At 66.3% G+C, this 112,469-nt stretch carries 107 protein-coding genes and 3 tRNA genes (1 of these 110 running past the window's edge); 30 read left to right on the top strand and 80 right to left on the bottom strand.

What is annotated here, in order from left to right:
* The 13 genes from phoU to ED208_RS10045 form a co-directional block, all read right to left on the bottom strand.
* Window positions 1-363, bottom strand: partial view of a phosphate signaling complex protein PhoU gene (gene phoU, locus ED208_RS10105; protein ID WP_123211781.1) — the 5' portion only. 360 nt of this gene lie to the left of the window's left edge; only the first 363 of its 723 coding nucleotides appear in the window; it begins with the start codon at window positions 361-363; its stop codon lies off the left edge, out of view.
* A gap of 84 nt (window positions 364-447) precedes the next feature.
* Window positions 448-1,254 carry a phosphate ABC transporter ATP-binding protein PstB gene (gene pstB, locus ED208_RS10100; RefSeq protein ID WP_199720588.1) on the bottom strand — a complete coding sequence of 269 codons (807 nt, stop codon included), beginning with the start codon at window positions 1,252-1,254 and terminating at the stop codon, window positions 448-450.
* Between the two features lie 82 nt (window positions 1,255-1,336).
* Entirely contained in the window at window positions 1,337-3,055 is a 1,719-nt protein-coding gene (gene pstA, locus ED208_RS10095) for a phosphate ABC transporter permease PstA (protein ID WP_123211779.1), read from the bottom strand.
* Between the two features lie 3 nt (window positions 3,056-3,058).
* Window positions 3,059-5,323 carry an ABC transporter permease subunit gene (locus tag ED208_RS10090; RefSeq protein WP_158608501.1) on the bottom strand — a complete coding sequence of 755 codons (2,265 nt, stop codon included), beginning with the start codon at window positions 5,321-5,323 and terminating at the stop codon, window positions 3,059-3,061.
* A gap of 131 nt (window positions 5,324-5,454) precedes the next feature.
* The gene (locus ED208_RS10085; RefSeq protein ID WP_123211777.1) at window positions 5,455-6,732 is read right to left on the bottom strand and encodes an OprO/OprP family phosphate-selective porin; all 1,278 of its coding nucleotides are present in this window, start codon (window positions 6,730-6,732) and stop codon (window positions 5,455-5,457) included.
* A 100-nt stretch (window positions 6,733-6,832) separates the two neighbouring features.
* Window positions 6,833-7,795: a PstS family phosphate ABC transporter substrate-binding protein gene (locus tag ED208_RS10080; protein WP_123211776.1), complete on the bottom strand. Its 963-nt coding sequence runs from the start codon at window positions 7,793-7,795 to the stop codon at window positions 6,833-6,835.
* A gap of 116 nt (window positions 7,796-7,911) precedes the next feature.
* Entirely contained in the window at window positions 7,912-9,237 is a 1,326-nt protein-coding gene (gene phoR / locus ED208_RS10075) for a phosphate regulon sensor histidine kinase PhoR (protein ID WP_123211775.1), read from the bottom strand.
* 21 nt (window positions 9,238-9,258) lie between these two features.
* Complete coding sequence (gene phoB / locus ED208_RS10070) at window positions 9,259-9,951, bottom strand: phosphate regulon transcriptional regulator PhoB (protein ID WP_199720587.1); 693 nt, start codon at window positions 9,949-9,951, stop codon at window positions 9,259-9,261.
* Between the two features lie 82 nt (window positions 9,952-10,033).
* Window positions 10,034-11,155 carry a beta-ketoacyl-ACP synthase III gene (locus tag ED208_RS10065; RefSeq protein WP_123211773.1) on the bottom strand — a complete coding sequence of 374 codons (1,122 nt, stop codon included), beginning with the start codon at window positions 11,153-11,155 and terminating at the stop codon, window positions 10,034-10,036.
* 89 nt (window positions 11,156-11,244) lie between these two features.
* Complete coding sequence (locus tag ED208_RS10060) at window positions 11,245-12,666, bottom strand: alpha/beta hydrolase family protein (protein ID WP_123211772.1); 1,422 nt, start codon at window positions 12,664-12,666, stop codon at window positions 11,245-11,247.
* Window positions 12,663-13,238, bottom strand: coding sequence for an NADPH-dependent FMN reductase (locus tag ED208_RS10055; protein ID WP_123211771.1), 576 nt, complete (start codon window positions 13,236-13,238; stop codon window positions 12,663-12,665). Before ED208_RS10055 ends, ED208_RS10060 begins: the two co-directional genes overlap by 4 nt.
* Window positions 13,235-13,537, bottom strand: a complete 303-nt coding sequence (locus ED208_RS10050; RefSeq protein WP_123211770.1) for a hypothetical protein — start codon at window positions 13,535-13,537, stop codon at window positions 13,235-13,237. The genes ED208_RS10055 and ED208_RS10050 overlap by 4 nt, the downstream gene beginning before the upstream one ends.
* A gap of 7 nt (window positions 13,538-13,544) precedes the next feature.
* Window positions 13,545-13,859, bottom strand: coding sequence for a hypothetical protein (locus tag ED208_RS10045; protein WP_123211769.1), 315 nt, complete (start codon window positions 13,857-13,859; stop codon window positions 13,545-13,547).
* Between the two features lie 54 nt (window positions 13,860-13,913).
* On the opposite strand from ED208_RS10045, the gene ED208_RS10040 reads away from it, so the two are divergent.
* Both ED208_RS10040 and ED208_RS10035 read left to right on the top strand, forming a co-directional pair.
* Window positions 13,914-14,435 carry an alpha/beta hydrolase gene (locus tag ED208_RS10040; RefSeq protein ID WP_123211768.1) on the top strand — a complete coding sequence of 174 codons (522 nt, stop codon included), beginning with the start codon at window positions 13,914-13,916 and terminating at the stop codon, window positions 14,433-14,435.
* Window positions 14,432-14,881, top strand: coding sequence for a DUF3293 domain-containing protein (locus ED208_RS10035; RefSeq protein WP_123211767.1), 450 nt, complete (start codon window positions 14,432-14,434; stop codon window positions 14,879-14,881). Before ED208_RS10040 ends, ED208_RS10035 begins: the two co-directional genes overlap by 4 nt.
* Before the next feature lie 8 nt (window positions 14,882-14,889).
* Here the strand turns inward: ED208_RS10035 and ED208_RS10030 are convergent, their stop codons facing one another.
* Window positions 14,890-15,345 carry an acyl-CoA thioesterase gene (locus ED208_RS10030; protein ID WP_199720586.1) on the bottom strand — a complete coding sequence of 152 codons (456 nt, stop codon included), beginning with the start codon at window positions 15,343-15,345 and terminating at the stop codon, window positions 14,890-14,892.
* Window positions 15,346-15,453: 108 nt separating this feature from the next.
* Here ED208_RS10030 and ED208_RS10025 point away from each other — a divergent pair, with 108 nt between their 5' ends.
* The 7 genes from ED208_RS10025 to ED208_RS09995 all read left to right on the top strand — a co-directional run bounded on the left by ED208_RS10025 (window position 15,454) and on the right by ED208_RS09995 (window position 21,581).
* Window positions 15,454-15,969, top strand: coding sequence for an SUF system Fe-S cluster assembly regulator (locus ED208_RS10025; RefSeq protein ID WP_123211766.1), 516 nt, complete (start codon window positions 15,454-15,456; stop codon window positions 15,967-15,969).
* Entirely contained in the window at window positions 15,953-17,446 is a 1,494-nt protein-coding gene (gene sufB / locus ED208_RS10020; RefSeq protein ID WP_123211765.1) for a Fe-S cluster assembly protein SufB, read from the top strand. The genes ED208_RS10025 and sufB overlap by 17 nt, the downstream gene beginning before the upstream one ends.
* Complete coding sequence (thmT, locus tag ED208_RS10015; RefSeq protein ID WP_123211764.1) at window positions 17,446-17,637, top strand: 2-hydroxymuconate tautomerase; 192 nt, start codon at window positions 17,446-17,448, stop codon at window positions 17,635-17,637. The genes sufB and thmT overlap by 1 nt, the downstream gene beginning before the upstream one ends.
* A gap of 12 nt (window positions 17,638-17,649) precedes the next feature.
* Window positions 17,650-18,429, top strand: coding sequence for a Fe-S cluster assembly ATPase SufC (gene sufC, locus ED208_RS10010; RefSeq protein WP_123211763.1), 780 nt, complete (start codon window positions 17,650-17,652; stop codon window positions 18,427-18,429).
* Between the two features lie 14 nt (window positions 18,430-18,443).
* Window positions 18,444-19,583, top strand: coding sequence for a SufB/SufD family protein (locus tag ED208_RS10005; protein ID WP_123211762.1), 1,140 nt, complete (start codon window positions 18,444-18,446; stop codon window positions 19,581-19,583).
* Entirely contained in the window at window positions 19,580-20,818 is a 1,239-nt protein-coding gene (locus ED208_RS10000; protein ID WP_123211761.1) for a cysteine desulfurase, read from the top strand. The genes ED208_RS10005 and ED208_RS10000 overlap by 4 nt, the downstream gene beginning before the upstream one ends.
* A gap of 157 nt (window positions 20,819-20,975) precedes the next feature.
* Window positions 20,976-21,581, top strand: a complete 606-nt coding sequence (locus ED208_RS09995; protein WP_123211760.1) for a GspH/FimT family pseudopilin — start codon at window positions 20,976-20,978, stop codon at window positions 21,579-21,581.
* A 31-nt stretch (window positions 21,582-21,612) separates the two neighbouring features.
* Here the strand turns inward: ED208_RS09995 and ED208_RS17585 are convergent, their stop codons facing one another.
* The 6 genes from ED208_RS17585 to ED208_RS17310 form a co-directional block, all read right to left on the bottom strand.
* On the bottom strand, window positions 21,613-22,128 hold the full coding sequence (locus ED208_RS17585) for a type IV pilin protein (RefSeq protein ID WP_123211759.1): 516 nt from the start codon (window positions 22,126-22,128) through the stop codon (window positions 21,613-21,615).
* Between the two features lie 32 nt (window positions 22,129-22,160).
* The gene (locus ED208_RS09985; protein ID WP_148044726.1) at window positions 22,161-26,486 is read right to left on the bottom strand and encodes a pilus assembly protein; all 4,326 of its coding nucleotides are present in this window, start codon (window positions 26,484-26,486) and stop codon (window positions 22,161-22,163) included.
* A 713-nt stretch (window positions 26,487-27,199) separates the two neighbouring features.
* A complete protein-coding gene (locus tag ED208_RS09970; RefSeq protein WP_199720585.1) occupies window positions 27,200-27,826 on the bottom strand; it encodes a pilus assembly PilX family protein in 627 nt (208 codons plus the stop codon).
* Between the two features lie 5 nt (window positions 27,827-27,831).
* Window positions 27,832-28,866: a PilW family protein gene (locus ED208_RS09965; RefSeq protein ID WP_123211754.1), complete on the bottom strand. Its 1,035-nt coding sequence runs from the start codon at window positions 28,864-28,866 to the stop codon at window positions 27,832-27,834.
* Window positions 28,863-29,408, bottom strand: coding sequence for a type IV pilus modification protein PilV (pilV, locus tag ED208_RS09960; RefSeq protein ID WP_233574995.1), 546 nt, complete (start codon window positions 29,406-29,408; stop codon window positions 28,863-28,865). The genes ED208_RS09965 and pilV (ED208_RS09960) overlap by 4 nt, the downstream gene beginning before the upstream one ends.
* Entirely contained in the window at window positions 29,395-29,982 is a 588-nt protein-coding gene (locus ED208_RS17310; RefSeq protein WP_158608500.1) for a pilus assembly FimT family protein, read from the bottom strand. The genes pilV (ED208_RS09960) and ED208_RS17310 overlap by 14 nt, the downstream gene beginning before the upstream one ends.
* Window positions 29,983-30,418: 436 nt before the next feature.
* Between ED208_RS17310 and ED208_RS09950 the strand changes: the two genes are divergently transcribed.
* Genes ED208_RS09950 through ED208_RS09925 form a run of 6 tightly spaced genes read left to right on the top strand, consistent with a single transcriptional unit; the run spans window position 30,419 to window position 38,266 of the window.
* Window positions 30,419-30,931 (top strand): GspH/FimT family pseudopilin, encoded by a 513-nt coding sequence (locus ED208_RS09950; RefSeq protein WP_123211752.1) that lies wholly within the window; start codon window positions 30,419-30,421, stop codon window positions 30,929-30,931.
* On the top strand, window positions 30,922-31,566 hold the full coding sequence (gene pilV, locus ED208_RS09945; protein WP_123211751.1) for a type IV pilus modification protein PilV: 645 nt from the start codon (window positions 30,922-30,924) through the stop codon (window positions 31,564-31,566). Before ED208_RS09950 ends, pilV (ED208_RS09945) begins: the two co-directional genes overlap by 10 nt.
* Window positions 31,557-32,648, top strand: coding sequence for a PilW family protein (locus ED208_RS09940; RefSeq protein ID WP_123211750.1), 1,092 nt, complete (start codon window positions 31,557-31,559; stop codon window positions 32,646-32,648). Before pilV (ED208_RS09945) ends, ED208_RS09940 begins: the two co-directional genes overlap by 10 nt.
* The gene (locus ED208_RS09935) at window positions 32,645-33,202 is read left to right on the top strand and encodes a PilX N-terminal domain-containing pilus assembly protein (protein WP_123211749.1); all 558 of its coding nucleotides are present in this window, start codon (window positions 32,645-32,647) and stop codon (window positions 33,200-33,202) included. Before ED208_RS09940 ends, ED208_RS09935 begins: the two co-directional genes overlap by 4 nt.
* A complete protein-coding gene (locus ED208_RS09930) occupies window positions 33,195-37,745 on the top strand; it encodes a pilus assembly protein (protein ID WP_148044725.1) in 4,551 nt (1,516 codons plus the stop codon). Before ED208_RS09935 ends, ED208_RS09930 begins: the two co-directional genes overlap by 8 nt.
* 35 nt (window positions 37,746-37,780) lie before the next feature.
* Window positions 37,781-38,266, top strand: a complete 486-nt coding sequence (locus ED208_RS09925; RefSeq protein ID WP_158608499.1) for a type IV pilin protein — start codon at window positions 37,781-37,783, stop codon at window positions 38,264-38,266.
* 19 nt (window positions 38,267-38,285) lie between these two features.
* On the opposite strand, the gene ispH is transcribed toward ED208_RS09925, so the two are convergent.
* The 5 genes from ispH to murJ form a co-directional block, all read right to left on the bottom strand.
* A complete protein-coding gene (gene ispH, locus ED208_RS09920) occupies window positions 38,286-39,242 on the bottom strand; it encodes a 4-hydroxy-3-methylbut-2-enyl diphosphate reductase (protein ID WP_123211746.1) in 957 nt (318 codons plus the stop codon).
* Window positions 39,243-39,244: 2 nt separating this feature from the next.
* Window positions 39,245-39,727, bottom strand: coding sequence for a signal peptidase II (lspA, locus tag ED208_RS09915; RefSeq protein ID WP_123211745.1), 483 nt, complete (start codon window positions 39,725-39,727; stop codon window positions 39,245-39,247).
* Window positions 39,728-39,744: 17 nt separating this feature from the next.
* On the bottom strand, window positions 39,745-42,453 hold the full coding sequence (gene ileS / locus ED208_RS09910; RefSeq protein ID WP_366512221.1) for an isoleucine--tRNA ligase: 2,709 nt from the start codon (window positions 42,451-42,453) through the stop codon (window positions 39,745-39,747).
* 71 nt (window positions 42,454-42,524) lie between these two features.
* Window positions 42,525-43,484: a bifunctional riboflavin kinase/FAD synthetase gene (locus ED208_RS09905; protein WP_123211743.1), complete on the bottom strand. Its 960-nt coding sequence runs from the start codon at window positions 43,482-43,484 to the stop codon at window positions 42,525-42,527.
* Between the two features lie 36 nt (window positions 43,485-43,520).
* Complete coding sequence (gene murJ, locus ED208_RS09900) at window positions 43,521-45,113, bottom strand: murein biosynthesis integral membrane protein MurJ (protein ID WP_123211742.1); 1,593 nt, start codon at window positions 45,111-45,113, stop codon at window positions 43,521-43,523.
* Window positions 45,114-45,271: 158 nt separating this feature from the next.
* Here murJ and rpsT point away from each other — a divergent pair, with 158 nt between their 5' ends.
* The gene (gene rpsT / locus ED208_RS09895) at window positions 45,272-45,535 is read left to right on the top strand and encodes a 30S ribosomal protein S20 (protein WP_123211741.1); all 264 of its coding nucleotides are present in this window, start codon (window positions 45,272-45,274) and stop codon (window positions 45,533-45,535) included.
* A 97-nt stretch (window positions 45,536-45,632) separates the two neighbouring features.
* Here rpsT and proB read toward each other — a convergent pair whose 3' ends face one another.
* The 4 genes from proB to rplU form a co-directional block, all read right to left on the bottom strand.
* The gene (proB, locus tag ED208_RS09890) at window positions 45,633-46,754 is read right to left on the bottom strand and encodes a glutamate 5-kinase (RefSeq protein ID WP_123211740.1); all 1,122 of its coding nucleotides are present in this window, start codon (window positions 46,752-46,754) and stop codon (window positions 45,633-45,635) included.
* Window positions 46,729-47,793 carry an Obg family GTPase CgtA gene (gene cgtA / locus ED208_RS09885; RefSeq protein WP_123211739.1) on the bottom strand — a complete coding sequence of 355 codons (1,065 nt, stop codon included), beginning with the start codon at window positions 47,791-47,793 and terminating at the stop codon, window positions 46,729-46,731. The genes proB and cgtA overlap by 26 nt, the downstream gene beginning before the upstream one ends.
* An 80-nt stretch (window positions 47,794-47,873) precedes the next feature.
* On the bottom strand, window positions 47,874-48,131 hold the full coding sequence (rpmA, locus tag ED208_RS09880; RefSeq protein WP_123211738.1) for a 50S ribosomal protein L27: 258 nt from the start codon (window positions 48,129-48,131) through the stop codon (window positions 47,874-47,876).
* Window positions 48,132-48,169: 38 nt separating this feature from the next.
* The gene (gene rplU, locus ED208_RS09875) at window positions 48,170-48,484 is read right to left on the bottom strand and encodes a 50S ribosomal protein L21 (protein WP_123211737.1); all 315 of its coding nucleotides are present in this window, start codon (window positions 48,482-48,484) and stop codon (window positions 48,170-48,172) included.
* 164 nt (window positions 48,485-48,648) lie between these two features.
* On the opposite strand from rplU, the gene ED208_RS09870 reads away from it, so the two are divergent.
* Window positions 48,649-49,629 (top strand): polyprenyl synthetase family protein, encoded by a 981-nt coding sequence (locus ED208_RS09870; protein WP_123211736.1) that lies wholly within the window; start codon window positions 48,649-48,651, stop codon window positions 49,627-49,629.
* Window positions 49,630-49,633: 4 nt separating this feature from the next.
* A tRNA-Pro gene (locus ED208_RS09865) sits at window positions 49,634-49,710 on the top strand.
* A 142-nt stretch (window positions 49,711-49,852) separates the two neighbouring features.
* Here the strand turns inward: ED208_RS09865 and ED208_RS09860 are convergent.
* The 10 genes from ED208_RS09860 to prpB form a co-directional block, all read right to left on the bottom strand.
* Window positions 49,853-50,446 (bottom strand): YdbL family probable chaperone protein, encoded by a 594-nt coding sequence (locus tag ED208_RS09860; RefSeq protein ID WP_123211735.1) that lies wholly within the window; start codon window positions 50,444-50,446, stop codon window positions 49,853-49,855.
* A gap of 61 nt (window positions 50,447-50,507) precedes the next feature.
* Window positions 50,508-52,517 (bottom strand): translocation/assembly module TamB domain-containing protein, encoded by a 2,010-nt coding sequence (locus ED208_RS09855; protein ID WP_123211734.1) that lies wholly within the window; start codon window positions 52,515-52,517, stop codon window positions 50,508-50,510.
* Between the two features lie 51 nt (window positions 52,518-52,568).
* On the bottom strand, window positions 52,569-52,751 hold the full coding sequence (locus ED208_RS09850; RefSeq protein WP_123211733.1) for a hypothetical protein: 183 nt from the start codon (window positions 52,749-52,751) through the stop codon (window positions 52,569-52,571).
* Entirely contained in the window at window positions 52,748-54,583 is a 1,836-nt protein-coding gene (feoB, locus tag ED208_RS09845; protein WP_123211732.1) for a ferrous iron transporter B, read from the bottom strand. Before feoB ends, ED208_RS09850 begins: the two co-directional genes overlap by 4 nt.
* Window positions 54,580-54,858: a FeoA family protein gene (locus tag ED208_RS09840; protein WP_123211731.1), complete on the bottom strand. Its 279-nt coding sequence runs from the start codon at window positions 54,856-54,858 to the stop codon at window positions 54,580-54,582. Before ED208_RS09840 ends, feoB begins: the two co-directional genes overlap by 4 nt.
* Window positions 54,859-54,958: 100 nt before the next feature.
* Window positions 54,959-56,152 carry a 2-methylaconitate cis-trans isomerase PrpF gene (gene prpF / locus ED208_RS09835; protein ID WP_123211730.1) on the bottom strand — a complete coding sequence of 398 codons (1,194 nt, stop codon included), beginning with the start codon at window positions 56,150-56,152 and terminating at the stop codon, window positions 54,959-54,961.
* A gap of 17 nt (window positions 56,153-56,169) precedes the next feature.
* Entirely contained in the window at window positions 56,170-56,619 is a 450-nt protein-coding gene (locus tag ED208_RS09830) for an SRPBCC family protein (RefSeq protein ID WP_123211729.1), read from the bottom strand.
* Between the two features lie 107 nt (window positions 56,620-56,726).
* Window positions 56,727-59,342 carry a Fe/S-dependent 2-methylisocitrate dehydratase AcnD gene (gene acnD / locus ED208_RS09825; protein ID WP_123211728.1) on the bottom strand — a complete coding sequence of 872 codons (2,616 nt, stop codon included), beginning with the start codon at window positions 59,340-59,342 and terminating at the stop codon, window positions 56,727-56,729.
* A 33-nt stretch (window positions 59,343-59,375) separates the two neighbouring features.
* Complete coding sequence (gene prpC / locus ED208_RS09820) at window positions 59,376-60,536, bottom strand: bifunctional 2-methylcitrate synthase/citrate synthase (protein ID WP_123211727.1); 1,161 nt, start codon at window positions 60,534-60,536, stop codon at window positions 59,376-59,378.
* A 42-nt stretch (window positions 60,537-60,578) separates the two neighbouring features.
* Window positions 60,579-61,469: a methylisocitrate lyase gene (gene prpB, locus ED208_RS09815; protein ID WP_123211726.1), complete on the bottom strand. Its 891-nt coding sequence runs from the start codon at window positions 61,467-61,469 to the stop codon at window positions 60,579-60,581.
* A gap of 156 nt (window positions 61,470-61,625) precedes the next feature.
* Between prpB and ED208_RS09810 the strand changes: the two genes are divergently transcribed.
* A tRNA-Lys gene (locus ED208_RS09810) sits at window positions 61,626-61,701 on the top strand.
* Between the two features lie 29 nt (window positions 61,702-61,730).
* Window positions 61,731-61,807: transfer RNA gene (locus ED208_RS09805), tRNA-Pro, on the top strand.
* A 6-nt stretch (window positions 61,808-61,813) separates the two neighbouring features.
* Here ED208_RS09805 and queC read toward each other — a convergent pair.
* From queC to ED208_RS09685, 24 genes are all read right to left on the bottom strand, one after another.
* Complete coding sequence (queC, locus tag ED208_RS09800; protein WP_123211725.1) at window positions 61,814-62,491, bottom strand: 7-cyano-7-deazaguanine synthase QueC; 678 nt, start codon at window positions 62,489-62,491, stop codon at window positions 61,814-61,816.
* The gene (gene queE / locus ED208_RS09795; RefSeq protein WP_199720595.1) at window positions 62,488-63,168 is read right to left on the bottom strand and encodes a 7-carboxy-7-deazaguanine synthase QueE; all 681 of its coding nucleotides are present in this window, start codon (window positions 63,166-63,168) and stop codon (window positions 62,488-62,490) included. Before queE ends, queC begins: the two co-directional genes overlap by 4 nt.
* A gap of 28 nt (window positions 63,169-63,196) precedes the next feature.
* Window positions 63,197-64,048: a tol-pal system protein YbgF gene (gene ybgF, locus ED208_RS09790; protein WP_123211724.1), complete on the bottom strand. Its 852-nt coding sequence runs from the start codon at window positions 64,046-64,048 to the stop codon at window positions 63,197-63,199.
* Between the two features lie 15 nt (window positions 64,049-64,063).
* Window positions 64,064-64,588 (bottom strand): peptidoglycan-associated lipoprotein Pal, encoded by a 525-nt coding sequence (gene pal, locus ED208_RS09785; RefSeq protein WP_123211723.1) that lies wholly within the window; start codon window positions 64,586-64,588, stop codon window positions 64,064-64,066.
* 91 nt (window positions 64,589-64,679) lie between these two features.
* Entirely contained in the window at window positions 64,680-65,996 is a 1,317-nt protein-coding gene (gene tolB, locus ED208_RS09780) for a Tol-Pal system beta propeller repeat protein TolB (protein ID WP_123211722.1), read from the bottom strand.
* A gap of 40 nt (window positions 65,997-66,036) precedes the next feature.
* Window positions 66,037-66,966 (bottom strand): cell envelope integrity protein TolA, encoded by a 930-nt coding sequence (tolA, locus tag ED208_RS09775; RefSeq protein WP_123211721.1) that lies wholly within the window; start codon window positions 66,964-66,966, stop codon window positions 66,037-66,039.
* A gap of 30 nt (window positions 66,967-66,996) precedes the next feature.
* The gene (gene tolR, locus ED208_RS09770) at window positions 66,997-67,455 is read right to left on the bottom strand and encodes a protein TolR (RefSeq protein ID WP_123211720.1); all 459 of its coding nucleotides are present in this window, start codon (window positions 67,453-67,455) and stop codon (window positions 66,997-66,999) included.
* A 13-nt stretch (window positions 67,456-67,468) separates the two neighbouring features.
* Entirely contained in the window at window positions 67,469-68,161 is a 693-nt protein-coding gene (gene tolQ, locus ED208_RS09765) for a protein TolQ (protein WP_123211719.1), read from the bottom strand.
* Window positions 68,162-68,224: 63 nt separating this feature from the next.
* Window positions 68,225-68,626, bottom strand: a complete 402-nt coding sequence (gene ybgC, locus ED208_RS09760) for a tol-pal system-associated acyl-CoA thioesterase (protein ID WP_123211718.1) — start codon at window positions 68,624-68,626, stop codon at window positions 68,225-68,227.
* 6 nt (window positions 68,627-68,632) lie between these two features.
* Complete coding sequence (gene ruvB / locus ED208_RS09755) at window positions 68,633-69,658, bottom strand: Holliday junction branch migration DNA helicase RuvB (protein WP_123211717.1); 1,026 nt, start codon at window positions 69,656-69,658, stop codon at window positions 68,633-68,635.
* Window positions 69,659-69,752: 94 nt separating this feature from the next.
* The gene (locus ED208_RS09750; protein ID WP_123211716.1) at window positions 69,753-70,361 is read right to left on the bottom strand and encodes a PqiC family protein; all 609 of its coding nucleotides are present in this window, start codon (window positions 70,359-70,361) and stop codon (window positions 69,753-69,755) included.
* Window positions 70,362-70,372: 11 nt separating this feature from the next.
* A complete protein-coding gene (locus ED208_RS09745; protein ID WP_123211715.1) occupies window positions 70,373-71,356 on the bottom strand; it encodes an MlaD family protein in 984 nt (327 codons plus the stop codon).
* On the bottom strand, window positions 71,343-72,131 hold the full coding sequence (locus ED208_RS09740) for an ABC transporter ATP-binding protein (RefSeq protein WP_123211714.1): 789 nt from the start codon (window positions 72,129-72,131) through the stop codon (window positions 71,343-71,345). The genes ED208_RS09745 and ED208_RS09740 overlap by 14 nt, the downstream gene beginning before the upstream one ends.
* Entirely contained in the window at window positions 72,128-72,946 is an 819-nt protein-coding gene (locus ED208_RS09735) for an MlaE family ABC transporter permease (RefSeq protein ID WP_123211713.1), read from the bottom strand. Before ED208_RS09735 ends, ED208_RS09740 begins: the two co-directional genes overlap by 4 nt.
* Window positions 72,943-73,536 carry a Holliday junction branch migration protein RuvA gene (gene ruvA, locus ED208_RS09730; RefSeq protein ID WP_123211712.1) on the bottom strand — a complete coding sequence of 198 codons (594 nt, stop codon included), beginning with the start codon at window positions 73,534-73,536 and terminating at the stop codon, window positions 72,943-72,945. The genes ED208_RS09735 and ruvA overlap by 4 nt, the downstream gene beginning before the upstream one ends.
* On the bottom strand, window positions 73,536-74,144 hold the full coding sequence (gene ruvC / locus ED208_RS09725; RefSeq protein ID WP_123211711.1) for a crossover junction endodeoxyribonuclease RuvC: 609 nt from the start codon (window positions 74,142-74,144) through the stop codon (window positions 73,536-73,538). The genes ruvA and ruvC overlap by 1 nt, the downstream gene beginning before the upstream one ends.
* 27 nt (window positions 74,145-74,171) lie before the next feature.
* On the bottom strand, window positions 74,172-74,882 hold the full coding sequence (locus ED208_RS09720; RefSeq protein ID WP_123211710.1) for a YebC/PmpR family DNA-binding transcriptional regulator: 711 nt from the start codon (window positions 74,880-74,882) through the stop codon (window positions 74,172-74,174).
* Between the two features lie 16 nt (window positions 74,883-74,898).
* Complete coding sequence (locus ED208_RS09715) at window positions 74,899-75,504, bottom strand: YfaZ family outer membrane protein (protein WP_158608498.1); 606 nt, start codon at window positions 75,502-75,504, stop codon at window positions 74,899-74,901.
* A 10-nt stretch (window positions 75,505-75,514) separates the two neighbouring features.
* Entirely contained in the window at window positions 75,515-76,963 is a 1,449-nt protein-coding gene (gene lpdA / locus ED208_RS09710) for a dihydrolipoyl dehydrogenase (protein WP_123211708.1), read from the bottom strand.
* 50 nt (window positions 76,964-77,013) lie between these two features.
* On the bottom strand, window positions 77,014-78,117 hold the full coding sequence (locus ED208_RS09705; RefSeq protein ID WP_148044724.1) for a porin: 1,104 nt from the start codon (window positions 78,115-78,117) through the stop codon (window positions 77,014-77,016).
* Between the two features lie 96 nt (window positions 78,118-78,213).
* On the bottom strand, window positions 78,214-79,449 hold the full coding sequence (gene odhB / locus ED208_RS09700) for a 2-oxoglutarate dehydrogenase complex dihydrolipoyllysine-residue succinyltransferase (RefSeq protein WP_123211706.1): 1,236 nt from the start codon (window positions 79,447-79,449) through the stop codon (window positions 78,214-78,216).
* A 49-nt stretch (window positions 79,450-79,498) separates the two neighbouring features.
* Entirely contained in the window at window positions 79,499-82,339 is a 2,841-nt protein-coding gene (locus tag ED208_RS09695) for a 2-oxoglutarate dehydrogenase E1 component (protein WP_123211705.1), read from the bottom strand.
* A gap of 100 nt (window positions 82,340-82,439) precedes the next feature.
* Window positions 82,440-83,348, bottom strand: a complete 909-nt coding sequence (gene galU, locus ED208_RS09690; protein ID WP_123211704.1) for a UTP--glucose-1-phosphate uridylyltransferase GalU — start codon at window positions 83,346-83,348, stop codon at window positions 82,440-82,442.
* A gap of 70 nt (window positions 83,349-83,418) precedes the next feature.
* A complete protein-coding gene (locus ED208_RS09685) occupies window positions 83,419-84,294 on the bottom strand; it encodes a MaoC family dehydratase (protein ID WP_123211703.1) in 876 nt (291 codons plus the stop codon).
* Between the two features lie 99 nt (window positions 84,295-84,393).
* Between ED208_RS09685 and ED208_RS09680 the strand changes: the two genes are divergently transcribed.
* From ED208_RS09680 to ED208_RS09665, 4 genes are all read left to right on the top strand, one after another.
* Complete coding sequence (locus ED208_RS09680) at window positions 84,394-85,833, top strand: CobW family GTP-binding protein (RefSeq protein ID WP_123211702.1); 1,440 nt, start codon at window positions 84,394-84,396, stop codon at window positions 85,831-85,833.
* Window positions 85,830-86,837 carry a WD40 repeat domain-containing protein gene (locus ED208_RS09675; RefSeq protein ID WP_123211701.1) on the top strand — a complete coding sequence of 336 codons (1,008 nt, stop codon included), beginning with the start codon at window positions 85,830-85,832 and terminating at the stop codon, window positions 86,835-86,837. Before ED208_RS09680 ends, ED208_RS09675 begins: the two co-directional genes overlap by 4 nt.
* The gene (locus ED208_RS09670) at window positions 86,834-87,541 is read left to right on the top strand and encodes an esterase/lipase family protein (RefSeq protein ID WP_123211700.1); all 708 of its coding nucleotides are present in this window, start codon (window positions 86,834-86,836) and stop codon (window positions 87,539-87,541) included. Before ED208_RS09675 ends, ED208_RS09670 begins: the two co-directional genes overlap by 4 nt.
* A 104-nt stretch (window positions 87,542-87,645) precedes the next feature.
* Window positions 87,646-88,194: an integrase core domain-containing protein gene (locus ED208_RS09665; protein WP_123211699.1), complete on the top strand. Its 549-nt coding sequence runs from the start codon at window positions 87,646-87,648 to the stop codon at window positions 88,192-88,194.
* A gap of 322 nt (window positions 88,195-88,516) precedes the next feature.
* Here ED208_RS09665 and ED208_RS09660 read toward each other — a convergent pair whose 3' ends face one another.
* Complete coding sequence (locus tag ED208_RS09660) at window positions 88,517-89,035, bottom strand: SMI1/KNR4 family protein (protein WP_123211698.1); 519 nt, start codon at window positions 89,033-89,035, stop codon at window positions 88,517-88,519.
* 235 nt (window positions 89,036-89,270) lie between these two features.
* On the opposite strand from ED208_RS09660, the gene ED208_RS09655 reads away from it, so the two are divergent.
* On the top strand, window positions 89,271-89,804 hold the full coding sequence (locus ED208_RS09655; RefSeq protein WP_123211697.1) for an REP-associated tyrosine transposase: 534 nt from the start codon (window positions 89,271-89,273) through the stop codon (window positions 89,802-89,804).
* 144 nt (window positions 89,805-89,948) lie between these two features.
* On the opposite strand, the gene ED208_RS09650 is transcribed toward ED208_RS09655, so the two are convergent.
* From ED208_RS09650 to ccmC, 11 genes are all read right to left on the bottom strand, one after another.
* Window positions 89,949-91,286 (bottom strand): aminotransferase class V-fold PLP-dependent enzyme, encoded by a 1,338-nt coding sequence (locus ED208_RS09650; protein WP_123211696.1) that lies wholly within the window; start codon window positions 91,284-91,286, stop codon window positions 89,949-89,951.
* Complete coding sequence (locus ED208_RS09645) at window positions 91,283-91,669, bottom strand: hypothetical protein (protein WP_123211695.1); 387 nt, start codon at window positions 91,667-91,669, stop codon at window positions 91,283-91,285. Before ED208_RS09645 ends, ED208_RS09650 begins: the two co-directional genes overlap by 4 nt.
* A 226-nt stretch (window positions 91,670-91,895) precedes the next feature.
* Window positions 91,896-92,495 (bottom strand): Slp family lipoprotein, encoded by a 600-nt coding sequence (locus tag ED208_RS09640; RefSeq protein WP_158608497.1) that lies wholly within the window; start codon window positions 92,493-92,495, stop codon window positions 91,896-91,898.
* 340 nt (window positions 92,496-92,835) lie between these two features.
* Window positions 92,836-94,086, bottom strand: coding sequence for a c-type cytochrome biogenesis protein CcmI (gene ccmI / locus ED208_RS09635; protein WP_158608496.1), 1,251 nt, complete (start codon window positions 94,084-94,086; stop codon window positions 92,836-92,838).
* Window positions 94,087-94,088: 2 nt separating this feature from the next.
* Window positions 94,089-94,592, bottom strand: coding sequence for a cytochrome c-type biogenesis protein (locus ED208_RS09630; protein WP_123211692.1), 504 nt, complete (start codon window positions 94,590-94,592; stop codon window positions 94,089-94,091).
* Entirely contained in the window at window positions 94,592-95,116 is a 525-nt protein-coding gene (locus ED208_RS09625; protein WP_123211691.1) for a DsbE family thiol:disulfide interchange protein, read from the bottom strand. Before ED208_RS09625 ends, ED208_RS09630 begins: the two co-directional genes overlap by 1 nt.
* 10 nt (window positions 95,117-95,126) lie before the next feature.
* Complete coding sequence (locus tag ED208_RS09620; RefSeq protein ID WP_123211690.1) at window positions 95,127-97,145, bottom strand: heme lyase CcmF/NrfE family subunit; 2,019 nt, start codon at window positions 97,143-97,145, stop codon at window positions 95,127-95,129.
* A 199-nt stretch (window positions 97,146-97,344) separates the two neighbouring features.
* Entirely contained in the window at window positions 97,345-97,557 is a 213-nt protein-coding gene (locus ED208_RS09610; protein WP_123211689.1) for a type II toxin-antitoxin system HicB family antitoxin, read from the bottom strand.
* A complete protein-coding gene (ccmE, locus tag ED208_RS09605; RefSeq protein WP_123211688.1) occupies window positions 97,554-98,048 on the bottom strand; it encodes a cytochrome c maturation protein CcmE in 495 nt (164 codons plus the stop codon). The genes ED208_RS09610 and ccmE overlap by 4 nt, the downstream gene beginning before the upstream one ends.
* Entirely contained in the window at window positions 98,045-98,203 is a 159-nt protein-coding gene (gene ccmD, locus ED208_RS09600; RefSeq protein ID WP_123211687.1) for a heme exporter protein CcmD, read from the bottom strand. The genes ccmE and ccmD overlap by 4 nt, the downstream gene beginning before the upstream one ends.
* Window positions 98,203-98,955 (bottom strand): heme ABC transporter permease CcmC, encoded by a 753-nt coding sequence (gene ccmC / locus ED208_RS09595; protein ID WP_123211686.1) that lies wholly within the window; start codon window positions 98,953-98,955, stop codon window positions 98,203-98,205. The genes ccmD and ccmC overlap by 1 nt, the downstream gene beginning before the upstream one ends.
* A gap of 542 nt (window positions 98,956-99,497) precedes the next feature.
* On the opposite strand from ccmC, the gene ED208_RS09590 reads away from it, so the two are divergent.
* Window positions 99,498-100,610, top strand: coding sequence for a helix-turn-helix transcriptional regulator (locus tag ED208_RS09590; protein ID WP_123211685.1), 1,113 nt, complete (start codon window positions 99,498-99,500; stop codon window positions 100,608-100,610).
* Here ED208_RS09590 and ED208_RS09585 read toward each other — a convergent pair.
* The 4 genes from ED208_RS09585 to ccmA form a co-directional block, all read right to left on the bottom strand.
* Window positions 100,607-102,532 carry a di-heme-cytochrome C peroxidase gene (locus ED208_RS09585; protein ID WP_123211684.1) on the bottom strand — a complete coding sequence of 642 codons (1,926 nt, stop codon included), beginning with the start codon at window positions 102,530-102,532 and terminating at the stop codon, window positions 100,607-100,609. The genes ED208_RS09590 and ED208_RS09585 overlap by 4 nt on opposite strands.
* 25 nt (window positions 102,533-102,557) lie before the next feature.
* Window positions 102,558-104,450, bottom strand: coding sequence for a c-type cytochrome (locus ED208_RS09580; RefSeq protein ID WP_148044723.1), 1,893 nt, complete (start codon window positions 104,448-104,450; stop codon window positions 102,558-102,560).
* A 429-nt stretch (window positions 104,451-104,879) separates the two neighbouring features.
* Window positions 104,880-105,557, bottom strand: a complete 678-nt coding sequence (ccmB, locus tag ED208_RS09575; protein WP_123211682.1) for a heme exporter protein CcmB — start codon at window positions 105,555-105,557, stop codon at window positions 104,880-104,882.
* Window positions 105,554-106,144, bottom strand: coding sequence for a heme ABC exporter ATP-binding protein CcmA (ccmA, locus tag ED208_RS09570; protein ID WP_123211681.1), 591 nt, complete (start codon window positions 106,142-106,144; stop codon window positions 105,554-105,556). Before ccmA ends, ccmB begins: the two co-directional genes overlap by 4 nt.
* 88 nt (window positions 106,145-106,232) lie before the next feature.
* Here ccmA and folD point away from each other — a divergent pair, with 88 nt between their 5' ends.
* The 3 genes from folD (at window position 106,233) to ED208_RS09555 (ending at window position 110,708) form a co-directional block, all read left to right on the top strand.
* On the top strand, window positions 106,233-107,087 hold the full coding sequence (folD, locus tag ED208_RS09565; RefSeq protein ID WP_123211680.1) for a bifunctional methylenetetrahydrofolate dehydrogenase/methenyltetrahydrofolate cyclohydrolase FolD: 855 nt from the start codon (window positions 106,233-106,235) through the stop codon (window positions 107,085-107,087).
* 76 nt (window positions 107,088-107,163) lie between these two features.
* Window positions 107,164-110,298 (top strand): valine--tRNA ligase, encoded by a 3,135-nt coding sequence (locus ED208_RS09560; protein ID WP_199720584.1) that lies wholly within the window; start codon window positions 107,164-107,166, stop codon window positions 110,296-110,298.
* Complete coding sequence (locus tag ED208_RS09555) at window positions 110,298-110,708, top strand: FxsA family protein (RefSeq protein WP_123211679.1); 411 nt, start codon at window positions 110,298-110,300, stop codon at window positions 110,706-110,708. The genes ED208_RS09560 and ED208_RS09555 overlap by 1 nt, the downstream gene beginning before the upstream one ends.
* 15 nt (window positions 110,709-110,723) lie before the next feature.
* On the opposite strand, the gene ED208_RS09550 is transcribed toward ED208_RS09555, so the two are convergent.
* Window positions 110,724-112,223 (bottom strand): DUF3336 domain-containing protein, encoded by a 1,500-nt coding sequence (locus ED208_RS09550; RefSeq protein ID WP_233574988.1) that lies wholly within the window; start codon window positions 112,221-112,223, stop codon window positions 110,724-110,726.
* Window positions 112,224-112,342: 119 nt separating this feature from the next.
* Between ED208_RS09550 and ED208_RS09545 the strand changes: the two genes are divergently transcribed.
* Window positions 112,343-112,469 (top strand): hypothetical protein (locus ED208_RS09545; RefSeq protein WP_148044722.1); only part of this gene is annotated, 127 nt, incomplete at its 3' end.

Below are 112,469 nucleotides of genomic sequence, written 5' to 3'. Positions count from 1 at the left end.
ACGCTCCTGCTCGGAAAGGTCCGCAGCCATGCGCGCCACCTTCTCGGCCTCGTCGCCCATGCGCTCGAGGTCGGTGATGGTCTTGATCACCGCATAGACCAGGCGCAGGTCGGAGGCGGTGGGCTGGCGGCGGGCGAGGATGCGGCTGCACTCGTCGTCGATGCTGACTTCGAGGGTGTTTACCTTTTCATCATTGGCGATCACCTCGGCAGCCAGCTCGGCATCCACCTCGGTCAGCGCCCGGGTGGCGTCGACGATCTGCTGCTCGACCAGGCCGCCCATCGCCAGCACGCGCTGGCGCACGTCCTCGAGTTCGGCATTGAAGACGCTGGAGATGTGGGATTTGTAGGTCGGGGTATGCATGGCGTCTTACCAGGTACAGCGCGGATGTCGTGACTGGGGGTGCGGCACGGTGTGCCGGAACCGGCGGTGGCGCGCGGCCAGGCCTCAGCCGTACTTGCCGGTGATGTAGTCCTCGGTCTGCTTCATCGACGGCTTGGTGAACAGCTTGTCGGTGTTGCCGAACTCGATCAGATCACCGACGTACATGAAGGCGGTGTAGTCGCTGACGCGCGCCGCCTGCTGCATGTTGTGGGTGACGATGACGATGGTGAATTCCTTCTTCAGCTCGTTGATCAGCTCCTCGACCTTGAGGGTGCTGATCGGGTCCAGCGCCGAGCAGGGCTCGTCCATCAGCAGCACCTGCGGCTTGATCGCCACCGCGCGGGCGATCACCAGGCGCTGCTGCTGACCGCCGGAGAGACCCAGCGCGGAATCGTCAAGCCGGTCCTTGACCTCTTCCCAGAGCGCGGCGCCCTTCAGCGCCCACTCGACGGTTTCGTCCAGCTCGCGCTTCTTGGTGACGCCGGCCAGGCGCATGCCGTAGGCGACGTTCTCGTAGATCGACTTCGGGAAGGGATTGGGCTTCTGGAACACCATGCCGACGTTGCGGCGCAGCGCCGAGATGTCGACATCCTTGTCGTAGATGTTCTTGCCTTCGAGGTTCAGGTGCCCCTCGACGCGGCAGCCATCGACCAGATCGTTCATGCGGTTGAAGCAGCGCAAGAGCGTCGACTTGCCGCAACCGGAAGGGCCGATGAAGGCGGTGGCCTTCTTCTTGGCGATCTTCATGTTGATGTTCTTCAGCGCCTGCTTGGGGCCGTAGAACAGGTTGAGGTTCTCCACGGTGATGGCGTGGACGTCGTCCTCGATGCGCGACGGCTGGCGGGAGGCACTGAGAGCGTCGATATCCATGGCGCGTAGGGAAGAAGTGGGTTGTACACCGGTCATAGTCATTGTCCTGGATTCCTGTCGGAACGCGAAACTGCCGGGCGGCCTAGCCGTCCAGGGCCTTGTACTTCTCGCGCAGACGGTTGCGGATGCGGATCGCCGAGACATTGAGCAGCACGATCACCAGCACCAGCAGGAAGGAGGTGGCGTACACCAGCGGTCGCGCCGCCTCCACGTTGGGGCTCTGGAAGCCGACGTCGTAGATGTGGAAGCCCAGGTGCATGAACTTGCGTTCCAAGTGCACGAAGGGGAAGTTGCCGTCCAGCGGCAGGCTGGGCGCGAGCTTGACCACGCCGACCAGCATCAGCGGTGCGACCTCGCCGGCGGCGCGGGCGATGGCCAGGATCAGGCCGGTCATCATCGCCGGGCTGGCCATCGGCAGCACCACCTTCCACAGCGTTTCGGCCTTGGTCGCGCCCAGCGCCAGCGAGGCTTCGCGCAGCGAGCGCGGAATGCGCGCCAGACCTTCCTCGGTGGCGACGATCACCACCGGCAGGGTCAGGATCGCCAGGGTCAGCGAGGCCCAGAGGATGCCGGGGGTGCCGAAGGTCGGCGACGGCAGCGACTCGGCGTAGAACAGTTGATCGAGCGAGCCGCCGACGAAGTAGACGAAGAAGCCCAGACCGAACATGCCGTAGACGATGGAGGGCACGCCGGCCAGGTTGTTGACCGCGATGCGGATGATCTGGGTGACCGTGCCCTGCTTGGCGTACTCGCGCAGGTAGAGCGCGGCGAGGATGCCGAACGGCGTCACGAACACGCTCATCAGCAGCACCATCATCACGGTGCCGAAGATCGCCGGAAAGATGCCGCCCTCGGTATTGGCCTCGCGCGGTTCGGCGGAGACGAACTCCCAGAGCTTCTCGAAGTACAGCCCCAGCTTGGCGAACAGGCCCATGGCATTCGGCCGGTAGCCGCGGGCGATTTTGGCCAGCGGAATCTCCAGCTCCTGACCATCCACCGACTTCAGCACCAGCGAATCGCGCGCCAGCTCGGTCTTGATCTCCACCAGTCGGGTACGCAGGGTCTCGTAGCTGGCGTCCAACTCCGCCTTGCGGGCGTCGAGCTTCTGGTAGTCGGCGGCGGCGTTTTCGCGGGTCTTGCCGGCCAGTTCCAGGCGCCGGGTGTCGAGGCGCACGCGCTCCAGGCCGTAGTTGATGCTGCCGATCTCGCCCTTCTCGATCTCGCGCAGCTCGTGATGCAGGCGGTCGGCGCGGCGCTGCCGCTCGGCGTAGGCGGTCCAGGCCTGCTCGCCGGTTGCGACCACGCTGCCGTTCTCCTTTAGCGCTTCCAGAAAGCCGTGGAAGTTGCCCCACTCCATGCGCTCCAGCACCACCGCGTCTTCGGGATAGCTGCGGTTGAGGATCCACTCGTCGAGCAGGTAGCGGAAGTCGGCGCCGTAGAGATCGCGATTGCCGACCTTGATCAGATCGCGGGTATGGAAGGGCTGGCTGTCATCAAGCTTGAGGCCAGCGGAGATCAGGCGCGCGGTACTGACCTCTTCCTCGCTGATCAGCTCGGCGAGCAGCGGCACCGGCTCCGCACCCGGCTCCTGGTACTCGGCCTTGAGCAGATCGGCCGGCCAGAAGTGCGGCATGCCACGGGCGGCGGTCAGGCACAGCAGCGCAACGGTGATGATGAAGGCGACCGAGATCGCGGCCGCCGTGAGCCAGACATAGGGTTGGCCCGACTTCACATAGGCGGCGACGGACTGCGTGTCCTTGGCGGTCAGGTCCAAGGGCTTGGGAGCTGGGGTGGCGGCCATGGCTTAGATGCTCGCGTATTTCTTGCGCAGGCGGGCGCGGACCACTTCGGCCAGCGTATTGAAGAAAAAGGTGAAGATGAACAGCACCAGGCCGGCCAGGAACAGCAGGCGGAAGTGCGTCGACCCGACCTCCGACTCCGGCATTTCCACCGCGACGTTGGCCGACAGCGTACGCATGCCGCTGAACAGGCTGGCATCGGTGACCGGCGTGTTGCCGGTCGCCATCAGCACGATCATGGTCTCGCCTACCGCGCGGCCGAGGCCGATCATGATCGCCGAGAAAATGCCGGGACTGGCGGTGGGCAGCACCACGCCGGTGAGCGTCTGCCAGGGGCTGGCACCTAGGGCCAGCGAGCCCAGCGACAACTGCTTGGGCACCGAGAAGATGGCGTCTTCGGCGATCGAGAAGATGGTCGGGATCACCGCGATACCCATGGCGATGCCAACCACCAGGGCATTGCGCTGGTCGTAATGGATGCCCAGGGTGTGATCCATCCAGGACTGCATGTTGCCGGCGAAGGCCACCGCCTCGATGGGCTTGGCAATGGCGAAGCAGAACCAGGCCACCAGCGCCACCACCGGCACCAGCAGGGCGCCTTCCCAGCCGGCGGGCACGAAGTAGCGCAGCCGTGCCGGCAGGTTCAGCCACAGGTAGCCGAACAGCGGGATGCTGATCGGCAACAGCACCAGCAGCAGGAACACGCCGGGCAGGTTCGATTCGATGAACGGCGCCAGCCAGAGGCCGGCGAGAAAGCCGAGGATCACCGAGGGCAGCGCTGCCAGCAGCTCGACCGTGGGCTTGACCACCTGACGCAACTCGGCGGACATGAAGTTGGCGACGAAGATCGCGCCCATCACCGCCAGCGGCACCGCGAAGATCATCGCGTAGAAGGCGCCCTTAAGGGTGCCGAAGGCCAGCGGCGTCAGCGAGAACTTGGGCTCGAAGTCGGCGCTCGCCGAGGACGACTGCCACAGCCACTTGGCGTCGTCGTAGCTCTCGTACCAGACCTTCGACCAGAGCGCGCCGAACGACACCTCGGGATGTTCGTTGTGCACGTCGTAGGCGTGCACCTTGCCGTCGGCGCTCTCGGCGATCAGCACCTGCGCACGCGGATTGAAGGCCAGCTGCGAGACTGCGCCAGGCAAGGCCTGCTCGCTGTGAATCAGGCGCTTGGAAGTGGCGTAGAACACGCTCACCCGGCCGGTCTCGTCGCCGACCGCGAAGCTGCGGCGGCGCAGCTCGACGCCGAGGGCGGTGAGCTTGGCGTCGCCTGGCGGATCGAATTCGCGTACCCGCGCCAGATAGGGCTCGCCGTCGTCCTTGCGTGCCGGGAACCACTGGGAGACCTTGCCGTCGGCCTGGGCGACGACGATGGAGATACCACCGGCCAGGTAGTGGGCGGCGCTGACCTCGCTGCCAACGTCCTTGATCTCCACCAGCTCGGGCTGGCTGCCGCCGCTCAGCCGGTAGAAGGCGATCTTGCCCTTCTTCTGGTCGACCACGTACAGCCAGGACAGCAGCGGCTCCACCAGCAGGATGTCGGCGCTCACCGGCGGCGTGAAGCTGAGTTCGCCGGAAACTTCCGAGCTGGACTCGCCGGTGATCATGTTGGTGGTGGTCTCGAAGGCCTTGAGATGCACGGCCTTGGCCGGATCGACGCCCAGGAAGATCGCCTTGTCACCCTCGTCGCGCACCACCAGGCTGCTCGCCGGCCCGGTCATGAACGGCAGCGGTGCCTCGCCCTGCGGGAAGCTCAGGCTGGGGGTGATCAGCCGCTTGTCGTTGGGGTAGCTGATCTCGTACTCGTGGGCGAAGCGCAGCACCGAGCCATCGGACAGCGCCGCCGCCAGCACGCCGCGCTCGGCGGAGACCTCGGCAATCGAAACGATGCTCTGCTCACCGATCGGCAGCTTCTGCTGCACCAGCACCGCACCGCTGGTGAGGTTGAAGAAGCTCACCTCGCCGTTGTCGGCGACCCGCATGGCGACTTCGCCTTGCTCTTCCACCGTGGTGTAGAGCGTCTTGCCGGACCCGGGAACGGCGTACTCGGGGCGCGGATGGAACTCGGCGGGCTCGAACAACGGCGCCACTTCCGAAACCAGGTAGAAGAAGATCAGCATCAGCGCGGCGATCACGCCCAGGCCGCCGACCCACACCACCCAGCGGGCCAGGCTGTCCTTGAAGGCACGGATCTGAAAGCCCATGCCGCCGGCAACGATGTTGTGCCGACTGGTCTCTGAGGCGGAGGGAGTCGTGGGTTCGCTCATGAAATCGCTCGTTGGCATGCCCCGGACGAGGCATGGTCCCTGCTCGTCTTCTTCAAGCCCTCGCCGATTCGGGAGAGCTTGAAGAAAACGCCCGGCCTACACGGCCGGGCGCATTCTCTTACAAGCCCGACTTAGAAACCAAACTGGGCGCGCATCGAAATGGCTTCCGGCTGGTCCTTGCCGGCGCCGACATCGGCTTCGGCCAGGTAGTAGTTCAGCATGAAGCGGACGTTCGGGTTCACGTACCAGTTGGCGCCCAAGGTGATCTGCGAACCTTCGCAGGTCTGGTAGCTGCCAGCGGCGACGCCGGTCAGCGAGCAGCCGTTGGCGGCACCGGTGGTGGTCTCGGAGTTCTCCGAAGCCTCGTAGCGAGCCACCAGCTCGACGGCGCCGTAGCTGTTGATCGGCTTCGGCGAGCCGAAGGCGCCACGATCCTTCTTGTACACCTTCTTCTCGCCGGTGACGAAGTAGCTGGCCTGCACGTAGTAGGCGGTCACGTCGGCATCGGAAGGACCGGCGTAGGCATCCTGCATCGACGCGACGGCGTATTCGGCCTGCGCGGTGAAGGAGCCGAGGGAGCCAGCGATTTCACCGTGGATGGTGTTCTGAGTGCCAAAAGTGGAGCCGTTGGCGGTGCCGGCGCCGGCCAGGCCGAGCGAAATACCGCGACGGCCACCGTACTGAAACACCGCAGCGGCGTTCTTGGAGTTGGTGTCCTCGCGATCCGTGCTGTAGGCGAGGCCGAGGTGCAGGGTCTGGCCGTCGTCGGACATCGGGAACCAGTAGGCACGCGCACCGAAGGAGGTGCCCTCGGTCGGGTCGCCCGCTTCGCCAGTCAGCGTGGTCGCATGGATGCCGTAGCCAAAGCTGTCGGTATTGCCCTTGTAGAACAGACCGCGCAGGAACTGGCGCCCGTTGTAGATGCCGGTGGCGGTGGTGTTGGGACGCTCCATCAGGGTGATTTCATTGGAGCTGGCCAGTTCTTCCATGCCACGGAAGCCCTTGTGCTGACCGATCATCAGCTTGCCCGGACCCACCTTGGTGCCGATCCACATTTCGCGGAAGGTGCCACCGCCAGCGCCAGGGGTGCCGGCGAAATCGTTCTCGAACTTGTAGTCCCAGCCGTAGGCCTTGCCAGTGAGGGTCAGGTAGGCGCGACGGAAGGCGGCGCCACCACGGTTGTCGTTGGCGGCCACGCCGGAACCAAAGGCGGTGCTGCCGATCAGGGCGCCGTCATCTTCCGAGAAGCTGTAATAGTCGAACTGGATGCGACCACCGACGGTGGCTTCGAAGCGGCCATCGTCGGTCTTGATCTTGATGCCGCCCTTGGTCTCGGCCGGGTCAGCGTGAGCAGCGCCGGTGGCGCCGATGAAAGCAGCCAGGGCCGCGTACTTGAGGGTGTTGTTCATCTGGGGTCTCCCGTGGGGGTTTCTGTGTTGCACTTGCGAAAGGTTGCGGGCAGCCGCCCACCGCGGGCCTCCCCGCAGTGGTGGCTAGGCAGGGGGTGGCTTACTGCAGCTTGGCGAGTTCCTTGGCGACCATCGCGGCGGGGAGCGGGATGTAACCGTCCTTCACCACCACGTTCTGACCGGTCTTCGACAGCACCATCTTGAAGAACTCCGACTCCATCGGCGAAAGCGGCTTGTTGGGCGCCTTGTTGACGTAGACGTAGAGCACGCGGGCCAGCGGGTACTTGCCGGTGACGGCGTTCTCTTCGGTGGCTTCCTCGACCTCACCGCCGTCCTTGGCGGACAGCGCCACGGCGCGCACGCCGGAGGTCTTGTAGCCGATGCCGGAGTAACCGATGGCGTTGAGGCCGCCGGCCACCGACTGCACCACCGAGGCGGAGCCCGGCTGCTCGTTGACCGTGGTCTTGAAGTCACCCTTGCAGAGGGCGTGCTCCTTGAAATAACCGTAGGTGCCGGACACCGAGTTGCGGCCGTAGAGCTGCACCGGCTTGCTGGCCCAATCGCCGGTCAGACCGAGGTCGCCCCAGCGCTTGACGTCCTTGCCGCCGCACTTGCGGGTGGCGGAGAAGATGCCGTCCACCTGGGCGATGGAGAGACTCTTGATCGGGTTGTCCTTGTTGACGAACACCGCCAGGGCGTCGATGGCGACGCCGATCGCGGTCGGCTTGTAGCCGTACTTCTTCTCGAAGGCCTGGATTTCCTGGTCCTTCATCAGGCGCGACATCGGGCCGAAGTTGGCGGTGCCTTCGGTCAGTGCCGGCGGCGCGGTGGAGGAACCGGCGCCCTGGATCTGCACGTTGACGTTGGGGTAGAACTTGTTGAACTCCTCGGCCCAGAGGGTCATCAGGTTGTTCAGGGTGTCCGAACCCACCGAGCTGAAGTTGCCGGAGACGCCTGCGGCGGCCTTGTAGTCCGGCAGCTTGGCATCGACACCGGCGCTGGCGGCGCTGGTGTAGGCCCCGGCGGAAACCGTCAACGCGACGAGAAATGACTTCAATTTCATGCGGATAAGCCTCTGATAAGAGTGTTAGCGCCGGCGATTCTGGGCAGCCGGCATGTATAGGGTATGAAGCAGGGATGAAGCATTTGTGACAGGCCCCGATCCGGGGCGCCCCGGCCTCAGGACAGGGCGATCTTTTCCTGCACCACCGGCCCCTGCTGCACCCGGTGCAGCGGAAACTGGCAGCTGAAGGTACTGCCCACGCCCAGCTCGCTGTCGATACGCAGCCGGCCGTCGTGGCGCTCCAGGGCATGCTTGACGATGGACAGGCCCAGGCCGGTACCGCCGCTGGCCCGCGAACGACCGATGTCCACGCGGTAGAAGCGCTCGGTCAGCCGGGCGATGTCCTTTTCGGCAATGCCAATCCCGGTATCGGCGACGCTGAACTGGGCGCCCTCGCCGTCCGCCTTCCAGCGCACCCGGATCACGCCACCGGACGGGGTGTAGTGGACCGCGTTGGCGACCAGGTTGGAGAACACGCTCTGCAGCTCGGCTTCGCGGCCGAGCAGGAACAGCTCGGGCTGGATCTCGGTCTCGAAGCGGTGCTCACCCTTGGACAAGGCCCGGGCATCGTCCACCACCCGGCGCAGCAGGCCCGGGACATCGACCAGATCCTGGCGTGTCATCGGGCTGTCAGCCTCCAGCCGAGCCAGCTTGAGCATGTCGTTGATCAGCGACTCCATGCGCTGCGCCTGGGCGCGCATGTCCTCGATAGGCCCGCGCCAGCTGGCCAGCGGGCCACTGCCGGCGTCGGCGCCCATCATGTCCAGATAGCCGCGCAGGACGGTGAGCGGCGTGCGCAACTCGTGGCTGGCATTGGCGACAAAGTCGCGGCGCACCAGCTCCAGCCGGCGCATCTCCGACACGTCCCGCGCCACCAGCAGACGCTGGCCGTTGCCGTAGGGGACGATGCGGTAGGCCAGGGTCAGTTGGGCGTGGATCGGCGACGGTGCCTCCACCTCGCCCTCGTACTCGCCCTGCGTGAAGTATTCGGTGAAAGCCGGGTGGCGGATCAGGTTGGGCAGGCGCTGGCCGAGGTCCTGCGGGGTGCGCAGGCCCAGCAGGGTGCGGGCGGCAGTGTTGAGCCAGACGATCTCGCCGCGTTCGCCCAGCACCACCGCCGCGTCCGGCAGCGCCTCGGTGGAGGCCTGGAATTCCGAGACGATGGCGGCCAGGCGCTTCTTGCGCTTGCGGTTGCGGCGCTGCAGGGTCAGCAGGCTTTCGAAGATCTCGCCCCAGATCCCGCCGGGCTCCGGCAGCTCGACCTGCTTGGGCGCATCGAACCAGCGCCGCAACACCGCGAGGTAGCGCAGGTGCATGAGCAGGTACAGCGCGATGCCGAGGGTCAAGCCGAGCAGCCATTGCCCGAACAGCCAGCCCAGCAAGGCCCCGAGCAGGGCACGCAGGACCGCCTTGAGGATTTCCTGCTGGAGAGCGGCGGTCATGCCTGCGCGGCCGGCCAGACCTCAGACCTTGTCCGAAAAACGGTAGCCGGTGCCGCGCACGGTCTGGATCATGTTGTCGTAGCCATAGGGTTCCAGCGCCTTGCGCAGGCGGCGGATGTGCACGTCAACGGTGCGCTCCTCGACGTAGACGTTCTGCCCCCAGACCCGGTCCAGGACCTGCTCACGGGTGTAGACCCGCTCCGGATGGCTGATGAAGAAGTGCAGGAGACGGTATTCGGTGGGGCCGAGCTTGACCGGCTCGCCACGGGCGGTGACCCGCTGGCTGGCGGCATCGACTTCCAGGCCGGCCACCGCCAGCCGCTCCTCGACGCCGCCCGGCAGCGAGCGGCGCAGCACCGCCTGGATACGGGCGATCAGCTCGGGGAAGGAAAACGGCTTGGAGACGTAGTCGTCGGCACCGATGTTCAGGCCGCGCACCTTGTCTTCCTCTTCGGCGCGGGCGGTGACCATGATGATCGGGATGTCCTTGCTGGTGGCGCCGGACTTCAGCTCCTTGGCGAACTCCACGCCAGAGAGGCCGGGCATCATCCAGTCGAGCAGGATCAGATCCGGCTGCGCCTCGGCGATCTTCAGGCGCGCCTCCTGGGCGTTGGCGGCGAGCATCACCCGAAACTCGGCGCGCTCCAGGGCGAAACGCAACATTTCGCGGATGGACGCCTCGTCTTCCACCACCAAAATCTGTTTGTTCTGCATTCCCATGGCCTGATTAAACTCTACAAATCAGGCTATTAGCAATTTGTGACAAGGTCATGACCGGCTGTCACAAAAGCGTCGCTCAAAGTTTGCGGAGGATCGCGCTGCCAGCCGAGTAGCCGGCACCGAAGCCGCTGAGCAGGCCCAACTCGCCCGCCGCGAGGTCGGCGTGATGCTTGTGGAAGGCGATGATGCAGCCGGCGGAACTGGTGTTGGCGTACTCGTCGAGGATCACCGGCGCCTCGGTTTCAGTCGCGTCGCGGCCCAGAACCTTGCGGGCAATGAACTGGTTCATCGACAGATTGGCCTGGTGCAGCCAGAAGCGCTTGACCGACTCCGGCGCGATGCCGAGCGCGGCGAGATGACCCAGCAGCAGCTCCGACACCATCGGCACCACTTCCTTGAAGACCTTGCGACCCTCCTGCTGGAACAGCACGTCGTTCCAGGGCCGCGCCTCGATTTCCGAGGCGTTGAGGAAGCCGAAATTGTTACGGATGTTGTTGGAGAACTGGGTCTTGAGCCGGGTCCCCATCACTTCGAAGGCATCCCGGGACTTGGCCCCGTGGAGCGGCTCGATCACCACCGCCGTGGCGGCATCACCGAAGATGAAATGGCAATCGCGGTTGCGCCAGTTCAGATGCCCCGAGCAGATTTCCGGATTGATCACCAGGGCGCACTTGGCGTTGCCCAGGCGCACCGCGTCGACCGCCGACTGGATGCCGAAGGCCGCCGAGGCGCAAGCGACGTTCATGTCGTAGGCAAAGCCGCCGGCGCCCAGCAGTTGCTGAAGCTCCACCGCCACCGCCGGGTACGGCCGCTGCAGATTGGAGGCGGCGCAGATGATGAAGTCGACTTCCGAAGGATCGCGGCCGGCGGTCGCGAGCGCCTGCCGGGCGGCGGCAGCGCCCATCTCCGCCATCAGCGAGGGCTCGTCATTGCCACGGGTGCGGATGCGCGGGCGCATGAAGTCGATGTCGAGCACGCCGGCCTTGTCGACCACGTAGCGGCTCTTGATGCCGGAGGCCTTGACGATGAACTCGCTGGACGACAGCGGCAGCGGCTGCGCGGTGCCGGCGGCGATGGCCTCGGCGTGGCGACTGTTTTCGCGCTCGGCGTAGGCGTTGTAGCAGGCCACCAGTTCGTCGTTGCTGATGGATTCGGCGGGAGTGAACAGGCCGGAGCCGGTGATGGCGACGCGGGTCATGACAGGCTTCCGATCCTTAGAAACGAGTGCGGGAATTGAGCAGGCCGGCAGTGTAGCGGCGGCGCGCTACTGCGCCTACCTTTTAAGGCTTACTTCCAGCCGGCGCTCTTCACCGCCAGCTCCACCACCTCGCGGGTGACCCGCTCGCGGCGGATCGACAGATGCGAGCCCTGGTACCAGTGCACCGGCCGCTGCCAGTGGGCGGACAGCTTGAGCGGATGGTCCGGCGTCACCAGCCGGTCGGCGCTGGCGGCGAACAGATGCAGGCGCTCCGCCGCCGGCAGCGCCGGCCGCGCCAGCGGCGATACCGGCCGCAGGATGTCGCGGTAACGCGCCTCGCTGAGCCCGTGCTGGGCGTAGAAGCGCTCGTGCACCTGCGGCAGATTGCGCCAGAGCGCGCGGGCGACATCGGCCAGCGGCACACCGCCGACCACAAAGCTCAAGTCCGCATCCGCCGTGGCCAGCAGCGAGGCGTTGTAACCGCCGAGACTGACGCCGTAGACACCGACCTGCGCGCCCGGCTCGCGGTCGCGCAGCCAGGCCAGCGCCTTGCGCAAGTCCCAGAGTGCCTGGGTCTGGGCGTGCAGCAGGTCGAGCAGATCGCCGTCGAGATAGTGATCGCCGGACTGGCGGCCGATGCGGCGCAGGCCGTGCAGGGGCAGCACCGGCAGGATCAGGTTCAGGCCCAGCTTCCGGTGCAGCCAGCCGGGGTCGAACAGGCTGAAGTCCATCCAGTCGGCGCCCATGCGGTAGCCGTGGATGCACATCAGCCAGGGCCGGGGTGCGCCGCCATGACGAAACACCCGCAACTGCATGCGCGGATTGGCCGGATGCGCCGCCCAGGCCGCCGCCCCGGGCAACTCCGGTCGCGGCAGGAAGCCGCTGGGGTAGCTGATCCGCTCGTAGTCGATACCACGCCAGCGCTGCGGCTCGGCGACCACCGCCTCCGGCGCACGTGGCGTCTGGTGATAGCTGTCGATGTCGCCGGCCCAGCCCTGCTCCTTGAGCACGGCTTCCAGCCGCAGGGCCTCCAGGCACATGGCCTCGGCGGAACTGCCGGCCGGCACCTTGGCAACCCCGACGAAGTAGGCCAGCACGGTCTCGTCCAGCGCCGCCTTGGCATCGACCGAAAGCCGAGCCTCCGGCTCACTGGCGCCGTGGTAGCGCGGCTCGTACTCCACCGCGATGCGGCCAGCGGTCACGAAGGCCCAGGCCGACAGCGCCCCGGCGAACAAGGCCTCGCCGCCGCCGATGAACAGCGCCGGAATCGCCAGCAGGCTGCCGAGAAAGCCGCCTGCCGCGTGCAACTGATGCACGCGCAGATCGTGAATCTTGGCGAACAGCGCCACCGAGGCGGTCAGCAGATAGGCCACCGGCAGCGCCGCGCACAGCCACCAGGCCCAGCCGCTGCCGCCGCCCAACCAGGCGATGGCTGCCGAGAGCGGGATGAAAGCCCGCCATTCAAAGGCACGCGGCGGCCGCTGCGGCAGGTGGGCGGCAGGCTGACTCATTGCTTGAGCGCCTGCGTGGCACGCGCCAGCGCGGCGCCCAGACCCTGGGCCAGCACACGGGTCTTGGCGTCGATCAGGCCACCTTCGGCGTCGAAGGCCTTGCCGGCATCGTTAACCGATACCGTGTCCGGCAGCACGATGCAGCCGAGATAGCCGAGCACCTCACGCAACTGGCGGATCGAGCGCACCGCGCCCCAGCGACCGGGCGTGGCACCGGCCACCACCGCCGTCTTGTTCTTGTAGACAGAGCCGGCGCCGGGCGGGTCGCCGAGACCGCGGCTGGCCCAGTCGAGCGCGTTCTTCAGCAGCGCCGGGTAGCCACCGTTGTTTTCCGGCGTGGCGATCAGATAGCCATCGGCGGCGCGGAAAGCCGCCTTCAGCCGGGGCGCCGCCTCGGGAATTCCGGCCGCCTCCAGATCCTCGTCCATGATCGGCAGCGGGTGGACCGACCAGTCCAGCACCTCGACACTGGCGCCGGCGGCGCGGGCGCCCTCGACCATCGCGGCCAGCAGCTTGCGGTTGTAGGAGTCGCGGCGGGCACTGCCGGAGATGGCGAGGAGGTGGACGGTCATTGGGCGCTCAGACTGGTGATGGAGACGAGATAGGAGCCGAAGCCGGCCAGCAGCAGCGCCGCCTGGGCCAGCCAGTGCCAGGACCGCTGCCGGCGCAAGCCCCAGGCGGCGAGGCCGGCGGCGACGGTCGCCGACAGGTAGACCAAGGTCAGCTCCACCAGGGTGAACACCTGGTCCCGGTATTCCGGTGCAGTGTCGAGATACCAGCCGAGCAGCAGGGCGCTGACACCGACGCCGATCACCATGGAAGCGCCGAGCACGGCAATGGCTACATCGAGGATGAACAGGTAACGCAGCATGGGGATTTCAGTCTTTCTTCCTGTTGCGCAGCCGACCCATCAGCTTCAGCGCGGGGAACACTTCACGGACCACCTTGGGCTGCGCCAGCGAGGCCTTCAGCAGCAGCATGGTGAAGCCACGCAGGATGCGGTCGCGGTTCTGGAACACACTGTCGACCATCGGCACCTGGCGGTCCTTCATCAGCACCACCGACTCGCCCGGCTCCTCGCCGAAACGGACCTTCAGACTCAGACGCACCTCGAGCGGATCGCCGCGACGCGGCCGGCGTGCGGGGCTGCGGCTTTCGCTTGCCGCCGTGGACTTGCGCGCTTTCGCTATCATCTTGGTGGCTGACTCCTGTACAGCTGCCCATCACCACCCGCGAGGACTACACCCATGCCGCTGCCCGAACGTCTGGTCGTGTTCGCGCATGGCAAGGAGAGCGGGCCTTGGGGGACCAAGATCACGCGTCTCGCCGAAGTGGCGAAGCGCTGCGGCTACGCGGTGATCAGTCCGGATTATAGCCACAGCCATGACCCTCACCAGCGCCTGCGCGAGCTGCACGCGCTGGCACCGCAGGCCGTTCAAAGCCTCGTGCTGGCGGGCTCCAGCATGGGCGGCTATGTGAGCGCGATGGCCTGCGCGCAACTGCGGCCGCAGGCCCTGTTCCTGATGGCCCCCGCCCTGTACTTCCCCGGTTGGGACGAGGAACCCGAAGGCATCCCCGCGCTCGCCAGCGTGGTGCACGGCTGGCGCGACGACATCGTGCCAGTGGAGCGCGGCCTGCGCTTCGCCCAGCGTCACCGCGCGGCGCTGCACCTGCTGGACTCCGACCACGGCCTCAACGACCAGCTCGACACCCTGAGCCTCCTTTTCGAGCAGCTCTTGCTGCGCGCCGCGAAGACGGACACACCATGATCCCTGCCCATCTCCTGCCCCGCAGCCAGCGCCAGCGCCTGGAGCAGGCGTATCGCAAGACCGACTACCAGGTCGCCCTGCCCGAGCACCAGGTGGTGTTCCGCATCGGCGAGCACGACCCGGTGGCCGAGGCCCTGCTGCGCCGCAGCCTGCCGGTGCGCCGGGAGTGGGCCATCCTCACGCCCTGCAATCCGCGCTCGCAGGAAGCCACCGAGGAGCTGAACAGCTTCTACTACCACGAGCTGCGCGACGCCCTCGCCGGCCGCGACGACCGCTGGTTGCAGGCCATCAATCACGCCCCCTCGGGCAGCTGGCCGGACGAGCCGGGCTTTCTGGTCGCCGACGCCGAGCCGCTATGGCTGCACGATCTGGCCGCCCGCTTCCACCAGAACGCCTTCGTCGCCGCCCGGCTCGGCGAGGCGCCGCGCCTGGTCTGGCTGGTCTAGCAGCCTCTTCAGTCGATGGCGCCACGCCCGGCGCGATAGGCCTCGATAAATGCTGCTGGCTGGCGCTTGGGCCGGCCGCTGGCAGGGTCGATGCATACCCAGTGCGTCTGTCCCCGCAGCACGGTCTTGCCATCATCGACGCGGATGATCTGGTAGCGCCGCCACATGCTCAGGCGACCGTCGTTCTCGTGGATCCAGGTGCCCAGCCGCAGGGTCTGGCCGGCAAACGTTGCCGCCAGATAGTCCAGCTCGTGGCGCCGCGCCACGCAGCCGGCGCCCAGGCGCTGGTAGGCCGCCCAGTCCAGGCCCAGTGCAGTGGAGTGCGACCAGGCGACCCGCTCCAGCCATTGCAGGTACACCACGTTATTGGTGTGGCCGAACGCATCGAGGTGCTCGGGGCCGACCAGCACGGTTTCGGTGTAGGGCCTTGGGACATCCCAGGCCAGATTTTCGGGAGTGCTCATGGGCTCATGATAGCGACGCACCCCACCCGCCCGACGCCGGCTTGAAGCCGGGGAATCGCAGGCCTACACTGCGCGCCCCGAAAACCGGACTGCTTTGGTCTTCTTTACGTGCTCAAGCTCGGCAAACTCACTGACTACGCCACCGTGCTGCTGGCGGCCATGGCCGCCGAGCCGGAGCGCCTGCATGCGGCACTGGAGCTGTCCGGGCGCACCTCGGTGGCCGCGCCGACCGTCGCCAAGCTGCTGAAGCAGTTGCAGAAAGGCGGCCTGGTTCAGTCCGCGCGCGGCGCCCACGGTGGCTACCGCCTGGCACGCGCGCCGGGGCTGGTCACCGTCGCCGACGTGATCCGCGCCCTGGAAGGGCCGATCGCGGTCACCGATTGCGCGGTGCACGACGGCGGCTGTGCCATCGAGGTCGGCTGTGCCGCCCGCGCACCGTTCCGACTCATCAATGCTGCCGTCACCCAGGCGCTGGAAGCGGTGACGCTGGCCGACATGGCCGCCTCGCTGTCTGCCACGCCACGACGCCCCGCCGAGGTCCCACTGACCGAGGTGCCGATCCTTTTTCACCCAGCCAACAGTCGTCCGACTAGCCAGGTGCGTGCCCATGTCCGCCGCCGCTGAACTCAAGCCCAAGGCCATCCAGGCCGACGTCGCCGAAGCCATCGCCGCCCGCCGCGAATACAGCGCCGGCTTTGTCACCGACATCGCCTCCGACACCGTCGCACCCGGCCTTTCCGAAGACGTGATCCGCCTGATCTCGGCGCGCAAGGGCGAGCCGGAGTGGCTGCTGGCCTGGCGGCTCAAGGCCTACCAGAACTGGCTCAAGCTGACACCGCCGGACTGGGCGCAGCTCAAGGTGCCGCCCATCGACTTGCAGGCGATCAGCTATTACTCGCAGCCGAAGAGCCACAAGGACGGGCCGAAGTCGCTGGACGAGGTCGACCCGAAGCTGCTGGAGACCTACAAGAAGCTCGGCATCCCGCTGCAGGAGCAGGCGATGCTGGCCGGCGTGCAGTCCAGCAACATCGCCATGGACGTGGTGTTCGACTCGGTGTCGGTAGCGACTACCTTCAAGGCCAAGCTCAAGGAAGCAGGGGTGATCTTCTGCCCGATCTCCGAAGCGGTCCGCGAATACCCGGAGCTGGTGCAGCAGTATCTCGGCACCGTGGTCGGCATCAACGACAACTATTACGCCGCGCTCAACTCGGCGGTGTTCACCGACGGCAGTTTCGTATTCGTGCCCAAGGGCGTGCGCTGCCCGATGGAACTGTCGACCTATTTCCGCATCAACGAGAAGAACACCGGCCAGTTCGAGCGCACGCTCATCATCTGCGAGGACGACGCGCAGGTTTCGTATCTCGAAGGCTGCACCGCGCCGCAGCGCGACGAGAACCAGCTGCATGCCGCCGTGGTGGAACTGGTGGCGCTGGAGCGCGCCGAGATCAAGTATTCGACCGTGCAGAACTGGTATCCCGGCGACGAGAACGGCGTCGGCGGCATCTACAACTTCGTCACCAAGCGCGGCGAGTGCCGGGGCGCCAACAGCAAGATCAGTTGGACCCAGGTCGAGACCGGCTCGGCGATCACCTGGAAATACCCGAGCTGCGTGCTGCGCGGCGACAATTCCATTGGCGAGTTCTACAGCGTGGCGCTGACCCACCATCGCCAGCAGGCCGATACCGGCACCAAGATGATCCACATCGGCAAGAACACCCGCTCGACCATCGTCAGCAAGGGCATTGCCGCCGGCCACGGCCAGCAGTCCTATCGCGGCCTGGTGCGGGTGCTGCCGGGTGCTTCCGGCGCGCGCAATCACACCCAGTGCGACTCGCTGCTGATCGGCTCCCACTGCGGCGCCCACACCTTCCCCTACACGGAAGTGCGCAACCCCAGCGCCAAACTCGAACACGAGGCCACCACCAGCAAGATCGGCGAAGACCAGCTCTTCTACCTGCGCTCGCGCGGCATTGGGGAAGAGGACGCGGTGAGCATGATCGTCAACGGCTTCTGCAAGGACGTGTTCCGCGAGCTGCCGATGGAGTTCGCGGTCGAGGCCGGCAAGCTCCTGGCGGTGTCGCTGGAAGGAGCGGTCGGCTGATGCCCATCGTCCGCGTCGAAATGCTGGAAGGCCGCAGCCTGGAACAGAAGCGCGAGCTGGTGGCGGTCTACACCCGCGAGCTGGCGCGCATCTGCGGCTGTAGCGAAACCAGTATCACGGTCGTCATCGAAGACGTCGCCAAGCACAACTGGGCCAGCGGCGGACAGCTGCTGGCCGACAAGAAACCCTGAAGAAATCACCCCATGCTTTCCATCGAAAACCTGCACGCCGAAATATCCTCGGATCGCGATCCCGCTTCGCGTCTCGCCGGGGCCGGCAAGGCCATCCTCAAGGGTCTGAATCTGCGCATCCAGGCCGGCGAAGTGCACGCCATCATGGGCCCCAACGGTGCTGGCAAGTCCACGCTCTCCAAGGTGCTGGCTGGCCATGAGGACTACCTCGTCACCGCCGGCAGCGTGCGCTACCAGGGCGCCGACCTGCTCGCCCTGGAGCCGGAGGTGCGCGCCCGCAGCGGCATCTTCCTGGGCTTTCAGTACCCGGTGGAGATCCCTGGCGTCTCCAACATGACTCTGCTGAAGACCGCGCTTAATGCCAAGCTCAAGCACGAAGGCAAGCCGGAACTCGACGCCGGCAGCTTCCTCGCCTATGTGAAGCTCAAGGCCAAGCAGGTCGGCATCGAGCCCAAGATGCTGCAGCGTGGCGTCAACGAGGGCTTCTCCGGCGGCGAGAAGAAGCGCAACGAGATTCTGCAGATGCTGGTGCTGGAACCGACCTTGATGGTTCTGGACGAAACCGACTCCGGCCTCGACATCGACGCGCTGAAGGTGGTCGCCGACGGCATCAACACCCTGCGCAGCCCCGAGCGCGCCACCCTGCTGGTCACGCACTACCAGCGCCTGCTCGACTATGTGAAGCCGGACTACGTGCATGTGCTGGCCGGCGGCCGCATCGTCAAGACCGGCGGCCCGGAACTGGCGCTGGAACTGGAAGAAAAGGGCTACGGCTGGCTGGAAGCCGCCTGAGGGCCGGACCGACCATGAGCTTCTTCGACACCTCCCGCCTGGCGCTGCCGGCGGACGAGCAGGAGCGGCGCCAGGCCGCGCTGGAGCGGTTCGCGGCCGAGGGCTTCCCCGGGCCCCGGCTGGAGAGCTGGCACTACAGCGACTGGAGCGCGCTGGCGGAACGCGAGTTTCCCCTGGCCTCCGCTGGGGCCGAGCCGAGCTTCACGCTCGACACCGTGCAGCCCCTGCCCCTGCGGCCGGTGCACACGCCCACACCCTGCCCCGCTTTCGCACTCGACGCGCTGAACCTGGCCTTCGCCACCGAAGGGGTGGAAAAGACCTTGCAGGGCCAGGCCCAGCGGCCGTTCGCCATCGTTCAGCAGGTGACGGGGGCGCAGACCATGCGCCATCTCCGCCACCGGCTGGCCCTGGATGTCGGCGCCAGCGCCACGGTGCTGCTCTGGGATGCCCCTGGCGCGGGCGAGAGCGAGACCCTGCTCACCGCAGTGTTGCAGCTGGAGCTGGCCGCCGGCAGCCAGCTGCGGCTGATCTGCCTGCAGGACGCCGATGCCGCTGCAATCCGCGCCCTGCACCTCAGCGCCAGGCTGGCGACCGATGCCCAGCTGGAACTGATCCAGCTCGACTTCGGCGGCCGCCGCGTGCGCCAGGAGCTGGACATCCACCTCGATGCCCCTGGCGCGGTATTCCGCCAGGCCGGCCTCACCGCCCTCGCCGGCCGCAGCCAGGTCGATCAGCGCAGCCATGTCTGGCACAACGCAGCTGGCTGCGAGAGTCGTAGCGACGGCCGACTGATCGCCGCCGGCAGGGCCAAGGCGGTGCTCAACGCCAAGGTGCAGGTGCAGCCGGGCGCCGCCAAGACCGACTCCGAAACCCGCATCGCCAGCCTGCTGCTGAGCGCCGGCGCGGAGATCGACGCCAAGCCCGAGCTGGAGATCTACGCCGACGACGTGAAGTGCGCGCACGGCGCCAGCTTCGGCCAGCTCGACGAGGCGGCGGCTTTCTACCTGCGCAGCCGTGGCCTCGGCGCCGACGAGGCGCGGCAATTGCTGACCCTGGCCTTCGCGCAATCGGTGCTCGACCAACTGCCCTTGGACGGCCTGCGCGCCTGGTCCGAGCAAAAGGTCCGTGCCCTGCTGGCGGAGCAGCCGGCATGAGCTACGGCCTGGATAGCAGCTACCCGCTGGAGCGCATCCGCGCCGATTTCCCGATCCTGGCGCAGATGGTGCGCGGCAAGCGCCTGGCCTATCTGGACAATGCCGCCACCACCCAGAAGCCGCGCGCGGTGATCGAGGCGATCAGCCGCTATTACGAGACCAGCAATGCCAATGTGCACCGCGCCGTGCACGAGCTGGCCGAGCGTGCCACCACGCAGTACGAGGGCGCACGCGACCGCATCGCCCGCTTCTTCAATGCCCAGCGCGAGGAAGTGGTGTTCACCCGTGGCAGCACCGAGGCGATCAATCTGGTCGCCTACAGCTTTCTGCGGCCACTGCTAAAGGCCGGCGACGAGATCCTGGTCACCGGCATGGAGCACCACTCCAACATCGTGCCCTGGCAGCTGGTCGCCGCCGAGCGCGGGGCCAGCGTGCTGGCGGCGCCGGTGCTCGACGACGGCAGTCTCGACTTCGAGGGCTGGAAGAAGCTGCTCAGCGAACGCACCCGCTTCATCGCCGTGGTGCACGTCTCCAACACCCTGGGCACGGTCAACCCGGTGGCGGAGATCATTCGCGAGGCGCAGGCGCGCGGCATCCCGGTGCTGGTCGATGGCGCGCAGGCGGTCGCCCATCTGCCGGTGGATTTCGCCGCGCTCGGCGCCGACTTCTACACGCTCTCCGCCCACAAGCTCTACGGCCCCACCGGCTTCGGCTGTCTGCTGGGACGGCGCGAGCGGCTGGAGGCGATGCCGCCCTGGCACGGCGGCGGCGACATGATCAAGACCGTGAGCTTTGCCGGCAGCACCTGGGCCGAGCCGCCCTACCGCTTCGAGGCCGGCACGCCGGACATGGCCGGCGCCATCGGTCTGGCGGCGGCACTGGACTATGTCGAGGCGCTGGGCCTGGAGCAGATCGCCGCGCAGGAGCATCGGGTACTCGAATACGCCACGCCGCGTCTGCGGGAAATCCCCGGCCTGCGCCTGATCGGCACCGCCACCGGCAAGGGCGGCATCCTGTCCTTCGTGCTCGAAGGCGCCCATGCCCAGGACGTCGGCAGCATCCTCGATATGGAAGGTGTCGCGGTGCGCACCGGCCATCACTGCACCATGCCGCTGATGGCCCGCTACGGCGTCTCCGCGACCACCCGCGCTTCGCTCGCCTGCTACAACGGCGAGGACGACATCGACCAGTTGGTTGCTGCCCTGCACAAGGCTGTGCGCCTGCTGCGGTCCTAGCACAAACCACCCGCTCATCGCATGCCGCTTTGCGCGCCCGCCGAACAGGGCTAGCATCGACGGCACAACAAATGAGTCGCCGGGACAGGCGGCAGCGAAGGGGTTGGGAACCCTGGAGAACTGCCGGCGAGCCTGCCCCTTGCGTCTGGGAGGGGCCATGCTCGGGAACTGGATGCCGGTTGCTTCTGGCTGGTTGGGGCATTCGCACAAGACCTGCCGACAAGGCGGATTCACCTTGCTTGAGCTGCTGGTCACGGTCGCCGTGGCAGGCGTGCTACTGGGCTTGGCGATCCCGGCCTTCGACCAGGTGGCGAGAAGAAACCAGCTCGCCGTCACCAGCAATCAGATCCTGCTGGCGGCCGGAACCGCGCGACAGTTGGCGGTGAGCGGCAATCGAGCCATCGCCTTCTGCGCAGGCCGCAGCGAGGTCGGCTGTCACGGCGACTGGAGTCTTCAGGAATGGCTGGTCTTCGAGGATCAGGACCGGGACGGCGTCTTCGATTCAGGGGAACGCCTGCATCTGGAGAGCCGTTCGAATAGCAGCTCTTATCTGACCGTCGCAGCCAACGGCCCGTTCCGGAATCGCGTGGTCTTCACGCCGACTGGCCGAGCAGAAACGGCGACCGGCGCTTTCGCCGCAGGGCGTGTACGCGTCTGCGTCGAGCGAATGCCAGCGGATAACACCATCGACCTGGTACTCATCGGCAGCGGACGGATCGTCACCGAACATCACGACCACGCCGGGCGCTGCCTCGCTCCTTAGCGCGTCGTCGCCTTCGCTCGCCAAAGCAGGTTCACCAGCATTTCGATACGTTCGCAGCGGCGGTCGAGCCGTTCGCTCCACGCGTGCCAGCCTGGTTCAGTGTCAGCGTTCCACAAGCCGTATCCCGTGTGGCCTGGTTCCCCTTGGGAACCGCCTGGACAACGTAGGTCGAGCGCGTCGGGGAGCCCGAAGGGAATGAATAGGTGTAATCGTTGCCAGTGTTCTGGTTGGAAGCGCAGTCAAAGGCAGGCAAGGTGTTATCGGTGCTATCCACCCTTTTGTCGTAGCGCATGTTCGCCGTATAGAAGCGCTCCATGTACTGGACATAGATGGAGAGACAGGCCTCGGCCGCGCGACGCCGGGACTTGGTGACGGAATTGCTGTAGGACGGGATCGCGATGGCGGCAAGGATCGAGACAATCACCACCGTGATCATCAGTTCGATCAAGCTGAAGCCGAACTGAGACCGATGCTGTGCTCCTCCCGTACTCGTGGCTTGCGGCAAGAGCGCGGCGTTAACGGGGCTTTGTTGGCAGTGCTTTCTCATATCGACGGAGGTTTGCGAAAAACTGGCGACTGTCATTGTCCCACCAGTTCACGCCAGGACAAGCGTGCCGCCACACCCGCGCCGGTGGGGCGGACATTTAGGCTGCCGGTAGTCGCATTGTCGAAACTCATCATCATGGTGTGCCCGACGAAGATCGGGTTGTTCGGAATGGCGCCAAACCCGACACCAGCCGCCACGTAGGAAGTTCCATCGGCGGCGATCACTCGATCATCCGTGAAGATTCCGCTGCTGTTCACGTCGAAGAACGCGGTACTCGGCGGCGCTCCGGTGAAGGGGTAGATCGCCATCACCCAACCACTACCGGAAGGATTGCAGGGATCACCGGTCGTGGGTAGACGCGTAGTTCCGACCAACAGATACCCGTAGAACTGGTTGGAGGTAATCATGCGCTCACCCTTCTCGGACCCACCACTCAGCTTCAGGTCGATGAACCAACCCTTCTTGCCGACCATATCGCTAGCGGTGGAGGCACTGATCGCACGCGCGGCAAGGCTGGTGTTCGAGGCCGCGCTTTCAGCGACGATACTGCGCTGACGCAGCGCCGAACGCGCCGAGCAACTACTGGAACCAGTGCAACTGACCTTGTCGGCACCCTGAACGATCAGGCCGTACCAGGTCTGCAAGCCATCGGTTGCCTTGAAACTGGACAGGAACGAGCCGGTGCCAAAGAAGACCCAGACCTGATTGTCCTCCGGATTCTTGGCGACCAGCATGCCCGAGGTGATGGGCTGCAGCTTGAAACCACTACCGTCGCGGTCCTTGGCGATGAAGAGCTTGGTGCCGGCACCGCCGCCCGATGCCGTCAAGGTGAATCCCCAGACGTTACCGTTCAGATCACCGGCATAGGCCTCGCTGCTGACATTGCTGCTGACATTGGCGTCCTTGATCCAGACTGCGGGTGGAGCAAGGCCATCGTCTGCGCTACCACCGGTGGTGTAGACACTCAAAGTCCCATCGGTGATGTTGAACTGCAAGAGCGCCGGCGCATTCTGGGTGCTGTTGTAGCCGTTGCCCATCAGCACCGCCCAACCGCCGGCACTACTGACCCTCGCGATCACCGGCTTGCCGACAACCTGACCGATGTAGTCGCTGCCAGTGACGCCGTCGGCCGAAGAGCGCTCCCATAGCAGTTGAATATCAGTCGGGTCGGTGACATCCAGGGCATAGACCGCCTTGGACGGCCCACGCCCCGTGGTACCCACCAGCACGGTAGCCCAACCTCCCACGGCGTTCGGGCAGGCGGTGGCGCATTCGACATCTGCCACCACCAGTTCGCCATCGTTCCAGAACTGGTGAGGGTTGGTGGTATCACCGTAGTCGGCAGCAGAAATCTTGCGAAGTCCGCTCTTGATAACGGCCCTTGGCAGATAGGCGAACACCTCCTGGCCAGGGAGAACGTTGGTGCTGACGCTGTCGATAGTCGCGGTGAATGACGTCGCCTCGGCGCTAAACGCGTGCACCATGCCGTCGTTCGCCGCCACGTAGATCATCTTCTTTCGAGTCTTGACGTCGGAATGGTTGGCGAACGTCCGGTAGGCCGATGCGAAGTTCCGGCCGTTATACAGGTTGGGGTTTGGCGACCCGGAAAATACCGGCTGCGAGTTGACGATGTCGCCCAAGGCCGTGGACCGCAGGCGCAGAGTGCTGACACTGGTGCCGCGCAGGTAATTGATGAGACTGTCGGCCTCCCCCGAACCACAGGCAGCCGAGTTGGCACAGAGATAATTCTTGGTATCGAAGGTCGTGGTCGTCTTGAAGGACACACTGCTGGAGCAGGTGCCGGAGCCAGTGCAGGTCACGATGTTACGGGCGGAGGCCGCTGGCAGCCGCTTCGAAGCTTCCCAGACCGCGGTCGTGGAGATGGTACCCGTCCCACTCACAGGGAACGCCTTGACGTCGCCACGCCAGTCGCCGGTGTAGTAGACAGCCTGATAGGTCGTCGTGCCGGTATCGAGCTTCGTGCTGTTCGCTGCCAGCGAGGCGCCCGAACCAGCGAGATCCTCGACAATTTTTGAGAAGGCGGCGTTCAGCCCGTCAATCATCTTCTGGCCGTTGTTGGCCAGATACATGTTGTTGGGCTGGTAGTAGTCTCCGCTACCACCCAGCCCGGTCTCGACCTTGACCGTCTGCGTCGCTGACGTCCATGTGGCCTGGTTGCTGTTGAACCATGCGGCGTCATGCCGGGTGGCATTGCCGTTGGCGTTCCAGTCATCAACCGGGATGTTGTATCCACCGTACTTGGTCGCGTTGTAGAACTGGTTGGTGGTCGTGGCGTAAAGGTCGTTCTGCTCAACCACGTCCACCCAAAAGGTGGAGATGATCTGACCACGCCGCGAACCCTGCGTCTTATTCGCTACTTCGGTGTTGGGCACATCGGTGCGCAGATCGTTGAGGTGCGCCCAGTAGGCAAGGCCGGCAAGATTTCCCCGGCCGTTGCCGCCACTGTTGAACTCGGTATACCCGCGCCAGGTGCCGCCATCGGCGGCCTGTGTGTTGGTGGTAGTGCTGTCCTTGGTCAGATCGGCGGTATCGTCTTCATTGTTGGTGTGGGTATCACCGATGCCCAGCACGACCGAGGTCTGACACTGGTAAAGCATCGGGTCTCCGTCGGTGCCCGTCGAACGGGCCGGGGTGCTGGCTGTCCAGGCCGTGACGCTGGCGTTGGCGCCAGTCTTGTACCAGTCGTTGATCACCGGCAAACCATCGGCGTTCTGGTATTTCGCCAAGGCCCCGGAGCCCGACAAGTCCGAACTCGCCAGCTTGGTCAGATCACTGAAACTGGAGATGTTGGCCAGGCCACGTAGATAGCGGAGGGCCGTGTAATACATCTCGGTGAGATTGTCGAAGGACTTGAGCGTCGACTGACCAGTCAATATCTGGCCGAAACGGTTCAGGTAGTTGATGACACCGCTGTACTTGACCACACACTGGCTGCTGTCTGGCGCGCTGCTGCCGCAGTTGCCGATGTTGGTGTTGGTCGCTGTCGCGTCGCCGTCGTCAGGATTGTCGATGAACACGCCGGTCGCTGAATCCCATTCCGGGTTGTCGATGCCCGCGATGCGCGCGGCCTTGTCCGGGTATGGCTTCTCGCCCGAAACCACCGGGCCGATGAGCTTCTGGCGGGCACGCATCACACCACCCTGGCGCTGTTGCCCCGTCTCGGTCAGATAGCTGAACAGGCCGTAACGGATCTTCTTGGCGTTCTTCTGAAGCAGGCCCTCGGGCTTGTGGTAGCTACCGTACTTCGTGCAAAGGCTGCGGGTATCCAGGGTGCCGTCGCAAACCTGTACACGAACGCTGACGGCATAGATCGCGTCTTTGCCGGCATGCGCGTAGGTCGCGGCGGTGCCTGCGTAAGTGGTGAAGGAGCAAGTCCTGCCTGAGCCGGAACTGGTAGGCAAGCCTGTAAACGGAGTCGTGCAAAGGTTCGCGGTTGCTCCCGTCGTGCTGGTCGAACTTGGCTGGCACTTCTGAGTGCTGGAGTTGTAGTAGACATTGCCAGATGTCGGACACGCCGCCTTCGTCGTCGTCGACGCACAGGTGCCGTCGGTGTCGCCGGTTGTGGTGGTAGCGTTGCCGTTGGCGCCACCGTTCAGGCAACTCCAGGTTGCTATCGAGCAGCCATACTCGCTCGGGCTTGTGCCGCAGGGCGTGCTATTCGTATTGCTCGCAGTGGCAAGGTCGGGAAGGGTGTTGTAAGCGGGGTTGTAGGGTATGGCCGGTCCATCACCGTCACTGGTCGTCTGAGCCCCATCCGCCACCGGCAAGGGGATCGCCTGTGGGTCGCTGTAGCTCTCGGAATCCCCCAGCGCACCGCTGCTGTTGGGAATAAACCACATCTGGTTACGTAAAGCGCCGATGCGCGTCCGAAAGCTTGACGTCGCAGAGGGGGTGGCACTGGCCACATCCGCAGTCAATTGCCGCAGTTTGGTGTAACCGTTATCCCAGCGATCAGAGTTGCCCTTTTCCAAGTAGGTGGTCCCGGGCATTTCACTGGTGGTTTTGGTGACGCTGACACCATCCGACCCAGTGATAGTGACCGAAGGCGGCGTGCCGTCAGCCGGCCGATGAACACGGTAACCACCCGTCAACGCCAGACGGAAGGTATCAATGGCCTGCATCGAGGCCCAATTGAGGAAGTTGCCGCTCCAGAGCTTCTGGACGGGAGTCCCGCCGGTTTGCCCAACGCAAAGGTAGGCGTTACCCGAACCGTCGGTCGTCGTATTTGAGACGGGGTAGAAGTAGCGGTTCTTTTCCTCCACGGCATAGTAATAGGCGTAGCAAAGCTCGCTGTTGAAGTAGCCTGCGTATGGAATGGTTCTGGTCGTGCCGCTCACCGTGGTGACGCAATTGGTACCGGTGAGCGTGCCACTCGCACAGGAATACGTCGGACTTGGACCAGTCTGTGTGCAGGTGGTGCTGCTGGTGACGCCACTGGACGGCAGGTAACCAGACGGACACGAGTAGCTAGTTGAGGAGATGGAAGGTCCGGAGCAGGTTCTATTGCTGTTGGATCTGCTGTAACCGGTACCGAAACCGGAACATTCCGATGAAGTATAGGTACCACTGGACTTGGTCCTGGAGCAGGTCGTGCCGCTGGTAACGCCACTGCTCGGAGAGAAATTGGTCGGGCACGAATAAGTAGTTGTGGAATTCGGTGTGGTTGTCTGCTGACAAGAACTGCCGCTCAAGTTGTAAGGCGACGTGCAACTTCCAGTCGCGGGCACCGACTTCTGGCAAGACCCACTGGTCAGTGTGAAACCGCCCGGACAGGTCGTGACCGGCGCGGTCGTGTAGACCGCGCTACCGTCACCCTGTCCCGGATCGTTGGCCTGAGTGACCACCGTCGGCCATTCCACCGACGGCACCAAGACCAAATTGCCAGGCACGGTGTTGGGCTTGGACAGGGGCGTGCTGTCAACAAATACATCCGCCCGCCCTGGCAGACACCAGAGCCACACCACCATGCCCAGCGCGAGCCAGAAGTAGTGGCTAGAAACCAGACTTGCATGCTTGTGCCTGGGCATGGCGGTACTCCTGTCTGATGGGGTCACGACAATGGAACCTGGAAAACCGCTTGCAGAATGACAACGGCCCGGTTGGTGCCTGCCTCGCTGCCTGGGTCGCCGCTGCGTGCGGTGATCCGGTAGTAGGCGAAGTCCGCAGCAGCGGTGTTTTCAGTGCCATAGGACTGACAGTTGGCCGACTGGCAGTTGCCGGTAGAGCCGGCCCCTGCGCTGCAGGCATTGTTCAGGCAGATCAGCTCGATGACGAACTGAGGCTGGCCAGGCGCGTTGGTGTCCGACACGTCGTAATCGTCGGTATCGACCGTTTTTATGAAGCCGGTGCCCAGCCCGCTGTCGGCGAACGGATTCGCCAAGCAGGTATCGCCGTCCTGACAATTGCGAAAGTCCACTCCATCGACCAGCGGCGAACCAGGGTCGCTCAGGTAGGCTTCTCCGGCACGCAAGCCCGCCTCGGCGCTCTGAAAGGCAATCTCGCGGTCATAGAAATTGGCGGTCATCCGCTGCTGGATGGTGGTGCCGCGAATGGCCGCCAAGCCGATCAGGGTCACCAGAATCAGCAGGAACAAGGAGACTGCCAGCGCCACTCCGCGCTGACCGTCTGCGAAGTGCCTTGAACGTGTTGGGTGATGAAAGGCGAAGGGCGCGCGCATGGTCATCAGATCGGTGGGTTGCGCAAGGCGACGACGGTATTGAGGTCGCGGAAGATCATCGCGTTGGCCTGCAGGGTGTCGCTGGAACTCATCGCATCCCGGCTGGAGCGATCCTCGGCCACCAGGCGCAGGCTGACGCGGACCGCCGATACGGTGTTCAGCGGCCAGGTTGCCGCGGCGATGGCGTTGGCGTCGACGTAGTCGGTCGCGGAGGTATTGAGAAAGGTGAGATCCATCGCCGCCACACCGCGCACCATCTCCTGGGCTTGCAACGAAACCGTTGGCCCCGCCGCACCAACCGCCGCCATGCGATACAGGGAGGTGCCGCCTCGGTTCGGATCGCAAGACAGCGCGGTCAGCGGATTGCAGCCGATGTACCAAGTCACCGATTTCAACGCAGAGACCTGCGCATTTCGCAGATAGGTTTTCGACAGCGCGGCAGTATTGCCCGGGGTTCCGGTACCGGTCGCCAAGTACACTCCCCCGGTAGTGCTGGTGATCTGCGCGATATCGGCCTGGGCGGTATCGCAGATGACCACGAGGTCTCCCACCGAGAGTTCTGGATTGGTTTCGTTGAGCGTGATCTTGCTGGTGGCGGCGTCATGCGTGGCCAGGCTGTAAGCCAGGTCCGAAGCCCCGATCAAGGTGAGGTTGTCAGTTCCCGCCCGGTGGTTGCCGGAGGCGGTGCCGGTCGTCAAGGCGGGATTGCTGTCCGCAGTACCGCCGTCATAGGCGATAAGACCGTTGCCGGCAAAGTTGGCGTACCACAAGGTCGTGTTGTTACTGAGCAGATTGGCTGTCGTCGTCTGGTTCCCGCAGCCGGTCAGACGTGCCTGGCGCAAATCACGGGTCAGCAACTCGAAGGCAATACGGGCGTTCTCCTGGATTTGACCAATCGCGGAATTGGTCCGGTAGGACTGCTTGTTGGAAAGGAAAACGCTGCTCGCCCCCAGCACCACGATCAGGCCAATGACCAGGGCGATCATCAACTCGATCAGGTTGAACCCGCGCTGCCGTTGAAGGGAGAGGATCGGACTCATAGCATCGCCTGCGTGAATATCCGTTGCCCTCTACCCTCGGAAAGCGTCTGGGTACACAGAGCATCGTTCGTCTGGCCGTCGCCGGCACGTCCGCAGTCCAGGGTGAAGAATGTGATGGTCACCGTACAAACACCTTGCGCGTCGCAAACAATCTCGGCTTCGGCACTCTCCCCCAGACGGGCTGCCAGTTCGTTGCTGCACCAGAGGTTGAGTTGCCGGCTAGCCAGACTACTGCCAGCGGCCGGGCAGTCGTTCGCCTTGAGCGGAGCAGTGTTGTCGTGGTTGTAGGCGCCGAGTACCGCTTGCGCCCGATCAGCCCGCATGGAGTCCAGGATCGAATAACTCGCGGCCACAGCCATGGAGCGCGTCATGCTGCTGTTGTTGCTCGACAGCGAGCGGGATTGCACCAGGGCGATCCCCAACAAGCCGATCGACAAAACCAGCACCGCGACCAGAACCTCGACCAGACCGGCACCACCCTGGGCTCGCCCCAGGACGGCACCTTGGCCGAGTCCGGCGCAGCGGGTCTCACTGGCAGTCACTGGGCTCGGTATTGGCATCGCAGGCGGCCGTATTGGAACAGGTCTTAAGGAGAATCCCGGCAGTCATGTAAATGCAGCGGTGACCATTGGCGCTAAGCGCGCTGGATTTCAGGTCCACCAAGCGACCACGGTACGGCGTGGTGGAGCCCGGCGCGCGGGCCAGGCCTTGCGCGGAATAACGCAGGGCAGCGACGTTGGCGACCTCGATATCGGAGGGAATTTCCGGCGCCGCGCGTAACAGGAAGGCCGCGCCACTGGAATCAAGTGCATACACGGCGCCCGTGTTGGTGGTGCCGCAGGCGGTAGCCAGCGCGCCGCTACCATTGCCGGACGCGGCGCAGACCTGGGTGCTGGTGTTCCGGCGCACGGCTTCCACCCGCGCCTCGCTGACGGCCAGGAAGTAGTCGTAGGAAGCCACTGAGAGCCGATTGGAGGCGATGGCGCTGCGGTAGCTGGGCACAGCCATCGCGACAAGAATCGCCATCACAGCGATGGTCACCAGCAATTCGATAACGGTGAACCCGCGCTGCCGACCGGGAGGCGGGGCATCATCGACCCAGTTTTGAAAGCACATGAGTGCCCGCCGGAAGCCGCGTTCCGTTTTCGATCCCGCCCGCCAGCCCCTCGTTTGCGCCATACCAAGCCTGAACGACCCCGGAAAAATTACGATACTTAACTCGTATATCAGAAGGTAGCACGACGGCGCGAACTTTCGAGAGACGCACCGCTCTTCGCACTCAACCCCGCCACTGAACGGCCGCCAAGCCTGGGCAAGGAACGGCCCGTGGTTCCAGACGCCGTGGCCGTTGGTGAGATGATAGCTGGGCGCTCGGAGTGGCCGCAGGAGCGAGCCGCCTGGTCGGCAATCAGCGGAGTTCGTCATTTTTTTGACACCTCTTGTCCCTCGCCATGTTCCGCCCATCGGGGCGTCCAGTGGGCACGCGGCGACGCGCGGTATCCGTGCATTAAAGTGCCCACAACGGGGGCGCAAGGACGATAACGGCGAACGCATGAAAGGACGCGGCAACGGCTTTACCTTGCTGGAACTGCTGGTCGTGCTGGCCATCGCCGGTCTGCTGACCGGCATGGCGCTGCCCAGCTTCCGCGAGTTCCTGGTCAGTGCCGCCCGGCGCGAGGCCTCCACCGGGCTCTATATCAGCCTCAACCGCGCGCGCTCGGAAGCCATCGCCCGCAACCGCACGGTCAAGCTCTGCGCCCGCGACCTCGCGGCCAGCACCCCAAAGTGTGCCGGCACCGGCAACTGGCTCAACGGCTGGATCACCTACGTCGATCTGGACGGTGGCGGCATCGAGGCAATCACCGTGCAGCGGCCGGTCTCGGACCAGCTGCGCCTGCAGCAGGCACCCAGCGGCAGCATCGCCTTCGATTCCGGCGGCCGGGCGACAGCGGAGGCACAGTTCTCGATCTGCGCGCCACAAGGCGCCCGGGACCGCCGGGCCCGGCTGGTGCGCCTGAGCCGCAGCGGCGGCATCAGCCTGGAAGAGTCCGAGACATGCAGCTGAGCCCAGGCCGCCGTCTGCGCGGCTACACCCTGATCGAGGTGCTGATCACGGTGTTCATCATCGCGGTCGGCCTGTTGTCGGCCGCCGCCCTGCAGGCGATGTCCAAGAAGGCCGCCTTCGACGCCATCCAGCGTGGCAGCGCCAACATCCTGGCTCAGGATCTGGTCGAGCGTCTGCGCGGCAACGCCGGCAACCTGGCCAGCTACGCCCCCAACGGCACGGTGACGGTCAGCGCCGACGCCCTGCCTGCCGAGCAGACCTGCACGGCGGACGCCCCCTGCACCGGCCCGCAGCTCGCGGCCTTCGATCTCTGGCAGTGGTGGCAGAGCCTGGACGGTGCCAGCGAGCGGATCGTCGAAGGCAGCGGCAGCACCGCCAGCCGCAGCAATGCCGGCGGCCTGCGCTCGCCCACCGGTTGCATCCTGCGCAGCGCCGGCAGCTGCCAGGCCACCATCGCGGTCGCCTGGCGCGGCATGACCCGCATCCGCCAGGGCGACAGCGACCACGCCGACGACCCGACCAACAACAGCTGTGGCCAGACCCGCGCCGACTACGAGTGGAACAGCGGCGACCAGACCAGCTACCGCCGGGTGCTGGTGCTCCAGGTCAACCTTGGAGCCGGCCCATGCCCCTGAGCCGCAGCCTGCCCCCGTCGCGCCAGCGCCAGAGCGGCTTGACCCTGGTGGAGCTGCTGATCGCCGTCACCCTCGGCCTGATCGCGCTGGCGGTGATGATCGGCGTGTTCATCGCCAACAGTCAGAACTACCGCCAGAACGACGCCATCACCGCCCTGCAGGACAACGCCCGCTTTGCGATGGACAACCTGTCCCGCGATCTGGCGATGGCCGGCTACTGGGGCGGCGTCCGGCCACCGGATGCGGCGCGCGACCTGCTGGTTTCCAGCGCGGCGGCGGCGGCCGTCCGCGCCAATGACTGCGGCCCATCGGCGGCGGCCAGCGATAGCCGCTGGCTGCTGGAGCCCTCGCTGCCGCTGGAGTTCCGCAACCATCTCGACGCCGCCAGCCTGGCCAGCCGCTTCCGCTGCCTGACGGCGGTGCAGGCCAACACCGATGTACTGATGGTGCGAAGGGTCTCGGGCGCCTCGGCAATCGCGCTCGACCAACCCACCGCCACCAGCCTGTCGCTGACGGCTGGCCGCTACTACGTAAAGACCAACCAGAGCAGCGGCGCGCTGTTCCGCGCCGCCAGCGCCAGCGTCAACCTGGGAGATCCGAGCGACTGCCCCGCCAGCGACAGTGGCGTCTCCGGCGGCTGTCCGCCGCAGGAACAGCCAGTGCAGGTGTACGCCTACGTGCCGCGCATCTACTTCGTGCACGACGTCAGCGGCGACATCAAGGTGCCTACCCTGTGCCGCTACGTGCTCAACGACCAGGGTACGACGCCGCGCATGGAGCAGGAGTGTCTGGCCTACGGCGTCGAGAACCTGCAGATCGAATGGGGCATCGACAGCGACGGCGACGATCTGGTCGACCGCTACCTCGCCGCACCCACTGCTGCCGAGCTCTTGCTGGCGCGCAGCGCGCGCATCCATCTGCTGGTGCGGGCCAGCGAGCAGCGGGTGCAGTCCAGCGATGCGTTGAAGGAGTACGTACTCGCCGACTACCGTTCCGCCGACGATGCCACCTTCACCACCACCGGGGTGCTGCGACGCGCCTTCACCACCACCGTGCAGCTCAAGAACCTGGTGTCGCGATGAACCGCCCCCTCCCCGCCCAACCCCTGGAGCGCGGCGCGGCCCTCGCGGTGGCGCTGGTCCTGCTGGTGGTGCTGACCCTGCTGGGGATCGCGGCGGTGCGCAGCACCCAGACCCAGCTGCGGCTGGCTAGCAACGCCGAGAGCCGTACCAATGCCGTCCAGGCCGCCGAATCCCTGCTGGAAACCGTCGCCAGCAACAGCAGCAACACGCCGGTGGACTACAACCCGGATTTCCGCAGCTGCTACCTGCCCACCGGCGGCGCCGCAGCGGCGCTGTTCAGCTGCGCATCGGCCGACAACAAGATCCCGCTCGACAGCAGCAACAGCAGCGCCGACGCCCTCGCTTACGGCTATGCCGAAGTGCGCCGCGTACTGCCGCTGTTCGTGTCGGTCAACGTCATGCGCGAGGCGCAGACCAGCGCGCGGCAGTACGATTTTGCCCGCTACTCGATCACCGGCGGCATTGATCGCTCCGCCGAGGGCCGTAGCGCCGCCGAAGTCGTGGAGTCGGTGCTGATCCTACACAGCAAGCCAGCCGGGGTGACCTATGAATAAGCGCTCCCGCAGTGGTTCCCGGCTGTTGCGCCAGTTGCGCCTGGGACTGGGCAGCGCCCTGCTGGCGCTCATCGTCGGCATCAGCAATCTGGCGCGCGCCGACGACATCGACATCTACGCCAATCAAACGGTGCCGAGCAACCAGGCGCCGCTAACCGTGCTGGTGCTCGATCTCAACCTGCTCAATCTCAACTCGCTGGTGTGCAGCAATGTGCTGCTGTCCAACGAGCCGGACTGCATCGCCCTGCGCCAGCTGCTGACCTTCCAGCAGCTGTTCAACATCCTCGGCGTGCCGCTGCCACTGCTGCTGGGCCTGGACCCGCTCGGCCTGCTGGGCGATCTGGGCAATACCACGCTGTCGATCCTCGACAACGCACCGCCGCTGATCCAGGTACTGCTGGGCAATGTGGTCGGCGTGCTGATCGGCACCATCAATGCCACGCTCAGCTCGGTGCTCGGGCCGCTGAATCCGCTCAACCTCGCCAACAATCCGGCGCTGGCGCTGTTCGTGGCGCTCCAGTCGGTGCTGGAGCCGCTGCTCAACACCCGGGTGGCGCTGATGCTGTTCCACGGCAACCAGGGCCCGCTTGGCGGCCCCTGTGCCTTCGCCGATCTCGCCAGCCTGCCCGGCGAACGGCAGACCACCCCCGGTTGCAGCAACGGCGCCTATTTCTTCCTCGGCCTGATCAATCTGGTCAATGTCACCGACCTGCTCACCAAGCTGGTGCCACAGGTGCTCAACGTCGTCGGCAATCTGCTGACCGGCGGCGCCACCTCGGGCAATCTGATCTCCGGCGCGCCCTACCAGACTAAGGAAGCCTATGTGGAGCTGGCGCGCTATCTGCGCGGCGACCGCATCTTCAATGCGCCGCTGAGCGCCAACGACAACCTGCTCAACGGCCTGCTGGTGCGCGACACCGGCCTGGAAACCACCGACAGCGCCGGCTACAAGGCCTACAAGGGCGCGCTCAAGGATTACCCCAAGGCCTGCACCATCAACATGCTGCACGTGCAGCTGACCGCGCCCGACAAGCAGGACGATTCCGACGCCGACCTCAAGCGTCTGTTCCCGCTCGCCGACCGCAACGGCGATGGCCAGCTGAGCCTGGCGGAGGTGGTCGACTCCGCCGCCACCGACGGCTTCATCTACGGCAACGCCGGCGACCGCCGCAAGATCAATTCCTACTTCCTGGTGCAGGACAGCATCGGCAACCTCGCCGACCTCAGCGCGCTCAAGAACCTGGGCTACAACGTCACCACCTACACCAACCTGCTGGGTCTCGCCGGGCGCGGCCAGGGCATCGCCGGCTCGGTGGTCAATCAGGTGCTGAGTATCGACGCCTCACTGCTATCGACCAGTGTGAGCAGCAGCTCGACCAGCGCCACCGGTCTCGCCGAGGGCGCCTACGTAGCCGAGTTCCGCCCGAATCCGGACAAGAAGCCGACCTGGGCCGGCAACCTCAAGCGGCTGCGGCTGAAGACCGATGGCAGCGGCCAGTTCAAGTACTACGACGCCAATGGCCAGCTCGCCTTCGCCAGCGACGGCCGTCTCCAGAACAGCGCGCTAAGCTACTGGACCGACCCCAGCAAGCTGGGCGGCCGGGCCACCGACGGACGGGTCACCACGCTGGGTGGCGCCGGTCAGAAGATCCCCGGCTACCAGTTCAATGGCGGTGGCAGTCCAGGCCGCAGCAATGGCGCCGTCAGCAGCAATACCGCGCGCCGGCTGTTCTACGACTCCTATGCCTCGCCGAGCGCAGGCAACAAATTCTCGCTCGCGGCACTGCATCCGGACGACGCGGCGGTACGCACCGAGCTGGCCAGCGCCACCGGCGCCGAGGCCTATACCTCGCCAGTCTCGCTGTGCCAGTCGGTGTGCAACAGCAACGCCAACCTGTGCAGCAGCCTGTGCTCCACCAACCAGAGCAGCTGCAACAGTCTCTGCAACAGCAACCAGGGCAGCTGCGACCTCAACTGCAGTACCAGCCAGAGCCTCTGCAACAGCAACGCCACCAGCGCCCGCAATCTCTGCAACAGCAACGCCAGCACCGCGCTGGGGCTCTGCCAGCTCAACAACAACATCGCGCTCTGCCAGACCAATGCCAACACCGCGCTGGGACTCTGCAAGCTGCCGTACGACACCAACCTGAGCCTGTGCACCACCGCCGCCAACACCGCCAAGTCCACCTGCACCTTGCCGCACGACACCGCGCTGAGCCTGTGCCAGACCAATGCCGGTCTCGGCCTGACTCTCTGCAATGTTGGCTGTCTGCTGGGCAACAGTTCCTGCCTTGCCGCCTGCGCAACCACCTACAACAACAACATGGCGGCCTGCACCACCACCTACAACAACAACACCGCCGGCTGTAACGCCACCTACAACAACAGCATCACCAGCTGCAACAACAGCTACAACAGCGGTATCGCCGGCTGCACCAGCACCTACAACAACAGCCTGGCCGCCTGCACCACCAACTACAACGCCTGCACCACCACCTACAACAACAGCCTCGCTAGCTGCACCAGCACCTACAACAACGCCGCCGCCCAGTGCAGCAGCAACTACAGCAGTTGCAGCAGCGGCTGCAGCAGCACCGCCAGTAGCTGTACCAATAGCTGCAGCAGCAACGCCAGCAGCTGCGCCAGCAACTGCAGCAACACGCTCAATGCCTGCACGCTGTCCTGCGGCACCAGCAGCAGCCGCAGCGTCGATACCGTCACCCGCGAGCTGCTGCTCTACGCACGCGGCTATGACGTCGGCACCCAGACCGCGCCCAAGGGCAGCGGCCCAGGAACTTCGCCCAGCAATGCCGGCATCAGCGGCCGACCCTGGCTGATGGGCCCGCTGCTGCACTCGCGGCCGCTGGCGGTCAACTACGGCAAGCGCGGCGGCGGCAGCAGCGACGACATCCGGGTGCTGTTCGGCTCCGGCGACGGCTATCTGCGCATGGTGCGCGACGACACCGGCATCGAGAGCTGGGGCTTCATGCCACAGGCGGTGATGAGTCAGCTCAAGCTGCTGCGCGAGAACCAGGCCGGCGCCAACCTGCCCTACGGCGTCGACGGCTCGCCGGTGGTGCTGATCCGCGACCGGGCCGCCAGCAGCGGTGGCAAGCTCGGCACCATCGGCGACAACAGCGAGGACCGGGTGCTGCTGTTCTTCGGCCTGCGGCGCGGTGGCAGCCAGTACTACGCCATGGACATCACCGACCCGGATGCGCCGGCGGCAGACAGCAATCCCTGCAACGGCGGCGGCGGCGCGCGCCTGCTCTGGTCGATCGGCCCCGAGGGACTGCGCCGCGCCTGCACCAGCGGCATCGTCGCCGGCACCGAGTCGCAGTACGCGGAGCTGGGCCTGGCCTATTCCACGCCGCAGCTCGGACGCATGCGGATCGACGCCGACGGCAACCCGGCCACCACCGGCGATGTGGTGTCGAAATCGGTGCTGATCTTCGGCGGCGGCTACAACGGCGGCCGCAACAGTGCGGGCACCAAGATCGGCAAGGACCTCAACAATTCCCGCAACAGCGTCGCCAGCGAGCGGGTCGGCAAGGACGATGGCAACGCCAGCAGCGCGCGTGGCAACGCGTTGTTCATCGTCGACGCCGAAACCGGCGCCCTGCTCTGGCGCGCCGGCCGCGCCGACAGCGTCGGCTACACGGCGGGCAGCCTGCGCTACGGGCACCCCCTGCTGGTGGACAGCATCCCGAGCGACGTCACCGCGCTCGACACCAACAACGACGGCTACATCGACCGTCTCTACGTTGGCGACACTGGCGGCCGACTGTGGCGCGCCGATTTCCCGGGCGCCGACCGCAGCGCCTGGACGCTGACCCCGCTGGCCAGCGTCGGTCGTCACGCCGAGAGCAGTCCGAGCCTGGCGAGCGACCGCCGCATCTTCGGTGCCCCCGACTACGTGCCGGTGCGCAACCGCCAGAGCGGCGGCAGCGACTACGACGTGGTGCTGTTCGCCACCGGCGACCGCGAAGACCCGCTCAACACCACCACCCAGAACTGGTTCTACGCCTACCGCGACACCGACGTGGTCAGCGGCAAGACCAGCGACGAGATCAAGACCCAGGAGTCGCAGCTGAGCGGCGCACGCCACAGCGCCTTCACCGACCAGACCAACGCCTGCGCCAGCCAGAGCGCCTCCAGCAGCAGCTGCCGTGATCTCGATCTGCTGAGCCCAGGCTATCGCTTCCAGCTTGGCAGCTCGGGCGAGAAGGCGTTCTCCGCACCGCTAACCATCGGCGGCGTCACCAGCTTCTCGACCTACGTGCCGCCGCAGCCCGACGACGCCAGCTGCGTGCCGCTGGAAGGCAGCGGCCGGCTGTACAACATCGCCCTGCGCAATTCCAAGCCGAAGCCAGCCATCAACCAGCTGGGAACCGACCGCGCCAGCCTGCTGCCGGCCGGCGGCCTGCCCGGAGAGCTGACTGCCGTCAGCAACTCGACCCAGGCGGTGAGCGGCGAACTGCAACAGCAGGCGGTACCGCCGCGCTTGCGCGCCTCCTGGCGCGAACGGCTCGGCGAGAACTGATCACAGCCCCCCAAATGCCCACGAACAGGACCGCCATGCGCCGCTCCCGAGGTTTCAGCCTGACCGAACTCCTGATCGCCTTCGCGGTGCTCGGCATCCTCACCGCCATCGCCCTGCCCAGCTACCGTGGCTATGTGGAGCGCACCAACCGCACGGTCGCCAAGACCGCGCTCAGCGAGATCGCCAGCCGGCAGGAAAGCTATGCCACCGACCACAAGGGCTATGCCAGCAGCCTGGCCGCGCTCGGCTACAACTCCAGCGGCAGCACCTATCTGAACTCGCAAGGCAGCATCAGCGCCAGCAGCACCGGCGCGCTGTACACGCTGAGCCTGACGGCCCTGCCAACTTCGGGGGGACTCGGAAACTGCTCGGCGCTGACTGGAACTCCGAATGCCCGCAGCTATGCGATCCGCGCCGTGCCCTACGCCAGCCGCATCGACCAGACCTGCGGCACCCTGTGCATCGGCTCCAACGGCGACCGCGGCGCCACCGGCGGCGCCGACAGCTGCTGGCAGCGCTAATCGCGCTACGGAGGCGTACTCAGGCGGCGGTTTTCCGCACCGCGCGGCGCAGTGCCGGCGGCAGTGAAAACACGATGTGCTCTTCGCGGCCCTCCAGTTCGCTGGCGGTCTTGCCGCCCAGCTCGCGGAGGCGCTCCACCACCTGCTGGACCAGGATCTCCGGCGCGCTGGCACCGGCGGTAACACCAACCCGGGTCTTGTCGCTGACCCAGGCCGGGTCGATGTCGCCGGCGCCGTCGATCAGATAGGCCGGCGTGCCCATCAGCTCCGAAAGCTCGCGCAGGCGGTTGGAGTTGGAGGAATTCTTCGAGCCCACCACCAGCAGCGCGTCACACTGCGCGGCCAGCTGCTTCACCGCATCCTGGCGATTGGTGGTGGCGTAGCAGATGTCGTCCTTGCGCGGCCCGAGGATCAGCGGGAAACGCTGGCGCAGGGCGTCGATGACCTTGGCGGTGTCGTCCATCGACAGCGTGGTCTGGGTGACATAGGCCATGTGCGCCGGATTGTTCACCGACAGGCGCTGCACGTCTTCGGGCGTCTCCACCAGGTAGATCGCCCCGCCCAGGCTGACATCGAACTGGCCCATGGTGCCCTCGACCTCCGGGTGCCCTTCGTGGCCGATCAGCACCACCTCGCGCTTCTCGCGGGCGTAGCGCTTCACTTCGATATGCACCTTGGTCACCAGCGGGCAGGTGGCGTCGAATACCGTCAGGCCACGCTGGCGGGCGCGCTCGACCACGGACCGGGCCACTCCGTGGGCGGAGAAAATGCACGTCGCCCCTTCCGGAATCTCGTCCACTTCCTCGACGAACACCGCGCCCTTGGCGCGCAGGTTCTCGACCACGAAGCGGTTGTGCACCACCTCGTGCCGCACATAGATCGGCGCGCCGAGACTGTCGAGCGCGCGCTCGACGATCTCGATGGCGCGGTCGACACCGGCGCAGAAGCCGCGCGGATTGGCGAGCAGGATGTCCATGCCTACAGCTCCTTGCGCGGCCCGCCGCGTTTCCATTCCAGCAGCATTTCCAGAATCAGGAAGCCGGCACCGACCGAGATCGCCATGTCGGCGACATTGAAGGCAGCGAAGTGCCAGCTGCCCCAGTAGAAGTCGAGAAAATCGGTGACATGGCCCAGACGCACGCGGTCGATGACGTTGCCGATGGCACCGCCGAGGATCAGACAGAGCCCGATGGCGGTCAGCGTCTCGCCGCGCGGGTGCTTGCGCAGCCAGGCGAGGATGCCAGCGCTGACCGCCGCCGCGAGGCCGATGAAGGCCAGCGACGGCGCCTGGTTGAACATCGAGAACGCCGCACCAGTGTTGCGCAGGTGCACGATGTTGAAGTGCGGAATCACTGGAATGACGCCGTAGTGGGCCAGGTTGGCCTCGATCCACCACTTGCTGAGCTGGTCCAGGAAGATGACCAGGGCCGAGAGCCCAAGCCAGGCGGCGTTGTTGCGCATGGGGATGGTCACTCCGCTCAGAACCAGCGCCGGGTTTCGCCCGGACCTTCGATATTGGACACGCAGCGGCCGCAGATGGTCTCGTGGCCGGGGTGCTGGCCGACGTCTTCGCGGTAGTGCCAGCAGCGGTCGCACTTGCCATGCGTGGATGGCCGCGCCAGCACCTTCAAGGCACCGCCACTCCCCGGCTCAACACGCACCGCTGAGGTCTGCAACCAGAAGCGCAGTTCCGGCTCCACTTGCCGCAAGGCTTCCAGGCTCGTGCCTTCCGTTTGCACGACGACCTCGGCCTGCAAGGAGGCGCCGATGGTGCCAGCGATGCGCAGGCCTTCCAGCTCTTTGCGCACGGCATCGCGGGCGGCCAGCAGGCCGGACCAATCCAGCTCGGCCACGCTTACCGCCGGGAAGCTCCACCACCCCTGCGCAAACACACTCTGCGAGCGGTCTCCCGGCAGCAGGCGCCAGATCTCATCGGCGGTGAACGAGAGAATCGGCGCGATCCAGCGCACCAGGCCCTCGGCGATATGCCAGAGCGCGGTCTGCGCCGAGCGGCGCGCCAGCGACTTCTCCGGCAGCGTATAGAGTCGGTCCTTGAGCAGGTCGAGATAGAGCCCGCCCAGATCGTTGACGCAGTAGTTGTGCAAGGCGTGGTAGACGCGGTGGAACTCGCGGTCGCCGTAGGCCGACTTCAGCTCGGCCTGCACGCGCGCCGCCTCGCTGATCGCCCAGCGATCCACCGCCACCATCTCGGCCGGGGCCACGGCATCGGTGGCCGGATCGAAACCGTGCAGACTGCCGAGCAGATAGCGCGCAGTGTTGCGGATACGCCGGTAGGCATCGGCGGTGCGCTTCAGAAGGTTGTCGGAGATCGCGATCTCGCCGGAGTAGTCGGCGCTGGACACCCACAGTCGCAGCACGTCGGCACCGAGGGTGCTGATCACCTTCTGCGGCGCCACCACATTGCCCAGCGACTTGCTCATCTTGCGGCCCTGCTCGTCCACCGTGAACCCGTGGGTGAGCACGCTCTTGTAGGGCGCCTTGTCGTCGGTGGCGACGCGGGTGAGCAGCGAGCTATGGAACCAGCCGCGATGCTGGTCGGAGCCTTCGAGATAGATGTCGGCCTTGTCCGGCGTGGATTGGCCGTTGGCGACAAAGCTGGCCGGGAACACCACGCCGGAGTCGAACCAGACATCGAGTGTGTCGCTGCCCTTCTCGTAGGCAGCCTCATCGACGCCCCAGTCTGCGGGACTGCTGCCGAACCAGGCTTCCAGGCCGCGCTCCTGCACAGCATCGGCGACGCGCAGCAGCAGGGCCGGCGTGTCCGGATGCAGGGTCTGGGTCTCGCGATGCACGAACACCGCCAGTGGCACGCCCCAGTAGCGCTGGCGGGAGATGCACCAGTCGGGCCGGTCGCGGATCATGCCGGCGATACGGTCCTCGCCCCAACCAGGAATCCATTGGGTGGCGGCGATCTCCGACAAGGCCTGCGCGCGCAGGCCTTCCTTGTCCATGCTGATGAACCACTGCGGCGTCGCGCGGAAAATCAGCGGCGTCTTGTGGCGCCAGCAGTGCGGATAGCTGTGCGTGATCGTCGCCTTGTGCAACAGCGCGCCGCTGGCCTCCAGAGCCGCGAGGATGGGCTCCTCGGCCTTGCGTGCATGCAGGCCGGCCACCAGCGGCGTGCCGGCGATGAACACGCCATTGCTGCCCACCGGATTATCGACCGGAAGACCATAGAGCTTGCCGACGCCGTAGTCCTCGACGCCGTGCGCCGGCGCGGTGTGAACCAGGCCGGTGCCGGCGTCCAGGGTGACGTGTTCGCCGCAGATGATCGGCACGACGCGCTCGGCGAAGGGATGCTGGGCCTTCGCGCCTTCCAGCGCCTTGCCCTTTGCCGTCGCCAATATCTGGCCCTCACCGCCCAGGCGCTTGCACACGCCTTCGACCAGGCCGGCGGCCAGCACCAGCTTGCGGGCGCCGAGCTGCACGAGGGCGTAGTCGAGTTCGGCGTTGACGCTGATCGCCTGGTTGGCAGGTAGCGTCCAGGGCGTGGTGGTCCAGATCACGAAGCCGGCGCCGCCAGCATCGACGCCGCCGAAGCGGGCGCCGAGGTCGGCGCCGTCCACCGCCACGAAGGCGACGTCGATGGCGGAGGACTGCTTGTCCTGATACTCCACCTCGGCCTCGGCCAGCGAGGAGCCGCAATCCAGACACCAGTGCACCGGCTTGAAGCCGCGCACCACATGGCCGCGCGCGCAGATGCGCGACAGCACCCGCAACTGCTCGGCCTCGAAGCCGGGCTGCATGGTGAGATAGGGCCGCTCCCAGTCGCCGAGAATGCCCAGGCGCTTGAAGTCCACGCGCTGGCGCTCGACCTGCTCGGCGGCGTACTCGCGGCACTTGGCGCGGAACTCGGCGGCGGAAAGCTTCTCGCCGACCTTGCCGAACTTCTTCTCGACCTGGAGTTCGATCGGCAGGCCGTGGCAGTCCCAGCCCGGCACGAACGGCGCCTGGTAGCCATCGAGGCGCGCGGCCTTGACCACCATGTCCTTGAGCACCTTGTTGACCGCATGGCCGATGTGGATGTCGCCATTGGCGTAGGGCGGGCCATCGACGAAGCGGAACTCCGGCTTGCCCTCGCCTGCCTGCATCACCGCCGCATAGGTCTGCTCGGCCTCCCAGCGCGCCAGCATCTCCGGTTCGCGCTTGGCGAGGTTGGCCTGCATCGGGAAATCCGTCTGCGGCAGGTGGATGCTGTCTTTGTACTTGTTTGAATCGTCGGCCACGGCAAGCTCAGCTAGTAGGCGGGTTCTTCGGGGAACCGGCTCGCGGTGGCGAAACCGGCTTTGGCGTCCTCGGCATCGAGGTGCATCTGGGTCTTGAGGGCATCGAGACTAGCGAAGCGCAGCTCCGGCCGCAGGTAGCGCTGGAACTCGACGCTCAGCAGACGGCCGTAGATGTCGCCCGGCTGGCCGAACAGATGGGTTTCCAGCAGGCAGCGCTTCAGGCCCAGGGTCGGCCGCACACCCAGACTGGCGACTCCGGTCCAGTGCGTCTCGGAGCCCGCGAGTCGCACGCGCACCGCGTAGACACCCAGGGGCAGCGGCGGCGGCCGGCGCAGGGCGAGATTGGCGGTGGGCATGTCCAGTTGGCGACCCAGCTTGAGGCCGTGACGCACCGGGCCGCTGATCGCGTAGGGCCGCCCCAACAGCTCGGCCGCCTCGTCCAGCCTGGCGTCGGCCAGCAGGCCGCGCAGCGCGGTGGAGCTGCAACGGCAGCCGCTGACGTGCAGGGTGTCGAGTTGCTCGGCGCGGTAACCCAGGCTCTGCCCGAGGTTTTGCAGCAGCGCGAAATCACCGCTGCGGCGGGCGCCGAAGCGGAAGTCGTCGCCGACCACCAGCGCCCGTGTGCCCAGCGCCTCGACGATCACCTCACGGACAAAGGCTTCCGCCGAGAGCGCCGCCAGCCGGCGGTCGAAACGGACGATCAGAACCCGCTGCACGCCCTGCGCGGCGAGGGCCGTGAGCTTGTCGCGCAGGGTCAGCACCCGTGGCGGCGCATCGGCCGGGGCGAAATACTCGCGCGGAGTCGGCTCGAACACCAGCACGGTGCTGGGCAGGCCCAGCTCGGCGGAGTGCTCGCGCAGACGACTCAGCAGCGCCTGGTGCCCCCGATGCACGCCGTCGTAGTTGCCGATGGACAGCACCGAGCCCCGGTGAGACCGGTTCAGGTTGTGCAGTCCGCGGATCAGCTCCATGACAGGCCACTCGAAAAGGGTGGCAATTTTAGCCGCTTAGCCGCGCCGGGGCCGTAGGTCACGCGGCCGCAGGCCGAGCGCGATCAAGACGCCGAAATAGGCCAGCATCGCGGCGACGATGACCAGCAGCAGGCGCAGGCCACGATGGGCGGCGTCCAGGCTCAGCCACAGCTCGATGGGACCGGCGAAGTACCAGACCACTGCGGCCATCGCCGCCGTCGCCGCCGCGATGCGCAGCGCGAAGCCCAGCCAGCCGGCACCCGGCGTGTAGATGCCGTCGCGGCGCAGGCGGCGGTACAGCAGGCCGGCATTGACCCAGGCGGTCAGCGTCGTCGAGATCGCCAGGCCGACGTGCGCGGCCGGCAGCGGGCGGACGTTGTCGAGCAGGAACACGCCGAGGCTGAAGGCCATGCCGACGATCAGCGCGATGATCGCGAAACGCACCGGCAGCCTGGTCTCCTGGCGGGCGTAGAAGCCCGGCACCAGCACCTTGATCAGCGAGAAGCCCATGAAGCCGGCGCCGTAGGCCCAGAGCGCATAGGTGGTCATGCGCACATCCTCGGCGCCGAAGCGGCCGTGGCCGTAGATGCTGGCGACCAGCGGGCCGGCCAGCAGCAGCATGCCGGCCGCCGCCGGCAGACCGATGATCAGGATGGTGCGCAGGCCCCAGTCCAGCGTCGATGAAAACTGCCGGCCCTGGGCGACCGCGTGCTGGGCAGAGAGCGTCGGCAGGATAGCGGTGCCGACGGCGATGCTGAAGATGCCGAGTGGGAACTCCATCAGCCGGTTGGCGTAGTACAGCCAGCTCACCGAGCCGTCGCCAAAATGCGTGGAAAGATTGGAGTTGATGAGCAGGCTGACCTGGGCAATGGAGGAGCCGATCAGCACCGGCACCATCAGCTCGACGATGTGGCGCACCCGACCGTCGCGCCAGCCCCAGCGCGGCCGTGGCAGCAGGCGCAGCTTCCACAGCGAGGGCAACTGGAAGGCGAATTGCAGCACGCCGGCCAGGAACACCGCATAGGCCAGCACCTGCACCGAGCCGCCATCGACGAAGGCACTGCCGATCAGGCAGAGGTTGAGGATCACCGGCGTGAACGCCGGCACCGCGAAGCGCCCGTAGGCGTTGAGCACGCCGCCGGCCATCGAGGTCAGCGAGATGAACATCAGGTAGGGAAAGGTCCAGCGCAGCAGTTCGCCGGCCAGGGCCTGCTTGACCGGCTCGGCGGCGAAGCCGGAGGCGAACAGCCAGACCAGCACCGGGGCTGCCAGACAGCCGATCAGGGTGATCAGGCTCAGCACCCCGCCCAGAGTGCCGCCGACCACGGCGACCAAATCGCGGGCGGCGGCGTGGTTCTGGGTGGTCTTGGTCTCGGTGAAGACCGGCACGAATGCCTGGGAGAAGGCGCCCTCGGCGAACATCCGGCGACCGAAGTTGGGGATTTGCAGGGCGACCAGGAAGGCGTCCATCGCCGCGCCGGCGCCGAAGGCGGTGGCGAGCATGATCTCGCGCACGAAGCCGAGTACCCGCGACAACAGGGTCATCGCCCCGACGATGCTGGTGGAGCGCCCCAAAGAGGCGGCGCTCTTGGCAACAGGCCCTGGCCCTGGGGTTTCAAGTTCAGACATGGTGCGGCGAACCGGGGAGACGACAGGCGGTGGGCGACATTGACAGGGCAACCGTTGACAGACTAGGGATCGCACAACATACTTTGCGCCCTTTTTTCCACGATTCTAATCGCTTCGCACCGTCCACAGGACGCGAACGATCTTCAGGAGCTTGACCCTTGGCCAATATCGCCTCTGCCAAAAAGCGCGCCCGCCAGTCCGAGAACAACCGCGCCCGCAACACCGCGCAGCGTTCCATGGTGCGCACCACGATCAAGAAGGTCGTGAAGGCCGTCGCTGCCAAGGACAAGGCCGGCGCCGTCGCCGCCTACGCCGAGATGGTGCCGGTGCTCGACCGCTACGCCAACCGTGGCCTGATCCACAAGAACAAGGCCGCTCGCCACAAGAGCCGCCTGCAGGCGCACATCCTCGCGCTGGCCTAAGACGCCACCGCAGCGCAAAACGCCGGCCTAGTGCCGGCGTTTTTGTTTGTGCGCGATCCAGCGATCTCGGGCCCAGCGCGCTGGGCCTCGCCCTGATTCAGACCAGGATCAGATTGTCGCGATGCACCAGCTCCGGCTCGGCGAGCACGCCCAGGCGGGTCAGCACTTCCTCGCTCTTGGCGCCGAGAATCTTGCCCGCCTCGCCAGCGCCGTAGTTGGAGAGACCACGGGCGATCTCGCGCCCTTCCGGGTCGAGGCAGGACACCAGATCGCCGCGCTCGAACTCGCCCTCGATGCGACGTACACCGACCGGCAGCAGGCTCTTGCCCTGCTCCCGCACCACCCGTGCCGCGCCGGCATCGAGGTGCAAGCGGCCGCGTACCTGCATCTGCCCGGCGATCCAGCGCTTGCGCGCCGCCATCGGTGCTTCCGCCGGCTTCAGCAGCGTGCCCAGGGCCTCGCCACGGGCAATGCGCAGCAGCGCGTCCGGCTCACGGCCGTGGGCGATTACCGTGGCACCACCGCTGCGCGCGGCGGTGTAGGCGGCATTGAGCTTGGTGCGCATGCCGCCACGCCCGAGCACACCCTTGCTGTCGCCGGCCATGCCGACCAGACGGGCATCGGCGAGATCGGCCTCCGACACCAGCTTGGCGTCCGGATTGCTGCGCGGATCGCTATCGAACAGGCCGTCCTGGTCGGTGAGGATCACCAGCAAGTCGGCCTGGATCAGATTGACGGTAAGCGCACCCAGGGTGTCGTTGTCGCCCAGGCGGATCTCGTCGGTAGAGACGGTGTCGTTTTCGTTGACCACCGGCACCACGCCGAAATCCAGCAGAGTGTTGAAGGTGCCACGGGCGTTGAGATAACGGCCACGGTCGGCGACATCTTCGTGGGTCAGCAGGATCTGCGCCGCGCGCAGGCCGTGCTTCTCGAACTCGGCTTCATAGGCGCGCACCAGCCCCATCTGCCCCACTGCCGCCGTGGCTTGCAGCTCGTGCAGCAGCGCCGGCCGCTTCTTGAGGCCCAGCCGCGCCATGCCCTCGGCCACCGCGCCGGAGGAAACCAGGACGATCTGCCGGCCCTCGGCCCGCAGCGCCGCGATCTGCGCACACCAGTCGGCGATGGCGACACGATCCAAGCCCTGCCCCTTGGCAGTGACCAGGGAGCTGCCAACCTTGATGACCCAGCGACGGCTATTCGGGAGTGTCTGACGATTCATCGGATTCGTTCGCCGCCGCAGCCTGGGCGGCACGGTTGGACTCCACCCACTGCATGGCGGCCTCGCACAGCTCGGCGACGCCCGCCCGGGTGGCGGCGGAAATGACGAAATGGCGGCCCTTGAAACGCAGGCGGCGCAGGCTTTTCTTCACCAGCGCGTCGAGTTCCTCAGGCGCTAGGGTGTCGGCCTTGTTGAACACCAGCCACTGCTCGCGCTCGTCCAGCGCCTCACCGAATTCCTTCAGTTCCGCACGGATGGTCTTGATATGACTGACGATGTCGCCGCCGTCCGGCGGATTGACATCGACCAGATGCAGCAGCAAGCGGGTGCGCTGAAGATGCTTGAGAAAACGGATGCCCAGACCGGCACCGCTGGCGGCCCCTTCGATCAACCCCGGAATATCCATCATCACAAAGCTGCGGCCCAGGCCACAACTGACCACGCCCGGCTGCGGATAGAGCGTGGTGAAGGGGTAATCGGCGATCTTGGGACGTGCCGCCGAGGCCGAGGACAGCAAGGTCGACTTGCCGGCATTGGGCAGGCCCAACAGGCCAACGTCGCCCATCAGCGACAGCTCCAGCGCCAGCTCGCGCTGCTCGCCGGGCGAGCCAGGGGTGGACTGCCGGGGCGAGCGATTGATCGACGACTTGAAACGGGTATTGCCCAGCCCGTGGAAGCCGCCCTGCGCCAGCTTGACCCGCTGGCCGTCGCGCGTCAGCTCGCCGATCAACTCCTGGGTTTCGACATCGACAATGCGGGTGCCGAGCGGCATCGGAATCTCGAGATCTTCCCCACCCGCGCCACGGCAGTTGGCGCTGGAGCCGTTCTCGCCGCGCTTGGCCTTGAAGCTGCGGGTGAAGCGGAAGTCCGCCAGGGTATTGAGATTGATGTCTGCGACCGCGTGAATGCTGCCGCCATCACCGCCGTCACCACCATCCGGGCCGCCGAACGGAATCGCCTTCTCGCGCCGGAAGCTGACGCAGCCGTTGCCGCCGTCGCCGGCTTGAACGTGAATGGTGGCTTCGTCAACGAACTTCATGGGAGCACTCTAAAGGGCGGCGCGACTGCGGGCATGAAAAAGCCCCGTCGAACGGGGCTTTTTCAGCGCAGAGCGAAGCCTTAGGCCGCCACGATATCGACGTGGGTCTTGCCCTTGGCGCCGCGCGCCTTGAACTGGACCTTGCCATCGGTGAGGGCGAAGATCGTGTGATCCTTGCCGATGCCGACGTTGACGCCCGGCTTAAACTGCGTGCCGCGCTGGCGGATGATGATGTTGCCGGCGATGACCGCTTCGCCACCAAACTTCTTCACGCCGAGACGCTTGGACTCGGAATCACGACCGTTGCGGGTAGAACCGCCTGCCTTCTTATGTGCCATGACGAATACTCCTGATGCTTGTTCGGGGAGAGGCGGCCTTAGGCGCCGACGATCTCGGTGATCTTCACCGCCGTGTAGTTCTGGCGATGACCCTGTTCCTTGTGATAGTGCTTGCGGCGGCGGTGCTTGATGATGCGGATCTTGTCACCGCGACCGTGGGCGACGATCTCCGCCTTCACGGTGGCGCCAGCCACGGTCGGAGCGCCGACCTTGATGGCTTCGCCATTGGCCACGAGCAGCACCTGGTCGAAGGAAAAGACGCTGCCGACGTCGGCAACCAGACTCTCAACCTTCAGCTGTTCGCCAGGGGCAACTTTGTACTGTTTGCCACCGGTCTTGATCACGGCATACATCGTGGATACTCCGAGCACTGGCCAGCCCCGCAGGGACGGCCGTTTTGAAAGAGGGCGGATTCTAGTGACAAGTCCCCGCCCGGTCAAGCAATTTTCAGATTGACGCACCTCGTTCCGCCCACCTAGCATCCGCGCCGTTTGCCAGACCGCTGAGCCTGCCCAGAATGGACCTGAAAACCCTGCTGCACCCGGTCTCGGACGACCTGCTACGCGTCAATGAGGTCATCCGCCAAAAGCTCGCCTCGCAAGTCGCCTTGATCAACGACATCGGCGGTCACATTATCCAGGCGGGGGGCAAACGGCTGCGGCCCACCACCACCCTGCTGGCCGCCGGAGCAGCCGGCGGTGTTAACGACCGGGCACGCACCCTGGCAGCGGTGATCGAGTTCATCCACACCGCCACCCTGCTGCACGACGACGTGGTCGATCACACCGACCTGCGCCGCGGCCGGGTCACCGCCAACGCCCAATGGAGCAACTCGGCGGCGGTCCTGTCCGGCGACTTCCTGTACTCGCGCGCCTTTCAGATGATGGTCGACGTCGGCGAACTGGCAGTGATGCGCGTGATGGCCGACACCACCAACGCCATCGCCGAAGGCGAGGTGTTGCAATTGCTGAATGCCCGCGACCCCGATGTCGACGAGGCGCGCTACTTCCGGGTCATCGAACTGAAGACCGCAGTCCTGTTCCGCGCCACCTGCCAACTCGGCGCCATCGCAGCCGGGGCCGATACGGCAACACAGTCCGCGCTGGCCGAATACGGCTTGCAACTGGGTATCGCCTACCAACTGGCCGACGACGTGCTCGATTTCGAGGGCGATCCGAAGGAAAGCGGCAAGGCGGTGGGTAACGACCTGATCGAAGGCAAACCGACGCTGCCGCTGATCCAGGTACTGAAGCACGGCGATGCCGAGACCGTCTCCCGTCTGCGGCAGGTGCTGCGCAGCGGCGAGATCGCCGACCTCGACGCCACCCTCGCCGAGGTGCGCAAAGCCATTGAATCGACAGGGGCGATCCCGTACACTCGCGCCCTCGCTGAACGGCATGCCGCTTCAGCCAAAGCGTCTGTCGGCGGTCTTCCCGAGTCCCCCTACAAAACAGCGCTGTTGCAGCTGGCGGATTTCGCCGTCGGCCGCAAACATTGAGGCACGGGGCGTAGCTCAGCTTGGTAGAGCGCTTGCTTCGGGAGCAAGAGGTCGCAGGTTCGAATCCTGTCGCCCCGACCAATTTTTCCCGCTAATCCGAACAGAATCCGACGTCGTTAGTTCCGGCGAGGCTTCGCTCGTGCAACGCGGTCCCCACTAGGCGGTCGCGGCACCAGCACGGCTGGCGCCGGCCGGGTGCCAGCGCCAATGCCTGGTCGCGACGCTACTTCTGCTTCCAGCCGCCAGCGTCCTGATACCACCAGCCCGTGGCGGCCTTGGCGACCCAGCGCTGGGCGAACACGCTCTGAATCTGCCCCTCCCACTGCGGCTGGCCGTTGGCGACAGCGATCTCGTGGTAGAGCGCCTTGCGGTCGCTGTTTTCGTCGGCGAGCAGCGCCTTCACGACATTGCGTTGCGCCAGAGGTACCGCGCTGGGATCACGCAGGGCGACATATCCGTCACCGGTGAGGCCCACTGCGCCGGAATCCAGATGCGACTTCAGGCTGGCATAGCGCGCTTCCAGTGCCGCCTTCACCCGCTGCACCTCGGGCGAGCTGATCTCGATGTTGGGCTGCTGCGCCTGCGCCGGCGGCACCAGGAAATCGAGCAGGGCCAGCGCGGCACGGGCGCCCAGACTGGACTGCGGCATCGGCGTTGCCGCCCCGGCCGGCTTGGCGCCGGGCTGCTTCCAGACGTCCTCGATGATGCGATCAGCCGCTTTCTCGGCAGCGGCAGCGGGAAAGTAGACGTTGATGGTGACGCAGGCGCTCAGCAGGAACGCAAGGCTGAGGAATGAGACGGGCGCAGTGCGGGACATGGCAGCTCTCCGAGGAATCACCGCCGCAGTATAGGTCTGGTGGCGATACCCAGACTGAACCTCACTTCAGCTGCGGCCCGCTGGAAGCCTGCAGCGCCTTGAGCTGCTCGATGACCTGGTTCCAGGACACCCGCTGCGAGTAGCCCACCACGTCGATCCTCGGCAGCCAGCGGCCCTGGACCAGATAGTAGGCCTGCTGACCGTCTTTCGATTTCGCCGGGGCGATGCCATCCATCTGGCAGACACCGTCGCGCAGCACGCAACTGATTCCGAGCTGGGCGTAGGCAAAGTCCTCGAACAGGCTGAGCGCACCGCGCGAGAGCAGGCCGGTTGGGCCGCCGCCGATGGAAGAGATATTGTCGATGGCGCGCTGCGAGATGCGGCGCCGGGACCGGTCTCCGGGCGTGGAGTACAGCCGTGCGTCGAAGGCCACCGGGCTCCAGTTCAGCAGGCGCAGCCCCTTGACCTCGCCGTCCAGGCGCCCGGTGATGCGGCCGAAGGAGAACGCGCCGGTGAGCCGCTCGAGATCAATGTCGCGCAGCTCCACATCGGCCGTCACTCGCGGCAGCACGCCGAACGGCTGGATGGCGCGCAGATTGTCGAGGCGCAGCCGGCCATCGAACGCCTGCGCTTCCAGTGCGCCGTCGACGGTCCAGACCTCGTCACGCACCGACAGACCGGGCAACTGACCGCCCAGCCTGCCGCCAAACTCCGGCCAACCCAGCGCCTTGCACAAGGCGGCCAGATTGATCGGCTCGATAGCGGCCTTGAAGTCGGCGCCGAAGCGGGCGCTGCCCAGCTCACGCAGCGCCAGGGTCTCGACCCGCAGCGCCCCTTCGAGCAAGGGCTGCCGCCAGGGCGCCAGCAGTTCAAAGCTCTTGCCCTGGGCGCGGAAGCGGATCACCGAAGCCGCCAGCGGCAGTTTTTGCACCGCCCCTCCCGCCCAGTGCAGCGTGGAGGCCACCGCCTCGGTGGCCGACCAGGCGAGGTCGCCCGAGATCTGCTCCAGCGCAAGCCCGAGCTTTTCCGCCGTGAAGCTCACTCCCTCAAGCTGCGCCCGCAGCTCGGCCGGAGCACCGTCGCGTATCGAGAGGCTGGCGTCGCCGCGACCGCTGGCGGTCAGGCCGTCGCCGATAGTGCCGATCAGCAGGGGCTGCAGATAGGTGGCCACCAGCGGTACCAGATCCTGCGCGTGCAGGCGCGCCTCCAGTTGCAGCGGCTTGAAATCCGGGCCGAGGCTGCCGCTCAGCTCGATGCTGCCGGCGCTGCCCGGAACCAGCCGCAACTGTTCGACAAGCCAGGCCTGATCGCGCTGGCGCAGACGCGCATCGGCTTGCAGCGGCAGCGCGGAAAAGTCGAAGAACAGCGGCTCCAGATAGGCCTGCCCACCGCGCGTCTGCAAGGCCAGCTGCCAGCGGCGGTCACCAGCGTCGAAGCGCAGCTGCGCTTCGGCAGATAGCTTTTCGCTGGCATAGCGCCCGCTGGGTTCCTCATAGTTGAGTTCGTGAACGACTAGGGTGGTCGCAATCCGTAGCGGCTCCGCCAGCTCGGCATCCAGATGCAGATCGACCTTGCCCGACAGCTCGCCGGGAATCACCAGCTGGAAGGCTGCAGCCAGCTTCTGCAACTCGGCCGCCGACTGCCCTGGCAAATCCAGCCACGCCCGCAGTGCGGATCCCGACTGACTGAGCTGCAGATGCAGGCCGCGATGAGGCACGCGCAGCTCCGCCTGCCAGTGCTCTGCGCTCTGGTAGCGGGCGCTGAGCTGGCCCTGGAGAGATCCCCAGCCCGGCACCCAGACCGCGAAACTGGCCTTGTCGCAACGTGTCGTCGGTCCGGCAACCAGGGCTGGGCAATGCAGACGCAGATTGCGTATGGCGGGACGACCGGCGATGGCGATGCGGTCGATGTCCAGCCGCAGCTGCGAGCCCGGCTGCACCACCAGCCGCAGGCCGGTGGCCCGCCAGGCGGGACTCTCCACCGCCGCGATCCCCAGCGCCAGGTCGGAGCCCTGTACGCTGGGGCAGAGCAGCAGACTGAGGGCCAGCACGACGGCGGAAAACCGCTTCATGACCCGATCATCGCACAAGCACCGGGCGGTCTGGCCGCGCGGCACCGCGCCTCAGCGACCCTTCTTCTCCGGGTCTGGCGCGCAGTTGTTGCAGCCCTCGCAGCCGGCCTTGTCGGTGCCTCGGCCGCGCAGGGCGGTGCGCAGTTGCGGACCAAGCTTGCGCCAGACCACCCGTCCGCTCCAGGCCAGGATTGCCAGCACGATCAGCACTTCCAGCACGTGATAGGCGTTCATGCGAAGGCCAGAGCCAGCCGATAGGTCAGGAAGGACGCCAGGTAGGCCAGCGCGAACAGATAACCGGCGGCAATCGCAACGGTGCGCCAGGACAGGGTTTCCCGACGGATGGCCGCCAGCGTCGAAATGCACTGCGGCGCGAACACATACCAGGCCAGCAGCGACAAGGCGGTCGGCAGGCTCCATTGCGCGGACAGGATCGGGGTGAGCAGCTCGGCAGCGGCATCGTCGGTGGCGGACAGCGCGTAGACCGTCGCTAGCGCACTGACCGCGACTTCGCGGGCAGCCAGACCGGGAATGAGGGCGATGCAGATCTGCCAGTTGAAGCCAATCGGCGCGAACAACCATTGCAGGGCGTGGCCCAGCTGGCCGGCGAAGCTGTAGTCGATCGCGGGAGCGGTGGCGCCTTCCGGCGGCGCCGGGAAGCTCGACAGCGCCCAGAGGATGACGGTCAGGGCCAGGATGATGCCGCCGACACGCTTCAGGAAGATCACCGCCCGCTCCCAGAGGCCAAGCGCGAGGTCGCGAGCATTGGGCAGCCGGTACGAGGGCAGCTCCAGCAGTAGCGAATGCTCCAGCTTGCTGCGCCGCCACCACTTCATCACCGTGGCCACCGCCAGCGCCGAGGCGATACCGGCGGCATAGAGCGCGAATAGCACCAGCCCCTGAAGATTGAACACCCCCCAGACCGTCTGCGCGGGAATGAACGCCGCGATCAGCAAGGCATAGATCGGCAGCCGCGCCGAGCAAGTCATCAGCGGCGCCACCAGGATGGTCGCCAGTCGCTCGCGGGGGTCCTGGATGCTGCGGGTAGCCATGATGCCTGGCACCGCGCAGGCAAAGCTGGACAGCAGCGGAATGAAGGAGCGGCCGGTGAGGCCGGCGCCGACCATGAAGCGGTCCAGCAGGAAGGCGGCACGCGGCAGGTAGCCGCTCTCTTCCAGCGCCAGGATGAACAGGAACAGGATCAGGATCTGCGGCAGGAACACCACCACGCCGCCGATGCCGGCGAGGATGCCGTCCACCAGCAGGCTCTTCAGCACGCCCTCCGGCAGCAGCGCACTGACCCCCTGCCCGGCCCAGCCGACCAGGGCCTCGATGCCCCCCATCAGCGGCTCGGCCCAACTGAACACCGCCTGGAACATCAGGAACATCACCGCCGCGAGGATCGCCAGGCCCCAGACCGGGTGCAGCAGCACGCGATCAATGCGGTCGTCGATCTCGGCGGTGCGACGCGGCATCCGCACCGCGTCGGCGAGCAGGTGATTGACTGCGGCGTGCAGGTCGGTGCCCTCGGGCAGCGGCTTCGGCGGTGGCGGCAGCGCCTGACCCAGACGCTGTACCAGGGCTTGGGTCCCACCACTGCGCACGGCGACGGTCTCGACCACCGGAATCCCGAGGCCGGCCTGCAAACGGTCGCGGTCGATGCGGATGCCACGCTTCTCGGCGAGGTCGGTGCAATTGAGCGCCAGCAGCATCGGCAGGCCGAGCCGCTGCACCTCCAGCACGAAACGCAGGTGCAGGCGCAGATTGGTGGCATCCACCACGCAGACCAGCAGGTCCGGCCTGGGCTCGCCGGCCATGCGGCCGAGGCAGACATCGCGGGTGATCGCCTCGTCCGGGCTGGTCGCGGCCAGGCTGTAGGTGCCGGGCAGGTCGAGGACCTGCACCACCCGGCCATTGCCGTCGGCGAAGCGGCCTTCCTTGCGCTCGACGGTGACGCCGGCGTAATTGGCGACCTTCTGGCGGCTGCCGGTCAGGCGGTTGAACAGGGCTGTCTTGCCGCAGTTGGGATTGCCGACCAGGGCGATACGCAGCGTGGCGGCGCTCATGGCAAGGTCTCCACCTGCACCCGCTCGGCCTCGGCACGGCGCAGCGCGAAGCGGGTGAATCCAACCTGCACCAGCAGCGGATCACCACCCAGCGGCCCTTGCGCCACGACCCGCACCAGTTCGCCGGGCACGAAGCCCAGTTCGCGCAGTCGACGGGCGATCACATCGCCCGGGCGGTGGTCGGCGACCGATAGCACCCGCGCTTCCTGCTGGCGCGGCAGCGTCAGCAGGCTACGGCCATTGGCGAAAGCAGAGCTGTCTTTTGCAATTGTCATTCATTCTCATTATCGGACTTCCCGCCCCGCCCTGTCACCTCGCCGGCGCGGCAAGAAAAAGCCCGGCGCGAGGGCCGGGCTGTTCGCCACCAAGCAGCGTTCAGAAGGCGTCGCCGGGCACCCGCACCCAGCCTTCCATCAACACTCTCGCCGAACGCGACATGATCGCCTTCTTCACTTTCCACTCGCCATTGACCTGCTCGGCTGCCGCGCCCACGCGCAAGGTGCCGGAAGGATGCCCGAAGCGCACCGCCTCGCGGGCGCCACCGCCGGCAGCCAGATTGACCAGGGTGCCGGGGATCGCCGCCGCAGTGCCGATGGCGACGGCGGCGGTGCCCATCATCGCGTGGTGCAGCTTGCCCATCGACAGCGCCCGCACGTTGAGGTCGATATCGCCGGCCTTGACCGGCTTGCCACTGGACGAGAGGTAGTCGGCCGGCGGCGCCACGAAGGCCACTTTCGGCGTGTGCTGGCGCTTGGCGGCTTCGCTGAGGTCCTTGATCAAACCCATGCGCAGCGCTCCGTGGGCGCGAATGGTCTCGAACTTCCTGAGCGCCTCCGGATCGGTGTTGATCGCCTCACGCAGCTCGGTGCCGCTGTAGCCGATCTCGACAGCGTTGATGAACACGGTGGGGATGCCGGCGTTGATCATCGTCGCCTTGAGCGTACCGATGCCTGGCACTTCGAGGTCATCGACCAGATTGCCGGTGGGGAACATCGAACCGCCGCCGTCGCCATCGCCCTCATCGGCGGGGTCGAGGAACTCGATCTGTACCTCGGCGGCCGGGAAGGTCACGCCGTCCAGTTCGAAGTCACCGGTTTCCTGCACGGCGCCATCGCGGATCGGCACATGGGCGATGATGGTCTTGCTGATCTGGGTCTGCCAGATGCGCACGACGCAGACCCCGTTTCGCGGGATGCGCGCGGCATCGACCAGCCCGTTGCTGATCGCGAAGGAGCCGACGGCGGCGGTGAGATTGCCGCAGTTGCCGGACCAGTCCACGAAGGCCTTGTCGATGGACACCTGACCGAAGCGATAGTCGACGTCGTGGTCCGGCTTGCTGCTCTTGGACAGGATCACGGTCTTCGAGGTCGAAGAGGTCGCGCCCCCCATGCCGTCGATCTGCGCGCCGTAGGGGTCGGGCGAACCGATCACCCGTAGCAGGAACCGGTCGCGCGCCTCGCCCGGCGTCTGGCAGCGCTCGGGCAGGTCGGTGAGCTTGAAGAACACGCCTTTCGACGTGCCGCCGCGCATGTAGGTGGCGGGAACCTTGATCTGGGGGAGGTGCGACATCGGGGCCTCGACGTGGGTTATGCGCCGTCCGGAATCTCCGGCTCGACGAGTTGGGTCAGCAGTTGCAGGGATTCCTGCCAGCCCAGGTAACAGAACTCGGTGGGGATCGCGTCGGGAATGCCTTCCTGCGTGATGCTCAGCTCGGTGCCGCAGGCCACGGCGCGCAGACGCACCGTCACCAGCATCTCGCCCGGCAGATTGGGGTCATCGAAGCGATCCGTGTGGCGGATCAATTCACCGGGCTTGAGCTCGGTGTAGCGAACGCTGAACGCATGGCTGGAGCCGGTGCCCAGATTGGTGAACGACATGCGATAGCCGCCCCCCACCCTCGCATCCATGTCCTCGATGCGGCCGACGAAGCCGTGCGGCGGCAACCATTTGCAGAGCGCGGCCGGTTCGACAAAGGCGCGATAAATCCGCGCCGGCGGGGCCTTCAAGACACGGTGCAACTGGACGGTTCCTGGCATGGCTCAATACTCCGGAAGTGACGGATGGTCGGAGAGCGCGAAACCCGCCCTCCCACCTAGCCGTCGAACGAGCAGGCCTGGAATCGACATCCCCGGCCCGAATCCGTTCAGGCCGCCTTGTTCGACGCCAGGAAGTCCTGCGCAAACCGCTGCAACACGCCACCAGCCTGGTAGATGGAGACTTCCTCGTCGGAATCCAGACGGCAGGTCATCGGCACTTCGAGCTTCTCGCCGTTCCTGCGGTGCACGACCAGCGTCAGCGTCGCGCGCGGCGCCAGCTTGCCGGCCACCTCGTAGGTCTCGGTGCCGTCGATCCCCAGGGTCAGGCGGGTGGTCCCCGGCTTGAACTCCAGCGGCAGCACGCCCATGCCGATGAGATTGGTACGGTGGATGCGCTCGAAGCCTTCGGCGGCGATCACCTCGACACCGGCAAGGCGCACGCCCTTCGCCGCCCAGTCACGCGAGCTGCCCTGACCGTAGTCCGCGCCGGCGACGATGATCAGCGGCTGCTTGCGCTCCATGTAGGTCTCGATGGCCTCCCACATGCGCATGACCTTGCCGTCCGGCTCCACGCGCGCCAGCGAGCCCTTCTTCACCTTGCCGTCCACCACCACCATCTCGTTGACCAACTGCGGATTGGCGAAGGTGGCGCGCTGCGCAGTGAGGTGGTCACCACGGTGGGTGGCGTAGGAATTGAAGTCCTCCTCCGGCAGGCCCATCTTGTGCAGGTACTCGCCGGCGGCGCTGTCCATCAGGATCGCGTTGGAGGGCGAGAGGTGGTCGGTGGTGATGTTGTCCGGCAGCACGGCCAGCGGCCGCAGATTCTTGAGCGTGCGCTCACCGGCCAGCGCGCCTTCCCAGTACGGCGGGCGGCGGATGTAGGTGGACATCGGGCGCCAGTCGTACAGCGGCTTGGTCTTGTTGTCCTCGACGATCTTGAAATTGAACATCGGCTCGTAGACGGCGCGGAACTGCTCCGGCTTGACGCTTTTGGCGATCATCGCGTCGATCTCGGCGTCGCTCGGCCAGAGATCCTTCAGGCGGACTTCCTTGCCGTCCTGATCGGTGCCCAGCACGTCCTTCTCGATGTCGAAGCGCACCGTGCCGGCGATGGCGTAGGCCACCACCAGCGGCGGGCTGGCCAGGAAGGCCTGCTTGGCGTAGGGGTGGATGCGGCCATCGAAGTTGCGGTTGCCGGAGAGCACGGCGGTGGCGTACAGGTCGCGGTCGATGATCTCCTGCTGGATCTTCGGATCAAGCGCGCCGGACATGCCATTGCAGGTGGTGCAGGCGAAGGCGACGATGCCGAAGCCGAGTTGCTCCAGGTCCGCGAGCAGGCCGGCTTCCTTGAGGTACAGCTCGACGGCCTTTGAGCCGGGCGCCAGCGAGGTCTTCACCCAGGGCTTGCGCGCCAGGCCCTTGCGCACCGCATTGCGCGCCAGAAGGCCGGCGGCGATGACGTTGCGGGGGTTCGAGGTGTTGGTGCAACTGGTGATCGCGGCGATGATGACGCCACCATCCGGAATCAGACCCTGCGCTTCTTCGGCGCGCGCGGCTTCGAGCTTGTCGGCGCTGGCGATGCCACGCTCTTCCAAGGCGCTCACCGGCAGACGCTTGTGCGGGTTGGAGGGGCCGGCGAGATTGCGCACCACGGTGCTCAGATCGAACTTCAGCACGCGCTCGTACTCGGCGGTCTTCAGCGCGTCCGCCCACAGGCCGGTCGCCTTGGCGTAGGTCTCGACCAACTGGACCTGGGCCGACTCGCGGCCGGTCAGCGTCAGGTAGTCGAGCGTCTGCTGGTCGATGTAGAACAGCGCCGCCGTGGCGCCGTACTCCGGGCACATGTTGGAGATCGTCGCGCGGTCGCCGATGGTGAGCGCCGAGGCGCCCTCGCCGAAGAATTCGAGATAGGCGCCGACCACCTTCTCCTTTCGCAGAAACTCGGTCAGCGCCAGCACCACGTCGGTCGCGGTGATATTGGGCTGCGGCTTGCCGGTCAGCTCGACGCCGACGATGTCCGGCAGACGCATCCAGGAGGCGCGGCCGAGCATCACGTTCTCGGCTTCCAGGCCGCCGACACCGATGGCGATCACGCCGAGCGCATCGACGTGCGGCGTGTGCGAGTCGGTGCCGACGCAGGTATCCGGAAACGCGACGCCATCCTGCGTGTAGATCACCGGCGACATCCGCTCCAGATTGATCTGGTGCATGATGCCGTTGCCGGCCGGGATCACATCGACGTTCTTGAACGCGAGCTTGGTCCAGTTGATGAAGTGGAAGCGGTCCTCGTTGCGACGGTCCTCGATGGCGCGGTTCTTGGCGAAGGCGTCCTTGTCGAAGCCCGGCGCTTCCACCGCCAGCGAGTGATCGACGATCAACTGCACCGGCACCACCGGATTCACCTTGGCCGGATCACCGCCCATGTCGGCGATGGCATCGCGCAGGCCCGCGAGATCCACCAGCGCGGTCTGACCGAGGATGTCGTGACAGACGACACGGACCGGGAACCAGGGGAAATCGAGATCGCGCTTGCGCTCGATCAACTGCCCCAGATAGGCATTGACCTTCTCTGGCTCGCCCTTGCGCACCAGGTTCTCGGCATGCACGCGCGCGGTGTACGGCAACTTGGCCCAGGCTCCGGGCTTGATCGCGTCAACGGCAGCGCGCGCGTCGAAGTAATCGAGCCGGGTGCCAGGGAGTGGTTTGCGGAAGGCGGTGTTCATCGAGACTCTGCTGGCTAGAGGGCTGGCGATCGCTTACTTGCGGTCCTTGATGGCCACGAACTTGAGGTCCTCGGGGCCGGTGTAGTTGGCGGACGGACGGATGATCTTGCCGTCGATGCGCTGCTCGATGATGTGCGCGCTCCAGCCGGAGGTACGGGCGATCACGAACAGCGGCGTGAACATGTCGGTGGGCACGCCCATCATGTGGTAGCTCACCGCGCTGAACCAGTCGAGGTTGGGGAACATCTTCTTGATCTCCCACATCACCGTTTCCAGCCGCTCGGCGATGTCGAACATCTTCAGGTTGCTCTGGTCCTTCGACAGGGTGCGCGCGACTTCCTTGATGACCTTGTTGCGCGGATCGCTGACGGTGTAGACCGGGTGACCGAAACCGATCACCACTTCCTTCTTCTCGACGCGGGCGCGGATGTCGGCCTCGGCCTCGTCCGGGTTGTCGTAGCGCTTCTGGATCTCGAAGGCGACTTCGTTGGCGCCGCCGTGCTTAGGCCCACGCAGGGCACCGATGCCGCCGCAGATGGCGCTGTAGATGTCAGAGCCGGTGCCGGCGACGACGCGACTGGTGAAGGTCGAGGCGTTGAACTCGTGCTCGGCGTAGAGGATCAGGCTGGTGTGCATGGCCTTCACCCACAGCTCCGGTGGCTTGGTGCCGTGCAAGAGGTGCAGGAAATGGCCGCCGATGGAGTCGTCGTCGGTTTCCACCTCGATCCGCTTGCCGTTGTAGGCAAAGTGATACCAGTACAGCAGCATCGAGCCCAGCGAGGCCATCAGCTTGTCGGCGATGTCACGCGCGCCTGGATGGTTGTGGTCGTCCTTCTCCGGCTTGACACAGCCGAGCACCGAGACGCCGGTGCGCATCACGTCCATCGGGTGCGAGGACGGAGGCAGTTGTTCCAGCGCCACTTTCACCGCCGCCGGCAGGCCGCGCAGGGACTTGAGCTTGGTCTTGTAGCCAGCCAGCTCGGCCTTGGTCGGCAGCTTGCTGTGCACCAGCAGATGCGCGATCTCCTCGAACTCGCAGGCATCAGCGACATCGAGAATGTCGTAGCCACGGTAGTGCAGATCATTGCCGGTACGGCCGACGGTGCACAGCGCGGTGTTGCCGGCGGTGACGCCGGAAAGCGCAACGCTCTTCTTGGGCTTGGGGCCGGTGGCGGGGGCAGCAGCTTCGCTCATGGGTTCTCCTGAATGTGGGCGGATGACGCGGTGGCCGGGCGATCAGCCCTTCTTGGCGGCGAAGAGTGCGTCGAGCTTCTTCTCGTAGTCGAAGTAGTTGATGGCTTCGTAGAGCTCCATGCGGGTCTGCATGGTGTCGACGACGTTCTTCTGGGTGCCATCGCGGCGCAAAGCCTTGTAGACGTTCTCTGCCGCCTTGTTCATGGCGCGGAAGGCCGACAGTGGGTAGAGCACCAAGCTGGCGCCGGCGGCGCCCAGTTCCTCGGTGGTGAACAGCGGCGTCGAACCAAACTCGGTGATGTTGGCGAGCACCGGCACCTTCACCGCATCGGCGAACTGGCGGTACATCTCCAGGCTGGTCATCGCCTCGGGGAAGATCATGTCGGCGCCAGCCTCGACGCAGGCCACGGCACGTTCGATGGCCTTATCCAGCCCCTCCACCGCCAGCGCGTCGGTGCGCGCCATGATCACGAACTGCTCGTCGGTGCGGGCATCGACCGCCGCCTTGACGCGATCCACCATTTCGCCCTGACTGACAATCTCCTTGCCCGGGCGGTGGCCGCAACGCTTGGCACCGACCTGATCCTCGATGTGCATGGCCGCACCGCCCGCCTTGATGAGGCTCTTGACCGTGCGCGCGACATTGAACGCGCTGGAACCGAAGCCGGTATCGACATCGACCAGCAGCGGCAGATCGCAGACATCGGTGATGCGGCGGACGTCGATCAGCACGTCTTCCAGGCCGCTGATGCCGAGATCCGGCAAGCCCAGGGAGCCGGCGGCGACACCGCCACCGGAGAGGTAGATGGCCTTGAAGCCTGCCCGCTTCGCCAACAGGGCGTGGTTCGCATTGATCGCCCCCGGAACCTGCAATGGCTTTTCGGAAGCCACCGCAGCGCGAAAAGCCTGACCAGGAGAGCGAGTGGCGGACATGGCATTACCGTGTTTGGGAGTGATAGCCACACATGGTCGCACAGGCACTGGCCTCAGGAAATACGCCATGTGCCGGATTGCGCGCGGGAGGCTTCTCCCCTATCCTTCGCGCCCTCGCATGGGCGGCGGTACGCTCCTCTCAGCGTGCGGAACCGGGGGTCGTTAGCTCAGCCGGTAGAGCAGTTGGCTTTTAACCAATTGGTCGATGGTTCGAATCCATCACGACCCACCATTTCGGTATCGTCAAGCATCCACGCCAGTCGGGGCGTAGCGCAGTTTGGTAGCGCGCCTGTTTTGGGTACAGGAGGTCGGGGGTTCGAATCCCTCCGCCCCGACCACTTCCTCTAGCGATAGCGCGTCGGATCGGCCAAGCCGGCTGCAGAAAACCCATCGGCACGAATCCGGCAGGAATCGCACTTGCCACAGGCGCGCCCGTCCTGGTCGGCCTGGTAGCAGGACACCGTCTCGGCAAAGTCCACGCCTAGCGCCGCACCGCGGCGGATGATCTCGGCCTTGTGCCAGGCGATCAGCGGGGTGTGGATGCGAAAGCGCGCGCCCTCGACGCCAGCCTTGGTAGCGACATTCGCCAGCGTCTCGAAGGCGGCGATGAATTCCGGCCGACAATCCGGGTAGCCGGAGTAGTCCACGGCATTGACACCGATGAACAGATCGCGCGCGCCGACCACCTCGGCCTGGCCCAGGGCCAGTGACAGAAACAGGGTGTTGCGCGCCGGCACATAGGTGACCGGGATGCCACTGCTGGGCGCCTCGGGCACGGCAATGCGGCGGTCGGTGAGCGCCGAGCCGCCAATGGCGTCGAGATTGACCTCGATATGGGTGTGCCCCACCGCGCCCAGGCGCGCTGCCACCCGCTCGGCGGCCTTCAGTTCGGCGATGTGCCGCTGACCATACGCGACCGACAGCGCGTGGCACTGGTAGCCGGCATCACGGGCAATCGCCAGCACGGTGGCCGAATCGAGCCCACCGGAGAGCAGCACCACCGCCTTGGGCGCTGCGCTCATCGACCTGGCTCCTCGCCCCAGAGCTGCTTGTGCAACTGGGTCTGGAAGCGCACGGGCAGGCGGTCGGCCACGATCCAGTCCGCCAGTTCACGCGGGCTGACCTGCTTGTGGCTGGGCGAGAACAGCACCGCGCAGCGCTCGTGCAGACGATGTTCCCGCAGCCGCTCCACCGCCCAGTCGTAATCAGCGCGCGAGCAGAGCACGAATTTCAGCTCATCGCGTGCCGTCAGCAGCGGCAGGTTCTCCCAGCGATTGCGGGCCACCTCGGCGGAGCCCGGCGTCTTGATATCGACGATCCGCGCCACACGCGGATCCACGCCGGCAATGTCCAGCGCGCCGCTGGTTTCCAGCGATACCGCGTAGCCAGCGTCGCAGAGCGCGCTCAGCAGGGGCAGGCAGTTCTTCTGCGCCAGGGGCTCGCCGCCGGTGACGCAGACGTGGCGAACGCCGAGCGCCTGCACCTCGGCCAGCAGATCGGGGATATCGCGCCACTGTCCGCCATGGAAGGCATAGGCGGTGTCGCAGAAGCTGCAGCGCAAAGGGCAACCGGTGAGCCGCACGAACACGGTCGGCCAACCGACCAGGGAGGACTCTCCCTGCAAGGAAAGAAAGACTTCGGTGATTTTCAGGCGTGGCACGAGCTGACCCGCCGCCTCAGAGGGCGGCGCGAGCGGGATATCGTCGGCCGCCACCTGTGACTACCGCTTACCGCGCCTGGTCCAGGCGCTGCCGGGCGAGGCCGGCGGCATTGGATCCAGGGTAATCCTTGACCACCCGACGCCAGGCCGCTTTCGCCGCCTCGGTATCCTTCAACTCAAGCTGGGTCAGCCCGCCCTTGAACAGCGCGTCCGGCACCTTGGGGCTGGCCGGGAAACGCTCGATCAGGGCATTGAAGGCATCCAGCGCCGGCTTGTACTGGCGCTTGATGTACAGCGACTCGCCCATCCAGTACCAGCCGTTGTCGGCGAAGTTGCCTTGCGGCCACTTATCGAGCATGGCCTTGAAGCCGGTGATGGCGCTGTCGTACTTGCCGGCCTTCAGAAAATCAAAGGCCTTGAGATAGGCCGTTTCCTCTTCCGCACCGCCGCCACTGGTCGGGGTGCTGTTGAGGCGCGGACTCACCACCAAAGCCGGCGTGGTGGCAGTGCCGGCCGCCGCCGCACCCGACAAGGGCGGCTGCGAAACCCCGTTGTCGAAGCTGGGTGTGGCCGGCGCAAACGGCGGCAGCGTGCTGCCCGGCAGGGTTTCCAGCTTCTGGATGCGACGATCCAGATCCAGATACAGATCCTTGCCGCGACGCTCCTGGCTGTCGATGTCGAAGCGCAGGCGCTCAATCTCGCCACGCAGGGTGCGCAGCTCGTCCTGGGTGCGGGACTCGTCCTTGTTCTCGACACCGCTGACGCGCCGGGAGAGATCGCCGATCTTGCCCTCGATGGCACGCAGACGAATCTCTTCCGGCGACAGCGGCTCTTCGCCAGTACGGCTCAGCGGCGTGCAGGCCGAAGCCAGGACGGCGACGGCCAGTACGAGTACAGACGGAGCGTAGCGCACCGACATCGGTCTGGCCCGAGCTTACTGGGCGATTTCGACGCGGCGGTTCTTGGCCCAGGCGGCTTCGTCGTGACCAGGGGCGGCCGGACGCTCTTCGCCGTAGCTGACCACGGAGATCTGGGCGTCGGTGGCGCCGACGGCCTTCAGGGCGCGGGCAACGGAGATGGCGCGGCGCTCGCCCAGGGCGATGTTGTACTCGGCCGAACCGCGCTCGTCAGCGTGGCCTTCCAGGCGCACCTTGGCAGCCGGGGTCGAGCTCAGGTAGCGGCCGTAGTTGTCCACCACGGTCTGGCCGGCGCTGTCGATGTCGGTCTGGTCGAAAGCGAAGTAGATGGTCTTGCTGTCGAGGCTGTAGGCGCCAGCGGCGCCGGTGCCGGAACCGATGGCCGAGCCCGCGCCAACGCCGTCAGCGCCGGAGCCGGAGGTGGAAATGCCGCCGTTGTCGTAGGCGCCGGGGTTGGGGCCGGCATCCTTGCTGCCCTTGCTGGCGCAGCCAGCGAGGGTGAGACCGGCGAGCGCGGCGATCAGGACGAGGTTCTTGTTCATTGTGTAGCTCCTGCGAATTGAGTGAGGCTGAATTGAAGGAACACGCGGAGGTGTTCGGGAAATAAAAGACGTCGCTGTTGAAAGTCCAGGCTTAACGGCTGTAGGGGCCCCAGGCCGGCTCGCGTACCTCGCCGGGCTGGCGCATGCGCTGACGCACCCTGCCATCCACTGTCACCGTCGCCAGCTCGGCACCACCACGACCTATCGTGGAGTAGATGATCACCGCGCCATTGGGGGCAAAGCTGGGGCTTTCATCCAGAGGGCCGTCGCTCAGCTTGCGCATCGCTCCGGTCTGGACATCGACAAGGGCAATAGAATACCGCCCGCCGTCGTTATTCACCACCGCAATACTCTTGCCATCCGGCGAGAAACGCGGCCGCTGGTTCTGCTTGCCCTGGAAAGTCAGCCGTCGCGGCTCGCCGCCGGCGGTGGGCATCAGATAAACCTGCGCCGAGCCGCCGCGGTCGGAAGTAAAGGCAATGGTGTTGCCATCCGGCGAGAAGTTCGCCTCGACGTCGATGGCGAAGTGGTCGGTCAGGCGCCGGCGCTGACCGCTGGCGATATCGATCAGGTAGAGATCGGGATTGGTCTCGAACGACAGCGTCACGATCATCTTGCTACCGTCCGGCGACCACACCGGCGCGCCGTTGATGCCGCGCTCGGAGACCAGCTTGCGCAGCTCACCGGTGGCGAGGGTATGGATGAAGATCGCCGAGCGGCCCTTCTCGTAGCCGACGTAGGCCAGCTTCTTGCCGTCCGGCGACCAGGCCGGCGACATCAGGGTCTCGCGCGAGGCGGCGATGGTGCGCGGGTTGTAGCCATCGGCATCGGCGACGATCAGCTCGAAGCGCCGCGCCAGGCCGTAGCCGGAGGCCGTAACGTAGGCGATCTGGGTGTTGAAGTAGCCCTTGGTGCCGGTCAGCTTCTCGTAGATCAGATCGGCGATCTGGTGGGACACCACCCGCAACTGGTCCGGCGTCACTGCCGGCATGTCGAAGCCCAGCACCTGCTGGCCGCGATAGACATCAAGCAGGAAGAAGCGCACCGCCACCCCACCCTTGGGGCTGCGCGACAACGAGCCGATCACCAGGTTCTCCATGCCCACCGCCCGCCAGTTGCGGTAGTCGACCTGGTTCACCGCCGAGGGCGTTTCCAGCATGTCGGCGCGCGGCAACGCGGTGAACAGGCCGGAGCGCACCAGGTCGGCCTCGACGATGCCGGCCACGTCGAAGTTGATGTCCGGCGGCGTGGCGAACGGCGCCACCGCGATCGGCTGGGCGCCGGTATCGCCACCGACCACCGAGATGTCCAGCGCCGCGCGGGCCGGACCGGAGCAGACCAGCAGCGCCGCCAGGACCGGCAGCACCGACTGGGACAGGGAAACACGCAGGTTGTAGAAGAGGCGCATGGGGATTGGCTTTCTTGGAAGCACCGAAAAACTTGAGAGCTTAGAACCGCGGCTGGAAGGAGATGTTCAATTCCGGCACGAAGGCCGAGGGCTCCGGGGGCAAGGGCAAGGGAGAAGCCTTGTACACCGCCTTGAGCACCGAGTCGTCGAGGATCGGCGAACCGCAGCTCTTGGTGATGGTGGCGCTGACCACCTGGCCGTTGGGCAGCAGACGCACGTTCAGCTTGCAGATGAACTGATCGGTATTGCCCGGCGGGCGCAGCCAGGCGCGCTCCAGCGCCCGGTTGATCATCTGTGCCCAAGTGATCTGCGCGGCCCGGATCACCTGCGCCATGCGCGCGTCCTCCTCGGCCTGCAACTGCCGCTGCAAGGCCTCCTGACGCGCCTTTTCCTCGGCGCGCCGCTTGTCCTCAGCCTCCTTGCGAAGGCGCTCTTCCTCGGCCAGCTTGCGCTGCCGCTCTTCCTCGGCGGCGCGCTTCTTCAGCTCCTCGGCTTCACGCTTGGCCTGGGCTTCCGCCTCGGCCTTGACCCGCGCGGCCTCCGCCTCGGCCTGCTTGGCGAGCAGGCGCTCGGCTTCGAGCTTGGCCGCCGCCTCGCGCTTCTGCTCGGCGATCTCGGCTTCCTGGCGCAGGCGCTCGGCCTTCTTGGGATCTTCCTTGGGTGGCTCGGGCTTGGGCTCGGGCTTCGGCGGTTCCGGCTTGGGCTCGGGCTTCGGCGGTTCCGGCTTGGGCTCCGGTTTCTGCGGCTCGGGCTTGGGTTCGGGTTTGGGCGGTTCGGGAACCGGGTCCGGCTTCGGCGGCTCGGGCGCCGGCGGGGGCGGCTTGCCCTCGCGAGGCGCCTCCAGCAGCGCCGCTTCGATGATCTCGGGCTGCGGCGGCTTGGGCGTGCACTGCACACCGCCCAGCAGCAGGCCCAGCAGCAGCACGTGCATCAGCACGGCGGCCAGCAATTGCGAGGGCTTGAAAAGCATGGCGGAAGTTCGGGAGGTCCGGTCGGGCGACTAGCGCTGCTTGGACTTGCCGGCGTCCGGCGGCTCGGTGATGAAGCCGAGTTTGGTCGCCCCACCCTTCTGCAACAGCGCCATGCCGTTCAGTACCCGGCCGTAATCGACCTTGGTATCACCACGGATCAGGATGTTGGTCTGCGGCTTGTTGCGCAGCACCGCGCCGACCCGCTGCACCACCTCTTCGTCACTGAGCGGCTTGCCGGTCTCGGTGCCGATGTCGAGGAAGTAGCGACCACGGGCATCGACGGTGAGGGTCACCGGCTCGTCTTCCACCACCACCGGCTCGCTGGAAGCCTGCGGCAGTTCGACTTCCACACCCTGTACCAGCAGCGGTGCAGTGACCATGAAGATGATCAGCAGCACCAGCATGACGTCGATGTAGGGGACGACGTTGATCTCGGCGTTGAGCCGACGCCGACCGCTGCTGCGGCCGGTCTGGATGGAACCTGCCATCGCCGGCTCCGCCTCAGGCCTTGGCGCCGTGGCCGCGCAGGCCGCGGTCGACGATGCCGATCATTTCTTCCGAGAAGGTGTGGTAGCGGGTTTCCAGCTGATCCACGGCACGGCTGAGGAAGTTGAAGGCGATCATCGCCGGGATCGCCGCGAACAAACCCATGGCGGTGGCGATCAGCGCTTCGGCGATGCCGGGCGCGACCATCGCCAGGCTGGCCTGCTTGACGTTACCGATGGCGATGAAGGCGCTCATGATGCCCCAGACGGTGCCGAACAGGCCGACGTAGGGGCTGGCGGACGCCACCGTCGCCAGCATCGACAGGCCACCCTCCAGGCGCTCGACCTCGCGCACCTGCGCAACCCGCATCTGCCGCTGCACGGCGGCGAGCGCGTCTTCCGGCTCGGTGCGGCCGCCCAGGCCCTGCTGACGGGCGAATTCCTCGTAGCCGGCCTTGAAGATGGCGGCGACGCCCTCTTCCGGCTCGCGGTTGCGGGTCATGGTGGTGTAGAGGTCGCCGAGGGTGCCGCCGGACCAGAAGCGGCTCTCGAAGTCCGCCGCGTTGCGCTTGGCACGCGCCAGCAGGCTGCGCTTGGTGAGGATCACCGCCCAGGACAGGATCGAGGCCAGCAGCAGCAGCGCCAGGATCACCTGCGCCAGGAAGCTCGCCTGCAGGATCAGATGGGAAAAGGAAAGTCCGCCGTTCATGGGTCTGTACGCGTGGTCTTGTGTGGTTTTTGAAATCCGGCCCGGAGCCGCAAGTGCCTATTGTTAATCATCCAGCCAGCCCGTGGGCCAGGAACGCGGTTTAAAACTGACGATATCGACACAGGCCACCCGCACCCGGGCGGTCGCCAGCACCGCGCCGGGCTCGCCCGCGCGGTGCAGGGTCTGCGCGAAGATCAGGCTCGCGCGGCCGCGTTCCGCCACCTCGACGGCGACATCGAGCAGATCGTCGAGACGCGCCGGACGACGGTAGTCCACCTCGACCCGCGCCAGGGTGAACGCGGCGCCGTGCTGCTCCGCCAACACCGTGTGACTGCGCCCGCGCGAACGTAGCCACTCGCTGCGCGCACGCTCGAACCAGCGCAGGTAATTGGCGTGGTAGGCCACACCGCTGGCATCGGTGTCTTCGTAGTAGACCCGGATCGGCCAGCGAAAGATTCCGCTCATGGCCGCTCAGGCGCCGCCGCTGAACAGGCCCGGCGTGCTGGGCGCGGTCAGCCCCAGGTGCCGATAGGCCTTGGCGGAGGCCACCCGGCCGCGCGGGGTGCGCTCGAGAAAGCCCTGCTGGATCAGATAGGGCTCGATCACGTCCTCGATGGTGTCGCGTGCTTCGCCGATGGCGGCGGCCAGGCTCTCGACCCCGGCCGGACCGCCGTCGAAACGGTTGATGAGCACGTCCAGCAAGCGGCGGTCGAGCGGATCGAAACCCTCGCCATCGACATCCAGCAGCCGCAGTGCGGCGGCCGCCATCGCCTCGGTGATCACCCCTTCGCCGCGCACCTCGGCGTAGTCGCGCACCCGCCGCAGCAGGCGGTTGGCGATGCGCGGGGTACCGCGCGAGCGGCGGGCGATTTCGCGGGCGCCCTCGCCCTGCACCGGCGCGCCGAGGATGCCGGCCGAGCGGCTGACGATCTGGCTAAGGTCGTCCACCCCGTAAAACAGCAGGCGCTGGACGATTCCGAAGCGGTCGCGCAGCGGGCTGGTCAGCGCGCCGGCGCGGGTGGTGGCACCAACCAGGGTGAACGGCGGCAGGTCGAGGCGGATCGAACGCGCCGCCGGCCCCTCGCCGATCATGATGTCGAGCTGATAGTCCTCCATCGCCGGGTACAGCACTTCCTCGACCACCGGCGACAGCCGGTGGATCTCGTCGACGAACAGCAGGTCGCGCGGCTCCAGATTGGTCAGCAGCGCGGCGAGGTCGCCGGCCTTTTCCAGCACCGGCCCGGAGGTCACCCGCAGATTGACGCCCATCTCGGCGGCGAGGATGTGCGCCAGGGTGGTCTTGCCCAGGCCGGGCGGGCCGAAGATCAGGACGTGGTCCAGGGCTTCCTGGCGGCGCCGCGCCGCCTCGATGGCCAGGCCCAGCTGCTCGCGGACCGCCGGCTGGCCGACGTAGTCGGCCAGGCGCTGCGGCCGGATCGCGCGGTCGACGCGGTCTTCTTCGGTGGCGCCAGTGGCGGAAACCAGGCGGTCGCTCATGCGTGGAAGTGGAGTGGATCGGAGGGCGACGGCGGCGGTGAACGCCCGGCGCGTCTGGTCAGGATGCGCAGTGTCTCACACCGGGTCGCTACGATCAGTGCGGACCGGTCGCTGGCGCCGCCGGCAGCGCCTGCACCAGCGGCTCCAGCGCCTGCTGCAGTGCCTGCTGCATGGCGGCCATGCTGGCCTCCGGGCTGGCGGCGGCGAGCGGCACGTCGGCGTCAAAGCGGCCGGTACGGCCGGCGGGCTCGGCGTGCCGGGCATAGGCCCAGCTGCCGCGCAGGTGCAGCACGCCGTCCGGCCCAGGCTCGAAGGCATCCAGGCTCAGCGACAGGGTGGCGTCGGGGGCACGGCCATCCGGCGTGGTCAGTGCCAGCACCGCGTAGTCGGCGCGGCGCGCCGCCAGCGCCTGGGTAAGCCAGCGGGTGACCGCTTTCGCCGGGCGCTCCGCCCATTCCACCTGCTCGTACTGGCGCAGCTCGGCTCCCTCGGCGCGGTAGACCAGTTGGCGCCGGTCCAGATAGTCGGGCACGGTCACCGCCCTAACCACCAGACGCGGCCGGATCAGCTCGCTCTGCGCCGGTGCCGGCCCCTCGTAACTCAAGAGCAAGCGGCGCGGCGCGGCGGGCTGCGGGCCGGCGCAGGCGTTCGCGAACAGGCTCAGGGCGAGGATGGCGAGCAGCTTCAGACGGAAGTAGGACATGGCGGGAACCTCTAGTTGCCGAAGACCAGGGCGTTGGGGTTGCGCTCGACGGTGTCGGCGAAGCTGCGCAGCGACTCGGCGCTGGCCGCGAGATCGCGCAGGGCCTGCTCCAGATCGGCCCGCAGCGGCGCGCCGGGCGCGGTCAACTCGGCGGTGTTGGCGAGGGTCTGCTCGGCCGCGCTGAGGGTCTTTTCGGCGCGGCTGAGCGCCGCCTCGGCGGAACTCAGGGTCTTGTTGAGCTGCGGACCGGCCACGTCCAGGGTGGCGCTGGCCTTGTCGGCAGTCCCGCGCACTGCGGCCAGGGTGCCGTCCATGGTCGCCAGCGTGCGGCTGGCCTGGTCCAGGGTCTTGCGCGCGGCGGTGGCGGTGCTGCGCAGTTCCTGGTCGAGCGTGCCCAGGCTACCGCCGGCGCTCTTGCTCAGCTCGCTGATCGAGGCCACCAGGGTCTTCACGTCGTCGGCGATCTGGCGGAACGGGATCTGGCTGAGCTGGTCCTTGATGACATCGAAATCCGACTTCACGGTCGGAATCTCCGGAATCGAGGGGTTCGGGCTGCCGACCAGCACCAGCGGCGTGTTCGGGCGGAAGTCCAGATCGACGCCCAACTGGCCGGTGACGATGCTCTCCATGTTGAGCTTGGCGCGCAGGCCCTTCTGGATGAAGGCCTCGAAGGGAATATCGATATCCTCGCGGCTGCCGCCGATCACCTGGATCTGATTGGGCAGCACGCTGAGATAGACCGGGATGCGGGCATTGAGGGTGGTGGCGTCGAACTGCAGGGCGATGCGGTCCACCGAGCCCACCTTGACGCCCCGGAAGTTCACCGGTGCGCCGACCACCAGGCCGTTGACGTTGCCCTCGAAGAACACCACCGCCCGCTGCTTGGGGGTGAACAGGGCGCTACCGCCGAGGGTGATGATCGCCACCGCGACCAGGGCCAGGGCGCCCAGCACAAAGGCGCCGATCGCAGTCGGATTCGCTTTACTCACGCCCATCTTCAACGTCCTCCGGTGGAACCTCGCGCCTCAGGAAGGCGTGCACAAAGGGATGATCGCAGGATTCCAGCAACTGCTTCGGCGCGCCTCGGGCAATCGGCCGCTTGCTGACCGCGTCGAGGAAGATGCCGTCGTCGCCAATCGCGAACAGGCTGGGCAGTTCGTGGGTGACCACCACCACCGCCGCGCCGGTGCGCTCGCGCAGGTCGAGGATCAGTTCGTCGAGCTTGCGCGAGCTGATCGGATCGAGGCCGGCCGAGGGTTCGTCGAGGAACAGGTACTCCGGCTCCAGTGCCAGCGCCCGCGCCAGGCCGGCCCGCTTCTTCATGCCGCCGCTGATCTCGTTGGGCAGTAGGTCGGCGGCCGCCGACAGCCCCACCAGTTCCAGCAGGGTCTCGGCGCGTTCGCGCTGCTCGGCGGCGGACTGGCGGCGGTCGCCGTTGAGCTTCATCGGCAGCATCACGTTCTCGGCCAGGGTCATGGTCGAGAACAAGGCCGCGCCCTGGAACAGCACGCCGAAGCGGCGGCGGATGGCGTCGCGGGCCGCTTCGTCGGCGAGCCAGTAGTCGTGATCGCCGTAGAGCACCTGCCCCGCTGCCGGTGGCATCAGGCCGATCAGGTGCTTGAGCAGGGTGCTTTTGCCGCAGCCGGAGCCGCCCATGATGATGAACACGCTGCCCTTGGCGACCTCGAAGCTGACCTCTTCCTGGATCAGCTTGCTGCCGTAGGCCATGCGCAGGCCGTGGACGACGATGGCGGGCGTATTGGCACTCATACGTCGAGCGCGTAGGCGCAGAGGGCAAACACGGCGTCGATGACGATCACCCCGACGATGCCGCTGACCACCGCCCGGGTGGTGGCCTCGCCCACGGCGGCGGCGTTGCGGCCGGCGCGCAGGCCGTGAAAGCAGCCGGCGAAGGCGACCAGGAAGCCGAACGCCAGACTCTTGCCCGCGCCGAGCACGAAGTGGGTGCCGGCCAGGGCATCGGCGCTGCGGCTCCAATAGAGATGCGAGGAGAGATCGAGCATGCCGGCGGAAACCGCCCAGCCGCCCAAGAGCCCCACCGCGCAAGCGTAGGCGTAGAGCAGCGGCGTCATCAGCGTCAGCGCCAGCACCCGTGGCAGCACCAGGAATTCCACCGGCGAGACGCCCAGGGTCTTGAGCGCGTCCACCTCCTCGTTGCCCTGCATCGTGGCGATGCGCGCCGCGAAGGCGGCGCCGGTACGGCCGGACAGCACCACGGCGGTGATGACGGCCGCCATCTCGCGGACGGTGGCGATGCTGACCAGATCGGCGACGAACTGCCCGGCGCCGAATTTCAGCAGCTGCACCGCGCCGACGAAGGCGAGGATGGCGCCGACCAGCAGATTCACCAGGCTCACCACCCCGAGGGCGCCGGCGCCGCTGGCCTGCACCACCGCCCAGGCGTCGGCGCGGTCGAAACGTGCCTTGCCGCGCAGCAACCGGCCAATGGCCAGGATCACCTCGCCCAGCAGGGTGGACACCTCGCGCAGCACCGCCAGCCGCGCCAGCACGCCGCGCCCAAGCGCCGCCAGGGCCAGGATCCGCTCGCGGCGTGCGTGGCTCATCGCACCGCGCGCTTCAGGGCTTCGCGGATCAACTGGTCGGTGCCCATGCCCTCGGCCTTGATGGCATTGAGCAGCTTGTCGGCCTCCGCCGTCTTGTAGCCCAGCGCTTCCAGCGCCGAACGCGCCTCCGCCAGCGGCGTGGCCGGCTGCGCGGTGGCGGCACCGCCGAGACTGGCCGGGCCATCGACCGCGCCGGCCTTCTCGCGCAGCTCCAGCACCATGCGCTCGGCGGTCTTCTTGCCGATGCCGGGCAGTTTGGTCAGCCGCACCGCATCGCCGGCGCGCACCAGGGCCCAGAACTCCTCGACGCTGACCCCGGACAGCACCGCCAGCGCCAGCTTCGGGCCGACGCCGGAGAGCTTGATCAGTTCGCGGAACAGGGCCTTCTCGGCCAGGCTGGCGAAGCCGTAGAGCAGGTGCGCGTCCTCGCGCACGGTCAGATGGGTGTGCAGGCTCACCGCCTCGCCCAGCGCCGGCAGCTTGTAGAGGGTGGACATCGGCACTTCCAGCTCGTAGCCAACGCCACCGACATCCACCAGCAATTGCGGCGGTGCCTTCAGCACCAGCTTGCCGCTGATTCGACCGATCATCACCAACTTCCCTTGAGTGCCGGATGCCCTTGGCTGATGGTGCCACGAACATGGGCATGGCAGAGCGCCACCGCCAGCGCATCGGTGGCGTCCTCGGAGTGCGCGGCCTGGAGCTTCAGCAGCAGCTTCACCATCTGCGCGATCTGCTGCTTGTCGGCGCGGCCGTGGCCGGCGATGGCCAGCTTCACCTGCGCGGCGGCGTACTCCGCGAACGGCAGGCCGGTGCGGGCGGCGGCCAGCATCGCCACGCCGCGCGCCTGCCCCAGCACCAGCGCGCTCTGGGCATTGCTGCGGTTGACGAAGGTTTCCTCCAGCGCGATCTCGTCCGGGCGGTGTTCGGCGATCACCGCGCACAGGCCCTCGAACACGGTCAGCAGGCGCTCCGGCATCGCGCCCTGGGTGGAGACGATGCGGCCCGCGGCCAGAAACTGGCTGCGCTGCCCCCGGCACTCCAGCAGGCCCCAGCCGGTGTAGCGCGAGCCAGGATCAATGCCGAGCACCCGCACCGGCGCGACCGCGACTGCGGCCTTGCGCGCCCCGGGAGCGGGAGCGGCGGAAACGGCCGGCAGCCGGCGCAGTTCATCGAGAGATTTCAGTCGGCGGGCCATGTCTGCTTGCCTGCCGTGCGCCGCTGGCTACAGCGCGGCGTTGTGATAGACGTCCTGCACGTCGTCCAGGGCTTCCAGGGCATCGAGCATCTTCTGCAATTGCTCGGCGGCCTCGCCCGCCACCGCCACCCGGTTGGCCGGGCGCATGGTGACTTCCGCCTGCAAGGGCTTGAGTCCCGCCGCCTCCAGGGCTTTCTTGACGGCCTCGAACGCGGCCGGCGCGGTGATGACATCGCAGTAGCCATCTTCGCTGACCACGTCGTCGGCACCGGCTTCCAGCGCGATTTCGAGGATCTTTTCCTCGTTGGCGGCGCCATCCAACTCGAAGATCAGCTCGCCAACCTCGGAAAACTGGAAGGCCACCGAGCCGCTGGTGCCGACATTGCCGCCGTACTTGCTGAAGGCGTGACGGACGTCGGCGATGGTGCGCGTCGGGTTGTCGGTCATCGCGTCCACCATCACCGCCACGCCGCCAACGCCGTAACCCTCGTAGCGGATTTCCTGGGTGGCATCCGCACCCTCGCCCGCCGCGCGCTTGAGCGCCCGCTCGACGGTGTCCTTGGTCATGTTGGCATCGAGCGCCTTGTCGATGGCAATGCGCAAGCGCGGATTGCCGGCGGGGTCGATGCCGCCGGCCCGCGCCGCCATGCTGATCTCGCGGATCAGCTTGGTGAAAACCTGGCCGCGCTTGGCGTCCTCCACGGCCTTGCGGCCGGCGATACTGGGTCCACGTCCCATAGGGGTTCCGCTAGAGCTAGAAGTTGAGACGAATGCCGATGTGACCGGAGGAATCCACCTCGCCGTCACCACCGGCCTCGGGCTTGAGATTGACCAGGCGATAGCCGGCGTAAACCGCCGCCGCGCGCACCACTTCGAATTCGAGATCCAGCGCCACCTCGTGGTAGCTCTTCAGACCGGAAAAGCTGGTGAGTTCCGGCGCGTACCAGCCGTAGCCGGTGACACCAACGCGCTCGTAGCCCGGCCAGCGGACATCGAATTGGCCACCGAAGGCCAGTGCGCCGCCGCTGGCGGAGTCGCCGGCCAGCTCGCGGTCGGCGTAGATCAGCCGCGCGCCCAGGCCGGCGGCCGCCTCGGCACCACGGGCACCGACATCGCCGGTGGCCAGCACCCCGAAGTGCGCCAGTTTCAGCTCGGCGTCCTTGGCGTCGGTCGAGTTGTCCTCGCCCTGCTTGTAGATGAAGCCGGTGTCGTACTGACCGGAAAGATTGCCGGCCAGCCGGGACAGCGGCCCGGACAGAAAGCCACGGAAGCTGTCGGGCCCAAGGTTGAAATCCACCGACTCGGCCCGGGCGAGACCGCTGGCCGCCAACAGGCCGAGAGCGAGACTGAGTTTGCGCATCCGCCCCACCCTACTTCTTCTTGTTGAGGGCGTGGATCGCGCGCCCATCGACCGCCAGATAGGCCTCGTGCAGGGCCTCGGCCAGGGTCGGATGGCCGTGCATGGTCAGTTGCAGATCGGCGGTGGTGGCACCGAATTCCAGCGCGACGATCACCGACTGCAGAATTTCCGAGACGTAGGGGCCGACCATGTGCACCCCGAGGATGCGGTCGGTCTTGGCGTCGCTGATGACCTTGACCGTGCCCACCGCCGCTTCCAGCGCCTTGGCGCGGCCGTTGGCGGCGAAGGGGCTGGTGCCGGTCTTCACCTCGTGGCCCTTGGCCTTGGCCTGCTCTTCCGAGAGGCCCGCCCAGGCGACTTCCGGCGTGGTGTAGATCACGCTGGGGATGGCGTCGTAATTGACCTCGGTCTTCTCGCCGTGCAGCTGCTCGACCAGGGCGATGCCCTCCTCGATGGCCTTGTGCGCCAGCATCGCGCCGCCGACCACGTCGCCGCTGCCGTAGATGCCCGGGATGTTGGTGCGGTAGTGCTTATCGATCTTGAGGAAGCCGCGCGCGTCGAGTTCCAGACCGATGCCTTCGGCGTTCAGGCCCTTGGTGTAGGGCCGGCGACCGACGGCGACGATCAGCTTGTCGAAGGTCTCGGTCTTGATCGCGCCTTCCGACTCGAACTCCACCACCACTTCCTTGCCGACCAGCTTGGCGCTCTGCACCTTGGCGCCGAGACGGATGTCCAGGCCCTGCTTGGCGAACTGCCGCTGCGCGTCCTTGGCGATGGTGGCATCGACCATCGGCAGGAAGGTCGGCAGCGCTTCGAGGATGGTGACCTTGCTGCCCAGGCGCGCCCAGACGCTGCCCAGCTCGACGCCGATCACACCGGCGCCGATGATGCCCAGGCGGGCCGGCGGCTCGGTGAAGTCCAGGGCATCCCAGCTGTCACAGATGTACTGGTGATCGAAGGGCGCGATCTTCAGTTCCACCGGCTCGGAGCCGGTGGCGACGATGATGTGCTTGGCCTTGAGCACCTGCTTGTCGCCGGCATGCGGGGTGTATTCCACTTGGCCGTTGCCGAGCAGCTTGGCGGTGCCCTCCATGCCCACCACGCCGTTGGCCTTGAACAGGCCGGCGATGCCGCCGGTGAGGCTGGAGCAGATCTTGGTCTTGCGCGCCTGCATGGTGGCGATGTCCATCGCCACGCCGGAGACCTTCACGCCGTGCAGCGCCAGCTCGTGATTGGCCTTGTGGAACATCTCCGAGCTTTCCAGCAGGGCCTTGCTGGGAATGCAGCCGGCGTTGAGGCAGGTGCCACCGTAGGCCGGCTTGCCGTCACGGTTGAGCCAGGCGTTGATGCAGGCCACCTTCATGCCCAGCTGGCCGGCGCGGATCGCCGCCGGATAGCCGCCAGTGCCGCCGCCGATCACCACTACATCCCAGTCACCACTGCTGTCAGTCGCGCTCACGTTGTTTCACTCCTCGCTTCGATGCCGCGCATTGTAACGGCGGCCAAGGGCTATTCCGCAGCCGTCTCGTCGTCGCCGCCACCAAAGGAGAAGGGATAGAGCTTGACGTCGAAGTTGATGCTCACGCCGACCGCGATGGAGCTGCTGTCGCCGCCGGTATCCAGCGACACCTGCCGGGCGGCCAGGTAGGCATTGGTGTTCGCGTTCAGCTTGCGGAACAGGCCCAGGCTGTAACCCTGACCGGACAACTCCGGGCTGCCGGGCTTGAAGTCCAGGTAGCCGAAGCTGCCGGCCAGACGCAGGGTCTCGCTCAGGGCATAGGTGCCGGCCAGGTAGTAGTAGCGACGCGCATCCGGCTCGGAGGCGACATCGACGTTCTCGAAGGAAACACCAAGGCTGTATCGCGGCGCCGTGTAGGCCGCGTAGGCCCGGTAGCTGGTGGACACACCCGGCGAACCAGCGACCGCCAGCAACTCGTTGCGGCCAGCGTCACCGGCCGCGAAGGCGGCGACGTTCTCGATCTTCAGATACTGCGCGCCGACGGTGGCCTGGGTGCCCTCGACCAGACCGGGCACGGTGAGCGAGCCGCCAGCGCTGTAGTCCATCTCGTCGTTGGGGGCGTCCTTGTCGTTCAGGAACACCGCCGCATTGAGCCGCAACTGGTCATACAGGTTCGGCGTGCTATAGCCGATCATGTTGCGGGAATAGCCATTGCTGAGATTGGACAAACCATAGCTGGCGCCCTCGCTCTGGGCGCGGCCGTTGAAGCCGGCGACGCTGGTGTCGTAGAAGGGATCGAGGCGCTCGCCACTCAGGCGGTACTCACTGGCCTTCTTGCCGGCCAGCAACTGGCCGTAGGCGGTATCCACGCCCAGATAGATCTGCCGCTCAGGCTCGATGCCGGCCTTGTCGTTGCGCAGGCCCCGATCATAGACGCCGAACAGCCGCGCATAGTCGTTCTTGACGCTGCCCTTGAGGCTCAGCCGCGAGGCGTTGTTGGTGCCCTCGAACTGGTCTTCGCCGGTCTCGAAGTCGGACTCCAGATAGCGCAGGGAGCCGGCCAGGTAGGTGTTGAGGTTCAGTTCGGTTTCCAGGGCCTGGGCGGGCACGGCGACCGCAGACAGCATCAGGGCGGCGGGGGCTAGACGGCGCATTCTTCCTCTCCTTTGAACGATGGCTGATTGTGACCGGCGCGAAACAAAAAAGCGCGCCCCTCCGGGGGCGCGCCAGGGCTTGCGCGGCGACTCGGCTTACAGATTGAGCAGCAGGCGCGCAGGATCTTCCAGGCACTCCTTGATGGTGCGCAGGAACAGCACCGCCTCGCGGCCGTCGATGATGCGGTGATCGTAGGAGAGCGCGAGATACATCATCTTGCCCTTCTTCAGCCGCTTGACGGTGCCGTCGGCGTTCAGCTCGACATCGAGCAGGCGCTCGTTGATGCCGTGCATGCCCAGGATGGCGCTCTGGGGGGGGTTGAGGATGGGCGTGGAGATCAGCGAGCCGAATACACCGCCGTTGGTGATCGAGAAGGTACCTCCGGTGAGATCTTCCAGCGACAGCTTGTTGTCCTTGGCCTTGGTGCCGAAGACGCCAATGGCCTTCTCGACGCCGGCGAGCCCGAGCAGGTCGGCATCCTTGAGGATCGGCACCACCAGACCGCGCGGCGAGCTGACCGCGATGCCGATGTCGTAGTAGTTGTGATAGACGATGTCGCCGCCGTCGATGGAGGCATTGACCGCCGGGAACTTCTTCAGCGCCTCGACCGCCGCGCGCACGAAGAAGCTCATGTAGCCGAGCTTGACGCCGTGGGTCTTCTCGAACTGGTCCTTGTACTTGCCACGGATGGCATCGACCGCCGACAGGTCCACCTCGTTGAAGGTGGTGAGCATGGCGGCGGTGTTCTGCGCTTCCTTCAGCCGCTCGGCGATGCGCGCGCGGATGCGGGTCATCGGCACCCGCTCCTCGCTGCGCGGCGCGGCCGGTGCCGCGGCCACCGGAGCCGGAGCGGGCGCTGCGGCCTTGGGCGCCGCCGCCGGCTTGCTGGCGGCATAGGCCTTGACGTCCTCGACGGTCAGGCGACCACCCCGGCCGCTGGCGGGAATGCCTTCGGCCGACAGGCCCAGTTCGGCCAGCAGCTTGCGCACTGCCGGCCCCTGCACGTCCTCGGCGCTGGCGGCGCTGGTCGCCGCCTCGGCCTTGACCGGCGCAGCAGCAGCGGCTGCGGGTGCCGCCGGCGCGGCCGCCGCCGCGCCCTCGGTGAGGATGCCGATCACGTCGCCGGCCTGCACCGTCGCGCCGGGCTGGATGCGAATCTCGGTGAGCACGCCGTCGGCGGTGGCCGGCACTTCCAGCATCACCTTGTCGGTTTCCAGATCCACCAGGTTCTGCTCGCGCTTGACCGTGTCGCCGGCCTTGACGTGCCAGGTGGCAACCGTCGCCGAGGACACCGACTCCGGCAGGTTGGGGACTTTGATTTCGATGGCCATGTGGCGCTGTTCTCCGACGTGTTTGTTTTGCGGGTTATGCGAATGCGGTTCAGACCGGCTGGCCGCCGGTCAGTGCGGCGGCAACGACTTCCGCCTGTTCCTTGTTGTGCACCTTCAGGTAGCCGACCGCCGTGGTCGAAGTGCCGGCGCGGGTGGCGTAGAGCAGCTCGTGCTGATCGCCCAGGTAGGCGGCCAGGCGATGCTTGATCTGATACCAGGCGCCCTGGTTCTCCGGCTCTTCCTGCGCCCAGACCACCTGCTTGGCCTTGGGATAGGCGGCAAGCGCGGCCTCGTACTCGGCGCGCGGGAAGGGATAGAGCTGCTCGATGCGGACGATGGCGACGTCCTTCAAGCCTTCCTTCTCGCGGGCGGTGACCAGCTCGAAGTAGAGCTTGCCGGAGCAGAACACGATGCGCTTGACCTTCTTGGCGTCGAGCGCTTCGGTCTCCGGGATGATCGGCTGGAAGCGGCCCTTGGTGAGGTCGTCCAGGGTCGAAACCGACTGCGGATGACGTAGCAGCGACTTCGGGGTCATCACGATCAGCGGCAGGCGCAGGCTGCGCTTCATCTGCCGGCGCAGCATGTGGAACATCTGCGCCGGGGTCGAGGGCACGCAGACCTGCATGTTGTTGCCGGCGCAGAGCTGCAGATAGCGCTCCAGGCGGCCCGAGGAGTGCTCCGGCCCCTGCCCTTCATAGCCGTGCGGCAGGAACATCACCAGGCCGCAGAGCCGCGCCCACTTGGCGTAGCCGGCGGCAATGAACTGGTCCACCACCACCTGGGCGCCGTTGGCGAAGTCGCCGAACTGCGCTTCCCAGATCACCAGCGAGTCCGGGTCGGTGGTCGAGTAGCCGTACTCGAAACCGAGCACGCCCTCTTCCGACAGCAGGGTGTCGTTGATGATGAATTTGTTCTTGTCGCTGTGCAGATGGCGCAGCGGCGTGACCCGCTCGCCGGTCTTGGCGTCGTGGATGGTGGCGTGGCGGTGGAAGAAGGTGCCACGGCGCACGTCCTGGCCGCAGATGCGCACCGCGAAGCCCTCGTTCACCAGCGTGGCGTAGGCCATGGTCTCGGCAAAGCCCCAGTCCATCGCCAGCTCGCCGGCCGCCATCTTGGCGCGGTCGTCCATGATCTTGGCGACGCGAGGATGCAGGGTGAAGCCTTCCGGCAGCGCCAGCAGCTTGCCGGCGAGCACGCGGATGCTGTCCTGCGACACCGAGGTATCGACCGGATCGCTCCACTCGCCCTTGCCGTACAGCGACCAGTTGACGGTGTACTGGTTGCCGACGAAACCGAGCGTGGCACGGGCGATGTTCTCGCCCTTGTCGAGGCCGTCGCGGTAGGCGCGGATCAGCTTTTCCGGCTCGTCGCTAGCCACCACCTTCTCGCCCACCAGCTTCTGGCCGTAGAGCGTCAGGGTGGTCGGCAGCTTCTTGATGGTCTCGTACATCACCGGGCTGGTGACGCTGGGCTCGTCGGCCTCGTTGTGGCCGAGACGGCGGTAGCAGCAGATGTCGACGATCACGTCCTTGTGGAAGGCGTTGCGGAAGTCCATCGCCAGGCGGGTGACGAACACCACCGCGTCCGGGTCGTCGCCGTTCACGTGGAACACCGGCGCTTCCAGCATCTTCGCGAGGTCGGTGCAGTAGCGGCTGGTGCGCGCCTCGTGGCCGGGGTTGGCTTCGATCGGGTTCGGGGTGGTGAAGCCGATCTGGTTGTTGACGATCACATGCAGGGTGCCGCCGGTGCTGTAGCCCTTGCTGTGGCTGAGCTGGAGGGTTTCCATCACCACGCCCTGGCCGGCGAAGGCGGCGTCGCCGTGGATCAGCACCGGCACCACCTTCTGGCCGATGTCGTCGTGGCGGCGGGTCTGGCGCGCCTTGACGCTGCCTTCCACCACCGGATTGACGATCTCCAGATGCGAGGGATTGAAGGCCAGCACCAGGTGCAGGCGCTTGCCGGCCACTTCCACGTCGGTGGAGAAGCCCTGGTGGTACTTCACGTCGCCGGCGCGGGTCAGGCTCTCGGCCGAGTACTTGCCCTCGAACTCGGCGAACAGATCCTTGGGCGACTTGCCGAGGATGTTGATCAGCACATTGAGACGGCCACGGTGGGCCATGCCGATCACCATCTCCTCGGCGCCGGCCTCGGCGCTGGCGCGCATGGCTTCGTCGAGCGCCGGGATCATCGCCTCGCCACCTTCCAGCGAGAAGCGCTTCTGGCCGACGTACTTGTTGTGCAGATAGCGCTCCAGACCTTCAGCGGCGGTCATCTGCAGCAGCACTTCCTTGCGGCGCTCCGGCGGCAGCTTGGGCTGGTAGACCTGGGCTTCGAGACGCTTCTGGATCCAGCGCTTCTGCGCCGTCTCGGTGATGTACATGTACTCGGCGCCGATGGTGTCGGTGTACACCGCCTTCATCAGCTTGATGATCTCGCGCAGCGGCAGGCGGTCGGCGTAGGCGAGGCTGCCGGTGTTGAACACCGTGTCCATGTCCTGCGGCGACAGGCCGTGGAAGGTCGGGTCGAGATCCTGCAGCGCCGGGGTCGGCGCCAGACCCAGCGGGTCCAGCTTGGCCGCCTGGTGACCGCGCACGCGGTAGTAGTTGATCAGCCGCAGCACGCCGGCCTGCTTTTCGGCCGCCACCGCGTCCATCGAGGTCGCCGGGGCGACCACCGTCTTCGGCTGCTGCGCCAAGGCCTCGAACCGCGCCCGGACCGGGCCATGCGGAACATCCCCCGCGCCGTTCAGGCTGCGGAAGTAGTTGCGCCAGGTCTCGTCGACCGAGTTCGGGTCTTCGAGAAAGCGCTCATAAGCCTCTTCCACGTACACGGCGTTACCGCCGGAGATCGAAGAGGTGGCGACCAGGGTGTTGTACTTGCTACCGCTCATGCATTCTCCCGCCGGGTAGGGATCGGTCGGGGCTTTAAGCCGCTGAAAGCTGGCCTCGAAACGATTTGCGCCGCCCGGCGGCGGCGCTGTTGGGGTTTGCTTATTTCTTGGCCTTTTCGGCCTTCTCGGGCTTTTTCCAGTCGCCGGTCAGCTCACCGAGGTACTCGCGGAAGTCGCCAGCCAGCTCCGGATGCTTGAGGCCGAACTCGACGTTCGCCTTCAGGTAGCCGAGCTTGCTGCCGCAGTCGTAGCGGGTGCCCTCGAATTCATAGGCCAGCACCGTCTGCTCCTGGATCATCTGGCTGATCGCGTCGGTGAGCTGGATTTCGCCGCCGGCACCGCGCTGGGTGCGCTCCAGCAGCTTGAAGATGCGCGGCGTCAGGATGTAGCGGCCGACGACGGCGAGGTTGCTCGGCGCGTCTTCCTTCTTCGGCTTTTCGACGATGCGGCGGATCTCACCCAGGCCCGGGGCCACCGGCTGGGTCTCGACCACGCCGTAGCTGCTGACCTCGTCCATCGGCACCCGCTGGGTGGCGATGACGCTAGTGCCGTATTCCTGGTAGACGCGCTGCATCTGCGCCAGGCAGGGACGCAGCTTGCCGTCGATCAGGTCGTCCGCGAGGATCACCGAGAAGTCCTCGTCACCCACCGCCGGCCAGGCGCAGAGCACGGCGTGGCCCAGGCCCAGGGCTTCGGCCTGGCGGATGAAGATGCAGGTGATGCCGGGCGGCAGGATTTCCTGCACCGTCTCCAGGAGCTTGGTCTTGTTGCGGGCGGCCAGCTCGGCCTCCAGCTCGTAGGCCTTGTCGAAGTGATCCATGATCGAATTCTTCGAACGGCCGGTGACGAAGATCAGCTCTTCGGCGCCGGCGGAGATCGCCTCCTGCACGGCGTACTGGATCAGCGGCTTGTCCACCACCGGCAGCATTTCCTTGGCCGAGGCCTTGGTGGCCGGGAGGAAACGGGTGCCGAGACCGGCGACCGGGAACACCGCTTTGCGAATCCGCATGTAAAGCTCCGTAAGTTGTCGTGAGTTTTGGCCGGGCCGCCCGGCCTCCCAAATGTTCGCGGCGCGTACTTTACTTCAGGCTGCCGTCCAGGCGGCCACTCAAATGCAGCTTTCCACCCTCGCGGGCCAGTAGATCAAAGTCGAATCCCTGGTTGCGAGCCTGAAACTTGAGGGTGACCCGGCTGGGCAGCAGCAGCGGCTGCTTGAAGCGCACTTCCAGCCGCGCAGGCGCCTGATCCAGTTGCGGCAGCAGCTCGCCCAGGCAGCGGGCGACGCTCCACATGCCGTGGGCGATGGCGCGGGGGAAGCCGAAGGCCTTGGCGGTGAGCGCGTAGAGATGGATGGGGTTGTAGTCCTTGGAAACCGGTGCGTAGCGGCGGCCGATGTCCTCCGGCACGCTGAACGGCCGGTACTGCGCGGCGGCGGCCGGCGGCGGCGGGGGCGGCGCCTTGCGCGCGCCCGGCTTGCCCGGCAGGCGGTGCAGGACGGTGGTCACCGCGCTCCACACCGGCTCGGTGCCGGCCAGCAGCTCGGTACGCAGGTCCACTTCGAGGCCCTGCGGCACCCGACGGCTGTCACCGACCTGCACGCGCAGGTCGTAGCTGGCGTCGAGGTCGAGCACGGCCTTCTGCTCGATGACATTGGCGATATGCACCATGCCCAGCAGCGGGAAGGGGTAATTGGACTGGAGCAGCACATGCATGTGCAGCGGTGCGGCCAGCACCTGCGGGTAGGTGAGCGCGAACGTGCCCTCCGGCAGGCCGCAGACGGCGTTGTAGGCGGCGATGTGCGCCGCATCGAAGCGCAGGCCACGCAGGGTCACGGCATTGGCCGGGATGCTGGAACTGGCCTTGCCCTTGCGGCGGGCGGTCAGGGCGGCGCGGCCGAACAGCGGGCCGGTCTTGGGCAGGGCGGTCAGGTCGGGCAGGACGAGGGCAGCGGTCATCGGGCGCGGACGGGGTCTGTTGGTGGCCGGGGGCGCGATGATAACCCTTAGCGCCCCTTAAACTACGCCCCCTTTTCGGGCTACCCGCAGGCCAAGCACATGGCGTCCAAGATCCCCGTTACCGTCCTCACCGGCTTTCTCGGCGCCGGCAAGACCACCCTGCTCAACCGCATCCTCAGCGAGGAGCACGGCCAGCGCATCGCCGTGATCGAGAACGAGTTCGGCGAAATCGGCATCGACCAGGCCCTGGTCATCAATGCTGACGAAGAAATCTTCGAGATGAACAACGGCTGCATCTGCTGTACGGTGCGCGGCGACCTGATCCGCATCCTCGGCCAGCTCCTGAAGCGCCGCGACAAGTTCGACCGGATATTGGTCGAGACCACCGGCATGGCCGACCCCGGCCCGGTGGCACAGACCTTCTTCATGGACGAGGACATGAAGGCGCAGTTCGCGCTTGATGGCCTGGTCACCGTGGTCGATGCCAAGCACCTGCTGCTGCACCTGGACGACAGCGAGGAGGCGCAGAAGCAGGTCGCCTTCGCCGACGTGATCCTGCTCAACAAGTGCGATCTGGTCACTGAGGACGAACTGGATACGGTCGAGCGGCGGGTGCGCGGCATCAATGCCATGGCCAAGCTCATCCGCACCACCAATGCCGCCGCGCCGATCGAGGCGGTGCTGGATGTCGGCGGCTTCGATCTGTCCCGCGCGCTGGAGCTGAACCCCGAATTCCTGGCCCCCGAATACCCCTTCGAGTGGGCCGGCCTGTACAAGATCGAGTCCGGCGCCGAGCTGGTCGCCGGCGCCTGCGGCCACGGCCATCATCACCACGGTCATGGCCACGATCACGGTCATGGCGACCACGACGATCACGACGAACACCACCATCACGGCCACGATCATGACGCCCACGCGCTGACCCTGGCGCTGCTGCCGGTCCCGGCCAGCGGCGAGGACGCCCTCAACAGCGCCGCCGACAAGGCGGTGCGGGCCTTCGCCAACAAACCCGAGCCGCGCGCGCCCGGTAGCCCGCTGGAGCCGTCGATGACGCCCTGGACGCTCGACCTCTCCGGCGATCACGCCCACTTCCCGATCCGCGTACCTGCGGCCGGCCATTACGTGCTGCTGACCGAGCACGCGCCGGAAGAGCACCACCTGAGCCTCAAGAAGCCGGACGGTAGCCCACTGCGCCCCACGCTCAGCAAGCACTACGAGCACAGCCACGAGCACGAGGCGGGCGTCAGCAGCGTCGGCATCCGTCTGGACGGCGTGGTCGATCCCAGCCTGTTCAGCGGCTGGATGAGCGCGGTGCTCTCCACCCAGGGCAACGACATCTTCCGCAGCAAGGGCATCCTCAACGTCGCCGGCCGCGACCGCCGCTACGTGTTCCAGGGCGTGCACATGGTCATGGACGGCCGCGAGGACGCCCCCTGGGGCAGCGCCGAGCGCGGCAACACCCTGGTGTTCATCGGCCGCAATCTCGACCGCGAGCGGCTCACCGACGGCTTCAAGGCCTGCCTGCGCCAGCCCGCATGAGCAGCGCCCTCACCCCCGCCTGGCAGGCGACGCTCGACGACTACCCCACCGCCCTTGCCGCCTCCCGCGACGGCAGCCTGATCGCCGCCGGCACCGCCAGCGGCCAGGTCTTCGTCTTCGACGCCAGCGCCGGCGATCGGCTGCACACACTCGACGCCCACGCCAACGGTGTGCTGGGCCTGGCCTGGGGCCGCAAATGGCTGGCCAGCGCCGGCCAGGATGGCCACGCCAGGCTCTGGGATGCGCGCCAGGGCCAGGCCCTGGCCGCGCTGCCCGGCAAGTCCGCCTGGGTGCAGCACCTGGCCTGGACGCCGGACGGCAAGCGCCTCGCCAGCGCCGGCGGCAAGACCGCCCGGCTCTGGGACGAGAGCGGCACCCAGCTACAGGAGTTCACCGCGCCCGCCGGCATCAACGGCCTGGGCTGGAACGGCGTCGGCGGCCTGCTCGCCGCCGCTGCCGGCAGCGAGGTGCTGGTCTGGCGCGCCGTCGATGGCGGCCTGGACCGCACGCTGAAATGGGCCAGCACCCTGCTCAACCTCAGCTGGAGCCCGGACGGCAAGGTCATCGCCTGCGGCTGCCTGGACAAGTCCGTGCACTTCTGGCGCGCCGGCCCCTGGGTCGACTCGCGCATGGGCGGCTACGCCCGCAAGCCCCAGGCCCTGGCCTGGAGCGGCGACGGCAAGCTGCTCGCCACCACCGGCGAGGACGCGATCATCGTCTGGAGCTTCACCGGCAAGGGGCCGGAAGGCAGCCGCCCGCTGCAACTGCTGCACCACCTGCGGCCGCCGGAAGTGCTGGCCGCCCATGCCAAGCAGCCCCTGCTGCTCTCCGGCGGGCCCGACCGCGCCGTGCTGCTGTGGAGCCTGAAGAGCGAGGAGCGGCCGCTGGGCCTGGACCGGCTGGAAGACAGCGTCGCCAGCCTCGCCTTCAACCCGGTCGCCAAGCTCGCCTATGCCGCCGGTGCCGACGGTCAGTTGCGCGCCTATTGGATCGACCTGCCATGAGCTTCCCCAAGCCCAGCGTCCCGAGCCCGCTCGCCCCGCCCTCGCCCTGGCTGCTGCTGGCCGAGGCCACCGTCGGGCTGGAATTCGTACGCGGCCTGATCGGCTCCACCCGCGGCCTGCCGCGCGGCCAGGGACCGGTGCTGGTGGTGCCCGGCTTTCAGGCCAGCGACCGAGAAACCGCGCTGCTGCGCCACAAGCTCTCCGCGCTCGGCTACACCGTCTACGGCTGGGGCCAGGGCCGCAACCACGGCAAGACCGGCAAGCTGCTGCCGCCCCTGGTGCAGCGCGTGCGCGAACTCGCGGCCCGGCATGCGCTGCCAGTGAAGCTGGTCGGCTGGAGCCTGGGCGGCGTGCTCGCCCGCGACGTCGCCCGCGAGGCACCGGAAGCGGTGGCACAGGTGGTCACCCTGGGCTCACCCATCGTCGGCGGCCCCAAGTACACCGTGTTCGCCAAGGGCTATCGCAAGCAGGGCATGGACGTGGAGCAACTCGCCAGCAAGGCCGACGCCCGCGAAGCCAGCCGCCCGCTCCCCTGCCCGGTCACCGCCATCTACACCCGCCGCGACGGCATCGTCGCCTGGGGCAGTTGCATAGACCCCAACCACGCGGTCGAGCACCGCGAGACGGCCGCCAGCCACTTCGGCCTGCCGTTTCATCCGCAGACGCTGCGGCTGATTGCGCAGGCTTTGGCGGCAAGGGCCTAGGGCAAGGGCTTGCCGGGATTGAGGCCTGAACCCGGGCGATTCGCCAGAATCTGAATTCGATTCAACGCCTGCGCCTACACCTCAAACACCGCCGGCCGCGACCGATGCCGGTCAACCGCATCTGGGCCATCGACCTAACCGGTAAAGGCGACGCGCAGGGGGCACAGCATGCTCTGCTGGGCATCGTTGATCATGGCTCGCGCGCCTGCCTGCTGCTGGAACGCATCAGGGATCGTTCTTCGCTCGGCCTGCTACTCAAGATCGCGACCACCGTCCACCGGTACGGATGCCCCAAGCTGATCCGCACCGACAACGAGGCCGTCTTCACCTCCAGGACCTTCCGCGCGGGTCTGGCACTGATGGGCATTCGCCACCAGCGAACCCAAGTTGCTTGCCCTTGGCAGAACGGACGGATCAAGCGCTTCTTCGGCACGCTGAAGAGCAAACTCGACCGATGGATCGTCAAGGACGCTGCGCAACTCGACACCAGCCTCCGACTGTTCCGGTTTTGGTACAACCATGTCCGCCCGCACCGGCACCTGGACGGTGCCACCCCGGCCGAAGTCTGGAGCCGGCCCGGCAAAGGGCGGGGGCACGAACAATGGTTCGAGGCTTGGGACGGCTTACTGGCGGGCTATTACCACCCGGCTTAGAAGTGGGTGGTGGCGAGTGGTGTCAACAACATGGGCAGTCCTGTCCGGGGAATCGGCGGGTCGCGAGGGACCTAGTCGAGATTTAGCGACATAGAAACGGTTACGAGCGCAAACGGAGCCGCCTGAGTCTGGTCCCGCTCGCCGCGATGGCGGCGTAATCTGCGATTTGGCCATCAAAACCGGCACGAATCGGCAACGAAATGAGGCGGCGGACAGGCGGACGGGACAGCGTGCAATGAGAAATTCGGTGAATGGGTAAGCTGTCACCGTAATTCCAACCGTAATTCCAACCGGGCTACGCTCGCTTTGATTCTTGATTCCCCTACCGCGACTTCCGCATCTGCTCGGTGAGACTCCCCATATAACTCAGCCAAGACGGATAGATGGCCGGCTCTCCAGGTAGGTAAACCACCACGTTTCCATGAGCTCGCGACTTAGGAGAAACCACCAAAAAAATCGCCCCTGAGCTACCGCCTGCGCTGTAGATCATCAGCACTTCATCGTCTTGAATGCCGAAGCCGATCTCATCGTCGTAAAGAAAGGCATCTCGAATAGCCTTTGCATAAGTTCCATATTTATGGGACCGAGAAATAACAAATTCCTTGAGATCCTCCGTCCCCGGCAAGTCGGCTCCTGGCACATAGTTTCGGATGCCATTAGACGTTCGCAGGAAGTCTTTGTAGTCACCAGGCAATTCGACTCCAATTGTCTTCTCTAAGGCATGTATCTGCTCTTCCGTTGCCGGTTCGTTCCACTGTGGCGGTCGCGCCTTCCAGGCAGCTCCCTGTTCACCTGCCGCCAGGCAAAATGCCGTTAGTAGTTCGACCCAGGCAACGCTCATTTCACGGCTTCCTTGAGATGTCGAGAATTAAGAATGAGTTCGGAGTGTACCCGACGGGATAAGTCGCGTTTTGCCGTCCAATACTAGAGTTAAAACGCCGGGTCATTGGCATGTGGTAAACAGGCGCAGCCTGATGCGTCCAAATTGCATCAGCCAGCGTAGCCCGGATGCAATCCGGGGCCACCATCTGCATCTGCGTACCCGCCCCGGATTGCATCCGGGATACCGTTTGGCAATGGTTTTATACCGCCGCAGCCGGATTGCCAATGCGCCGTACTTCCTGACGATGACCTTGCGGGATCGGCGTTCGTCGCTGTTGGTGGATCACATCGCCTTGCTGCGCGAGGCGTTCCGCGACGCCCGGCAACGACAGCCGTTCGAGACCCTCGCGGTAGTGGTATTGCCAGAGCACCTTCACTGGCTCTGCGCCTTGCCGGAAAACGACGCTGATTTCTCGAATCGCGTGCGCCTCATCAAGCGGGGATTCACGGTGCGTTTGCTGGCGGCAGGGCTACCCCTGCGACGGGATGCACGTGGTGAATACCGGCTTTGGCAGCGGCGTTTCTGGGAGCACACGATCCGCGACGATGAAGATCTGCGGCGGCATGTGGACTACATCCACTACAACCCCGTCAAGCACGGCCTGGTGGCTGCGGTGAGGGACTGGCCACATTCTTCGTTTCATCGCTTCGTCCAGCGGGGCTTGCTGAATGCCGATTGGGGTGGCGAGGCTGGGACAGCGCCGGAAGGTGGGTGCGGGGAGCCTTGAACTCCGCAGTGAGTTGGTATCGGGCTGTGCCTGGGATTGGGTTCCGGCGTGAACCAACCCCGGATTGCATCCGGGCTACCAATCGGGTGCTCACCTCAAACGGCGAGGACGAGGGCTTTCCCCCAACCCCGCCGAGCTTTGGCGCTAACTGCTCCGCAAGGCCTCGGCGGCGGCGACCAGATCCGCCTCGCTGTTGTAGACATGGCTGCACAGCCGGATCGCCAACGGCGGCTCGCCTTCGGTGGGCACCGGCACGTCGCAGAGCACCTGGTTGTCATGCACATAGGCCGCGTACAGGCCGTGCTGTTCGTACAGATTGCGGAAGGCGGCGACCGCCTTCGCGGGCTCGGGCATTTTCACCACGCTGATGCCCAGCGCGTAGCGCTCGTCCTCAGGCGTGCGCAGCTCGAAGCCGGCGGCGCGCAGTTGCTGGCGCAGGCTTTTGCCCAGCGCGTGTATGCGTGCCTCGATGGCGGCCGGGCCTAGCGCCAGGTGGAATTCCAGGGCGGCGCTCAGGGCTGGGAACAGCGCGTCGTTGCGCTGACCCAGGCACTCGAAGCGGGCTGCCCCCTTGGGCAGGCCGGCTTCCGGGTAGTTGAACTCGTAGTCGTAGCCCACCGTGTGCGGCTGCAACTGTTCGGCGCGCTCCGGGCGCAGGTAGAGGATGCCCAGCTCGCGCGGACCCATCAGCCACTTGTGGGCGCTGCTGGAATAGCTGTCGCAGTCCATCGCCCGCAGGTCGAGCGCGATGGCGCCCCAGGTCTGGGCGCCATCGACGTGCACGAACACCTCCGGCCGCGCGGCGTGGATGGCCTTGCACAGCGCCGCCGCCGGCAGGCGCAGGCCGCTAATGTTGGACAACTCGCTGAAGCTCACCACCCGCGTGCGCGGCGTCAGCGCGGCGAGGAAGGGTTCGATCAGCGCCTGCTCGCTGCGTGGCTGCTCGGGCAGTTGCACCACCTTGCAGACGAAGGGCCGGCGGGCACGCCGATAGCCCCAACTGCGGTTGTTGGTGTGGTGGTTGTGGTCCCAGAGCACCACCTCGTCGTCGGGGGCGAAGTCAAAACCATTGACGACGGTGGCATTGGCCTCGCTGGTGTTGCGCACCAGGGCAACATCGCGGCCATCGGCCAGGCCCAGGTGCTGCGCCAGCAGGCCGCGCAGGCGGGCCAGCTCGGTTTGCAGGAACAGGGCGCGGTGATGGAAGGAGACATCCGCCGCCAGCCGCGAGCTGGCCTCGGCATAGGCCTGCTGCACGCGCCGCAGGGGGGGCGTGAGGTTGGCGGCGTTGAGCGGAATCTTCGGTGCCGCAGCCTCGGCGAAGGCGAATTCGCGGCGCACCGCCGGCCAGTCGCCGGGCGTGGGCAGCGGCGTGGCGGCGCTGGCGCTTTCAGAGACGAGGCCGGCTTGTAGCAAGCGGCCACCGCTGGCGGCGGCGAGGCCGGCGCCACCGAGGGCGAGCAGACGGCGCCGGCTGATCATGCGCGCGCTCCCGTGGCCGAGCGACGCCAGATCGCCCAGACCAGCAGTGGCCCGGCCACCAGCAGCAGGCCGGCGCCCAACTGGCTCAGCAAGGCGAGCAGAGCACTGCGCAGGCCTGCGGTCAGGACGGCATCGGCGGTGTACGGCGCGGCGCGGTAGCCGAGCAGGATCAGCGCCGCGAGCAGCAGGCTCAGCAGCCAGGCGAGCAGCAGCGCGGCGCGCTTGCCGACGCGGCCTTTGCGGCTGCGCGGCTGGGCGCCAGCGCCCAACCAGAGCAGGGCCAGCAGCGCGCCCAGCGCCACGCCGAGGGCGGCCGGCAGAACCGAGAACTGCGCGGCGGCGAATACCGTCTCCCACTGCCTTGCCATCAACCAGGCCTGCATCGGCGCCACTCCCCAGTTCGCGTGTCGGTCGCCGGGGAGTATCGGTAGCAGGCGGATTGGCTCCAACTAGTAAATGCAGTTCTGCGCGGAGCAGCCGCTCGGCGCGGATGACGAAGATAGGGCCTGTCAGCCGCTACGAACGCAGCCCCCCGCCCTCAGGGAAGGAACGGTCGCCCCTGGACTCACGCCTTTCGCCGGCGCGCCTCGCGGCCGGCGACGAAGACGCCTAGAAGCGCAGTCGGCCCGGACTCGGCAGACTGATCGGCGGCGCCGACATCGGCACCTCCCGGCGCGGCGCGGCCGGTGCGGGGCTGGACAGCGCGCCGGTCGGGGCGGCGGGTTCACGCCGCACGTAGTACACCGGGTAGGCGTAGTAGTACGGATAGCCGATCAAGAAGTCCGCCCCCACCACGGTCTGCTCCGGAGAGGGCTTGGGCCAGAGGTAGACCTCGGTCGCCGCGACCTTGGGGTACTGGTAGGGGAACTCGCCGATCTGGCGCGACTCGCTGCCGTTGAGCGTGCCGACCACGGTCACTTCGCGGCCACCTTCGTAGGCCTTGGGGTCACGGAAGCCGGGGATGCAGGCCAGGAAGCGGCCGTCGTTGCGGTCGCTCTGCTTCGGACGCGAGCTGGAATCCAGCGGCCGGGCGAGGATCTCGAAGCAGCTCTGCTCGGCCTTGTTGTCCATCGACAGCACCACCCCGCCCCAGCGGATTTTCTGTCCTTCCGGCGGCGCCTTCAGCGCGCTGACCTCGGTCGGAGTCAGCTTGGGGAAGTCGCCACGCAGGGCCTGCGGCGGCGCGCAGGCGGTGAGCAGCAGAGTCAATCCCAGAACGGGGCCGGTGCGGGGAAGAAGACGTGGGTAGGGCATGGGAACTCAGCGGTATTCGGAAGGGACGGCCGCCGGGGCCATCGCGAGGCGCGGCGGGCGGGTCACGACACGGGCCGGGCGCGGCTGACAAGCTCTAAGCGAGTGCGCGCGCGGGGCGGTGCGTGGACCCTGTCAATAACGCTCGAGCGCGCAGGACGCCGACACGGCAAGCACCAAAACAGCAAGGCCAAGCCAGGGCAGCGCCGCTGCGGAGTGCGCCGCTAAAGGACTGAAAGCTGCGGGGCCACCGGAACGCGCGCCGCCATCCAGGGCACGCGGAAAAACTGGCCTGATCTCAGCCGCCGACCCGCTCGCGGATCACCAGGGTCTGCGGCTGGCCGGCCGCTTCGCGGCCGAGTTGCAGGCTGCCCTGCAGATCGCCGGGCTGGGCCTGGGCGCCACCGGACTGCGAGAGCCGGGCGGTGATGGTCCAGCGGTCGAACTGCGAGAGCTTCATCGCCGGGGTCATGGCCATGCTGTCATCCAGCTTCACCGTCAGCGGCAGGCGCGCGCCGGGCAGGCGCTGCACGGCCAGCGGCATCGGCGGGCCGGAGGCAGCCTTGGCGAACACGAACAGCACCGCGCCCGGCGGCAGCTGCGCGGTCAGAGCCGGGTCCAGTTCCACGGTGATGCTCAGGCTCAGGCCCGTCGCGACGGCGCTCTGGTTGCCGGCGGCCTGCGCCGCAGCCGGCGTCGCGGCGGCCGTCATCGGCGCCCCACCCTGCAACTGCCGCAGCTCGTCCAGGCGCTGCACGACGGCGGCGCGGATGTCTTCCGGCAGCTCCTGCTGGAGCAGTTGCCCGAACCGCGCCTGCGCCTGCGCATAGTCCTTGGCCTGGGCGTTGGCGAGGCCGGCGTACCAGAGCGTCTTGCCGTCGTCCGGCGCCAGCTTGAGCGCGGCCTCGAACAGCTGCTGCGGCCGGCCCAGCAGGTCGCGATCACGGGCCATGGCCAGGGCCTCGCCCTCGCCGGTCAGGAGCGCCGGGTTGTTATTGCCCGACAGCTCGTTGGCCTTGGCGTAGGCGCTGGCCGCCTCGGCGTAGCGCTCCATCACGAAGTAGGAACGGCCGAGCATGGTCCAGCCTTCGAGACTGTCAGGCTCGGCCTGCAGACGCGCTTCCAGCTTGGCGACCATGGCGGTGATGTCCGGCGGCTGGCCGCTGTCGGTCGCGACCGGGCCCTGGGCGATCTGCTCGGCGGTGCGCCAGCTGCCGGCCTGCACGTACCAGACCGCGCCACCGACCACGAACAGCACCGCCAGCAACAGCGCCGGCGCCAGCTTGCCCGGGCTCTCGGCGCTGCCGGCCTCCCGCGCATCGGCCTCGCCCAGCAGGCGCTGGTCCAGCTCGCGCTTGAGCTGGCCAGCCTCTTCGGCGCTGAGCAGGCCGGCGGCCTGCTCGGTCTCCAGCTCGGTCAGCCGCGTGCGATAGGCGGCGATGTTGGCGGCGCGGCGACGCTGCGCAGCGGGCAGCTGCGCCTGCCAGAACGGCCGGGTCAGCCAGAAGGCGGCGATCAGGGCGAGGATCGCCATCGGCAAAACGGACATGCTCATTCCTTCGGGTTTCGCGCGGGGGCGTCCTGCGCGGCCAGGGCGGCCTGGGTCTCGGCCAGCAGGCGCTGCACGGCCTCGGGGTCCACGGGCTTTTCGGTCGTCGCCGCCGGCTGCCGGGTGCCGCGCACATAGCGCAGCGCCCACACCAGCCCGCCCAAGAGCAGCAGGAACGGCCCGAGCCAGAGCAGCGCGGTGCTGGCCTTGAACGGCGGCCGGTACAGCACGAAGTCGCCGTAGCGCTGGGTGAGGTAGTCGATGATCTCGGCCTGGCTGCGGCCGGCGACGATCTGGGTCTTGACCTGATTGCGCAGATCCACCGCCAGCGGCGCACTGGACTCGGCGATGGTCTGGTTCTGGCAGACCAGACAGCGCAGCTCGGCAATCAGCGCCTGGTAGCGGACTTCCTGCGCGGGGTTGAGGCCTTCGACATCGGCGTGGGCCAGCGCAGCGGCGAGCGCCAGCGCCAGGCCGGCAAACAGACGGGAGAGGACAAGGCGCATCAGGATTTTCCGGTACCGGCCAGCAGCGGCCGGATCTTGGTTTCCCAGGCTTCCGGCGTCATCGGCCCGATCTGCTTGTAGAGGATGGTGCCGTCCGGACCGACCACGAAGGTTTCCGGCACGCCGTACACGCCCCAGTCCAGCCCGGCGCTGCCGGCCGTGTCAGCAATGACACTGCGGTAGGGATTGCCGTGGCGGTCCAGCCAGGCTTGGGTGTCGGCGTCGGTGTCCTTGTAGGCGAGTCCGACGATCTCGACGCCCTGCTCGCGCGCCAGCTGCATCAGCAGCGGGTGCTCGACGCGGCAACCGGCGCACCAGCTCGCGAAGTAGTTGACCAGCACGGTGCGGCCGCGCCAGTCGGCGGGTGTGAGCTGCGCCGGCGTGCCGCCCAGGCCGGGCAGCGCGAAGGCCGGCGCCGGCTTGCCGACCAGGGGGCTGGGCACTTCGCGCGGGTCGCGGGTGAGGCCGACCGCGAACAACGCGATCAGGCCCAGCAGCACGACAATGGGGACGAGGTATTTCATCGCGTCGGCATCAGGCGACGAGGCTCGCGGCTGGCAGCGGCGCGGCAGCGCGCGCGCCCAGCCGGTAGCGGCGGTCGCTGAGCGCGATCAGGCCGCCGAAGAACATCAGCACCCCGCCCAACCAAACCAAGCGGATCGCCGGCTTGTAGTACAGACGCAGGCTCCAGTCGCCGTTCGGATTCTGCGGGTCGAGCGGCTCACCCAGCGCTACGTAGAGATCGCGGTGCAGGCGGGCATCGACGCCGGACTCGGTCATGACGCTGCGCTGCGAGGGGTAGAAGCGCTTTTCCGGCGCCAGATCGGCCACCGGCCGGCCAGCGCGGGTCACCGTGACATGGGCGGCATCGGCGGTGAAATTGGGGCCTTGCGACTCGCGCACGCCCTCGAAGGCGAATTCGTAGCCGGCCAGCTCGGCACTGGCGCCCGGCGACAGCCGCACGTCGCGTTCGACGCCATAGCCGGTGACATAGGCAACACCCAGCATCCACAGACCCAGGCCCAGGTGCGAGAGCGTCATGCCCCAGGCGCCGGCCGGGACGCTGGCGAGAGCGACAGCGGTGCCGACGCCGTGCTGGCGCTTGGCGCGCAGGCGCTGCCAGACCTCCAGACCCGCCGAGCCGAGCGTGAACAGCGCCAGCCAGGTGGCGACCGTCACCGTCAGCTTGCTGCCGAAGCTGGCGCTGACCGGCGCCAGCCACAGCGCCAGGCCGGGCAGCACCAGGGCGACAGCCAGCGCCAGCAGCGCCGGACCGCGCAGGCGACGCAAGGCGCTGCGCCACTCGCCCTTCTTCCAGGGCGTCACCGCGCCGACCGCGACCAGCACGAACAGCGGCGCGATCAGCGGGAAGAAGATGGCGTTGAAATAGGGCGGGCCCACCGAGATCTTGCCCAGCGCCAGGGCATCCACCACCAGTGGATAGAGAGTGCCGAGCAGCACGCCGAAGCAGGCGGTGACCAGGAACACATTGTTGAGCAGCAGCAGGCCTTCGCGCGAATACAGGCGCAGCTCGCCGTCGGTCGCCAGCTTCGGTGCCCGCCAGGCGTAGAGGCTCAGCGCCGAGCCGATCACTACCGCCAGAAAGCCGAGGATGAACACGCCGCGCGCCGGGTCGCTGGCGAAGGCGTGCACCGACACCAGCACGCCGGAGCGGACCAGGAAGGTGCCGAGCAGCGACAGCGCGAAGGCGAGGATGGCGAGCAGCACCGTCCAGCTCTTCAGCAGGCCGCGTTTCTCGGTGACCGCCAGCGAATGGATCAGCGCGGTGCCGGCCAGCCAGGGCATGAAGCTGGCGTTCTCGACCGGGTCCCAGAACCACCAGCCGCCCCAGCCCAGCTCGTTGTAGGCCCACCAGCTTCCGAGGGTGATGCCCATGGTCAGAAAGGCCCAGGCGGCGGTGGTCCAGGGCCGCGTCCAGCGCACCCAGGCGGCGTCGAGCTTGCCGGTGATCAGCGCAGCGATGGCGTAGGCGAAGGCGACGCTGAAGCCGACATAGCCCATGTAGAGCATCGGCGGGTGGATGATCAGGCCAGGGTCTTGCAGCAAGGGGTTGAGGTCGCGGCCTTCCAGCGGCACCGGGTAGATGCGCTCGAAGGGGTTGGAAGTGATCAGCATGAACAGCAGGAAACCGGTCGAGACCGCGCCGAGCACGGCGATGGCGGTGGCCGACAGTTCCGCCGGCAGGCGGCGGTTGAACAGCGACACTGCCAGCGTCCAGCCCGAAAGCATCAGCCCCCAGAGCAGCAGCGAGCCCTCGTGCGCGCCCCAGACCGCCGAGATGCGGTAGACCAGGGGCAGCTTGGAGTGGCTGTTGTCGGCAACGTAGGCGACCGAGAAATCCTTCTGGATGAAGGCCCAGGTGAGCGCCGCGAACGACACCGCGATCAGCAGGAACTGCACCTGCGCCGCCGAGCTGGCAACCGCCTGTGCCCGGGCGTTGCCCTTCCACAGTCCCCAGGCGGGGACCAGGGTCTGGGCCAGCGCCGCGATGAGGGCGAGGATGAGGGCGAAGTGGCCGAGTTCAGGGGTCATTGAGGCAGCGGTTTACTTCAGTGGCGGCGCGAGGCCGAGGTCGGCGCAGATTTTGCGCGCTAGATGATCGTTGATCTCGTTGTGCCTAGGTACAGCGCTGCGTTTGTTGTTGACTGGGTGATGCCACCAGGAATGTCGCCCCCTTCACGCAGCAATTCACAACCTTGCGCGCTCAAGTAGCGCAGCAGGTCGCGCCGTTTCATGCAGCAATCAGCAACTCTTCAAATCCCGGGCCGGCGGCTAGACGAGCTTCGGCGCGGTTCATTTCCAGCGCCTCCTCCAGCGTTAGCCGCAGGGACTTCAGCAATTCTTCGCGGCTGGCCTCCTGGCAATTCACGCCGGGAACTTCTTCCACCCAGCCGATCCACCAGTCGCCCTGCTGCTTGATGACGGCGGTGTAGTTCTGCTTCATGGCTGCACTCCTTGCGCCGCAGTTTCAGCGCCCATTGTCACCTGAGACTTGAACTCGCCGCAGGAATGCTTGCCGCCCTGCTCCTTCAGCGAGGCGGCGAGATCGGGCGAGATGTAGTTCTCGTCGTGCTTGGCCAGCACCTCGTCGGCGACGAACTGGCCGTCGGCCGCCATGGCGCCGGTGGCGACGATGCCCTGCCCCTCGCGGAACAGATCCGGCAGGATGCCCTCGTAGCGCACGCCGATCACCTTGGCGCAGTCGGCGAGGCGGAATTCCACCAACAGGCCCTGGCCGCGCTGCACGCTACCCTTCTCGACCAGGCCGCCCAGACGCACCTTGGCGCCCACCGGCGACTTGCCGGCGACCAGGTCCGAAGGCGTCTGGAAATACATCATGTTCTTGCGAAAGGCGGTGAAGCCCAGCACCGCCGCCAGGCCGACGCCCAGCACGAGCGCACTCACCGCCGCCATCCGCTTCTGCCGCTTGGTCATGCTTCGCCGCTCCGCTCGGATTCGTCTTCCGCCCGCTCAGACAGGCGTTGCCGCAATTCGTTGCGCACACGCCGGGGCGACCACAGGTTCCAGACCACGACCAGGGCGCTCAGGCCGTAGCTGGCCCAGATGAACAAGGCATAGCGGGGGTCCATCAGCGTGAGGCCTCCATCAGCTCGCGCACCCAGCCGGCGCGGCGTTCGCGCTCCAGCAGGATGTTCTGCATGCGCCGCAGCAGGGCGGCGGCGAACAGCAGGTAAAAGCCGGCCAGACTGGCGAGCAGCGGCCAGAGCATGGGCGTCGACATCTTGGGGTTCTTGATGCCATCCACCGACAGCAGGGTGGAGCCCTGGTGCAAGGAGTTCCACCAGTCCACCGAGAACTTGACGATGGGCACGTTGACCACGCCGACCAGGGCCAGCCAGGCGCAGGCGCGGGCGGCGGCGCGCGGGTCGTTGAAGGCGCCGTTGAGCGCGATCACGCCGATGTAGAGGAACAGCAGCACCAGTTCCGAGGTGAGCCGCGCGTCCCAGACCCAGTAGGCGCCCCACATCGGCTTGCCCCAGAGCATGCCGGTGACCAGGGCCACCAGCGTGAAGCTGGCGCCGATGGGCGCGGCGGCCACCACCGCCACCTCGGCCAGCTTCATGCGCCAGATCAGCGCGATGGCGCCGGCCACCGCCATCAGCGCGTAGATCGACAGCGAGATCGCCGCCGTAGGCACATGCACGTAGATGATGCGGAAGGCATCGCCCTGCTGATAGTCGGGCGGCGCCAGATAGAGACCGGCGTAGCAGGCGGCAGCGATCAGCAACAGCGACAGGCCGGCCAGCCAGGGCGCAAGGCGCTCGGCGAAGCGGAAGAAGCTCGGTGGCGAGCCCAGGCGGTGGAACCAGGTCCAGTTCATCGGTTCAGCTTTCCAGGGCATTACGCAAGACGGCGAAAGGGACCTGCGTCAGGTTCAAGGCCAGCGACGCATCGGGGAAGTATAGCGGCGCGGTCGGCGACGGCTCGTACATTTCGATGCGGGCAGCAAAAAACGGCTCTGCATCGAAACCCCAGGGGAAATGCTGCCGGCGCCATAACCGCCAGGCCGAAGGGCGCACAGATGAGCAAGGCAGATCCAGCGCCCCCAGGACGGCAGTCGGAGGCAAGCCTCCGAGGCAAAATTTTGACCACCGTTGAAATAATCCCTGGATCCAGACTCCATATTTCACTTTCAGCCACCTTAAAAGCAGAGTGTATCCGCATTTAAACAATAATTATTTATAAATTCCTAAAAACTACATTCATTCAGCACCAGCCTCATTTTCTTGATCATTTCAGCATAAAATACAATTGCATTGCCAGATGCTGGCATGATACGTGCAAAAAAATTCATATCGACCGATTAACTGCCCACCTCGGACCTCAGGATTGATCCCCCAAGCGCAGAAAGACAAACAACCAATGATCAAAAAAATTGACATGGTGGTTCCCGATGAATTCCTGAAGCCCATGCTTCCCGTGGCCTATGGCTTGCTGATCATCGAGATTGCGGCAAATCACGGCATAAATCAGAAACAAATGACCGAGGGAATCATCCAGAAACCCGCCATTCTGAGCGACCCCAACGAAAAACTCTCCCACATACAGTGGCTGCGCTTGGTTTCCCGCGCCCTCAGGCTTACCCAGCGCGCGGAATTCGGCATCGAGTTCGGCCTGCTGAACAGTCCGCTCATTCACGGTTCGGTTGGTCATGGCCTGCTGAGCTTACCGACCGTCAGGGCCGCCCTGGATTTCGCCATTCGTTATTCCAGCCTGATAACGGTTGGAATCGGAACCAGACTTATTGAATCAAACAATAGCGCCTACATTAACTTTGCCGAACAATATCCACACGAATCGATTTTCCCTTTCTGCGAAAAAATCCCCACCGGATTCATCCGTCGCTGCATTGCAGAGATGTTCACCATTGGCTGGTGGTCCGTCCTGAACAGGGCTGGATTATTCGTGGACCATCCGGTGCTCCTGCATTTCAATTTTCCGGAGCCCGAGCATATAGGCCTATATGTCTCCCAATTACCACCGATCAAATTCAATAGCGAAAGATTAGCCATCGAGTTTCCCCTGGCGGTTCTGGACCGGCCCATCAATCTGGTCGATCCCATCGCAGCCAGGCTGGCTGAGGCACAGTGCCAGAGCCAATTGCGCTCCCTGAACATGGAAAGCAGCCTGATCGACAAAGTGCTTTCGGCGATCATCAGCGCTGGATACGAACCCCATCCGCGACTGGAAATGATCGCCGAGCGACTGCATACCTCACCCCGCACCCTGAAACGCCGCCTGCAGGAACACGGCACCAGCTACGAGAAGCTCCTGAACCAGCAGCGCCAGGCCGATTGCTACAAGCTGCTCAGCAACCCCCGCCTCTCGATCGAAGTAATCGGACACCAGCTGGGTTACTCGTCGCAGAACAACTTCAACCGCGCCTTCCGTGGCTGGACCGGAACCTCCCCCAGCACCTACCGCAAGAGGCAACTGGGGGAGGCCGCAGACCAGAGGCCTCCCCAGCCCCGTTAAAGAGTCTTGAGGTATTCCACCAAGGCCTTGCGCTCGACATCGGTCAGACCTTGCTTGGGAAAGTTGTGACCAGTGTTGAGGTTGCCCTGAATGCCCGTATCCATGAGGAATGAGTTGCCAGGAACACTCTTGTCCGTGAGATAGCCGACCTTGACAGGATCAAACTGCTCGGTGCCTGTCCAGAACATCTTGGGGCGCTCTGACTCGGGCGAAAGCAGATCGTAAAGAGTCGGTACGGAACCGCTGTGCAGGTAGGGTGCCGTAGACCAGACACCGTTGAGCGGACGGGCACGATAGGCCAACCATCGGTGATCACTCGCCAGACATGCTTCCCCGCGCGCTTTTTTGTCCGCAGGAGGGAGAGGCTCGTCCTGCATCGTGAACCCGGACGTCGTTATACGGTTCAGCAATTGCAGGGAGGATTCACCCGGCAAAGGCAGGAAGCCGGTCTGCCGCAATCCGCCGACGTAACTGTTTAAGGTTCCGCTGACGAACTTGTCGATCTGACCGAGGATGATAAGCAGCACTGCGGTCGCCTGAACGTCACCCACCTTGTTGCGGTTACCGATGATGCCGCCACCACTCGGCGTGCCATCCGGCAGAATCGGCATGCCCTCCAAGTCGCCGGACTGCATCGTGAACTGGTAAGTGTTGCAGGCCATCCACTTATCGGTGCCGATCGCGTTCTCACCCTTGAGCGGCACGAGCGTCGTCAACACAGGCGTTTCAAGATCGTCGCGACTGAGTTCCATGTGGCAGCCGGAACAGCCCTTGCTATCGAACAAAGCCTCTCCCTGTGCGACCAGGGCAGCATCCGGTGCGCCGAATACATCGCTCGGCCACGCAGGAGACTTCAGTCGATTGAGCAGATCGCCGAAGGTCAGCAGCGTCTTGAAGTCGATGCTGGACTTGAAGCCCTTCAAATTGGCCGGGAACGGCGTCGAAACGACATCACCGAAGTCGCCCATGACCACCCCGATGTCGCCCGCGAAAAACAGCGGGTTGAACCGATAGCCGTTGGAGTCGAGCAGGTTCAGTGAAGGCGCGAAGCCGCTGGACTGAAGATGATCCATCTGCGGAACGTTCCATAGTGCCGGGAAGCTGGTCGGAGCGTCGTTCGGGTTGTAAGTTGGCTCTTTCGAGTGCAGTACGTTCTGCCACGCATTCAGCACCAGGCCTGTTGCGTCGATGCGACCCGGCCCACCGGCAACGTCGTTCTTGGCCAGCGCGAACAACGCGTTCATGCGCTCCTCGATGATGACCTCCATCGATGCGCGCAGCATTCTGCGGTTGCTGTCGCTGTCCGAAGCCCCGAGAACTCGCTTGGCAAAGCGCTCGAACCTAGCCGCATCATCGCGAGTGGCTTCCAGTGCTTCGGTCATTGTCTTGAAGAACAGGAAGGTATCCGCCAGCGTCGCGCCACCGTTCACCGTTACCGCCTTGCCGTTGTATCGGATATCGGCCGAGTGACAGCCCGAGCAGTTCACCCCGAGCCAAGGTTCGGTGGTGGACTGGCCCGCCTTCCAGCGCAGCTTGGTAATGCCGTAATCCGTGTCATCGGTCGCATTGAGCGCGAAGCCACGCGGGAGCACCATGCCATCCGGCAAGGTGCGCAAGGGCATCTTGTACACGTCATACAGATAATCGGGATTCATGAACATCCCCGTGCCTTTGGGCTGCTCTAAGGCCTGAGCCCAAGTCCACGGCAGCAGACGCGAGCCGGTGGAGGTGTTCATCCATGTCGCCAGTTCTTCGGCTGTCCATCCCTGATCGAGAATGACCGGCACGCTCAGCGCCGGCTGTTCCGCCGCCGACGGCGTAACGCTGCTTCCGAGCGGCGCCCCGTCCGTCGAGGCGCCGCAGGCAAACAGCAAAGGGAACACAGCCGTCGCAGCACCCAGCGACAGATTGCGCATTTTCATCGAAGTTCTCCCCGTCGATCCGGGATCAAAGGGACTTCATGTATTCGACGAGCGCGCGGCGCTGCCGCTCCGTCATCGTGTCCACGCCGTAGACGTGCCCCCCGTTTAGGTTGCCGAGGATGCTGGTGTCGAACAAAAAAGTGTTGTTCGGCGCCGCTGCGTCGGTGCGGTAGCCGGCGTTGACCGGATCGTATTCCAGCGTGCCTGCAAAGAAGGTCTTGGCGCGCTGTTCCGGCGGCAACACGATGTCGTACAGCGAAGCCACGGAACCGTTGTGCAGGTAAGGCGCAGTCGCCCAAACGCCGTTCAGTGAACGACCCTTGTATGCGATCAGCGAGTTGTCGATCGCCAGGCACTCAGCCATGCGGGCCGCCTTGTCTTCCGACGGATGGGTGATAACCGGATTGACCTGCAACGCCTTCAGCAGTATTTCGAGCGTGAGACCAATCGGCAGATCGAGCGCATCGGCCAACGTGCTTTCGAGGAACTCTTTGGCCGCACCAGCGAGGTTCTCGTCGGAACTACCGAGAATCAGCGCGACCTGGAGCCAAGCGGTCATGTCGAGCATGTAAGCCTCCTGCCCCATAAGGCCCGTACCCTGAACCGTGAGCGACGGCAGCGTCGGCATACCCATCATCTCGCCGGAACCGGTGTAGGACTGATAGCCGTTGCAAGCCGCGACTGGATCGGTGACCAGCGGTTCGAGCGCCGCAGTGAGCAGGTTGTTGCTCGCGGACGGATTGAGACGCGTACGGTCGGTCAAGATCGGCGTGACCAGATCGGTGCGGTCGAGCACCTGATGGCAAGCAGCGCAGCTACCGGCGAACAGCGTCTCGCCTTCCGCGACCAGCGCAGCATCCAGCGCACCGAACAATTCGGTCGGCCACCGTGGGGGGCGCAGCCCTCCGAGGTTGCGTTCAATCGTCAGCAGATTCGGCACGTTGGCGCTGGTGACGTAGCCCAGACCGAGCGGCTGAATCTCCATGTCGGCGAACACGCCGGACACTTCGCCGATGTTGCGCACCAGCGCACCAAAGTCATACCCACCAACCTGAATCTTCGGTGCGAAGGCCGTCCACTGCACTCGATCGAGCTGCGGCACGTTCCACATGAACGGATAGTTCACTGGCGCATCGGAAACAATTTTTCGGTGCGTGTCACCAGCTTCGACGACACGCGAGACGCGATCATAGATATGACCGACGGCATCGAGGCGACCCGGTCCGTAGGCAATACCGTCAGTCCCACTCTGCTCGGAATACAGGTGGTTGCGCGAGTCATAGCGCAGCTTGGTCACAGCCGCGCGCAGCAAGGTGCGGCTTGCGGCGGTGTCGTCCGAACCGAGCACCTTCTTGGCGAATCGCTCGAACTTGGCATTGTCCTTCAGGGTTTCGGCAAGCGCCTTGTTCAGATCGTCGAGAAAAACCTGGGTCTCGATCATCGCCTGCCCACCCGGCACGGCGAAGCTCGTACCCTGATAGGAGATTTGCGAAGTGTGGCAAGCGGCGCAGGTGAAACCCGTCCACTTCTCGGTGGTGCCCTGCCCGCTCTTCCAGCGCAATTTGGTTTGGGTGAAACTGCTGTCGTCCATGCTGTTGATAGCCCAGCCGCGCGGCAGGCGTACAGCCGCGCTTTGCGAGTCGTACATGGGCATGCGGTACTTGGTTTCCATGACGTCATCGTCAAGGAAAGCGAGCGTCGAGCCCGGCTGCTCGAGCGCGAGGAACCACGACAGTGGCAGCACGCGCGCGCCTTGGTCGATTTCGTACCACTGAGTGATCTGCTCAGGTGTCCAGGCCTGATCCAAATCGACCTTTACAACCGGGACCGCCTCCGGTTGCGCCAACTCCGCTGTCGATACGGCGGAATTGCCACAGGAACTAAGCACAGGCACCAGTACCAAAGCGGACAGCAGCAATCGGGTTCTCATCGAAAATGCTCCAAATGCGCAGACGATTTAATGAAGGGGGATTTAGGGGTTTTCGTCTGTTGCAGCGCAGCACGAAAAGTGACTAGATCGTCACGGATTGCAGCCAGACCCGCCACATCACTTGGGGTCAGGCTCTCCATCAATTGGGGCCAGTCGGCAATCCGTGTCCGCCCACGTCAGGCGGCCCGCATCTAGCGGTAGCGGCACCAAGCAGTGTCCGGCTGCCATGCTCAGGTGCTCAGCAGAGCGTTGCCTCGCCGGGCGTCCAGCAGTCTTGGACAGAGACAGGCATATCAACCCAGGCCAACCAACAGACAGCAGCTCGATCCCCACTGCGCAGTAGGCAGCAGCTCAGCGGCGACGGAGGGGAGTTCGGAACAGGCAGAAGCGACGAAGGACCAGATTCAGCGAATCGGCTCAGCCTTCCAGGGCGTTGCGCAGGGCGGCAGCGGCGGCGAAGGGCACCAGCGTCAGGCTCAAGGCCAGTAACGCGGCGAGGAAGTATAGCGGCGCGGTCGGGTCCAGCCCCTGTGCAGCGGCGCGGGCGGCGCCGGCGCCGAAGATCAGCACCGGGCTGAGCATGGGCAGCACCAGGATCGGCAGCAGCACGCCGGCGCGCGGCAGGCCAACGGTGAGCGCCGCCGCGAAGCCGCCGAGCAGCACCAGGGTCGGCGTGCCCAGCAGCAGGGCCAGGGTCAGGGCGCGGCCGGCGGCGGCGTCCAGGCCCAGACCGGCGGCCAGCAGCGGCGCCGCCAGCACCAGCGGCAGGCCGCCCAGCAGCCAGTGCGCGGCCAGCTTGGCCAGCACCGACAGCGGCAGCGGCAGCGGCGCCAGGGCCAGTTGCTCCAGGCTGCCGTCCTCGTAGTCGTTGCGGAACACCCGCTCCAGGGTCATCAGGCTGGCGAGCAGGGCGGCGATCCAGACCAGGGCCGGGGCATAGACCGGCAGGCTGGGCTCGTTGGGCGCGACTCCGAGCGGGAACAGCGCCACCACCAGCGCGTAGAACAGCAGCGGTTGCGCCGCCTCGGCCGGCGCGCGTGCGGCCAGCCGCAGCTCGCGGCCGACGACGGCACCCAGGGCGCGCGGCAGGCTCATCGCAGACTCCAGTGCCGCACCGGCAGATGCTCTTCCGGCAAGGCCTGGTGGGAAGTGACCACCGCGCCGCCGCCGGCCGCGCAGTGCTCGGCGAGAAGGCCGGCGAGCAGGGCCGCGCCTTCGACGTCGAGACCGGCCAGGGGCTCGTCCAGCAGCCACCAGGGCCGGCGCTGCAACAGCAGCCGCGCCAGGGCGCTGCGCCGCTTCTGGCCGGTGGAGAGGGTCCTCACCGGTCGCTGGCGGGCGGCCTTGAGTTGCAAGCGGTCCAGCGCGGCGGGGATGCCGGCCGTGTCGGCGCCGTGCAGGCCGCACCAGGCTGCGAGGTTTTCCACCGCCGAGAGGGCCGGATGCAGGGCGTTCTTGTGGCCGATCCAGTGCAGTTGCTCGGGCTCGGGGCCGCTGAAGCGCCCGGCCTCGGGGGTGCGCAGGCCGGCCAGCACTTCCAGCAGCGAGGTCTTGCCGGCGCCGTTGCGGCCTTGCAGGTGCAGCACCTCGCCGGGCGCGATGCGCAGGTCCAGGCGCTCGAACAGGACGCGATCGCCGCGGGCGACGGTCAGGGAGTCGAGGACGAGCGGAGCGGCGTTCATGGGGCGCGGATTATGGGTGGCGGCCGGCGAGCCCGTAAAATGCGCGGCCTTCGCGGGGCGCGCCCCGCCCCGCCCGGCTACAGACCGCATGACCGCACAATTGATAGACGGCAAAGCCGTCGCCGCCAGTGTCCAGGCCCGCGTCGCCACGGCGGTCGCTGCCCGACTCGCCGCCGGCAAGCGCGCGCCCTCGCTGGCCACCATCCTGGTCGGCGCCGATCCGGCCTCCCAGGTCTACGTGCGCAACAAGCGCCTGGCTTGCGAGAAGACTGGCATCCGCTCCATTCCGCTGGAATTCGGCCCGGAACTCGGCGAAGCCGCGCTGCTGGCAGAGATCGACCGCCTGAACGCCGACCCCAACGTGGACGGCATCCTGGTGCAGATGCCCCTGCCCGCCCAGATCGACCCGGAAAAGGTGGTCGAGCGCATCCACCCGGACAAGGACGTGGACGGTTTCCACCCCAGCAACATCGGCCGCCTCGCCTGCCGCGCGCCGCGCCTGCGGCCCTGCACGCCCTATGGCGTGATGGAGCTGCTGAAGAGCATCGGCGAGCCCTTCAAGCGCCGCACTGCGGTGGTGGTGGGCGCTAGCAATCACGTCGGCCGGCCGATGATGCTGGAGCTGATGCTGGCCGGCGCCACCGCCACCTGCTGCCACCGCTTCACCGCCGATGTCGCCGCCGAAGTCGGCCGCGCCGACATCCTGGTGGTCGCGGTCGGCAAGCCCGGGCTGGTGAAGGGCGAGTGGATCAAGCCGGGCGCCACCGTCATCGACATCGGCATCAACCGCCTCGACAACGGCAAGCTGGTCGGCGACTGCGATTTCGAGTCCGCCCGCCAGCGCGCCGCCTTCATCACCCCGGTGCCAGGCGGCGTCGGGCCGATGACGGTCGCCATGCTGATGCAGAACACCCTGACCGCCGCCGAACTGCGCGGCGCCTAGCGCGCCTGACCCCGGCGCCGAAACTCCCCGACAGCAGACGATGCGCCCGCCACCCGGGCGCCGAGAGACGTACGACATGAGCGAAATGGAAAAAACCTACGAGCCCGGCGCCATCGAGGCACGCTGGCGCGCGGCCTGGGAACAGGGCGGCTGGTTCGCCGCCGGCCAGCACACGCCGGGCGATGGCGAGGGCTATGCGGTGATGATTCCGCCGCCGAACGTCACCGGCACCCTGCACATGGGCCACGCCTTCCAGCACACCATCCAGGACGCGCTGATCCGTCACGCCCGCATGTCCGGCAAGGACACGCTCTGGCAGATGGGCACCGACCACGCCGGCATCGCCACCCAGATGGTGGTGGAGCGCAATCTCAAGCTCGCCGGCGAGCCCAGCCGCGCCGAACTGGGCCGCGACAAGTTTCTGGAGAAGGTCTGGGAGTGGAAGAAGTACTCGGCCGGCACCATCGGCCAGCAGATCCGCCGCATGGGCTCCTCGGTGGACTGGAGCCGCGAAGCCTTCACCATGGACCCGGCCTACAACGAGGCGGTGATCGAGCACTTCGTGAAGCTCCACGAAGACGGTCTGATCTATCGCGGCAAGCGCCTGGTGAACTGGGACCCGGTGTTGCAGACCGCGATCTCCGATCTGGAAGTGGTCAGCGAAGACGAAAACGGCAAGCTCTGGCACCTGCGCTATCCGCTCGCCGACGGCAGCGGCCAGTACCTGATCGTCGCCACCACCCGCCCGGAGACGCTGCTGGGCGATACCGCCGTGGCGGTGCATCCGGAAGACGAGCGCTATCAGCACCTGATCGGCAAGACCGTGCTGCTGCCGCTCGCCAACCGCGAGATTCCGATCATTGCCGACGACTTCGTGGATCGTGAGTTTGGCACCGGGGTGGTGAAGATCACGCCGGCGCATGATTTCAACGACTATCAGGTGGGTCAGCGGCACAAATTGGCGCAGATCAATGTCTTGACCAAGGACGCCAAGATCGCCGAAGGCTTCCCCTACGCCGGCCTTGACCGCTACGCGGCCCGCAAGCAGATGGTCGCCGACCTCGAAGCCGCGACCGGCCTCGCCTGTGCGCCCGCGACGCAGAACGAGGACGGCAAGCCGCTCTACCCACGCGGCCTGGTCGAGAAGATCGAGGACCACAAGCTGAAGGTGCCGCGCGGCGACCGCAGCGGCGCGGTGCTGGAGCCCTATCTCACCGATCAGTGGTTCGTGGACCTCACACGCCAGCAACTGGCCGATGGTCGTCCGGGTGGCTACACACGCATCACCAAGCCGGCCATCGACGCCGTCGAGTCCGGCCGCATCCGCTTCGTGCCGGACAACTGGAAGACCACCTACTTCCACTGGCTCAACAACATCCAGGACTGGTGCATCTCGCGCCAGCTCTGGTGGGGCCACCGCATCCCCGCTTGGTACTCCACTACAAACTGCACGTACGTTTCTCGGAACGAGCGCTCGGCAGTGGCTGCCTTCGAGGCCGAGATGCAAGCTGTCGAAAAGGCACTCACTCAATACATTCACGGTGACAATTCAGGCATCGGAATTATTGAAACGTTCATCGCAAAGCATCACCAGTACGAAGCTCTGCCAGAACAGTACTTCTTCGACGAGAACGGCGCCCTTCAAGAAGGGCGCCGGAAAAAACTCGCGGAGCTAACTCAGCCAGAAAAGAAAGGAGCGGTTGAATGGCTGCGCCGCGAAATTGAGCAAATGCGGGACTTTGGCTTAATTCAGGACAACGACGTCTTCGACACCTGGTTTAGCTCCGACATCTGGCCGTTCGCGACCCTGGGCTGGCCGCAGCAGACGCCGGAACTGCGGAAGTACTACCCGGGCGCGGTGCTGGTTACCGGCTTCGACATCATCTTCTTCTGGGTGGCCCGCATGGTGATGATGGGCTGTTACTTCAACGACGGCGAAGTGCCGTTCAAGGACGTGTTCATCACCGGCCTGGTGCGTGACCCCGAAGGCAACAAGATGTCGAAGTCCAAGGGCAATGTGCTGGACCCGCTGGACGTGGTCGATGGCATCGACCTCGACACGCTGGTGAAGAAGCGCACCACCGGCCTGATGAAGCCGGAGACGGCGCCGAAGATCGAGGCCAAGACCCGCAAGGACTATCCCAAGGGCATCGCTCCGGTGGGCGTGGATGCGCTGCGCTTCACCTTCGCCGCGCTCGCCACCAATGGCCGCGACGTGCGCTTCGACGCCGGCCGCGCCGAGGGCTACCGCAACTTCTGCAACAAGATTTGGAACGCCTCGCGCTTCGTGCTGATGAATCTCGGCGCCATCGACGCCGAGACCGGTGCCGCGCTCGACGCCCCCTCGCTGGACGGCGAAGCGACGCTCAGCACCGCCGACCGCTGGATCATCTCCACCCTGCAACGCGTCGAGGCCGAGGCGGCGCAGCACTACGCCGACTACCGCTTCGACCTGCTGGCGCAGACGCTCTACCAGTTCATCTGGAACGAGTACTGCGACTGGTATCTGGAGCTGTCCAAGCCGGCTCTGCTCAACGGCAACGACGAACAGAAGCGCGGCACCCGCCGCACCCTGGTGCGGGTTCTGGAGGCCTGGCTGCGCCTGCTGCATCCGCTGATGCCTTTCCTCACCGAGGAAATCTGGCAAAAGGTGGCGCCGCTCGCGGGCAAGGCCGGAGGGTCGATCATGGTTCAACCCTATCCGGTGTCGCAGCCGGAGAAGATCGACCCAGCGGCGGAAGCCGACATCGAATGGCTCAAGGCCTTGATCCTCGGCGTGCGCCAGATCCGCGCGCAGATGGACATCTCGCCCGGCAAGGTGCTGCCGCTGCTGGTCCAGAATGCCAGCGCCTCCGACCGCGAGCGCCTGACGCGCCTGAGCGACAGCGTGGTGTTCCTGGCCCGCGTCGAAGCGCCGAAGCTGCTGGCGGCTGACGAGACCGCGCCAGAGTCCTCCACGGCGCTGCTCGGCGAGGCCAAGCTGCTGGTGCCGATGGCCGGGCTGATCGACAAGGGCGCCGAACTGGCGCGCCTGGCCAAGCAGATCGCCAAGCTGGAGGCCGATCTGGTGCTCACCAACGGCCGCATCGCCAACCCCAACTTCGGCAAGGCGCCGGAAGCGGTGCAGCAGAAGACCCGTGATCTGATCGCCCAGCAGGAACGCGACCTCGCTGCCCTGAAGGCGCAGTCGGCGCGCATCGAGGCGCTCTGATGCCCTTCCTGCTGCTGGCGATTCTGGTCGGGGTGGAAACCTACGGCATCCTGCAGGCGATCAAGCTGATCGGCGGCTGGTACACGCTGCTCTGGCTACTGGGCGCGATGGCCGCTGGCAGCTATGTGATCGCCCACGGCGGCATTACCGCGCTGCGTCGCATCCAGCTGGCGGTGGCGCGTGGCGAGCTACCGGCGGCGGAGCTGTTCAGTGGCCTGGTCACTGCCTTTGCCGGCTTGCTGCTGATCTTGCCCGGCTTCGTCACCGATGCCATCGCCATCAGCCTCTTGCTGGGCGGCGGGCGCATACGCAAGCGGCTCGGCGAGAAGCTCTCCGGCCAGATGGCGCAGGCACGCCCCGACCTCAAGCGGCCGGTGACCCTGGACGGTGAGTACCGCCGCCGAAGCTAGCCCCGCAGCCCCGCGTTAGTCACGGCGGCTGACCACCCGCAGCTTGGCCTTCTTGGCCGGCGTCTCGGCGGCTTCGCCTTCGCGCCGGTTGGGCCGGCTTTCCAGCTCGATCAGGCAGTTTTCCAGCGTCTGACTGATGACCGTCTGGTTGCGGATCATCTCCATCCGCGACCAGGTGGCGCGCTCGCCTTCGAGCATGAAGCGCACCACCGACTCCTGGCTGGGATTGCGGGTGACGTTGGCGTAGCGCCAAAGACTCACTTCCGGAACGATATTGATGTTGCCGCGATAGTCCTGGTCGAGCAGGCCGGCGGCGGTGTCCAGGCCCTGGCGCAAGCCGGCGAACGGCATGTTGGCGCGGGCGAAGTTGAGCACACCGCTGGCGAGGCCTCGGCCGGTGGAATACGCCGCCTGCCGGCTGGCGTTGACCAGTCCACGGCCGTCGTTGTCGCGGCGGCTGACGAAGGGCAGCACGTGCGGATTGGTCTGGCTGACGATGAAGTGATTGACGTTGTGCAGGCGGCGCAGGCGCAGCATCGGCAGATCCGACTTCAGCGAGCCATCGTTCCAGCGCAGCAGCGGCATGTACGGCGTGCGCTCGCCCTCCTCGCTCTTGGTCATCAGCATCACCGGCGGAAACAACACCGGCACCGCGCAGGAAGCGAGTACCGCCTCGCGCACGTAGAGGTAGGGGAAAGTCAGGTGGTTGAGCAGCTTCGGCGCCTGATTGAAGCCGGCCGGCGACACCGTGATGTTGACGATGCGGCCCGAGAGCTTGTGCGCCTCCTCGAAGGTGAGGTCACGGATATTGGTGGCGATGGCGCGCTTGAGCTGATTCTGGTCCATCACCGCGCGACGCAGCAGCATCATCTTCGGCGGCAGCACTTTCCAGAAGTGGTAGTAGGCCTTTTCCGGGTCCAGCAGCTCTTCGGCCTCATGCGGTGCACGGGTGCCCACGGTCGCGGCCACCACCGAGCCGGCCGAGGAGCCGGAGAGCACGGTCGGCAGCAGATTTTCGCGGAACAGGGCCTTGACCACGCCGACATGGAACAGCCCGAGTGTGGCACCGCCGGAGAGCATCAGCGCCGAACGGCCGTAGGACAGCGCGACGCTCTGGAAGAAGTTGAGCTTTTCCGGATAGGCGAACTCGCTGTCCGGCAGGTCGCGGATGAACTCCAGGGCCTCGCAGACTTCGCGCAGGTAGTCGGTGACCAGCTTCTTGGTGCCAACCCGGGTGTAGGTGTAGAGCTGGGTGTTGCCGAGATTGCCGAGGTTCCAGTGCAGGCCCTGGCGCAGGTGATGGATCAGCTTGCGGTGCTGCTGCTCGGCGCGGTACTGACGGATCTGCCTCAGGCGGGAGCGGATCAGTCGCCAGTCGTAGTCGTCGCAGGCGTCCTCCAGCTTCCAGGCGTCGGCGCCCTGATGACGGTCCAGCTCCAATGCCGCCTCGCGCCAGCCGGCGTAATCGCTGGCCCGCTGCATGGCCATCAGGCATTCGCGCTCGACTCTGTCCACAGGCACTGCTCCTCATCGAAAATCGAACGGTATGGTGATGTAGACCCCAGATCACAGCAACTTCGGTGCAGTTCTTGAGTAATAATTACCGGATTTCCAAAAATCACCTGAGACACCGCATGAACATCACCATATTCGGCTCTGGCTACGTAGGCTTGGTCACGGCGGTCTGTTTTGCCGAGGTTGGCAACGACGTGCTGTGCGTGGACGTGGACGAGCGCAAGGTGGCGATGCTGCGGCGTGGCG

It is taken from the genome of Stagnimonas aquatica (genome assembly GCF_003730135.1).
In the GTDB taxonomy this organism is placed as follows: Bacteria; Pseudomonadota; Gammaproteobacteria; order Nevskiales; family Nevskiaceae; genus Stagnimonas; species Stagnimonas aquatica.
This window is presented reverse-complemented; position numbering and strand designations above follow the sequence as displayed.

Coding starts and splice junctions, on each gene's coding strand:
- pstB (WP_199720588.1), bottom strand. CDS start 1,254: ATGGATATCGACGCTCTCAGTGCCTCCCGCCAGCCGTCGCGCATCGAG.
- pstA (WP_123211779.1), bottom strand. CDS start 3,055: ATGGCCGCCACCCCAGCTCCCAAGCCCTTGGACCTGACCGCCAAGGAC.
- ED208_RS10090 (WP_158608501.1), bottom strand. CDS start 5,323: ATGAGCGAACCCACGACTCCCTCCGCCTCAGAGACCAGTCGGCACAAC.
- ED208_RS10085 (WP_123211777.1), bottom strand. CDS start 6,732: ATGAACAACACCCTCAAGTACGCGGCCCTGGCTGCTTTCATCGGCGCC.
- ED208_RS10080 (WP_123211776.1), bottom strand. CDS start 7,795: ATGAAATTGAAGTCATTTCTCGTCGCGTTGACGGTTTCCGCCGGGGCC.
- phoR (WP_123211775.1), bottom strand. CDS start 9,237: ATGACCGCCGCTCTCCAGCAGGAAATCCTCAAGGCGGTCCTGCGTGCC.
- phoB (WP_199720587.1), bottom strand. CDS start 9,951: ATGCAGAACAAACAGATTTTGGTGGTGGAAGACGAGGCGTCCATCCGC.
- ED208_RS10065 (WP_123211773.1), bottom strand. CDS start 11,155: ATGACCCGCGTCGCCATCACCGGCTCCGGCCTGTTCACTCCCGCCGAA.
- ED208_RS10060 (WP_123211772.1), bottom strand. CDS start 12,666: ATGAGTCAGCCTGCCGCCCACCTGCCGCAGCGGCCGCCGCGTGCCTTT.
- ED208_RS10055 (WP_123211771.1), bottom strand. CDS start 13,238: ATGACCGTCCACCTCCTCGCCATCTCCGGCAGTGCCCGCCGCGACTCC.
- ED208_RS10050 (WP_123211770.1), bottom strand. CDS start 13,537: ATGCTGCGTTACCTGTTCATCCTCGATGTAGCCATTGCCGTGCTCGGC.
- ED208_RS10045 (WP_123211769.1), bottom strand. CDS start 13,859: ATGATAGCGAAAGCGCGCAAGTCCACGGCGGCAAGCGAAAGCCGCAGC.
- ED208_RS10040 (WP_123211768.1), top strand. CDS start 13,914: ATGCCGCTGCCCGAACGTCTGGTCGTGTTCGCGCATGGCAAGGAGAGC.
- ED208_RS10035 (WP_123211767.1), top strand. CDS start 14,432: ATGATCCCTGCCCATCTCCTGCCCCGCAGCCAGCGCCAGCGCCTGGAG.
- ED208_RS10030 (WP_199720586.1), bottom strand. CDS start 15,345: ATGAGCACTCCCGAAAATCTGGCCTGGGATGTCCCAAGGCCCTACACC.
- sufB (WP_123211765.1), top strand. CDS start 15,953: ATGTCCGCCGCCGCTGAACTCAAGCCCAAGGCCATCCAGGCCGACGTC.
- thmT (WP_123211764.1), top strand. CDS start 17,446: ATGCCCATCGTCCGCGTCGAAATGCTGGAAGGCCGCAGCCTGGAACAG.
- sufC (WP_123211763.1), top strand. CDS start 17,650: ATGCTTTCCATCGAAAACCTGCACGCCGAAATATCCTCGGATCGCGAT.
- ED208_RS10005 (WP_123211762.1), top strand. CDS start 18,444: ATGAGCTTCTTCGACACCTCCCGCCTGGCGCTGCCGGCGGACGAGCAG.
- ED208_RS10000 (WP_123211761.1), top strand. CDS start 19,580: ATGAGCTACGGCCTGGATAGCAGCTACCCGCTGGAGCGCATCCGCGCC.
- ED208_RS09995 (WP_123211760.1), top strand. CDS start 20,976: ATGCTCGGGAACTGGATGCCGGTTGCTTCTGGCTGGTTGGGGCATTCG.
- ED208_RS17585 (WP_123211759.1), bottom strand. CDS start 22,128: ATGAGAAAGCACTGCCAACAAAGCCCCGTTAACGCCGCGCTCTTGCCG.
- ED208_RS09970 (WP_199720585.1), bottom strand. CDS start 27,826: ATGCGCGCGCCCTTCGCCTTTCATCACCCAACACGTTCAAGGCACTTC.
- ED208_RS09965 (WP_123211754.1), bottom strand. CDS start 28,866: ATGAGTCCGATCCTCTCCCTTCAACGGCAGCGCGGGTTCAACCTGATC.
- ED208_RS17310 (WP_158608500.1), bottom strand. CDS start 29,982: ATGTGCTTTCAAAACTGGGTCGATGATGCCCCGCCTCCCGGTCGGCAG.
- ED208_RS09950 (WP_123211752.1), top strand. CDS start 30,419: ATGAAAGGACGCGGCAACGGCTTTACCTTGCTGGAACTGCTGGTCGTG.
- pilV (WP_123211751.1), top strand. CDS start 30,922: ATGCAGCTGAGCCCAGGCCGCCGTCTGCGCGGCTACACCCTGATCGAG.
- ED208_RS09940 (WP_123211750.1), top strand. CDS start 31,557: ATGCCCCTGAGCCGCAGCCTGCCCCCGTCGCGCCAGCGCCAGAGCGGC.
- ED208_RS09935 (WP_123211749.1), top strand. CDS start 32,645: ATGAACCGCCCCCTCCCCGCCCAACCCCTGGAGCGCGGCGCGGCCCTC.
- ED208_RS09930 (WP_148044725.1), top strand. CDS start 33,195: ATGAATAAGCGCTCCCGCAGTGGTTCCCGGCTGTTGCGCCAGTTGCGC.
- ED208_RS09925 (WP_158608499.1), top strand. CDS start 37,781: ATGCGCCGCTCCCGAGGTTTCAGCCTGACCGAACTCCTGATCGCCTTC.
- ispH (WP_123211746.1), bottom strand. CDS start 39,242: ATGGACATCCTGCTCGCCAATCCGCGCGGCTTCTGCGCCGGTGTCGAC.
- lspA (WP_123211745.1), bottom strand. CDS start 39,727: ATGCGCAACAACGCCGCCTGGCTTGGGCTCTCGGCCCTGGTCATCTTC.
- ileS (WP_366512221.1), bottom strand. CDS start 42,453: ATGCAGGCCAACCTCGCCAAGCGCGAACCGGAGATGCTGGCGCGCTGG.
- ED208_RS09905 (WP_123211743.1), bottom strand. CDS start 43,484: ATGGAGCTGATCCGCGGACTGCACAACCTGAACCGGTCTCACCGGGGC.
- murJ (WP_123211742.1), bottom strand. CDS start 45,113: ATGTCTGAACTTGAAACCCCAGGGCCAGGGCCTGTTGCCAAGAGCGCC.
- proB (WP_123211740.1), bottom strand. CDS start 46,754: ATGAATCGTCAGACACTCCCGAATAGCCGTCGCTGGGTCATCAAGGTT.
- cgtA (WP_123211739.1), bottom strand. CDS start 47,793: ATGAAGTTCGTTGACGAAGCCACCATTCACGTTCAAGCCGGCGACGGC.
- rpmA (WP_123211738.1), bottom strand. CDS start 48,131: ATGGCACATAAGAAGGCAGGCGGTTCTACCCGCAACGGTCGTGATTCC.
- rplU (WP_123211737.1), bottom strand. CDS start 48,484: ATGTATGCCGTGATCAAGACCGGTGGCAAACAGTACAAAGTTGCCCCT.
- ED208_RS09870 (WP_123211736.1), top strand. CDS start 48,649: ATGGACCTGAAAACCCTGCTGCACCCGGTCTCGGACGACCTGCTACGC.
- ED208_RS09860 (WP_123211735.1), bottom strand. CDS start 50,446: ATGTCCCGCACTGCGCCCGTCTCATTCCTCAGCCTTGCGTTCCTGCTG.
- ED208_RS09855 (WP_123211734.1), bottom strand. CDS start 52,517: ATGAAGCGGTTTTCCGCCGTCGTGCTGGCCCTCAGTCTGCTGCTCTGC.
- ED208_RS09850 (WP_123211733.1), bottom strand. CDS start 52,751: ATGAACGCCTATCACGTGCTGGAAGTGCTGATCGTGCTGGCAATCCTG.
- feoB (WP_123211732.1), bottom strand. CDS start 54,583: ATGAGCGCCGCCACGCTGCGTATCGCCCTGGTCGGCAATCCCAACTGC.
- ED208_RS09840 (WP_123211731.1), bottom strand. CDS start 54,858: ATGACAATTGCAAAAGACAGCTCTGCTTTCGCCAATGGCCGTAGCCTG.
- prpF (WP_123211730.1), bottom strand. CDS start 56,152: ATGTCGCACCTCCCCCAGATCAAGGTTCCCGCCACCTACATGCGCGGC.
- ED208_RS09830 (WP_123211729.1), bottom strand. CDS start 56,619: ATGCCAGGAACCGTCCAGTTGCACCGTGTCTTGAAGGCCCCGCCGGCG.
- acnD (WP_123211728.1), bottom strand. CDS start 59,342: ATGAACACCGCCTTCCGCAAACCACTCCCTGGCACCCGGCTCGATTAC.
- prpC (WP_123211727.1), bottom strand. CDS start 60,536: ATGAGCGAAGCTGCTGCCCCCGCCACCGGCCCCAAGCCCAAGAAGAGC.
- prpB (WP_123211726.1), bottom strand. CDS start 61,469: ATGTCCGCCACTCGCTCTCCTGGTCAGGCTTTTCGCGCTGCGGTGGCT.
- queC (WP_123211725.1), bottom strand. CDS start 62,491: ATGAGCGCAGCGCCCAAGGCGGTGGTGCTGCTCTCCGGTGGGCTCGAT.
- ybgF (WP_123211724.1), bottom strand. CDS start 64,048: ATGTCGGTGCGCTACGCTCCGTCTGTACTCGTACTGGCCGTCGCCGTC.
- pal (WP_123211723.1), bottom strand. CDS start 64,588: ATGAACAAGAACCTCGTCCTGATCGCCGCGCTCGCCGGTCTCACCCTC.
- tolB (WP_123211722.1), bottom strand. CDS start 65,996: ATGCGCCTCTTCTACAACCTGCGTGTTTCCCTGTCCCAGTCGGTGCTG.
- tolA (WP_123211721.1), bottom strand. CDS start 66,966: ATGCTTTTCAAGCCCTCGCAATTGCTGGCCGCCGTGCTGATGCACGTG.
- tolR (WP_123211720.1), bottom strand. CDS start 67,455: ATGGCAGGTTCCATCCAGACCGGCCGCAGCAGCGGTCGGCGTCGGCTC.
- tolQ (WP_123211719.1), bottom strand. CDS start 68,161: ATGAACGGCGGACTTTCCTTTTCCCATCTGATCCTGCAGGCGAGCTTC.
- ybgC (WP_123211718.1), bottom strand. CDS start 68,626: ATGAGCGGAATCTTTCGCTGGCCGATCCGGGTCTACTACGAAGACACC.
- ruvB (WP_123211717.1), bottom strand. CDS start 69,658: ATGAGCGACCGCCTGGTTTCCGCCACTGGCGCCACCGAAGAAGACCGC.
- ED208_RS09750 (WP_123211716.1), bottom strand. CDS start 70,361: ATGTCCTACTTCCGTCTGAAGCTGCTCGCCATCCTCGCCCTGAGCCTG.
- ED208_RS09745 (WP_123211715.1), bottom strand. CDS start 71,356: ATGGGCGTGAGTAAAGCGAATCCGACTGCGATCGGCGCCTTTGTGCTG.
- ED208_RS09740 (WP_123211714.1), bottom strand. CDS start 72,131: ATGAGTGCCAATACGCCCGCCATCGTCGTCCACGGCCTGCGCATGGCC.
- ED208_RS09735 (WP_123211713.1), bottom strand. CDS start 72,946: ATGAGCCACGCACGCCGCGAGCGGATCCTGGCCCTGGCGGCGCTTGGG.
- ruvA (WP_123211712.1), bottom strand. CDS start 73,536: ATGATCGGTCGAATCAGCGGCAAGCTGGTGCTGAAGGCACCGCCGCAA.
- ruvC (WP_123211711.1), bottom strand. CDS start 74,144: ATGGCCCGCCGACTGAAATCTCTCGATGAACTGCGCCGGCTGCCGGCC.
- ED208_RS09720 (WP_123211710.1), bottom strand. CDS start 74,882: ATGGGACGTGGACCCAGTATCGCCGGCCGCAAGGCCGTGGAGGACGCC.
- ED208_RS09715 (WP_158608498.1), bottom strand. CDS start 75,504: ATGCGCAAACTCAGTCTCGCTCTCGGCCTGTTGGCGGCCAGCGGTCTC.
- ED208_RS09705 (WP_148044724.1), bottom strand. CDS start 78,117: ATGCGCCGTCTAGCCCCCGCCGCCCTGATGCTGTCTGCGGTCGCCGTG.
- odhB (WP_123211706.1), bottom strand. CDS start 79,449: ATGGCCATCGAAATCAAAGTCCCCAACCTGCCGGAGTCGGTGTCCTCG.
- ED208_RS09695 (WP_123211705.1), bottom strand. CDS start 82,339: ATGAGCGGTAGCAAGTACAACACCCTGGTCGCCACCTCTTCGATCTCC.
- galU (WP_123211704.1), bottom strand. CDS start 83,348: ATGCGGATTCGCAAAGCGGTGTTCCCGGTCGCCGGTCTCGGCACCCGT.
- ED208_RS09685 (WP_123211703.1), bottom strand. CDS start 84,294: ATGACCGCTGCCCTCGTCCTGCCCGACCTGACCGCCCTGCCCAAGACC.
- ED208_RS09680 (WP_123211702.1), top strand. CDS start 84,394: ATGGCGTCCAAGATCCCCGTTACCGTCCTCACCGGCTTTCTCGGCGCC.
- ED208_RS09675 (WP_123211701.1), top strand. CDS start 85,830: ATGAGCAGCGCCCTCACCCCCGCCTGGCAGGCGACGCTCGACGACTAC.
- ED208_RS09670 (WP_123211700.1), top strand. CDS start 86,834: ATGAGCTTCCCCAAGCCCAGCGTCCCGAGCCCGCTCGCCCCGCCCTCG.
- ED208_RS09665 (WP_123211699.1), top strand. CDS start 87,646: ATGCCGGTCAACCGCATCTGGGCCATCGACCTAACCGGTAAAGGCGAC.
- ED208_RS09660 (WP_123211698.1), bottom strand. CDS start 89,035: ATGAGCGTTGCCTGGGTCGAACTACTAACGGCATTTTGCCTGGCGGCA.
- ED208_RS09655 (WP_123211697.1), top strand. CDS start 89,271: ATGGTTTTATACCGCCGCAGCCGGATTGCCAATGCGCCGTACTTCCTG.
- ED208_RS09650 (WP_123211696.1), bottom strand. CDS start 91,286: ATGATCAGCCGGCGCCGTCTGCTCGCCCTCGGTGGCGCCGGCCTCGCC.
- ED208_RS09645 (WP_123211695.1), bottom strand. CDS start 91,669: ATGCAGGCCTGGTTGATGGCAAGGCAGTGGGAGACGGTATTCGCCGCC.
- ccmI (WP_158608496.1), bottom strand. CDS start 94,086: ATGTCCGTTTTGCCGATGGCGATCCTCGCCCTGATCGCCGCCTTCTGG.
- ED208_RS09630 (WP_123211692.1), bottom strand. CDS start 94,592: ATGCGCCTTGTCCTCTCCCGTCTGTTTGCCGGCCTGGCGCTGGCGCTC.
- ED208_RS09625 (WP_123211691.1), bottom strand. CDS start 95,116: ATGAAATACCTCGTCCCCATTGTCGTGCTGCTGGGCCTGATCGCGTTG.
- ED208_RS09620 (WP_123211690.1), bottom strand. CDS start 97,145: ATGACCCCTGAACTCGGCCACTTCGCCCTCATCCTCGCCCTCATCGCG.
- ED208_RS09610 (WP_123211689.1), bottom strand. CDS start 97,557: ATGAAGCAGAACTACACCGCCGTCATCAAGCAGCAGGGCGACTGGTGG.
- ccmE (WP_123211688.1), bottom strand. CDS start 98,048: ATGACCAAGCGGCAGAAGCGGATGGCGGCGGTGAGTGCGCTCGTGCTG.
- ccmD (WP_123211687.1), bottom strand. CDS start 98,203: ATGGACCCCCGCTATGCCTTGTTCATCTGGGCCAGCTACGGCCTGAGC.
- ccmC (WP_123211686.1), bottom strand. CDS start 98,955: ATGAACTGGACCTGGTTCCACCGCCTGGGCTCGCCACCGAGCTTCTTC.
- ED208_RS09590 (WP_123211685.1), top strand. CDS start 99,498: ATGATCAAAAAAATTGACATGGTGGTTCCCGATGAATTCCTGAAGCCC.
- ED208_RS09585 (WP_123211684.1), bottom strand. CDS start 102,532: ATGAAAATGCGCAATCTGTCGCTGGGTGCTGCGACGGCTGTGTTCCCT.
- ccmB (WP_123211682.1), bottom strand. CDS start 105,557: ATGAGCCTGCCGCGCGCCCTGGGTGCCGTCGTCGGCCGCGAGCTGCGG.
- ccmA (WP_123211681.1), bottom strand. CDS start 106,144: ATGAACGCCGCTCCGCTCGTCCTCGACTCCCTGACCGTCGCCCGCGGC.
- folD (WP_123211680.1), top strand. CDS start 106,233: ATGACCGCACAATTGATAGACGGCAAAGCCGTCGCCGCCAGTGTCCAG.
- ED208_RS09560 (WP_199720584.1), top strand. CDS start 107,164: ATGAGCGAAATGGAAAAAACCTACGAGCCCGGCGCCATCGAGGCACGC.
- ED208_RS09555 (WP_123211679.1), top strand. CDS start 110,298: ATGCCCTTCCTGCTGCTGGCGATTCTGGTCGGGGTGGAAACCTACGGC.